Source organism: Pararhizobium qamdonense, assembly GCF_029277445.1.
GTDB classification, from domain to species: domain Bacteria; phylum Pseudomonadota; class Alphaproteobacteria; order Rhizobiales; family Rhizobiaceae; genus Pararhizobium; species Pararhizobium qamdonense.
Genome location: NZ_CP119566.1, coordinates 1005687 through 1121029, shown reverse-complemented (window position 1 = coordinate 1121029; position 115343 = coordinate 1005687). Strand labels below are relative to the sequence as shown.

Genomic DNA, 115343 nt, shown 5'->3' with positions numbered 1-115343 from the left:
AGACCGGCACGTCTTACCGCGCCGGTCTGTATAAAGGCTTTGACGCTGGCATAGGACAGCTCAGGCATCCGCACAAATGCAAAGTGATGATGGATTGATCACCAAGGCGACTTGATCGGCGGTTGGCCGGTCTGCGGCACCGAGGTTTGCGGCGGGTTTGCCTGAGCCTCGATCACCGGGGTCTTGGCCGAAGAGACCGTCGCCTCGATATGATCGACCAGCGCGTCGGCAAGACCGAGGCGTCCGGCGAGCTGATCGAGATAACCGCGCTCGGCACGGCTGTCGGCATCGATGGCCAGACGGGAGGCAGTATAGAGCTCGACGCGCTCTTCCTCGCTCACGGCGGCAGCGACGATGGCGTCGAGATCGACGGGCTTGCTGAGCTCTTCATGCAGGAACTGTTCGGCTTCCGAATCAAGGCCGGAGATCTTGACCTTGTCCATGATGCGGGCGCGCTCGGTATCATCGATATGGCCATCGGCACGCGCAGCGGCGATCATGGCGCGCACGAGCACCAGAACGAAATCGTTGCGGAGAACCGCAGGCTCCGTGCTGAAACCGGAATCGGCAGGTGGCGGCAGAAGTTCTGGCTGCGCCTGCGCTTGCGGCTGCACCACCGGCTCCTTGCCGGCCTGGTAATTCTTGTAGGCCTGATAACCGAGGCCGGCGATGGCAGCCAGACCACCGAGCTTCAGGGCAGAACCCGCGACCTGGCGGCCGGTACCCGTGCCGAGCAGGACAGCGGCGATGGCGCCAGCGGCCAGCGGATTGTCCTTGGCCATCTGCGTCGCCTGTCCAGCGCGATCACGCACCGAGCCACCGGCGCCGGGGATCTGAGAACCCAAAAACTGATCCAGCAATTTCTTTGCGTCAAACATTCGGTCCACTCCCTTGAGGCCGGTTTCGGTCGGATAGAGACATAGGAATGCAACGGGAGGAATACAAATGAAAGACACAAGCAAATGTGCCGCAGTCACGGAATGCGCGACTTCAGATCAAACCAGCGATGGTTCTGCAGTGACTTAAATCGGCCCAAAAAGATCGCATTCCACCCCGCTTTCACGCAGGGTGGAAAGAATGCTGCAGACCGTCACAGGGCCATTGTGCATGGAGGAGACTTCCGCCCGTGCAGCTGCTGAAGAGGTCAGCCTCTCAGTGCAAACGCCTCTGCGGCCAGCTTGGTGATGCCGGCCCAGTCGCCCTTGGCAACCAGTTCCTTCGGCGCGACCCAGGACCCGCCGACGCAGACGACGTTGGGCAGCGACAGGTAATCCCTGGCATTCGACAGCGAGATCCCGCCAGTCGGGCAAAACAGCGTGCCGGCAAGCGGCGACGACAGCGACTTCAGATAGGCAGCGCCGCCGGCCTGTTCGGCCGGGAAGAACTTCATCACCTTGTAGCCTTCTTCGCGCAGGCCCATCACTTCGCTGGCGGTTGCGGCACCCGGCAGCAGCGGGATGTCGGAATCATTGGCGGCATCGATCAGTTCCTGCGTCGTGCCGGGGCTGACGATGAACTGCGAGCCTGCCTCGACGGCTGCCTCGTATTGGGCTGCGTTGAGGATGGTTCCGGCACCGGCAACGGCGCCTTCCACTTCGTTGGCAACCGCGCGGATGGCTTCCAGAGCGGCCGTCGTGCGCAGAGTAATCTCGATCGCCTTCAAGCCACCGGCAACCAGCGCACGCGCCAAGGGCACGGCAGTCGCCACGTCATCGATGATCAGCACCGGAACGACCGGCTGCAATTTCAGGACGGAAAGAAGTCTATCGGTTTTCTCGCTCATGCCGGACAGCCCTTTTAAAACGATTGAAGTGAGGTTCGAATACTCTTCCCATCCGCCTTTGTCGATACCAAACGGGACCGGCCGAACCTATTTGGACATGGTGACGCAGGCCTGACAGCGCCACCGGACCACCGGCCCGTACAGGAAAAAACGGCATGAATTGCTCGCTTGTCGAAAGGACACAATCCTGTAGTCTGGGCGCGATTGAAAGCAAAAATGGCAGGCTTATCAATGGCCAAGGAAATTGAACGCAAGTTTCTGGTGGCGTCCGGCAGCTGGCGGGAGGACGCAGACGGCGGCACGCGTTTTCGGCAGGCCTATATCGTCACCATGGATGACCGGTCCGCCCGCGTACGGCTGATGGATGACCAGCGGGCGAAACTGACGATCAAGATCGGCAGCGGCGCGATGACCCGCGACGAATTCGAATACGAGATCCCCGTGGACGACGCCCGTGACATGATGTCGAAAGCCATCGGCCTCATCATCGAAAAGACCCGCTACAAGGTGCATCATCACGGCTTTGTCTGGGAGGTCGATGTCTACGCCGGCGCCCACGAGGGCCTTGTGGTCGCCGAAGTCGAGCTCGGCGCTGAAGGCGACACGCCGGCCCTGCCCAACTGGCTGGGTGCCGAGGTGACGGGGGACCCGCACTATTCCAACCAGTATCTCTCAACCAGCCCATTGGTATCCAAGGCAGATCATGAGCTATCGTATTCGCCCTTCTGAACATTTCACGGCTGAATTCAAGGCTGTCGGCACCGGGCAACTGACGCTGGCCATTGCCGCCTTGACCGAGCGCCCGCAGGGGCTGGCCGCCGCGATCCACGATGCCCGCAAGAAATTCAAGCGGCTGCGCTCGCTTTACCGCCTTGCCGCCGCCGATATCCCGGCCTTCCGGCGTTCGGAAAATACGCGCATCCGCGATATGGCACGGACGCTCTCGACCTCCCGCGATGCCACCGCACTCGTCGAAGTCAGCCGGTACCTGCTGGACCACGCCGAAAACAACGAGGAGCGCGCGGCCCTCAAACGGATCGGCAAGGTTCTGGCCGCCCGGCGCGACGCGCAGGCGGCAGAGGAAAATCCGCTCGAAGACACCGTGGCAGCGGCGATCGCCACCTGCGGCCGGGCGCTGGAGGCATTATCGCGCATCACGTTTCAGGATGGCGGCAAAAAGGGCGCAAAACGCATCGCCAAGGGGTGGCGCAAGGCACTGGAAAAGGCAGCGGCGGCGCGAAAGGCCTGCGCCGATAGGACGGACGCGCATCTGTTTCACGAGTTGCGGAAGCGCAGCCAGGACTACCGCTTCTACCTCAATATGCTGCAACGCCTCTGGCCCTCGGCCATGCATGCAAAGCGGGCCGAAGTCACCAGGGTCGTCGATCTGCTCGGCCATCACAATGATCTTGCGCTGCTTGCTTCACTCGTCGATGAACAACCGCATCTTCTGGGCAAGAGCGAAGACGTCGCCTATCTCCTCTCCGCCGTTATCACCCGCCAGAAAATCCTGCGGGAGGAAGCCCTGACGGTCGCGGCTTCAGCTTTCCGCGACGACCCAAAAGCAGAAGGCCGCGCGATCAGGCTTCTGTGGCAGGACGCGGTCTGACGCGGCGTTCCCGGCATTGATACTGCCAATCCCTGTCAGTATGATCGGGCATGTCCCGCTCCACCCGTCTTCTCGATCTGATCCAGCTTTTGCGCACCTACCGCCGTCCGGTGAGCGGCAGCGCGCTCGCGCAGCGCATGGGCATCAGCATCCGCACGCTCTACCGCGATATCGCCACCCTGCAGGCGCAGGGCGCCGACATTCAGGGCGCACCCGGCTTCGGCTACGTGCTCAAACCCGGTTTCCTGATGCCGCCGATGATGCTCAGCGAAGAGGAAATCGAGGCTTTGGTGCTCGGCGCGCGCTGGGTGGCGGCGCGGGCCGACGACGAACTGAAGGATGCGGCGCAGAACGCCCTGGCCAAGATTGCCGCCGTGCTGCCTGCCGATCTGCGCCACGAACTGGAGACGAATTCGCTGCTCGTCTACAACACGCGCGAACTGAAGATCGGCACCATCGATTTCCCCGCCATTCGCGAAGCCATCCGGCTGGGCATGAAGATCGACATCGACTATGCCGACGTCAACGGCCAGCCGACCACGCGGCGCATCTGGCCCTTTGCCCTGGCATATCTCGAGGAAACTCGCGTGCTGGCGGCCTGGTGCGAATTGCGCAATGATTTCCGTCATTTCCGCACCGACCGTTTCAGCACGATGACCGTGACCGGCATCCGCATTCCGCGCCGGCGCGACCTGCTTCTGGCGGAATGGCGCCGCGCCCATAATGTCACCCACGATATGTGATCCTGCTGCCATAAATTGACAGCATGCCGGAATAAACAGTCTCCGAACCCAACCAGAGGAGACTGCCATGAAAACCGATTTTGTTCTGCCTGTCGAAAGCCCGGCCGAGAGCGCCGTTTTCTACATGGCGATGTTTGGTGCGCTGCCGCTAGAACTGTCGCCGAGCTACGCAGTCGTCCTCATGAACGATGCCCTGAGACTGGGCCTCGCGCGCAAGAACAAGCAACCGGCCGCCGTGAACGCCAACGATGCCGAACTGCCGATTTTCGTTGCAGGGCGTGAAGGTGTCGATGCCCTTCATGACGAGTGGCGCAGGAAAGGCGTAACGATTGTGCAGGAACCGGCCGCATCCGACAGTGACTATACGTTCACCTGCACCGATCCGGACGGCCACCGCCTGCGGGTCTTTACGCCGCAAGCCGCCTGATCCGCCTGATCCGCCTGATCGTCCCGCGACCGGCCGCACACCCGATTGCGTGCGCGGCCGGAAAGCTGTATTTCACGCCGCATGACAGACATGCTTCAAACCCCTCGCCCGTTGGACAGCGGCCAGTTTCTGGTGGCGGCACTTTATCATTTCGCTGCGTTCGCGCGTTTCGCCGATTTTCGCGAACCGCTGCAGGCGGTCTGCGATGATAACGGCGTCAAGGGCACATTGCTGCTTGCGCAGGAGGGCATCAACGGCACGATCGCAGGACCCGAGGAGGGCATCCGGACCGTGCTCGCCTTCCTGCGCGCCCAGCCGGAATTCGTGGGTCTCGAGCACAAGGAAAGCTGGGCATCGTCCATGCCATTCCTGCGTATGAAAGCGCGGCTGAAGAAGGAAATCGTCACCATGGGCGTCGAGAATATCGACCCCAACAAGATCGTCGGCACCTATGTGGCGCCGAAGGACTGGAACGCCCTGATCTCCGATCCGGACACATTGGTGATCGATACCCGCAACGATTACGAGACAGCCATCGGCATGTTTCGCGGCGCTGTTGATCCCAACACCAAGAGTTTTCGCGAATTCCCCGATTGGGTAAAGAACAATGCCGATCTGGCCGCCAAGCCGAAGATCGCCATGTATTGCACCGGCGGCATCCGCTGCGAGAAGGCGACCGCCTTCATGAAGGAGCAAGGCTTTGACGAGGTCTACCACCTGAAGGGCGGCATCCTGAAATATCTCGAGGACATGCCGGAAGAAGAAAGCCTCTGGGACGGCGCCTGCTTCGTCTTCGACGACCGCGTCTCGGTCACGCATGGCCTGAAGGAAGGCGAGCACACGCTCTGCCACGCCTGCCGCCAGCCGCTGACGCCACAGGACCTTCTGTCACCCCATCACGAGCATGGCGTCACCTGCATCCACTGCTATGACAGCCGCACGGAAGAAGACCGCCAGCGCTACCGCCAGCGGCAGCGCCAGATGGACCTGGCAAAGAAGCGCGGCGAGCGGCATCTGGGAAGCTGAATAGGCGCAGGGCCGGAAGTTATGGCGCCCCATGTGAAGGCCGTCACCCGGCCTTATGGTTGCCCTTCGGAAACTGCCCGGCCAGTTCCTTGTACCAGTGACCGCTTTTCTTGATGGTGCGCACCTGGCTGTCGTAATCGACATGAACAATGCCGAAGCGCATCTTGTAGCCCTCCGCCCATTCGAAATTGTCCATCAGGCTCCAGGCGAAGTAACCCTTCATCGGATAGCCTTCCTTGATCAGATCGGCCGTGACGGCCAGATGAGCGGCGATGTAGTCGAGGCGCGGCTGGTCATCGACCACGCCGTTTTCGACGCACATATTGTAGGCGGCACCATTTTCGGTGATGTAGCAGTCCGGCAAAGTGTAGCGGTCGTTGACCGTGCGGATGAGATCACCGAGCGCCTGCGGAAAGGTCTCCCAGCCGATATCGGTCTTGATGTCGCTGACCGGCCTGGCACTGACCGTTGCCGGAAATTCGGCGCTCGCATCCGGATCATCGGACACGCGCATCGGCGTATAATAGTTGACGCCCCACCAGTCGGTCTTCTGGCTGATCGTCGCCATGTCGCCATCCTCGATGGCGGGCATGCGCTCACCGAGCGCCGAGAGAAAGCTTTCAGGATATGCACCTTTGAAGATCGGCCTGAAGAATACGCCATTGTGGAAATCGAAGGCGCGCTCGGCAGCCGCCTTGTCCTCAGCGCTGTCGCTGCAGGGATAGACCTGCATCGGGTTGATGACGATGCCGACCGGCAGGTCCGGCTTCAGGTCGCGAATGGTGGAAACGCCAAGGCCGTGGGCGAGATTGGTAAAATGCAGCGCATGCAGTGCCGCATCCATGTTGCGCTCGCCAGGCGCGTGGATTCCGTAGAGATGGCTGAGCCAGACCGAGCACCACGGCTCGTTGAAGGTCGCCACCGCATCCAGCCGGTCGCCCAGCCGTTCAATGACGGTCTTTGCATAACGCTGGTAGGCATAGGCGGTCGTGCGCGCTGTCCAGCCTCCATCGCCCATCAGCGCCAAAGGCAGGTCCCAATGGTAGAGCGTGGCAAAGGCCTTGATGCCACGGGCTTTCAGCCCATCGACGAGACGGTCGTAGAAATCCAGCCCCTTTTCGTTGACCGGCCCGGTGCCCTCCGGGATGATGCGCGGCCAGGCGATCGAGAAACGATAGGCCTCGACACCGAGGTTCTTGATCAGATCGAGGTCTTCGTCCAGCCGGTTATAATGATCGCAGGCGATATCGCCATTATGGCCGTGATAGACCCGGCCCGGCATGTTGGAAAACGCATCCCAGATCGACGGCTTGCGGCCGTCGGCCTTGGTCGCACCTTCGATCTGGAAGGAGGCGGTCGCAACGCCGAAAATGAAATCGCCGGGAAAGCGATCTGCCAGGGCTTTGGGATCGATCATGAAATGCTCCGCGTAGGCACCATTAACTGCAACGTTGCAGTAAAAACCGTTTGCGAAAAAGTCAACCTCGAACCCGGTTAAGGGTTGCAGGTTCGCCCCCCCGGCAAGGATGGGGTATTCAGGCTTTGGGAAAAAGAATGGCTTCATAATCCTGAACACCGTTCAGAATGTGCAGGACGTCTACCCTGTCCTCATTGACTGAGTAAAAAATCAGGTAGCCCCGATAGGGACGCCGTCTGACACCTGCCTCAGCATAACGCGGCACGAGAGGAAACGCCTGGGGAGATTGCGCCAGCCGTTCGCAACGATCAATCAGCTCCCGAACAAAGGTTGCGGCCCGGCGCGGATTGCCGTAAGAAATATAATCGGCGATTTGCTCAAGGTCCGCCTCGGCAGCGGCGGTGAAAACGACGATCACGAATCGCTGTCTTTCGCCTCGCCCTCATATTTGGCCAGCAGGCGCTCAAGCACATCCTTGGCGGGTTTCACCCGGCCAGCTTTCACATCGGCAAGCCCTTGAGCGATCGACTGGTCGAGTGCCGCCAGTCTTTTCTCGCGATCCTCGATCAGACGGACGCCTTCCCGCAGCACCTCGCTGCGCGAATTGTAGCGCCCGTTTTTCACCAGATCGGTCACATAGTCTTCCAGATGTTGCCCGAGATTTGCGCTGCTCGCCATGCTAGTTCCTGTGTGTCCGCTGGCACAAGACAATAACAGTTAGCATAGCAGCATGCGCAAACCGGATAAAGACCGCGAAGACGCCTAAACCTTGATCCAGGCGCCATTCCGCTTCGACGACTGCACGCAGGCATCGACGAACACCATACCCTTCATGCCGTCATCGATTGTCGGATAGGTGACGGCCGGATCGACGGCCTCGCCTTTACGCTTGGCAAAGATGGCGCGGGCGGCCTCCGTGTAGATATTGGCAAAACCTTCGAGATAGCCTTCCGGATGGCCTGACGGGATGCGGGAGACGCGGGCGGCGGCAGGGCCGGAGCCGGCGCCGTTGCGGGTGATCAGGCGCTTGGGTTCGCCGAACGGCGTGTACCAGAGATAGTTCGGGTCCTTCTGCGTCCATTCGAGGCCACCCTTGGTGCCATAGACGCGGACCATCAGGCCGTTCTCGTGGCCGGGCGCAACCTGGCTGCACCAGAGCATGCCCTTGGCCCGCTGGCCGTTCTTTGCCTTGAAGCGCATCATCACATGGGCATTGTCGTCCAAAGCCCGGCCTTCGACGAAACTGTCGAGATCGGCAGCAAGCTCTTCCAGTTCGAGACCGGAAACGAAGGCTCCGAGATTATAGGCATGTGTGCCGATATCGCCGGTGGAACCACCCGCACCGGACTTTGCCGGATCGGTGCGCCATGCGGCCTGTTTCTGGCCGGATTGTTCAATATTCTCCGTCAGCCAATCCTGCGGATATTCCATCTGCACGAGGCGGACGGCGCCAATATCACCATTCTCGATCATCTCACGGGCCTGGCGGACCATCGGATAGCCGGTGTAATTATGCGTCAGCACAAACAGCGCATCGCTCTCGTCGGCCAGCTTCTTCAGCTTCCTTGCGTCCGACAGCGTCGAGGTCAAAGGCTTGTCGCAGATCACATGGATACCGCGCTTCAAGAACTCGCGGGCCGCCTCGTAATGCACATGGTTCGGCGTGACGATGGCCACCGCCTCGATGCCGTTTTTCAGCTTGGCCTCGCGGATCGCCATTTCCTTGAAGTCGGAATAGCTGCGCTGCGGATCAAGACCGAGTTCGGCACCTGAGGCTTTCGCCTTGTCCGGCGTCGATGACAGGGCGCCGGCCACCAGTTCGAACTGATCATCCAGCCGCGCGGCCATGCGGTGAACAGCGCCGATAAACGCACCCGAACCGCCGCCGACCATGCCGAGACGGATCTCCTTTTCGCGAACCTCAGTGGTTCCTTCGATTGCCATGATGTTCTCCCTTGAATCTTTAAGTTTGCGGAGACGTCCACCTCCCCCTTGAGGGGGGAGGTCGCAGCGAAGCTGCGGGTGGGGGTGACGCTTTGGATCTCGCGGAAATCACCCCACCCCGGCGCTGCGCGCCGACCCTCCCCCTCAAGGGGAGGGTAGAAAATCAAAGCCCCAGCATCCGCCGGTTGGCCGCATCGTCCGTGCCGCTGTCGGCGAAATCGTCGAAGGCTTTTTCGGTGACGCGGATGATGTGGTGCTTGACGAATTCCGCACCTTCGCGCGCGCCGTCTTCCGGATGTTTCAGCGCGCATTCCCATTCGACCACGGCCCAGCCGTCGAAATCATTCGCCGTCAGTTTCGAGAACACCGCGCCGAAATCGACCTGGCCATCGCCCGGCGAGCGGAAGCGCCCGGCCCGGTTGACCCAGCCTTGGTAACCGCCATAGACGCCCTGGCGCCCGGTCGGATTGAACTCGGCATCCTTGACGTGGAACATCTTGATGCGCTCGTGATAGATGTCGATATTGTCGAGATAATCCAGGCACTGAAGAATGTAATGCGAGGGATCGTAGAGCATGTTGGCGCGCGGATGGTTGCCGACACGCTCGAGGAACATCTCGAAGGTGACGCCATCATGCAGGTCTTCGCCCGGATGGATCTCATAGGCGATATCAACGCCGCAATCTTCGGCATGGTCAAGGATCGGTTTCCAGCGGCGGGCCAGTTCGTCAAAAGCGGTTTCCACCAGCCCGGCCGGACGCTGCGGCCATGGATACATGAACGGCCAGGCCAGCGCGCCGGAAAAGGTCGCATGCGCCTTGATGCCGAGATGCTTCGACGCCGTCAGCGCCAACTTGACCTGCTCGACCGCCCATTCCTGCCGCGCCTTCGGATTGCCGCGCACTTCGGGTGCGGCAAAACCATCGAAGGCTTCGTCATAGACCGGATTGACCGCAACCAGCTGACCCTGAAGATGGGTCGAAAGCTCGGTCACCTCGATACCGTTCTCGCGCGCCTTGCCGGCAAATTCGTCGCAATAATCTTTGGAGGTGGCTGCCTTTTTCAGGTCGATCAGCTGGCTCGCCCAGGTCGGAACCTGCACGCCGATATAGCCGCAATCGGCAGCCCATTTGGTGATCGAATCCCATGAATTGAAGGGAGCGGCATCGCCGGCGAATTGTCCGAGGAAGAGCGCGGGGCCCTTGATGGTCTTCATGTCAGATTCCTCCCTGATTATCGACCGTAAACGTTTTCGAAGTGTGTCAACACGCCGTTCATCGAGGGCAAGACGCCTCTTGCCGATAACGGCCAACTGGTGGGACAGCCGCAATTCCAGTGCGCCGGAACCTAATCACGGACGCCGCATGGCGGCAAGAGGTACGTGCCGCAAAACTGAAACCACAGAACTGAAACCAAAGAATTGCGCAGCCTGATCCCATAAAAATGGGCGCCCGTTTTCGCGGGCGCCCGGCAGCTTGCAGAACCGATCAGAATGGTGAATCGGGGAAGTAGAAGTCCTTGGCATTGTCCTTGGTCACGAGCGTCGCATCGATCGTGTAGACGCCGCGAACCGGAACCTGACCGTAGAAATTCGCAACGGTCATTTCGAGTGCGGTACCAACCATTGCCGGCGGATAGAGCACATCGACCGGGATCATCTTGTCGCCGTCCATGACCTTCTTGATCATGTCCTTGGAACCGGCACCGGCCACGACATACTGGATGTCGGTGCGCTTGGCCTGATCGATGGCCTGCAGTACGCCGACAGCCATGTCGTCGTCCTGGCACCATACGACGTCGATCTTCGGGTACTTTGTCAGGTAGTCCTGCATGACCTTGAAGGCATCGTCGCGGTTCCAGTTGCCGAACTGGCGGTCGAGAACCTTGACATTGGAGCCTTCGATACCCTTGTCGAAGCCGTCCTGGCGCTGCTGGTCGATCGGGATCGGCAGGCCGCGGATGATGACGACTTCAGCGTCCGGGGTCGTTGCCTTGATATATTCGCCGGCCGTCTGGCCAAGCGCCGGATTGTTGCCGGCCACATAGAGGTCGCGCACAGTGTTGTCGTTGACCGACGGTGCGCGGTCGACGATGGCGACGAACGTGCCCTTGCTCTTGACTTCCTTGATGGCGTTGACCAGCGGATCCGGATCGGATGGCAGGATGACCAGCGCGTCGATACCCTGGGTTTCAAGGTCCTGAACGGCATTGGCCTGGCTTGCCGGATCCGGCGAGGTCTTGACGATGACGTTGAGGCCCGGATGGCTTGCCATCAGAAGCTTGGCGACACGCTCGGCATGGAACACCACGCCGGAGGTCCAGCCATGGTCGGCGGCCGGGATCGAAACGCCGATCGTGACCTTCTTTTCTTCCTGTGCATGGGCCACGCCGGTCAGCGCCATCACGGCGACGGCTGCAGCGCCCAATAATCCCTTACGCATGTTTCTCTCTCCCTAGTGATGCGGGTCTTGCAGTCTTTGAGACCGGGCGACCCCCTGAACCCGGCAGTTTACGATTTCCGAACCAGCGAGCGCTGGACGAGCATCGCAACAATGATGATCGTGCCCTGGATGGCGCCGATCAGATATTCGCTGATGAAATTGGACAGCAGCATGATATTGCCGACCAGTTCCAGGATGAAGGCACCGCAGATCGTGCCCCAGACCCGACCGGCGCCGCCCTTTAGCGCGGTACCGCCGACGACGACGGCCGTGATGGCCTGGAGTTCCCACAGAATGCCTGTCGTGGCCGAGGTCGAGCCGAGGCGCGGCACATAGAGCAGGACCGCAATCGCCACGCAAAGCCCCTGGATCACGAAGGCGATGGTGCGAACCCGGTTGACCGGAATGCCGGAATAGCGGGCCACATCGGCGTTCGAGCCGACGGCAACCACATGGCGGCCGTAGCGGGTGCGGTAGAGAATGAACGCCGCAACACAGGTCACCGCCAGGATCACCGCGATCGGCACCGGCACACCCAGAATGGAGCCGAAATAGGCGGGCCGGTAGATCTCCTGCAGCGCCGGGTCCTTCAGCGTGATCGCCCCGCCCTGCGACAGCCAGGTGGTGAGGCCGCGATAGATACCCATCGTGCCGAGCGTCGCGATAAACGGCTCGATGCGTCCGACCGTTGTAATCAACCCATTGGCAAGGCCGCAGAGCGATCCGGCAACGACGGCAAAGAGCACGGCTGCCGTCAGCATCAGGGCCGGGTCGGCGATAACGCCGGAATTCATGAACAGGATCATCAGGCTGGCGACGAAGGCGACCATGGCCCCGACCGACAGATCAAGATCGCCGGATGAAATGACAAAAGTGGCGCCGATCGCGATGATGGCGATGAAGGCGCTGCGGGTCGCGACATTGGCGAGGTTGTTCAACCCGATGAAATTCGGATTGACGAGCGCGCCGAGGATGAGAAGCAAGATCAAGGCGGCAAAGGGCGCGACGGCCCGAAGGTCAATATCCCGCCAGTTCCGGCGCCGCACGTCCCGGGTTTCCTCATTCACGCTCGTGTCCACTCCAACCTCCCGTCCCATTATCCCTGGGGTTTGTATTTCAGCGCGCCGCTTGCGCATCAAAAGTTCAGGCTGCGGCCTTTTTCTTCAATCCGGCCGCATAGCGCATGATCTCCTGTTCGGAGATTTCATCGCCTTCCAGCATGCCGACGATCCGCCCTTCCCGCATCACCGCAACGCGGGTGCAAAGGCCGATGACCTCGGGCATTTCCGAGGAGACGACGATGATGGAACGGCCGTCGCGCGCCAGCGCCGAGATGAAATGATAGATCTGCTGTTTGGTGCCGACATCGATGCCGCGGGTGGGCTCGTCGATGATGATGATCTCGGGCTCGGTTTCCATCACCTTGGCGAGCAGCAGCTTCTGCTGGTTGCCGCCCGACATGCGTCCGGCCACGACATTGCCGTCACGCACCCTGATATCGAAGCGGCGGCGCGCACGCTCCAGCGCCTGCGCCTCGCTGGCGGGGCTGAGGTAACCCAGCTTGCCGTGGTTTTCGAGCGACTGCAGCGTCAGATTGGCAGTCATGCGCGAATTGAGCAGCAGGCCCTTCGACTTGCGGTCCTTGGTCATATAGGCAAGCCCGCGCCGGTTGGCGGCATGCACATCGCCTGACGGAACCGTCTCGCCGCGAATAATCACCTCTCCCGACGCGCGCGACCTCAAACCCGCAATCGCCTCCATCAGCTCCGTGCGGCCGGAGCCGATCATCCCGGAAAAGCCGAGGATTTCGCCCTTGCGAACCTCGAAAGTCGCGTCCTTCACATAACCGGTCGAGAGCGCATCGACGCTCAGCACGACCTCCTCATCAACATCGGGTTCGCGCTTGGCCGGATAAAGCTTGGAAAGCTCGCGACCAACCATCAGCTGGGCAATCGATTCGCCGTCGAGGATCGATGTCGGCGAGGTCTTGATCCATTGGCCGTCACGCAGCACGGTGACGCGGTCGGTCAGCTCCATGACCTCGTCAAGCTTGTGCGACACGAAGACAAAGCTGGTGCCCTGGTCGCGCAGCTTGCGCACCTGCTTGAACAGGAAATTGGTTTCATCGCGGGACAGAACTGCAGTCGGCTCGTCCATGAAGACGACACGGGCATCGCGGCTGATTGCCTTGGCGATCTCGACCATCTGCTTGTCGGCGATCGACAGCGAACTGATCATCGCGTTTTCGTCCACATGCGACCCGAGCAGATCGAGAACACGGCGCGTTTCAGCCCGCATGAACTTGCGGTCGAGCACGCCGAAACGCGTGACTTCGCGGCCGAGAAACAGGCTCTCGGTGACGGTCAGATGCTCTGCAAGATTGAATTCCTGGTGAATGATGACGATGCCAAGCGCTTCAGCCGCACCGTTCGGCGGCAGCTTGACCGGCTGTCCATCGAGGATGATTTCGCCGGATGTCGGCTGCTCGAAACCGGAAAGGATCTTGACGAGCGTGGACTTGCCGGCCCCATTTTCCCCCATCAGGGCATGAATTTCGCCGGCACGCAGATCGAAATCGACGCTGAACAGGACCTGCACGCCGTTAAACGACTTGCTGATGCGCCGTGCAGATAGCACGACCGCGCCGTCACTGGCGCCGCTGGTCTGCGAACTCATGAATTCCTCCCTGCGGCTCCCATCCGCTTAAAAGCTATGTAAACCTTTACATTGACCATGTAAAGGTTTACATCAGGGCATAACTGAGAAATTCTTCGAGCAGGCTTTGACCTCCGGGTAAGTCTGTGTAGTGTCCCGCCGAGACTAAAATCCAAGGCAGAGCGCAGTGTCGAATTCCACGCCGGCAACCATTGAAGACGTCGCCCGGATCGCGGAAGTGTCGATCGCAACGGTGTCGCGCGCCATCCATATGCCGGAAAAGGTTGCCAATTCGACGCGGTTGAAAGTCAGTCAAGCGATCGCCATTACCGGCTACACGACCAATGCCATGGCGCGCAGCCTCAGGCTCGGCCGTTCCAACATGATTCTCGTCGTGGCGCCGGATATCGGCGACCCGAATTTCTCCAATATTCTCGTCGGCCTGGAAAACGAGGCGCGCTCGCATGGATACGGCGTGCTGATCGGCCATACGCAAAATGACGCCCAGCGCGGGCTGGAATATCTGAAATTCCTCAATTCGAACCAGGCTGCCGGGCTGATCCTGTTTACCGGCATCCTGCCCTTCGGCCACCAGTCGATGACGGCGAGGCTGCCGCCCAGCGTCGGCGTGTTCGAGCCGGTTTTCAATGGCGGCATTCCCTATGTCGGCGTCGATGATACCGAGGGTGCCCGCAAGGTGATCGATCTGCTGATCGCCGAAGGCCATCGCAAGATCGCCTTCATCGGTGATTCCCGCACCCGGCTTGCCTATAGCCGCCGCCGGATCGGTTATGAAGCGGGACTTGACGCAGCCAATGTCAGCGCCGATCAGCGCATTGTCTTTGAAGGCGACGGCACGATCGAAAGCGGCCGGCTGGCGGTCGAGCAGCTGTTCATGCGTGACACGCTGCCGACGGCCTTCATGTGCGTCAACGACCAGACGGCGATCGGCGTGATGATCGGGCTTGGCGCGCGCGGCTATGATATCCCGCGCGATTTTTCCGTGACCGGCTTTGACGATGTGCCGCAGGCAAGCTTCATGTCGCCGGCACTGACCACGATCCGCCAGCCGCGAACGGCGATCGGCAAACACGCGATGGCGCTGTTGCTGGAACTTCTGTCCGACGGCCAGCCGCCGGAAACCGAAATCCTGCTGCGGCCCGACCTCGTCGTGCGCAACTCGGTTGCGGCCCCTTCCCCGAAATGGACGAAGCGCTGAGCCTTGCGGCCTGACGCTCCATGGCTGAAATCCGTGAGAGCCTCGTACGATCAACAAGGCTCTTAAGCGTAGCGCCGTTCGTTGCGCTGGCGAACGAGCGTGGGCGCACGCCGCCCGCCCGACACCGTGAACTGATCGGCCAAAGCCTTCAGGTTGCTGCTGACGCGCATCAGGTTGTGGGTCGCGGCATTGGTCTGTTCGACCATCGCGGCATTCTGCTGGGTCATCTGGTCCATGCCGGTGACGGCCGTGTTGATCTCGGTGATCCCGATTGCCTGTTCCCGTGCAGAGCCTGCAATCGCATCGATATGGCCATTGATATGGGTGACCTGCTCGCCGATGGTGCGCAGCGCATCGCCCGTCTGGTTAACCAGCGAAACGCCTCTGAGCACATCCTCGAATGACTTGTCGATCAACCCCTTGATCTCCTTGGCCGCATCGGCCGATTTCTGCGCGAGTTCGCGCACTTCCTGGGCGACGACTGCAAACCCCTTGCCGGCATCGCCGGCGCGGGCGGCTTCAACGCCGGCATTGAGCGCGAGAAGATTGGTCTGGAACGAGATCTGGTCGATAACACTGATGATCTGCGTGATCCGGCGCGAGGAATCCTCGATCGCGCTCATGGCGCTGACGGCCTGCTCGACCACCGCGCCGGATTTATGCGCCTCTGCGGTGGCATGACCGACGACGCGGCGGGCTTCCTCGGTGCGCTGAGCCGCTTCCTTGGAAATCGTGGTGATTTCTTCCAGCGCTGCAGCCGTCTGTTCGAGCGATGCGGCCTGCTGTTCGGTGCGGCGGGCCATGTCATCAACAGCCGTGACCAGTTCACCCGCATTGCCGGAGGTTTCGTCGGCGGCAAGAACAATGGAGCTCAGCGCGGTATCGAGCGTACCGAGCGCCGAATTGAAGTTGGTTTTCAGGCCGTCGAACTGCGGGGCAATATCAGCGTTCATCGTGGCGGTCAGATCGCCCTTGGCAAGGCCGGTCAGCGAACGGTCAAGTGCCGACAGCGCTTCGTCCTGCTGTGCCGAGAGCGTCTTGCGCTCGGCGTCACCGATCGCGCGCTGCTCCTGCAGCGCATCGAGATAGACGGAGATGGCATAATCCATATCCACGAAGGCCGCCTTCATGATCGCGGTCACTTCAAGCGTGATATCCTTCGCCTTCTTCTTGTAGAGGAAGCCCTCAAGATGTTTTTCGACAACGGCCTTGATGATCGATTCCATGATCAGCGCGTAACCGCCAATATACCAGCGCGGCTCCAGCCCGAGACGCGCATGCGTCTTGCCGATCGCCGTGACGGCATCGACATATTTATCATCGAAGGCGCCGGAGGCGATCTGGTCCCAGTGGCGAACCTGCCGGGTCTTGGCGCTTTTCACATGCGCTTCGCTGGAAAAGAACTTCGCCGTTTCCGGATGGACGGTCGCCTTCGCGTAGAACGTGTCGAGCGCGCCATCGAGCGAGGCGGAAATGGTTGGCCGTGCCCGCACGAGAGCAGCACGCTCTTCGCCGGCGAGCCCAACGAAATCGAGACGTTCATTGAGGTGTTTGGTCGTGGAAACGGGCGCAGACATATGGGAGCATCCTAAATCGAAACGGGGAAAGGCATGCGCGCTGCGCGATCGGCGTCATGCCGGCAGATGGTCTAAGGCGTAACCGGAGAATTAGGCGGGCATCGTTAACAATGCCTTTAAGAGCGCTCGTTTTTGTCGAAGCCAAAGAGGGGTAACAACCTGTTTTTCTGGCCTATTTTCTCAAAAATGCGACAAAGTGACCGAGATTGTCCGCCGATTGACGCTACAACCATTCATCGAGCCCAGCCGTTGTTGAGACCGCATCATACGGCAGGACCTGCCTGGAATTCATCTGCGCTCATGCTCTGCATATGATGCAGCGCGAACCCGCTCGACATTCGAGATCGTGAAAGGGCGCTACCGGCGCCCTTTCAATGCTTATGGAACAAACGTCGCGTGTCCGCTTAGACGTAGCGGTTGACAACGTTTTCGAGCAATTCCTGCTTGCCGGATTTCGGCTGCGGGTTGAGATCGGTCTTTTCGACATAGGCCGTGATCTCGTCCAACGACATGCTGGTCAGGCGCTTCTGCCCTTCTGCCGATTTCCAGCCGGCGTAGCGTGCATCGAGCGGGCCGGAAAGTGCCTTGTCCTCGACCATCTTGGCGGCGGCGCGCAGGCCCCGGGCGCAGCAATCCATGCCACCGATATGGCCGATCAGCAGGTCTTCCGGATCGATCGACTGCCGGCGCAGCTTGGAATCGAAATTGGTACCGCCGGTCTTGAAACCGCCACCGGACAGGACCTGGTAATAAGCCAGCGCCATTTCCGGAACGTTGTTGGGGAACTGGTCGGTATCCCAGCCGGACTGGTAGTCGTTGCGGTTCATGTCGATCGAACCGAAAATGCCGAACGCGTTGGCCAGCGCCAGCTCGTGCTCGAAGGAATGGCCGGCCAGGATCGCATGACCCTGCTCGATATTGACCTTCACCTCGTTTTCCAGACCGTAGGTCTTGAGGAAGCCATAGACCGTCGCAACATCGTAATCGTACTGATGCTTGGTCGGTTCCTGCGGCTTCGGCTCGATCAGGATCGCGCCCTTGAACCCGATCTTGTGCTTGTATTCAACGACCATGTTGACGAACCGGCCGAGTTGGTCGAGTTCCTGTTTCACATTGGTGTTGAGCAGGGTTTCATATCCCTCGCGGCCACCCCAAAGCACATAGTTCTCGCCACCGAGCTTCAACGTTGCATCGAGGCAGGTCTTCACGGTCGCAGCGGCAAAGGCAAAGACGTCCGGATCCGGATTGGTCGCAGCACCCGACATATAGCGGCGATGCGAAAACAGGTTCGCCGTGCCCCAGAGCAGCTTGACGCCGGTATCGGACTGCTTTTTCGCGAAATAATCGACGATCTCGTCGAGGTTCCTGGTGTTCTCGGCAAAATTCTTGCCTTCCGGACGCACGTCAGCGTCATGGAAGCAATAAAAGGGCGTGCCGAGCAACGAGAAGAATTCGAATGCCACATCAGCCTTCAGCTTGGCTGCCTGCATGCTGTCTTCAAACCAGGGCCGCTCGAATGTCTGGCCACCGAAGGGATCGCCGCCCGGCCAGACGAACGTATGCCAATAGGCCACCGCAAAGCGCAGGTGATCTTCCATGCGCTTGCCCATGACGATTTCATCCGGGTTATAATGGCGGAAGGCCAGCGGGTTGGTGCTGTCTGGGCCTTCATATTGGATCTTGGCGATATCGCCGAAAAAACCTGTGCTCATATGTGTTTCCTCTCGGTTTATAATTGAATTCTGCAAGGCCTTGCATCCACTCCCGGAGCAAGGCCCAAGGCCATGCTCAGAACATGGCGGACTTGATGGCCGGGTAGAGACGGCGGTAGCGCTGGTAGGCATCCTCGTAGGCGCCGTGCAGGGATGCTTCCGGCTGAATGGTTTCGGCGGTTTCCGGCGCCGTGAAGACGGACAGCGGATCAGCCTTTGTCGCAGCAACCAGACCAAGCCTCGCTGCGCCGAACGCAGCGCCGAAATCGCCATCAGCAGGCACATCGACCGGCAGGTTCAAGGCGGTGGCGATCGATTTCAGCCAATAGCGCGAGCGCGAACCGCCGCCAATGGCCGTTACCCGTGACAGCGTGGTGCCGGCGACACGCAAGGCCTCGAGGCTGTCGCGAAGCGCAAACGAAACGCCTTCCAGCACTGCCTGCGTCAAAACCACCCGGCTGCTCTCATGGGCAAGCCCGGCAAAGACGCCTCGGATGGATGCGTCATTATATGGCGTGCGCTCGCCCGAGAGATAGGGAAGGAAGCTGACCCCGGACGGTGCATTGAGGTTGTCGCCGAGTTCGGCGGTGAGGTCTGCAGCGCTTTTACCGGTGATCTCCGAATGCCAGTTCAGCGCATCGGTTGCCGACAGGATGACGCCCATCTGATGCCAGGTATTGGGCAGCGCGTGGCAGAACGCATGCACGGCACTGGCCGGATTGGGCAGATAGCTGGCATTGGCGGCAAACAGCACGCCGGAGGTCCCAAGCGATACGAAGGCATGGCCTTCGCCGACCGTGCCCATGCCGCAGGCCGAAGCCGCATTGTCGCCTGCCCCGCCGGCAACGACGACGCCCGAGCCCATGCCCCATTTGGCAGCCAGATCCGCTTTCAACGTGCCGCCCTGCTCCGTACCTTCGATCAGGGACGGCATCTGGCTTTCCGTCAACCCGGTCGCATCGAGCAGGCTTTCCGACCAGGCGCGCTTGCCGGTATCAAGCCAGGAGGTACCGGCCGCATCCGACATTTCGGAAATATGTTCGCCAGTCAGCCACAGGCGCAGATAGTCCTTCGGCAACAGGACCCAATCGACCTTCTCGAAAATTTCGGGTTCGTTTTCCGCCACCCAGGCCAGTTTCGGGGCCGTGAAGCCCGGAAAGACGATGTTGCCGGTCAGTGCCCGAAACTGCGGATCGGCGTCGAGCGCCAAAGCCTGCTTGTGGCTGCGCGTATCGTTCCACAGGATGCAGGGGCGCAGCACCTTGTCATTATCGTCCAGAAGCGTCGCGCCGTGCATGTGGCCAGACAGGCCGATGCCCTTGACTGCAGCCAGTTCCTTAGGGTGGGCCGCCTTCAATCCGGCAATGGCCTCTTCCGTTGCGCGGATCCAGTCGGCCGGGTCCTGTTCCGACCAGCCCGGATGCGGCCGCGACACGTCCATGGCCCCGGACGCGGAACCGATGACCCGCTGGCCGCCGTCGATCAGCAATGCCTTCACCCCGGATGTGCCGAGGTCGATACCGAGATACATGATGGTCTCCCTAGTCTTGCCTGCCCTGTCCGGGCGCCTGGTTGCTGCCCTGCTCGAAGGGCATCTCTATGTTGCTGCCCTGCTCGAAGGGCAGGTTGTCCTTGATGAAAATGTCGAGGCGGATCCGTTCCTGCGCGCCCAGAACCGCAACGCCGTCGGCCTTGGCCTTCAACACGCGGATGGCGCTGCGCACCTCATGCCCGGCATCCTGATTGAGGACGGCATCGATCAGTCCGTCTTGCAAGGCTGCGCGCGTATGCTGCGTCAGCTCATGCGCGATGACACAGACCGGGGCCGCATTTGAGCGCTGCTTCAAGGCTGCGATCAGGCCGCGATTGCCGGCGCCAAGGCTATAAATCCCGGCAATGTCCGGCGAGGCCGCAAGCGCTCCGGCGACCAGCCTCTCGACCAAAGCGGGATCGTCCTGCCCTTCGATGACAGGCAAAAGCACATGTCCGGGAAAATTTTCCGCCATCACGGCGCGGAACCCGTCAAGCCGTTCGCGGTGATCGCGCACCAGCATGGAACCGGCCACCACCGCAACCGGCCCGGAACGGCCGCCCAGAAAGCGCCCCATCAGACTTGCGGCCGTGCGGCCTGCCGCAATGTTGTCGACACCGGCAAAATGATCACGCTTGGAACCGGCAAGATCGGAAACCAGGGTCACGACAGGGATGTGATCAGCGCTGAGCCGATCGACGGCGGCCACGACATCGGCGGAATCGATCGCCACCACGGCAACGCCCGCCGGTGAGGCCGCACGCGCCTCGTCCAGCGCGGTCACCAAGGCTTGAGCATTGAAGGCGGGGACGCAGACGATGGAAATATCCGTGCGCTCGGCAGCGGAGCGCGCCATCGCTGAGCGAACCTGCGCCTCCAGCCCGCGCATGAAGGAATTATCGCCGCATGGCAGAATGAACACGAAGGGATAGACTCTGCTCTTGGCAAGGTTTGCGGCCGCGACGTCGCGGACATAGCCGATCCGCTCGATCGCCTGCTCGACCCGTTCGCGCGTGACGGTGCGCACGCCCGCGCGCTGGTTCAAAACCCGGTCGACGGTTGCAAGGCTGACCCCTGCCGCAGCGGCAATATCGTGAACTGTCGGGCGCATGTTTCCTCCGGCAAAAAGCCTTAGAGGAAAATCTGATGTACGTAAATCAGAAAATTGCAAACGCGACGTGACCGAAGATTTCCGGTCTCTCGTGTGGAAGTTCAAGGAAAATGTCGCAAAATCAGAAACATGTCACAAATTCTTAATAGGCATATTTACCTATTAGATCTTAGTTTAAGAACATTTTCGGAGGTACCGCAACATCTAAACTATGATGAGCGCTTATCTATAGTTTAAAATTGACAAAAAAGAATATCACTTCAATTAATATATTTTAAAACCCTCGTCAAGTTACCTAAGCGTGAGATTTATTAAGAATACGGTCTTCTAAATTGCAAGGTAATCTCAGAGACTTCTCCCGTGGAGAAGGAGGTATAAAATGCAACACATCCTACATGCGCACCGATATCGCCTAAAAATGCAAGATGCGATAAAGCGCTTGGATGGAATGGAAGCCGCAAATCCGGAACAACGCCTCGTCTCGCAGTCGCTATTAGCCGCCGAGTTTTGCGGTATGACGGAAGCTGAACTTCGGAAACGCCGACATCTACTTAACCACCTCGACCTCTTAATCTACGATTGGCAGAACGACGGCTGCACCACCTATGACGCCGACAATGTCCTCAATGCAGACCAAGATGACGCGCCTCAAGCATACGACCTCTTGTCGTCACTCGAGGGCGACATCGTCTATTTCAATTTCGGCCATCGCGCAGAGATGCGCCTTGCGAACGAGGCAGACGGTTTTATTGAAGGCGTTTATCTCCGAGAAGCATTCATGCACGGAGCCGCTGGGTTCGAGGTTACGATCGTGTGCGGAGGAGCAGCTTGGGATCGCTTTGAGACTATTAGGTTCGGTGACGCAATGCGAACCGCCTCGCAGATCCTGATCGGCTTCGTAGTACTTGACGAAGATTTCACGCGAGGTTTCATACCAAGCTCTCTTGATGGCGATCGAAGACTGATCGATGACGGCACCCTGCTTATGGCAATCGGCCTCGCCGACAAAATGCTTCGCATTCTCGCCTTCGGTGACCGCGTTGTAACGATCAACAACAGCCTGGTTCAAACAGCTTCCAGATAGAGACACCTAGCCACGCGGCGATCCCTCCGCACCTACCGCCATCGCTGCCCAGGGCGATCAAGTCGCTCAAGGCACCAACTCGTCCGATCTGGGCGTTGGCTGATATGAGACAAGCGGTCTCGGCAGATGGAGTAGCGTTCGTGAAGCGCTTAGCAGCACGGAAGGCTGCATTCATACAAGCCGCCATAAACAGACACGCAAGAGGCGCTCAATCCTTTCGGAGCGCGCCTCGCGCACCCGGACGGCCGCGACAGCGCGATGGTTGCTGCCGTAACGGGCGGTAGGTGATAGGTGCGAGCGCTCCTCCTCCAATTCAAGCAAGAAGCTTTCACCGCATCCAAGCGGATGCCCGACGTGGCGTTGTCGGCATTCGATCCTCAAGCTCCGCCAGGACGTCAATCCTGTAGGGTTTCGCCAGAGACACGCCCGCGCGTCACAGGCCTCGGAGGCGATATGCCCGCCCGAGGTGACGAGCACCGCGGGTCTGGCATCGTAGCTGGCAACGAGTTTGGCCAGATCGAAGCCGTTCAGCGCACCCGGCATGTCTACGTCGGTAATCAGCGCGTCTATTTCTTGCCGACCCAGGGCCGCGATCGCTTCGAGTACGTTGGACGCTTCGAGCACGGCGTAACCTTCGTCGGCAAGGCAATCCGATAAGGCCATGCGGATTAGTGGCTCGTCGTCCACTACCAAAACTGTACACTGCAACACGTTCGCCTCCGTGGTTTGTTGGATATCAACTCGCTCCCACGTAATCGGTCAGCTTCGATGGACGACTCTTTGATAAGAAACCTAATAAAAAGCCTACAATCGGCAGCGACGGTGCGATTCGTGCCCCTGCTGACGCGCGCCAGAGCCCGGCTGGCGCGGCTATGCAGGATGATCAGTAACGACTGGTCACCAGAAGGCCGTTTCCGATACATCTGAAAGTTTGCCCGGTCAGGGTCGCAAAAAAACTTGGAAAGACCAAGATCAACGCTGAATTCGTGCCAAGCGCGCATTCCTGTTGTTTCCGCAGAAAAAATCGATGGTTTAACATTTCCTTTTTTTACGTTTAATTAACTCTGACCGGCGACCGTACATATACAACTGGTCACTTTTTAGTCTTTGACAGGAGGCTAGCTTGTTTCTAATCGACACGAATGTTCTAAGCCACGCTCAGAAGCCCAAACAAAATCCGACGATAAGAGAGTGGTTCTCGCGGCAAGATAGTCTGGCCATTCCGTTCCCGGTGCTGCTTGAGATACAGCAAGGGATCGTCGAGCTCGGCAAAAGGCAACCGGACAGGGCGGCGGATCTTTCCGGCTGGCTGGACACGGTCCTGGCGAGTGATTTTGTCTATCCGACGATCACGCCTGCCGTGGCCAGGGTACTAGCAGAGATGAACTGCTGCAATGCTTTGAGGGGCCTCTGGCAAACCAACGGATCCAAGGAGAAGAAGCCAGGACAGGACCTTTTCATCGCAGCGATAGCCATCATCCACAACCTTCCGATCGCCACGTGCGACGTCGACGATTTCGTGCTGATAAACGACTTTTTTCCACTCCCCGGAGTATACAATCCGGCTTTTAACATGTGGCTGGTCACACCCGGAGCGGCGGTCCGAGCCACGTCCACGCAGGCGAACTATCAAAAGTACGCCGGGTGAAGATGAATGCGGCTTAGGTGTCGGAGGGACCGCCGCGAGCCAAAACGTCACCGATGCGTTCTCTGTCAGATTTTGCGGTGAACTTTACTTCAAAGGTACCGTCGACGTCGGCGATCCGCTGGATACGCCCCTCTTTCGCTCCCTCGAGGAGATCAGTGAACTGTTTCTCAGCATCACTTCTTTTCCACTCTTGGACTTCGTTCAGCACGTTGCACCTCGTTTGGCTCCGGCAGTTATAACCGATTCCAGGTCGATGTGGAACCTGGAAGCGACGACTCGTAAATCAAGACCCCGGATCTCCACACGACCACTCAAGAGCGTCCGCTGCCAGTCTGAAGCATCGCGTCTGATCGAGCGGAAGCCGTTGAGATTGGTCGACCCCGGGGTCTATACTTGTTGTGTGGAGAAGAGTTTACGACCTCCGCATATTATTGACGCATCATTGTTTCCGCTCGATCAGCGCTTCGTCCAGTAGACCTCGAGCAATTCGCGTAGGAGGGACAAAAGTACGGCCGTCAACCGTCGCGCGGGCTCGTCACGGCGCATCGGCCGCGGACCTTGCATGGTGTCACCAGAAGAGGCAAGGGGCCTGCCTGGCGCAAGACATAGCTCGTGCACACCCTCTCTGTATGTCGGACCATCAGGAACATCTTGAAGCCGCAATTTCGTTTCAACGTTATGCATCAGGACATCTTCGACATGATCGCACGTCAGCATGTAAAAGAGCGGTGAGTGCGCTCCCACTGGAGCAAATCTGGATCGGGTTCTAGAAGAAACGTGACATCCTGCCGACCACGAATGGAGACAGGCAATCTCATACGTTCCACGGTCGGCATCCGATGAGTTTCGGTGCTGACGAGGAGCATCCCATCTTCGAAAGGACGCAGCGGCTGATCACGCAGTGGATAACGATACTCACCACACAACACCGATGCGTAACCCCGCTTCCTGAGCGGTCGTTTTTCAGCGTATTCGTATGATGGACGGTGCGATCTTGGCCATTTCGGAACATTTAGAGAACAAGTGCGCTGGCGTCAAGCGCTCTTGATGCGAGGGGAAGTCGTGGTGCGTCAGCGGTCCTCGCTCATTGGCGGCATATTGTGGCCGATGAAATATTCGGTCAGTCTTGTAGGCAGAGGATCTTTAAGACGGAGCTGACATTGATTTCACATGACGCGCGTGAGAAACGGATGCAACTGTACCACGAGAGGCAGATAGCCTCGCTCAGTAGAACCCACGCTTCCGAGGAAGAGGTCGACGACGCGCTCAAGCTTGCGCAGGATAACGGGCTTTCTCGGTTCTCGGTCGAATTTAGGCTGGACGACGAAGCCGATTACGCCCCCGGACGCTGGGTGTTGCAGTCAGGCCTTGGAGCGGCGTTTGAGAGCTATGTGTCCGCGCTGCGCGAAATGGACAAGGTCCGCTGGGGAAACAACCCGATTGGCGGGCTGACAGACCAGCATCATAAAACCTTAGATGGCGTTGTCGCCGCCGCGCAGGTCCTCGCGGGACTCGGGTGGCCAGTTAACTGGCAACAGAACGTGCAGACCGTTCTCGAGGTTTCCGAGTACGGCCTTCGCGGCGGTAGATTGGTCGATCGGTTCTCGGAGCTCCCGGAGCGCGTGACGTTGAGTGAAGAGCTTCTTCTGTTGGGAACCGTCACCTTCCACCGACAGGACCGTTCGGCGGATGGTGTCGCCGCCCCGTTTAAGTCTGCGGTACTTTCGGCGGAGAATCGTGCGCGGTACGGAAATACGCCGCTCTACCTTCGTAACGCCGATGAAAGTCTGCCAGCCCGCTTCAGATATTCGAGCCATTGGATGCAGGGGACATCGGGGACATCGCATAGGTTCGCCATTTAGATAATCGCGGAAGCCCCCTGCGGTGCGGTTTCGTTTAGCCGGAACACTTTAGAGAGCTAGCGCCGTTTCGTTTTCACGCTTCGACAAGCCGACGGGGAGCCGTGGCACGGTCCTACCACCCTCGTTGCGGACGTTTCCGTTCGCTTGAGCATGCGAAGGCGAGTGATCGAACGGTCGGAAGCAGGGCGCCTCGCGCGATGATACTTCCGCTGGCAAAGCGCAACATAGGATTGTCCTCACACGATTTAATAAAAGTCAGCGGGGGTGCCGAAACGAGGTCATCGGAGGCTGACGGTAGACTTGTGTTGTGAAAATCGGATTCAAGTATCCTCCGCGATTTCAGAGCATAGAAGCATGCTAAGGATCCCCTCCGCTCTGGTTGCTATCCTATTGCAATCATGAAGATAGCTTTCCGCTATATTGATTTCAGAAGTATTTGCCATTGCGCGTTGACATCGGATCATGTCTTATTTCACACGTCTTAGGAGATTCGTAATGCCAGTCATTTGCGCCGCCAATCCCAAAGGTGGAGCCGGAAAATCAACTACGGTGCTGGTGCTTGCCACAACGTTAGCGGAGCAAGGCGCACACGTAACCGTCATCGACGCTGATCCTAATCGCCCGATTTCTTATTGGCGCACTGGAAACAGCAGACTTCCGGTCGAGGTCGTAAGCGACGTGACGGAGGCAACAATCCGCGACCGAATAAATTTGGCTGCGGCAAAGGCGCAGTTCGTTTTCGTTGACCTTGAGGGCACCGCCAGTCGTCTTGCTTCGCGAGCGATGATCCGATCCGACCTCACGATCATACCGCTTGGCGGTAGTGCGCTCGACGCAATGCAGGCGGCGCGCGCGGTCAGTCTCGTGCGAGAAAACGAGGAAGACATTGGACGAAAGCTGTCGTTCGTACTAGCGTTCAATCGGACCAATCCTCCCCCCTTTGTTAGACGCATTGAGCGCGAGATTACCCAACAGCTGCAGCAAAACGAGCTGCCTGTCCTCAATACGCACCTTCATCGGCGCGAAGCCTATAACGCAATATTCATGGAGCGCCTTGGGCTCAACGAACTGGACCCGAGGAAGGTGAACGGGCTGGACGTGGCCGCTGATAATGCTATCCGGTTGACGGCCGAAATTCTCGAGCTACTGCGTAGCCAAAGCAAGGATGCTGCATAATGACCAACGACTTCGGGTTCGGCAAACGCAAGCTGGACATTTCCGACTTCAAACCTCGTGACGAAACGCAGCTCTCTAACGTTCCCCATGACACGGGTGACGAGGCAGCTCAACGCGCGGGCTTCGTCAGCCGAGAGGCGGTCCAACGCGTTGAGAGGGTCCGTAAGTCAAAGGAGCCTATTGACCAGGCTTTCATCAGAGCACCCATTAGCGTGATCAACAGGTTTAAGATCCACTGCAACGAGACCGGGATGTCTTACGGGGAAGCGCTTGACGACCTTATGAGAAAAGCAGGCGTTTGAACGAGAGTTCCTTTGTTGCATCATGACGGTGTGCTGATAGCAATCTGAAATCACCATCGGTGTTGTTGAACTCAGATACCGACCGTTGCTAAAAATTATCAAGACCGAGTGGGCTCTTACCTCGTCAAAATAGGTGTTCAGCTGCCTACCCAGACACCTCACGCACCCCCCCGTATGGCCACATAACAAGGCAGTATGATTGGCCTACACAGAGGCCATGTGTTACTTCCCTCGTTGTTTGACCACTGCGGTTACCAATGGAATGGCGACAGCTATAACCGATCCGATCGGTAGTCGTCGAAGCGCTTTGGTCACCAGGTAGGGCCCTGCGGACAGTGCGAGGAATTTAGCCCACGGATACGGTCCCAGCTGGGTCCGGGCGCTTGCGTCCGCCCATGTCATGCTCGATCTGGTCAGCACACCTATTTGGCTCCGAATAATTTCCAGGCGAGCACGAAACAGATCGATCTCTTTATTGAGGAGTTCGTGTCGAAGGCGCGCTCTGTGTTCTACAGAGGCCATGCGGCCAACGGGCAAATCTTGCTCGGAAGCAACCGAAAAGGCTTCTTCCTTGAGAGTGTCAACGGGGGTTTCCGGCATGTCGCGCTTTCGTTCAGTCATCGCGGTCTCCACTTTTTCTTGCTGGCGCTAAAACGCCCGGCACCTGAAAAAGATGCGCAGGCTCGAAGACTTTCTGGACCGGGCAGGAACCAACAAGCGAAAGGATGGTTTGCCGCAAAAGGAGGGTGCCATGTCCGGTTTTCAGTTTCGTTTGCCGACCGGGAAGGCGATGTCGGCTCCGACGACGTGGATGAGTTTGAAGATCTACTTTCAGCAGACGGAGAGGTGAAGCGCGTTCTGGGGGAAATGGCTCTCGACGGGATACCAACCTCATCCGGAGCGTCGATGTCGGTCCAAATATTGGATCGCGGAGGACGCTCCTTGGCAACGGTCGGATTGACCCTAACATAGGTTACTCTGCGACAGGGGCCCTAGCTTGAACTGCGGACTTTTGACGCTTCAGGAGACACGTGATTTGACATCCCTCCCTCCGTCTTTTTGTGCTGCCTTCAGCAACGCTTCCCGGCATGTTCCCCTAGTTTCATGCAAGCTTGCCACGCTACATCGTCCTCCGATACTGGAGGCAATATAATGTCTTATGATTGGAATGGAGACCGAACGAGGCGGGTCGCCGTCATGAGGCGTCTGGGGGTCGTCGGCCTTCTAGCGCTTCTCGTCGCGATCGCGTTGCTGCCTTTGCTCGCTATAGGGTAATCCCGTGTTGGACATTACCTTACTACGAGGCCTCTGTTTATTTTGAACAGTCGGCCCGCATGGGGTTTCGGGATCGCACCTGGGCACTTCGCCCGCGAAATCGAAACCATCAGGCTCCGAATGGGCTCTGCTAGCCGAATTTCACAGTTTCCACAGAGGGGAGCCACTCCTCGCTTGGCTCGCGAAGCCCTCAAGAGCCAGAGAGCACCATTGCCACACCCAGAACCATAAAAATTGCTCCGAACGTCATATTCATCAGATTGGCCCAACGCTGGTTCACTGACCTTCCTTTCAGCATCGAGATGCTCAGGCCGACCAGTCCGAACCATCCTATCGCCACCAGGAAGACGGTTACCGCTATCAAGGCCCACCCGCCGCGAGATGAATAGGGTGGAGACGCGGACGCAACGAACATCGCAGTGACAGGATTGGCAATCGCTGTGAGAAATGCCAGCCGGAAACGGCCTCGGGTTTCGACAGCACCCGAAAGATGGAATAAATTGCGCAGGGTCGCCGCCTTGCTCCAAGATCTCAACGCCAAAAAGATTAGATAGGTGCCGAAAATTAGCGCGAGCAAGCGTCGGGTAGTCTCCCCGCTCAAAAGAGAACCTGCGCCCAAGGAAACAAACGCCGACAGCAGGCCAGCACCCGTTGCAATTCCGAATGCCGCGCGCAGAACGTCCGACCGGTCTGAGTTGAGGCTCGCGTTCGCTACGACCGCGAAATTTGGCCCAGGAACCATCGCCAGCATAAAATAAGCCACTGCGAATGGGACAAGCTGCGTCGTTAGAGCATGCAACTGCAATGACATTTGGATCGCCCACACGCAGGCGAATAGACGCCTGCCTCCTCAGGGTGCCGACGGTGGATGATAAATGGTCCTCTTGGTAGTCGGCAAATGCCGACGTTTCCGCAGAATTCAGCTGTTTCGCGATAGCGCGAACTGTGCTCCAATAGCTGCTGGTTGAACCCTCCTAAGTCCTCTCGTGAGGTTTCATGATCGAAAATCTGGTCGACAGCTTTTACGAGGCGGCGTTTTTGCCCGAGCAATGGGTGGAGGTCCTTGATCGGACCAGCGCGGCGACCCAATCCGCGACGGGTACGCTATTCGTGTTTGAGGATAACTGCCCGCCCAGAGGTCGGACCTCGCCAGCCGCGCAGGGACTTTTCGAGGACTTTATCAGCGGCGATTTCTGGAAGACCTGTGCCAGTGTTCAGAGAATGTGCGATACGCAACCAGGCAGTTTCGTTAACGTGGACGACTATCTGACCGCGGATGAGATCGCTCAGGACCCCATCCGTATCCGGTTACGCCAGGCGGGTATCGGCTCGAACCTCTGCACGTCGATCCCGCTGCCAAGCGGCGAGCTTGTGATGTTCGTTTTCCAGAGGTGGTTGTCGGGTGGCAATCACAACGAAGAAGCCGTGCGACTGCTGAATGCTTTACGGCCCGACATGGCTCGGGCGGGCCTTGTAGCGGCGAGACTTCGAATGGAACGGGCGCGCTCAACGGTGGAGGCCCTAAATTCGATGGGCCTCCCTGCGATGACTCTGAATTCGGGCGGGAGGGTGCTTGCGGCCAATGACCTGATCGCTGCCTTATCTCCCCTGCTGGAGATAGCAGCGTTTGATCAAGCGTCACTCGCAAACCCTGTTCTCGATGGCCTTTTTCAGGAATGCTTGGCGGCTGTTGGAAAACGGCGACAATCCGTGGTCCGATCCATTCCGCTGCCGGGGCTTAACGGTGACCCGGCCACAGTGCTCCACCTTATCCCACTGATCCGCAACGCCAGAGATCTGTTCGGAGCGGACATTCTGGTTGCGGCGACCACCGTGAAAACAAGTTCGCTTGTGCCCGATCCGAGCATATTGAGTGCACTTTTCGATCTCTCTCCTGCGGAGGCGAGGCTAGCAACCGAGCTGACTTCAGGCCTGACGTTGCAAGAGGCCGCCCGACGGTCCAACGTAACATTCAAGACGGCGAGAACATACCTCGAACGCATTTTTGCGAAGACAGGTGTTCATCGGCAAAGCGAGCTACTTGTACTGTTGGGGAATACAGCTCCGCTGGTACAGCCGTTATCGAGGGCCAAATGATATTCTCCGAGGTCAGTCCAAGATATCGGCACTTGGCAGGCGAGCGGGATGCCCCTTTTAAGCCGCCCACCGACAGCGAGGCCGCTCTGGATCGGCAATCTTTCTCTTGATGCAGTGACAGAGGCGTGGTCGAGGTAAGCCTTTCGGTCTAACGGTTTCGACCACGCTCCCACCTCAAGAATTCTTCGGCGACACGGCACTGTGATATTGCGAGATGCCAATCTGCGTGAAGAGGTGGCGATAGACCGAATCTTCACACACCCTGGGAAAGCTTTGAAAAACCCAAAGAGGTGTGAAAAACCAAATCGACTAATATTACAAAAGACAACACGCCCTCCCGGCGGTACTGCTGTCAAGAAAAGAGAGGTGCCATGAGTGTTGAAAGTCGCCGCGCTACGATTGCGAGATTGATAACGAGCGAAGGTGCGGCAGGTCGGCCCATCGCCCAAGATCGCGATTTTCTGTCCTTGGCTGAACGCTGGATAGACGACGAAATCAAGATGGCCGAACTGTGTCGGATTTACGTGGATGTGCGGGCGGAGCGTCGTATGCAAACGTTCGACCCGCGCCACAGGCCAGAGCATGCAGTCCTGGATAAAGGCCCAGTTTTGTCCTCAGAAGACTTCCTGGCTGAACTTGCGCGCTTGACAGGTTCCGATCTCGACCGATGATCATCGGCATGATTGACGCCAACATCCGAGCACAACGCCATTTAGAAAATCGAGGGAACCATGCCGTTCACCGACGCCGCCAAAGCCGACGCCCACGCTCTGTTCGATGACCATCGACCATCCCCGGACGGTTTGGCGGAAGAGGATGTGCTGGGCTTCACGAGTGCAATGTGCTTTCGGCCCATGGAAGACGGCGAGATGGTGATCCGGCTTGCCGGGGAAGACGGCGAGCCGATCGATCTACGGACAAACCCCGTTTGCGCCGGAAGACTTGCTATTGCTCTGCTCGACCTGATCAACCAACAGGGGTGGTTCGACGTCGATCTCCGTGTGAACGACGGAAGTTCCGAAATTGCGCGCATCACGCCGCCGGTTCGCGGCGAGTTTGCGTGCCGTCCCGCAAATGACTGACGTCATTTTCTAATTCCTGCCGGAACTCACCGCGAGGGTAGGAAAAGCCTATCCGGGTTCAGGGCGTCCGGCTTCATGAGTATGGAAGAGGTTACATGCACACCCAGTCTCCGTTTCAATGGCTCGCACGTTCCGGTTATGCGGCGCGTGGCATCGTTTACGTTCTTGTAGCTGGCATTGCGCTTTTTTCGTCTTTCGGTAGCGGCAAGCCCGATTCGAAGTCGGCCCTCCATGTGGTTCTTGAACAGCCGCTTGGGCGATTCTGGCTCGGGCTTATCGCGCTTGGGCTGCTCGGTTTCATCGCATGGCGGCTAGCACAAGCGTTCGGTAACGCGGACGGGCACCCGCCGACCGCGAAAGGGTATGGCACTCGCTTCGGCCTTCTCGTGAGCGCACTGGTGTACACCAGCTTGGCGATTTATGCGTCGAGCGTGGCATTGGGCATCGGTAGTAAAAGCGGGAGCGGCGGCGAAACTGGTTTGAGCGCCTGGCTTATCGAGCAGCCGTTTGGACGATATCTTCTGGCGGGCGTTGGCCTGGCAACAATCGGAGCTGGGATCGCACAGATTCTGAAAGGAACTGGACGCGGCTACACCAAATATCTGGACATTCCACACACCGCCGGGACCGCCATCGACTGGATTTGTATGTACGGCCTTGCGGCCCGTGGCATTATCTTGGTGATAACTGGCGTGTTCTTCCTTTACGCCGCGTTCGTCGTGGATCCCGGCCAGGCAGGCGGCATATCCGACGCATTGGACTGGGTGCGTCAGCTACCGTTCGGGGCAATTCTATATGTCGCCGTGGCAATTGGCCTTTTCGCGTTCGGGCTGTATGGATTTGTGGAATCCGCCTACCGTCGGATACGTCCGCCGACCATCGCCAGCTCGATGCGATAGCGCTAGAGCGGCGTCTTGTCCGATTGCCGTGCCTCCATCCGCAATCAAAGAACGGGAATGAGTGCCGGGGAGCGGCAGTAAGGTGCCATTCCGCGGGACGCCGACCTATACCCGCGCATGAGGCGTTCACACGCCCGTACAATTTCGGTGGCCGATACGCGGAGGTAATTCTGCCGTCGTGAGTTGTTAAGAAGAACACTGGCGGACGGGGACATGAACATTACCTCAGTGGCACGACGGCAAAGCGTGATTCCCGGCTTACAAAGTCGAAGGCATTACCGGAGAAATGCGGTGGCTGTGGCGTGTTGGTTGTGTACCGAAAGGGGACGCCGTAAGTCAGTCGGTGTGTATTCTTTGACGACCTCCTCGGGGCCGGGTGCGGAATGTCAGCTTTTCTGAAAATGAGGACAGAGTCCTGCCGTTCGAAAGAATATTTTAAGCATGCAGCGGCCACGCAATCGCGTTATGTTTTTTGCCACTAGAAAGGCTGACAGTATTTTTGTCATGAAGATAGCTTCCCTGGACCGACGCGTCCTTGTTCACAGCGAGACAGAAACGAGCGAGCGCTTACTGAGCTCGCTGCGCGATGAACCGTGTCTCGTACTGCTCGGCGAGCCCGGCTGTTTGTTTCCACGCGGAACTGAGCCGGTTTTTCCACCGAGAAGTGAGCCACCTCTAAGTATAGTTTTCTGATAAGGCTTTGGTCAACAATCAGCGGTTCGAGACGCTTCGTCAGCAGGCACTTCGACGAGGACCCGCTTGTCAGGATGAACGAGTGGGCGACCCCGGACATGATGCGCATCCGGCGATCGACCGTCGAGCATCCCTTCGGCACCATTAAGACAATGATGGCCGGCGGCCGCTTCCTGACACGCAACCTCAAAGGAACACGCCCCAGTCCCGCCAGTACGTCGTGCGGCTTTTTTATCTTGCTCTGCAAGGAGTCCTCCTCTGATCAATTCGAAGAGCAATCTACCTTTCATGGAGATGGCCCTCTCCATCCTCGCCTACAACATCATGCGGTCCATCAGCATCACCGCACCGCAGGCCTAACCCACAAAACAAAAATAGGCCCCAGTCAAACTGGAGCCCAAATTCGTTTCCACACAGGCTGGTTAGGCGCCTATTTCCAATTGCTCATCTTTGGGAATTGCAGAAAATTCTTCCAGGTATTCACCGATTTTCTCGACAAAATTATTCGCGTTTCGATATCGGGCATAAATTTCATCGAAGCTGTCGTTTAGAGCATAGTTCTGAAAGTCTTTGTGAACTAGAAGGTTGCGAGAATTGCCCAAGGTAAGAAAATCTTGAATATCTCTTTCTAAATCAGCATCTTGTTTTACTTTTTCTATCATCCAGGACTTGAATTCCGGCCCAAACAAGCCAAAAAAAGTGTTCGCATTACGCTTATCCCAATCAAACCAGCTATGGTACTGTCGTGATATGGCCTTGGCTTTGACGAGAAACACTACCGGATGCATTTTACCTGTGCGTCGGGCACAAAACACTTCGACATCTGTTGAGAGCTTGTGCTCAAAATAGCTTGCACAGGCCATTAGTAGCGACTTGCGCTGCAGATCTGTGATGGTGACCTGCAGTGTAACTTCGCAGTGTTCCACTAGGATTTTGGTGACTTCCCCCAGTTGTCCGTAAAGCTCTTCAATTTGCTGTGCCATAGTTCACCTACAGAGCGGTGATAAGTGCGCGAGCGCGGTCCATACGCGATTTGACGTTTGCTGTTCTGGTCGTGCCCTGCAAACTCGCACTCTGAAAAGTTGGATCGGAGATCAAAGTTTGGATTTCTTCCAGATTTGCGTGTCCCACCGGAAGCCTGTTTCCCTCGAATGCATTTTCAAGAAGCGCACAGAAAACAGATTCAAAAAGTGCGAAGTTAAAACGCTTCGTTGTCTTTCCGATGAACACATCTGCAGGAAGGTTATCAGTAGCAGTGAGAAAGCTGCCGAACAACGATATGAGGTAGTTGTTTTTATCCGCAGTATTCGACTTAGACATCTTTGAAAATTGGTTCAGGAACCTGACCATAGATGGTGTGTATTCTTTGTTCCGAATAAGCATAGCAAAACTGCGTAGAAGGATTTCAATGTCTTTCATGTGCAGGTCAGGCTCTGTAGTTCCGAGCAAAGCTCTCCAACGGGGCTCCAGATTGGCCTTGTAAAGAGCGTCGTAAAACTTAGAGTGATACATGCTCGTACGTATTTCCTGTGGTGTAAGGTTTACACCACCCGTATTTAGTCGATTGAAAACTTCAAACATCGACGAGTCGTCATTGTTTGGGCTGTTTTGCTTAACCACGATGTTACGAATTGGCCTTAAATCGAGTTGGACTTTATATTCGTCGAGTGTCGCATAGTTGAGGCCGTGAAACTTGCTTTTCTCATTAGGCAACGTTCCGGCGAGTTTCAAATTAAAGTCTTCAAAGTATTGATCATTGAAAAGTATATTGTCTGGGATGCCACCCTTATCGTCGAATATGACTCGCAGTTCGCCGCGGGCTTCGATCTTAGGAAACCGCTTTTTGATAAAGTAGTATATTGACATAAGCCGCTGCTGTCCGTCGATGACCAAGAAGTTATTTCGGGATTGCTCGTAAAGAAAGATCTGTGGGACCGGGATGCCCAAGATTAGTGACTCCACCAATCGCGACGCTCGGACCTTGTCCCAGACGTAATTTCTTTGGAAGCCCGGTATTTTCACAGCGCCGGCCTCAACAAAACTGAACAGCGTCAGAACGTTGAAGTCATTGGGAGTCGCCGTTATGTCATACTCATCTATTTGGCCCCCGGCTTCATCATCAGAATAATCATCGAACCATACCGAGTCTGACATTTCTCTCTCTCCACAAAACTGAAGCAGATTACTACATCTCTTGCACTGCCGAATTCAACCTATGAATGCTCACAAATTTTGGTCAGTTTCGACGCACAGTGCTGCGCACTGTCCAGTTTCATGGATTGCGGCTCAGGTTCGAGGCAGCTTAGTTTTATCTCAATGCTGAGTTGAGTAGCACATATGATATTGCCTGGGAGACGAGAAATTTTCCCTGAGTTTGTGTGACCCTGTTAACGCGATATTATGTAATAAAATCAGTGATACAGGTCGTTTTCATCTTTTGATTTATCTCCATAGGGCGGTTAGATTGATGATGTCGGCGTCATATGCCGATGGGGGCCGGTCGCGTGGTGCGGCTTGCCTTTCCGCCATGGGGGAACACAACGATGGCAACGATTGAATTCAAGGCAAGCGCAACGGCCGGTTACGCTGTCAAGGCGGTTGCAATGCGGATTGCGGATATGGACGTTGACGCCGCCGGCAACGGCGAAAAGGCGGCATGGAAGCGCTACCTAGCCTTGGCTTTGCTTGCCATGGCCAAGTCGGCCGACAAGGCCGCAATGGTGGAAGCGATTTTCGGCAAGGGTGCAAAGTCGTCAATCGCTTCCCTGGGTCGTCAGCCAGATGCAGGTGCTCGCCGGTCAGTTCAAGGATCTCTACTGCCAGAGGGCAGAAAGCGAGCGAGCTACAAGTCTTTCGAGTATCGGATCGGTCATCAGGACGCGATCCACGGTATCGAGCACAATTCGGCATCCAATTCGATGTCCTATGATCGCCGATACCGCGACGGGGAACCGTCTGCTAGTTTCGCTAGGATCGATCGCTTGTATCCGACACCTAACGCAGCATCGCGAGGGACCTCTCGGCAAGTCAACAACAGTTCCGTTTTGCGCCCGCCACTGAACACGTAGACACCGACGTTTGCTTTCAAGCATACGCAGCTTTTGCCAATGTGGCGGGTTTGAGGGCGCGAAGCGGAAGCCTTTCCGCAAGGGGGCCGACGGGCGACTGTCGGCTTGCGGGCGGGGTTTGTGGAAAGCCGCCATTCGACCAAAATGGAGCGCCGGTGCAGCGGAACTGCATGCGTTCGCGGACGGGACGATCTGCCTCGCTAGGCCAATTGCTTGCTTAACAGGATGCCGCAGGTCCAATTACTTGTCACGCAAGCGAATTATCCTCTGGTTCGATAAGATCCGATGGCGCACAATCGAGTACGATCCCCGCTTTACGTCCGGCTTCATGGAACCACAGGTTGACGATCTTGGCGTCATCGCTCGCCGGAAGGGGATCGGCGCTGCGCACCCTGAAGGTGGTAGGCAGGTTGACGGCGTTGCCGAAGACTAGCGCGTGCTGCTTCGGCAGCGTGGGAAGGCGTCGAAGAACGCCCTCCGATATGGATGGTGACATTTGGCGGATTTGCGAAAGATCGTCCGGGTTTTGGATACGGTGCACGACGAAGTTCGAGCATTGTGACAGGACGGTCTTCGACAATTCGCTGGGTCGTTGGGATGCCACGATGAGGAAGAGACCGTACTTGCGACCCTCCTTCGCGACACGGTCGAACACTCTTCCGGCGTCGAGAGCATAGCGCGACGGAGTTGCGGAGATGTAGCGATGCGCTTCCTCGAGAAGCAGGTGGACCGGGAAACGGTTGCGCGGATCGGCCTGCCGCAGGAGGCGGAATATCATCCGTGCCACGATGGCGCTGACTAGCTCGACGACCTCATCCTCGACCGCGTTCATGTCGATGATGATGATTTGGGAGGTCTTAGCGTGGATGTCCTGAACCGCAGCAAGTCCAAGGAGCCGGGCCAGGAAGGGTCCCGTCTCCTTGGCGCTGTCCGTGGCGGCATGCTTGAGAAAAGAGTAGTCCTGCCGCTCGAGCAGCGCTTTGAACCGCGTGACCATCTGGGAGCAGTAGTCGCGGATCTGGCGGTTTCCATGAGCTTCCTCGTAGAGGAGGGCGAGGTCAATTGCGTCGCCCAGGGCCTCGAAGTCGAACGGACTGTTCGAATAGTCAGGCAGCTTGAAATCGTCGATGACATATCCGCCCTGCCCGTCCTCACCTACCAGATAGGTGAAGGCGTCCTCGATATTGCCCATGTTGCCAAAGTGAACGTGCACCATGGCGCTGATCGTGCCGGAGTTGATCTCGTCCGTGCGGAAGCGCTGGAGAATGCCCAAAATCCGGGTCTCCTTGGCACCGGGCGGACTCTCGTCGGAGAGAATTTGGGTGATGCACTTGGCGAGGATGTGGTTCCGAATATCATTGAGTTGCTCGCCGGAAGTTCCACCGAATAAGGTCGCCAGCCCCAGCGCCATGCGCAGGATCGGCACTTGGGTTCGTTCGCTGGCCTGAAGCAGGAGCTCCCATTCCGACAAGTTGAGGAACCAATGGGGAATGCGAAAGCGACCCGCATCGGACGTCCCGTCCAAAATGAGCCTGTCGACGCCGATGACTCCCGCCTTCATGATGTCCTCGAACGCCTGATGATACTCACCGTTGACATCGAGGACGACGAAAGTCGCTCCGCGGGCGTGATGCTCGCTAGACTTCGTAAACAGCTCCTGCAGAATCGACGCAACGGTGCACGACTTGCCGCTACCCGTATTTCCCAGCACCGCGGCGTGACCGCCGAAAAAGTCATCAATGCGCGCCTTCACCTTATAGCCGTCGAAGACCACTGACTGCCCGATCTCCAAGATGCGCAGGCGGGTTGCGTCTGACGGGGTGCAGGCATCACCGTTCGGACCGGTCGATGGCTCGATCGCCGGATTGGTGTCAAATATCCGGTCCAGTTCGCGATCCAGAACATAGAGCGTGTCGGCGTAGAGCGACGGAAACATCGATACCCCGAACCTGAACCGGCCGCCCTCAATTGGCAGCATGCCGACCGGCACCACGTCTAGGAACTTGGCCGAAGCGGCCTTGTCAATCTCACCGCCCGCCCCGGCGTCCCGCTCGCGCAAACCTACTATCTCGGCCACAACGTACTCGGCTTGTGCTGGGATCAGCACGAATGACCCCAGACGCGCGACATAGTGGACGTCGTCGAAACCCATGACAGTGAAGGTGTCTGTTCCGCCATGCATCTCGATTACGAACTTGTCGGCCGAAACCGCGACGACCGAACCTATTGCGCGGCGACGGTCGTCAGTCGGCATCGCCCGCTCCCTTGTCATGGCCCGAGCCCTTGGCCATCGTTTGAAGCACCAGCTTAACGGCGTCGTCTATGCGATCTGACGGTTGGCGAGGGAGCAAATGCTTCACGATGGTTGAGAAGTAGTGGGCGGGGGGTCCGTTCTGAGGTCCTGGTCCCCCGATGATCCAAATCCGCGGGTCGCTTAGAGCGCGCAGCTTGGCGATGTCGCCTTCAGAATCAGGATGGGCGAAGATAATCAGCCTGAACGTCGGGATGGTCAGCGCTTGATAGATGATGTTGTTTATGTGCTCGTCGCCGAAGGCGAAGCCCATCGTGATCAGTACGCTCTGCTCGCGCACGATTCGCGACTGAAACTCCCTGAACAGATCCGAGTAGGGCGATCCCAGGCTCGAGTTTTGCTTTGCCGGCGTTGGAAAGATCATCACCTTTGAGGGTTCGGTCTGCGGCCAAGTCTCTCGGATGGGAAACAAGCCGTGATCGTCCTCGGTCCAACTTATCGATCCGTGTAGCTTGCAAAGGTAGACAAAGCCATCGACGGCTGACCATTTCCGATTTGAAATGTCCAGTTGTTCCGCGAGCGCGTATCTAAATGTCGAAGGATTGAAGCGGCGTTCAACGACGCCCGAGAAGCCATTGGCGTACGGGAGACCCAATCGGTCCATCGCCCGTTCGTTGAAGAGATCGTAGTTGGTGGTGAATATCCACGGCCGTGGCAACGATCTGTCGCGAAGGACAAGACGCCGATAGAAGGATTCGTACAGTTCCAGAACGGTGTCATCACCCTTCGAAAACAGTCCGGCGGTGCACCTCTCCCATAGGAACGCCTGCACCTTTCCGATCATCGCCTCGATTCTGACGACCTCCTCTTCGTCACCCTGGTCATCACTGCACTGCAGGACGAATCGCAGCGCGTGCAGGGTCTCCATCAGCCGTTCGAGATTGCGGACATACTCGCCATCAAGCTTCAGCCCATGGCCGGCCAGAAAGCTCAAATCTGATGAATCGAATGCCCAAGGCTGTCCGCCTTTCGCTGCGTGGCAGAACTCCTTCGCCAACGGCATCATCGTCGAGATGCCCCGCTCCTTTTCATCGACGACCATGGACGAGCAGCCTGCGCCCAGCAAGAAGGCGACGTTGCGCGCTCCTAGCGCCTCGGCAAGCGCCTTGCGCACCTGCTCGGGGCCCTTTTCCCAGTCCAACTGCTGGGTTGCTTGCTCGCCGTGCCTCAGGAATGTGACCCCACTGGTCGCAGGCGTCGAGGCGATGGATGCCGAAGTATTCTCCATGGCCGTGTCTGCATCGGTCATACACTATCCCTGCCTATTTTTCGGTTTCAGTTCCACAACATTTGGCAGTGAAACTCAACTGTTGTATTGGATTAATCAATCAGCTCAAAAATCCTAGATAGCGGTTCAGCATCGATCGACCGGGAGAAGCGAGGATGGCGCTGAACGCCTATGATGAAGGCGCTTACCTGTCGACGTTCTCGGCTCCAACAGATAAGGCAGCTTGCGACGACATCGCGGGTGCTCGCTAGGACTCATTGGCAGCGGAGTCTTTTGGGCTATAAAAGTGCAATGAGGGATGATTTCACGCAGGCGACAGCCCAGCGCTTGGCTAAGCGGGTCGGATTTAGGTGCTCGAACCCGGACTGCCGCAAACCAACAAGCGGTCCTGGGGCGGACGGCGGAACGGTAAGCCTTGGCGTGGCCGCACACACACCGCCGCTTCGCAGGGCGGGCCGCGTTTTAACGAACACCTGACGAACGAAGGCCGGCGAGCGGGCGAGAATGGTATATGGCTATGCCAGCAGTGCAGCCGCCTCGTCGATGCGGATGACTCCGCCTATGACGCTGCCGATCTCATCGAGTGGAAAACCTTTGCCGAGGCCGCAGCAGCGGTAGAGCTTCAAGGCTACGTCGTTCGAAAGGGCCGGGACTTCGCAGGCCTAGAGGCGAAGATGCCGAAACTCATCGAAGAGATGCGGACTGACCTCCGTTCGAAGCCCTTTATTAGGGAGATCATCGCCCTCTCCAAGCGTGTGAGCTATAACCCCGGTGCGATTCCGTTCTTCTCCTATTACCACGAGGACCATGACGAACTCCTAGCCAAGCTCCAAATCTGCGAGCATTACGGCGCGATCTACGATGTTCGTCGCAATCAGGTTCCCCGGTGGAACCTCGGTGAGGACTTCGCGGAGTACTTGCTGAGGATGTAGGTCGGCGACGCTGACCGGGTCCTTCAAACAAGTAGCTATTTGGTCTTAGCGAACGGCGGCTTAGGGGAACGGCGTAGGGTTGGCGGAACGGCTAAGATGAAGGCGCAAAGCGGAAATAATGTCCGCTCTGGCCTGCTGACGAGTATGGGGCCGATTGCGGACTGGCAGCTCTTGGAGTGGAGCGCGCGAAAGTGGTCATCCAACCGCTTGTCAGCATCCTTTCGAATGCAAGTAGCTCACGGCGATCTCGCGCAGCCGGTCTTTACCAAACCTCGTTCCGTGTCCGCCATGAACGAGTTCGACGTCAAGCTCTGCCAGGCGTTTCATGGTGCCTTTGTAAGCTTCAATGTTACATCCCGGCAAATCATCCACAAGGCCACCCTGGTATATGGCGTCCCCGCTAAAGAACTCCCCCGTCGTCTGGTCGAACAGACCAATGGAACCTGGAGAATGGCCGGGAAGATGCAGAACCGTGTAACACGCGTCGCCGATGTCGATGACGTCGTTCTCCACCAGGACCGTGGTGAGCGCTGCCGGTGGGATTTTGTAGGTGTCCGGTGTGACACCCATGGGCACCGCCGCAGTCAGGGCACCTGGCTGGGTACGAAAATAGTCGGCGAGCGTATCGCCATCCGGCATGAGTGCAAACGCCTCGGCCTCGGCCTCGTGGCCCAGCCGGGTATCAAATTCGTGGAACGAGCCGACATGATCGACATGAACGTGGGTTGCAACCGCAAGCACGGGTTTGCCTAACGGGATCCGCAACTCGGTTCTAAGGTTGGCGAGACCCATACCGAAATCAATGACGAGGTCGGCATCCTTGCCAATGACGTGAAATATGTTGGCCCGAAAAAATTTATGGACATGCGGCTCGCAGATCAGGGTCAACCGATCCGAGATCGCTTCCTTTGAAAACCAACCAGTATTGTTCACGATGACCTCGCTCAATGTAGCAGCTTGCCGAGAAAGCGCTTCGTGCGCTCGTGTGTCGGCGCAGAAAACAGAACGTCGGGCTTGTCACGCTCAATGATCTGACCACCATCCATGAAGACGACTTCGCTGGCGACCTCGCGCGCGAAATTCATCTCGTGGGTGACGCAGACCATCGTCATACCATCGTCGGCAAGCGAGATCATCGTGTCCAGCACTTCCTTGACCATTTCAGGGTCAAGCGCCGATGTGGGCTCGTCGAACAGCATGATGCTGGGGCTCATGCAAAGGGCGCGCGCGATAGCGACACGTTGCTGCTGGCCACCGGAAAGCTGACCCGGATATTTATTGGCCTTTTCCGGAATGTGCACGCGCTCCAGGTATTTCATGGCAATCTCGATCGCCTGCCTCTTCGGCAGCTTGCGCACCCAGCACTGGGCGACCGTGCAGTTTTCCAGAACTGTTAGATGCGGGAAGAGGTTGAAGTGCTGGAAGACCATTCCGACGTCGCTTCGAACGCGATCAATGCGCTTGAGCTGGTTGGTGAGCTCGATGCCGTTGACGACGATCGAGCCTTCCTGGTGCACTTCCAGGCGGTTCATGCAGCGGATCAGCGTCGACTTGCCGGACCCGGACGGCCCACAGATGACGATGCGCTGCCCCTTGTGTACGGAAAGATCAATGCCCTTGAGCACTTGGAAGGCGCCGTACCATTTGCTGACGCCAGCAACCTGAATTGCGGTTTGCGTATTCATATCCAACCCATTGGTTTGTCGGCGATCAGCGATAGCCGCGCGAAAGCACATGTTCGATGCGGTTTTGGGCAAGCGTCAGCACCGAGACGATAATCAGGTAATAAACAAGGGCTGCGCCATACCATTCGAGGAACCGGAAGCTCGTGGCGATCGCGAATTGCGAGACTGTCATCAATTCCTTGAGCGAGATCACAGTCGCCAGCGACGTGGTTTTCAACAGCGAGATGAACTCGTTCATCAACGAGGGAACCGCGATCCTGAGCGCCTGCGGCATGGTGATGACCAGGAAAATCTGCCAGCGATGCATGCCAAGCGCGGCGGCTCCCTCCTGCTGCCCACGCCCCACCGCTGCAAAGGCGCTGCGCAGGACTTCCGCCAAATAGGCGATCTGAATCAGCGACAATGCAAGGAAAGCCGCGACGAAGGGCGTAAACCAGCCGGCGCGAAAGACTTCTGAGATTTGCGGCAGGCCATTCCACACGAAGAGCAGCACGAGCAGTGCGGGTGCGCCGCGAAACAGCCAGACATAGAGCGTGACCAGGCACCGAACTGAGCGCCGCGGTGAGCTCGCCATGGAGCCTAGCCCCATGCCGAGCACGAGAGAGACGGCCATGACGCATATTGAAAGGCCGATCGTCACAAGTGCCCCCTTGAACAGGGGGGCACTGAAGATAGCCTGCAGAAAGAGGTCGAGCTGAAACAACGTAGACCGCCTATCGTTAATTGACGTCGTGGGAAACTTCGGTCGCGGTTTCCGGCAACTTCCATTTCTGGAGCAGCGTTTTCATCTCGCCGTTCGCCTGCAGGGCCTCAATTGCATCCTTCAGCATCTGCCGGTCGCCATCGCTTTTGCGTAGGTAGATGCCGTAGTTTTCGCTTTGCTCGTAGGTGTAGGGAATGGCCAACCGGCCGGGCACCTGAAGCATGCGATAGGCGGCCGTCGTATCCTGCGTGATCGTAGCGGTGGCGCGACCGACGAGGATCTGCTCTATGACGCCGGAGGCGGAGGGATAGGTCTGCGCCTGGATTGGCTCTTTGCCGGCGGCATTGAGTTCGGCATTGAGATCGGCGACCATCTTTTCGTAGGAGGTGCCGGCCTCGATCGCCATAACCTTACCGCTGACATCGGCGGGGAACTTCGTCTCCGTGTCATTCGCCGCCGTGACCATCACGATGTGCGAGCCGAAATACGGAATGCCATCGTATTTTTCCAGGCGGGCTGGCGTGATCAGAATGCCGCTGGCGACTAGGTCGCAGCGCTTGGAATCGAGCGATGGCAGCAGGCCCTTGAAGTCGCCGACGACATAATCCGCCTTTGCGCCCCATCCCTTGGCTATGGCGTCGATGACGTCGATCTCAAAGCCCACGAGGTCATTGTCGCCGGGATTTTGATAATACTCCATCGGCGGGAATTCGCCGCTGGTGCAAACCTTCAAGACGCCACCTGATACGAATTCCGGTTTTTGGTCGGCGGAAAGTGCAGCACCTCCGCCGAAAAGAACGGCGAGGACGCCGCATGCCAGACGACACGTTTTCGTGCCCAGTATTGCTTTCGTCATTGTCGTGTTCCCTTATTTTTGGCTTCTTGAATTGACGATTTTTAAAGTCGTATACGAAGGCGTATTGCAGACAAGCTAAATGTTTTCGCAGCAAAAACGCAGGAAAACTAAACTATCGACTATCCATCGCGTCGAGGATCTGGCCATATGCCTCAGTATCAAAGGCCGGAAGGATGAGCGGTTCCACATGGCCATCCCGGCGCGCCGTGAGCACATATTGCATCATCGCTTCATTGCTCGGCATCTCGAAAACCTGCATGAAATCATAGGTCCCGAGCAGGGCGTAGAAGGCGATCGATTTCCCCCCTAGAGCGGCCACGCGATCCTCGCTGACCTTGCGGCGCTTGGCGCTGTCGGTCAGTTCAGTGAGCCCCTTCTGCGTGAGGCGCATCAAGGAAACGTATTTTTGGGTCTCGCTCATTTCGTGGATTTTCCGAGATTTTTCAGGCCTTCGAGAACCGCCGCGGTATCGGTCAGCGCGCCAAAAATGCCGTTCTCGACGGTGACCATGTGGAGGGCGGCCTTGTGGGCATATTGGTCGCCGCTGGCGCAGGCGTCGGAGATCGTCAGGCACTGGAAATTCCGGTCGCAGGCTTCGCGCAGCGTCGTGTGAACGCAGACATCCGTGGTGCAGCCGGTGAACAAGAGGTGGGTGATGCCTTGCGCACGCAAAACATGCTCGAAATCGGTGTAGGTGAAGGCGCTGTTGCAGGTCTTGTCGATAATGATGTCCTGGGGGCGGACGTCGAGTTCGGGGACGATCTGGAAACCGGGGCTGGAGCGCAGGAGAGCTGTGGTGCCCTCAAGGCCAGACCGCTGCCGGCGCCATTTTTCATAAGGGGTCATGTCGGCAAGGTCTGCGCGATAGCCCTGCCGCGTGTGGATGATGTGGATGCCGGCCTCGCGGCAGACGGCAATGAGCTGGTTCACCGCGGGGAGGATCGCACGAAGGGGCGCGGGATCGTAACCCTGCAGGGCGAAATAACCCGTAGTGGAGAGGAAGTCTTCTTGGAGATCGATGATAACAAGTGCCGTCTTGCGCGCATCGAGATTGCCATCATAGGGGTAGTCGAATGGTGTTGCCGAGATCATGAAATGGGCTCCTCTTTGTCGATGGGATAACACTCTTAACAGTTTGAAAAAATCAATTTAAAATCACCAATATCGTTCTATAAAGCTAAACGATTAGTTGGATATCCAGATGAGCCGCCTGCCGCCCTACCTTCAATATCTTCCGGCATTCGAAGCGACCGCGCGCCTCGGCGGAGTGCGGCTTGCCGCGGAGGAACTCAACCTCAGCCCGAGCGCGATTTCGTTGCAGCTCAAGAAGCTGAGCGATGTGACGGGCATTACCCTGTTACAGAAGTCGGGCCGGAATGTCGCCCTCACTCAGGCAGGCAGAGATTTTTCGCAGGCCGTCGCCATTTCCCTCGGTCAGCTCGATACGGCGACGCGAGCATCGCGGAAACTGACCGCCGGTGACCAACCCACTTCGCTGTCGGTTTCCGTACCGACTGCGCTCGGGATCGCATGGCTCACAGCGATCCTCGTTGATTTTGCTCAGGCGCACGGCATTTCCGACCTCACCATCAACGAGGCGATCACCGCCGCAGAGGTGGATTGGGAAAACAACGACCTAGCGATCGTCTACGATAACCCGCCTTTCGCCGGAAAATATTGGCGCTCGCTTAGCGAAGTCCGGCTCTGTGCCGTTTGCTCGCCGACCTTGTTCCCCCGACTCGACCTGCGCAATCGCGACGGAAAGCTGAGCTCCGTCGCGCTGCTGCATGAAGACGACGGTGGGGAATGGGCGAAATGGTCTGTTGCGGCCCGGATCACACTTGAGGGCAATACTCGAGTCCGGGTGAATTCAGTGGCCCAGGCGATTGCGTCCGCCGTTCAGGGCCGCGGCGTGGCGCTAGTGTCGGATGTGCTGACGCGAAACTTCCTGAGCGAAGGACGGCTTATCCAGCCGTTCTCCACTACGATCAATGCGGAACGGGAATATTATATTGTCTGCCCGGTTGACCGCGCGAACGACCCGGTCCTGCGAACGCTGGCGGATCGCGTGGTCGAGCAGTTGCGTCCAGTCCGGGATTAGAAAGCTTGATCCGTTAAAACGCTTGAGGAAGATTTCGATGTCGCTGCCACCCCTTCATGCATTTCGTGTCTTTGAGAGCGTCGCGCGGCTCGGCAATGTCAGTGCCGCTGCGGCAGAGCTTCATGTGACGCCTGGTGCTGTCAGCCAGCAAATCCGCGCTCTCCAAGTGACGCTTGGCGTCGATCTTTTTCAGAAACGCGGGAGGCAATTGGCTTTGACCCCAAGCGGAAGCCAGCTCCAGCGCTCGGTTGCAAGTGCCATGGACGCTATTCACACCGGGGTGCGCCAGCTCTCCACGCACAAATTTGGCGGAGCACAAAAGCAGGCGCTAACCATTTCGATCCCGCAGGTTCATGGCGTTGCCTGGCTTGCCACCCGACTTTTTACCTTCATGGAGGAGAGCCCCAATTTCCAGTTGAAGGTACTCACCTCCAGCCTGTTCCACGACGTGGACTGGCGCAAGACCGATGTTGCGATTGTTTATGGCATGCCACCGTGGCCGGGCTTCTGGTGGCGCCTGCTTCACGGAATCCGGATGACGCCAGTTTGCAGCCCCCAGCTATTGCGTGGAGCAAACGCCATCCGACACCCTTCCGATCTCGCCTATCATCGACTGCTGCATGAGGACGACGGTTCGCAATGGCGGCGTTGGCAGGCTGAAGCCGGCGTTCCTTATGCCGGTGAGTCCGACGTGCACTTTGACGACTTCGGCATCGTGCTCCAGGCCGCCCGAGATGGCTTTGGCGTGGCACTCAGCGATGAGGTCGTTTCCGCACGCGATCTCAATGAAGGGCGCCTTGTTCAACCGCTTCAACTGAGTGTCCCTGCGCTTCACAATTATTATTGCATCTGCGCGGAAACAAGACGGGAGACTGTTGAAGTGACCTCGTTCATTAATTGGCTAATCGAGGAGGCCGCAATGCCTTAAATGCCGACATGAATTCGAGAAAAAACACTCGAGATCTGTGAGAGGCTTGTGCAACTATAGGCGAGATCTAAGGACACCGTCATGTCCGCAATGAGCCGTTTTATAGGACTGACAGATATCGGCGGGGAATTTGAGAAAGCTGACATCCAACATCCGACAGGCACGCAGTTCTCGCTGTATTTCGCGCACGTTCAATCGAATGCCGGGGTAGAAGTGCAAATCAGCGAGAGCCCCTCTTTTATGTGCCTTTGGACTTGCTAGGTTTGAGGGACGGTGTATTCCCTGGTGTGCTTTTGTTATCACGGCGGCGCTGATCCGGCTTCCCTGTCGATTTCGCTATCGGCTTCGGTCCTGGTTTAAGTGCCATGAATGCTGTCCTCTCTTGAGTTCGGAAAATAAACCTACGCGTGCCTTCTGACGGGGGGTTAGGGCACAGCAGTACTACGTAACAGTCCACACCAGTTCTGGCTGAAGTCAAGGCCCAATGTATATTCATACAGCAGCAACACCCACTAAAATCGGCAGGCCAGGCTGGAGGCACTTCGCCTCAGTGTCCCCTGAGCGCGGTGAGGGCGATCGGGTTATTCCGTATGGACGAAGTTTCTGAGCGCCTGCTGTCGGCCAAGATTGGCGTCAGCCTCTCCTGGTCACGTTGATTGAGGTGCTACCGTCTGTTTCAGAAGCCAATCCTGCTCCCTGCGCGGCAAGGTCCACCAGCTTTAAAAGTCCTCGGGAGCGTGACTGCGTGGTATGGTTTGACTTCGAAGCTGCAGGAGAAGCGTCGATGTTTGATAACCCGAGGTTATGCGCTGAAATACAATTGTCGATCAGAACCGGGAAGCAAAGCATCCGAAAGGTGGCCCGTGATCGGGGGATTTCTCGCAATACTGTCAAACGGATTCTGTCGAGCGACTTGCCGCGATCTTATAGAAGGCCTGAACAGCCGAATTCGAAGTTTAAGGGCGTTGTGGAACATCTGCGACTAACGCCGGGCCTCATGTCCTGTGGCACGCGAGCCACGGCAAAGGATATCCATCAGCGACTTGAAAAAGAACAAACGCTAAAATGCAGCTACAGCACTGTTTGTCGAGCCTTTCGCGCTGTTCGATCCGATGACAATTGCTGGGACATGGCATTGGACCAAATCACTTCGTTGAACCGAAAAGAAGCAACGGCATTTCTTCGCAGAATTACGAGCCTGCCTAAGCTGGCTGCCTGGAAGCGGATGTTCTCAGCAGACAAATCTGCGGCGAAAACCAGAATTAATGTAGACGAGAGAAACAGTGAAGCGGTCAATTGGATCAGAATGGTTCAGAACGGCCACGTTCGATCAGAGAACCTCGGCGTCGCTTTGACGGCATCGGAGGTTGAAAAAATTCTCGGCCGCATCAGAGGAGGCGGACGTCGCAATAGCAACAAGGGCATCGCTGTGCTGGCAAAAGCCAGAGGCCTTAGCGCAAGAGTAGTTTGCCAGTATCTTGCCATAAGCAGAAACAGCTTTCGATCCTACAACAATCGCTATGAACAGCAGGGCATCGAAGCTCTATTCCTCAATAGACGTCGCCGCCTGCGGAAGGCTGAAGATGAAACACTGAAGGCTGCATTGTTCAGCTTGCTTCACGAACCGCCATCGAAGCACGGCTTCAATCGAACTTCGTGGAAGATGGACGATCTGACGTCAGCCTTAAAGTCTTACGGAAATCCCGCTTGTCCGGCGGTAGTGCGGGAGATTACCAAAGCTGCTGGCTACAAGTGGCGAAAGGCTAAAATTGTTCTGACATCTAACGATCCGGAATTTTCCGCCAAGCTGGCTAAGGTTCAGGAGACGTTGCGGAGTCTGCGGCCGGAAGAGGCATTCTTCTCCATCGATGAGTTTGGTCCGTTTTCCATTAAATCGAAAGCCGGTCGAGTTTTAGTCCCTCCAGGAGAGTCTCCGGCAGTCGCCCAGTGGCAAAAGTCACGAGGTTGCTTGATCCTCACGGCCGTCTTGGAGCTGTCGACGAACCAAGTCTCCCACTTCTACAGTACGAAAAAAAACACCGATGAAATGATCAAAATGATGCAGGTTCTTATCGAAGAATACCGAGATAGGTCCCGCATTTTCATGTCTTGGGATGCCGCTTCCTGGCATGTGTCTAGGAAATTAAATGAAGCGATAGAGACCCATAATCACGATGCGGATTTGCGGCGTTACCCGACAGTTGAGCTTGTTCCGCTCCCAGCCTCAGCTCAGTTCCTTAACGTGATTGAGTCGGTATTCAGCGGAATGGCCAAGGCGATTATCCATAATAGCGACTACGGTTCGACCGATGATGCCATCCGGGCAATTGATCGTTACTTTCTCGATAGGAATGGTCATTTCCGAGATAACCCGAAGAAGGCTGGAAGAAAAATATGGGGTAGGGAGCGGGTGCCCGCGGTGTTCTCCGCGTCGCATAATTGTAAGGACCCGGCATTCCGATAAGGCGCATGAACCTCTGTTGGCGCACTGAGGGCGTGATCGGCGGTATAGATGATGTGCTTTCGGGCACGCGCGGCGCTGGCCTTTATGACCGAGATGAAGGCGCGAAGCGGAAATGATTTCCGCTTTCTGCCACAGAAGATTGTCTGCATCAGGCGTGCGTCGCTTGATTTTCACGCTCACCCGGCATGACCAGCTCGCGTCAGTTCCTTCGAGCTTCCAACCGCCGCTTGTCCTGCTCCACGTGATTCAGGCCTAGCTCTGTTAGCCGGAATTGTCGTTTCTGAAACTCCCCTCGGACAGCGATGAAACCTTGTTCTTCAGCTTCGCTCAGAGTCTTCAGGCTTGTGCCTTTCGGGGGCGACTGCCACTCAACGCCAGTGGCGCTGTGCAATAATATCATTATCTTGATAATCACGTTTCTCCAAGGCTAGTGCACATAGCCAGGACGCATAGCGTGGCGTTTTGGATGTCGCAACTCTGCTTTAGTAGCCTTGATGAATTTTGTAACGTCGGCGCCCAACGCGAGCCAATCAGAAACGCATGGACAACCCGATAACGGGACGTTGCTGGGTGACATCCCATTTGAACCGGTTGCCAGAGAAGTCACCAGTCTCAAAATCCTGCGATAGATATCGATAGCCGACCCGAAGCATCGTCGGGTGATTGAACATTTCTGTGCGGTACCCGAGGTAAGCCTGAGCATTGATCGCCAGTTTGGAGCCGGTATCGAAGCCGCCGATGTCGGCCTCTCCGGACAAGTTCCATCTGTCGGTCAGGTCCGTGCTCAAACGGACACCGATAAACGGATCGAGCCAGTCGGCAGACTTGTCCAAGCCGATGAAGCCCGCGTCTGCCTTGGCCTGCAGCTTGGTCCAACGCAGGCCCACGGTGGGCTCGATTGTAAATTGGCGGGTATCTCCAAAGACAGTCTCACCACCCAATAATTGATCGTATATGCGATAGTAAGCCCCAGCCGCGAGGATCGTCGTTCTGATCCGAAGGCCAATCTCGTGATCGGCAACTTCGCCGGGATCGTCGGCGATGGCGGCGCCACCGATGCGCTCCGAATAACTGAAGCTGCCGGAACGGGAGGTTGGCGGCGAGAGTTCCTGCCGAGACGCCAACGCCATGCCTAGCGCAACCAAGCTGTAGCCAAAGCAGCAGCAGCACACCGGGCTAACAATCATTGCGCAGCGGTCCTATCTGCCACCATTAACATGCCTTCGCGATCCACGAGGTCGCCGTTTGCTCTGAGCGCTGCGATCCGGCCACGGATTAACTCCCTGAGCTGGCTACTGGTTGCTTTGAAACCAAGCCCCCGAGCGACCGCGTTGATCGCTTCTTCTTCGGTCGCCCCAAGGCTCTCGACGATCAGGTTTTGCAGGCCCAAGTCGATCTCCACGGGCGGCAGCAGTTCAAGGCGTCTCAGACTCGGTGATGAAGCCAGGCTTCTATCCCGCAAAATCGCGTTCGCGCCTGGCCAGAGAAGAAAATCGCCCGACCGCAGGATTTCCCCTGAACTGACGGCCATCCGTATCGCATTGCCTACGTGACTATCAATGCGGCTCCCGGCACGCTGTAGGCCCCATGCCGTTCTGATCCGTGTGACGATTTCGTCCAAATGGATCGGCCCTTCGATTTCGACTGTCTGCTTCACCAGTTCCACGAGTATTCTAAGTGGCGCCTCATGAAGCTCGACAGAGGTATCTGGGCTTAGGATTGCCTCTTCGTAGAACCCGCTGAGATTATCCTCGTCACCAACTTGCTGAAGACCGATCTCAGTGGCAGTTGCGCGTTCAATCGTAATCACCTCAACGGGAACCGCGCGTTTTGCCCGATTTCCCGCCTCGCCGCCCGCGATAGCGTCAGCCTTGGCCTTCTCGATCGCGCTCACAACCCGCTCCAGTTCGGCTCTCGGCCTCTGGAACCAGTCGGAGCTCCAGATGCGGTAGATGTTCCAGCCGTGGTCTTCGAGTACAGCCTGACGGAGACGGTCTCGGTCTCGGGCTGAACGCGCGTCGTGGTAAGAGGCGCCATCGCACTCGATGCCGAGCAGATAACGGCCAGGCACCTTGTCGTCGGCGATCGCAAGATCGATGAAGAACCCCGCGATACCTACCTGTGGATGGACTTGGTAACCTCTCTCCTGCAAAGCGGCCATCACCTGTTCTTCGAATACACTGTCCATCGAACGGTCCGCTCTGGCAGCCATCGCCAGCCGTCCGGTGCGTGCGAAGTGCAAGAAGAGTTTGAACGCGAAAATGCCTTTACCCTTGCCGCGCTCCAAATCGATGTCTTCGTCGGTGATCGAGGCATAGACTTCGCAACGTCGTTTGGCGCGACTGATGAGGACGTTGAGGCGACGCTCGCCGCCTTCCGCTCCGAGCGGGCCGAAACGCATCCCCATATAGCCTTGGGCGTTCTTCGCGTAGGCGACTGAGATCAGTATGACGTCGCGCTCGTCACCCTGCACGTTTTCAAGGTTCTTAACGAAGAACGGCTCGTTTGGATGCGAGTGGAAAAACTCCTCGGTATGCGGGTTCAAGCGCCGGAGCAATTCCAGCTGGTCCTGTACCTCCCTGCGCTGTTTCATGGAAAACGCCGCGACGCCCAGCGAAAGTGCGGGTGTCTCAATAGCATGTCGAATGATAGCCTCCGCGACGACCTTCGCCTCCACCTTGTTGACGCTGTCTTCGAACACGCCGCTTGGCACATGGTGGAAGCGCAGACCCATTCCGGCTTCTTTGGTATACGGACTGGGAACGATGAACAATTTGCTGTCGTAGAACTGGCTGTTCGATACCGCGATAAGGGATTGGTGACGGCTTCTGTAGTGCCAGCGTAGCATGCGCTCCGGAAGGCCGCGCGCTGAGAAAAGCCCGAGGATGCTCTCGATGTCGGACACCTTTGCGCCGTCCTGCTCCTCGTCGTCCTCGGAACCGCTGGACGTCATTTTGGAAAAGAACCGGGTCGGCGGCAACTGCCGTTCGTCACCAACGACCACAACCTGTTTTGCGCGTGCCACCGCGCCTAGTGCATCGACTGGCTGGATTTGCGACGCTTCGTCCATAACCAGCAGATCGAATTCGATAACGCCGGGCGGTAGGAATTGCGCGATCGAGAGCGGGCTCATCATGAATACGGGTTTGATCGCCTGGATGGCGGCCGAAGCCCTATGCATCAGACTGCGGATCGGCATGTGGTTGCGCCGGCGGGCCATTTCCCCGCGCAGCACGCCGACGGGACCGATCCCGCTGACGGCGGGAATGCGGCGGTGGTGCGCCCTTACGACCTCAAGCTGGGAAAGTCGCATGCGGCTCCTGTCGAGGTCGGCGAACTCCCCGACCAGACGGCCGTGGAATTCCCCGTCGAACCGGGCGAGATCAGGCTCTGCCGCATGTTGGGCGCGAAGCACGGCTTCGTAAAACGCCATCTCGAAATAGGCGATGACGTTGCTTGTTTCGACCCGGCCGTCACGCAGCCGCTCGACGATATCGCCGACGCCCGCGTTCGCCGCGTCCGCCGCGCGTCCGTTGTAGGCCGCGTATTTCGAGAGCTGCTCCTCGTTTTCGATCCATAGGGAGAGCCTACCCGATAGCCCGGCCAGCGAGGCTCGGCTGAGGTCGGAGACCCCAGTAACGATCTCCGGGTCTGCTTTTAGGAACGTGAAAAGTTCGCCGATGTCGCCTAGAAACCGCTCCGCCGAACGCATGGTTCCCGCGGCGCACGCGGCCAGCTCGCCTGGCCGCTCGATCCCGGACGCCAGAACGCGCAGGTCGGGGTTTGCCCTAACCCACTCCTCGATTTCCTCAAGCTTTTGCCAGTCCGAGGCGGCACCGTGCCAAGCGGAGCCGAACGCCGCACGACCGACAGGGTCCGACACTTCGACTGACGCTATGCTGGCTTGTCCCGTGGCGAGAAGCTGGAGTGCCGTGACACGTGCTCCGGCGTCAAGCAGTGGCTCGCGCGTAAGCGGCGCGAATGACGCGTCTGCCTGCGCGAGTTCTTTGAAGACAGCCGCTGCCTGCGTCAGCGTGACGTCATCTGGGTCGTTCGCGTTGGAAAACAGTGCGGTCGCGCGATCATCCAGATCGGCCCAGATCGATAGAAGCAGCTTGCGGGTTTCTTCGAGTAGTCCCCTCGTCTGCTCACAGCGCGCCGCGACTGCGGTCTTGTCCGTCAGGCGGCTTGCGATCGTCCTTGCCTCCGCACCGACGCCCCTCAAGCTACGCATCCAGATCACGAGGCTCTCGAGGGGTTTGGGATCCGATTTCTCGCCTCGCCAGTCGGCACTGAACGCCGCTCTCCCAAGGCTATCACCGTCCTTGATCGTCGCGCGTGCGAGCTTGCCTTTATGAAGGAGGTCAAGCAGTCGCACCGTTTCCGCAGGCGTCGTCTCCGGCATGATCGTCCTGACGATGGCCTTTGCTTTGCGCCAGTCGCCGCTGGCGAACTTGAAAAGCTTTTCTCCGTGAACGGCGATGGCGGTGCGCGTGGCGACGAGGTCCATGTCCCATGCCTGGTCGGCAAGCTTGCCTTCCAGCTGGAAGCGAATATCGCGATAGGCGGCGACGGCCTCAGCCAGGTCGTTCGCCTGCTCCAACCCGCGCTCCCAGATAGCCGCGACGAACGCATCCGGGCTCGCTTCTGGGGCATCGGCGACCCTTTCGCCGATCGTCACGAGACGGCCGATCGATCCAAGTGTCGGTGACGCGTTGATGCCGAGTGCCGTCCTTAGTGCGTTCGCGGCTGCGAGGAACCGGGGAAGAACTGTGAGGAGTTGATGTATCCCGGTGAACGCGATCTGCGGAAAATGGGGAGGAAGCCGCCTGAACGAGGTCATTAGCGCTGTCGGGTCGATCGTCCAGGCCGCGGCGGATAGCTGCGAGTTCACCTTTCCAGAAACATCCGAAAACAGCTTGCCGTCGCGGACCGCCCGCGTGACGTCATCCTCGTTCCCGCTCCAGATCGCATCGCCGAGAGCTGTCGCATCCGCGCCTTCTGGCCGCGTCGCAAGGCGCGCGGCCAAGGCCGCGTGCGCAGCGAAATCGGCTGCCGTATCGGCAACCTGAACCTGGATGGCGTCTGCAATTACATGCATGTCCCCCACCAAATCGTTTGCCGACGACCGCAGGACGCCGAGACGGGTTTTCAAGCGATCGAGATCCAATGGCGTGATTCCGGTCAACCCGACGCCGTACCAAGGGTGCCGCGCGGGTTCGCCGATGTCGTCGATGCGCTGGCGGAGTTCACTGAGCAAAGCCACCACCCGTGCCCGCTCTCCGGAAGTCCATTGAACGGCATGCGGAAGGTCGATATCGGAGGGCGGCATTCCGAAACGGCGCAGCCGCGCGAGATGGCCGATGACCTGATAGGGCGACAACCCGTGGGGTACGTGATTTGCATGAAGCCTTCGAGCGTGGGCGTTCAGCGCGTCTCGCGTTTCGGTCAGCCCGCGGTCTACGGTTTCCGGAGACTCTCCCTTTGGCGCGCCGAGGTCCCAGGTATGCTGGAGTTCTGCCAGCAATGCCCGCTTGTTTGCCTTATTGGAATGCAGCTCGAGGCACGCGTCCCCGACGCCCGCCTGATCGAGACGTCGTTTCACGACCTCCAGCGCCGCCATCTTCTCGGCGACGAACAGCACTGTTCGGCCATCGGCGACGGCAGCCGCGATGATGTTCGCGATCGTCTGCGACTTTCCCGTGCCGGGCGGTCCTTGGATGACCAAGTTTCGCCCCTTGCGGACCTCATGGATAGCAACGGTCTGAGAACTGTCCGCGTCGACGATATGCGTCATTTCTTCGGGCGCGATATGAGCGTCGATGCCGTCGTCTTCGGAAAGCAGTTCGTCGCCTCCCGAGAAACCGTTCGACACGAGCGAGGCGATCAGCGATCGATCCGTGAATTTGGCATTCGGCGGCCATAAGCTCGGATCGAGGTCGCGGTACATGAGGAACTTCGCAAACGAGAAGAAGCCGAGGACGATGTCATCGGGCTGGACGGACCAGTCGGGTTTGATCGAGACGGCCGCCTTCACCTGCTCGGCGTAATCGTCGATCGAAAACTGGTCTGACGGCTCGAACAGCGGCATCGAGATCTGATGGACCCGGTCGAGAAAGCCTTCGAGCGACAGATTCGACGCGTAATCCTCTTGCCGCGCCCGCAGTTTGAAGCGTTCGGCAGCGCTTCCACGCTCAAGCTGCACCGGGACTAGGAGGAGAGGGGCGTATCGAATGTTTTCGGCGTCCTTTGGGTCGCTCCACTTGAGCGTGCCCAGACCGAGGTAAAGAATGTTCACACCCTGCTCTTCCTCGAGCGTGCGTGCGTCGAAATAGAGGTCCAGCAAACGCTTCTGGAGCGCGTTTGGTGTCATTTTCGTCTGGAGCCTGGTGTCGCCGTGCCTGAGGAGTCTCCCTGCGTCGTCACGGTCGTCGTCGTCGGGCAACGCCAGTTCGATGAGGTCCTCCTGGTTGTCGCCTTCTTTGGCGTCGCGCCCCTTGGCTCCCGCCAGGAACGTCATCGCCTTGCCTTCGGACACGAGAATGCGAAAGACCTCGGAAGACTTCTCGTCGATGACGTCGACCGTTTTAGCGCTTTTGGAAAAGCGTGGAACGTTTAGCAAACGATTGCGAGCCGAGAAATCCAGCAGTTCGGTTCTCGCGGCCTCGATCTTGGCATCGACCGAAAGCGCGCTTTCAAATATGGACTTCCCGACAGTCTGGTCTTCTTCAGCTGAAAAGCTCATGCAACACCCCCATTAGGTCGTGAGTGATACATAAACAAAGTTGCAGGTCCAGTAGAGGCTTCGGCAACCTACGCGGTAATCCGCTAGAATCTCGCCGAAATCGCCTTTTCCGGGTATCCGGTGATGTTCCATAGCGTGGCTGCTCGCGCCGAGCGCCCGGCTCAGGCGTTCGGGATGGGGCAACGAGTGAAGAGTACCTTTGCGTCAATATTTACCATACGACCATACAGGCGCGCGGCCGTGCCCGTCTTCATTAGCTGCGGACAATTGTCTCTAGCCGACCTTCATTCAACGCCGGGTGGCTGGTGCGTGCATTCGAGGACTGGACACCGTTTGCGGCTGAAGAAGCTGATCAGAAGTGCCGTCGAGAGCGCGATGTGCCCTTGGTGTAAGGCGCCTTCGCTTCAGGACTTCGTGCGGTACATCGCGCCTATATCAGGATTCCGTAGAGACTAAACCTGGCACAAGCAGGAGGGGAGCTGGGACTGTGGCTGGAACAGTTGCGCTTATGGATGCGCTCGGCTTGCAAGCTCAATGGATTTTAATTTTGAAGCAAGGGAAGAGTCATCGAGCCGCGACAGGGAGGCGCGCTCGTCCGTCGAGATCAATTTCCATAGGGTCCCCGAGCTACAATGAAGCGGCAAGCCCCGCACTAGGCCCCCACCCTAAGTATCTAAGCGATTATCGCATGGAGAACGCGGCATGAAGATCGGCGACAGCATTAGCAATTACTACCGCCCACACAATGGCAGCCAGCTATCTGGCAAAACATCGCCTATGTCCGTAAATAGCGAAGGCGGCGGGGGTCAACGCTCTCAAGCACCAACCGTATCTGTCGGCATGACGGGACCTTCATCATCTCTTTCTTCTGCTTTGTGGCTCTCGATGGCGGACAAGTTCGAAGGCGACAATGCGTCGGTCGGAGATGCTCCGGCTGCCAAGTCGGCATCCGACGAGTTCATGGATTTTTCCAAGTTATCTCTCGCCGAAAAAATCCGCGCGCAGATACTCGGCGGCAAGGATCTTACCGAAGATGACCTCGCGCATATGGATGCGGACGCCCGAGCCGCGATTGAAGCAGAAATCAAGGAAGCAATTAAGCGACAGTTGGATGTCCCGCAGGACGGTAGTGTCGAAGCGGCGGAGGCAAGCGGCCTTGGTAGGCCGTGATTTCTCTCTCGTGATTTACTGACTCGACGTGCAAAGTTATCTCCACTGCGAGAAACGCACCTTAGGGCACGGGACTTTCAGTAATCGATATCACCTTGCCCGTTGTTTCACCGCAGCTGCTACCAACGGCACTACAGCAGCGGCGAGCGATCCGAGGGGCAGAACCCTGACCGCTTTGGCTACGATGTAGGGACCCGTTGCGAGCGCTGCGAGTTTCGCCCACGGATAGGGTCCAAGCTGCGACCGCGCGCTCGAGTCGATCCAAGCCCCTCCCGATTTGAGGACCACGCCCGCCTGTGAGCGAATGATGTCGAGCCGTGCGCGTAAAAGATCGAGCTCCTTTTCGAGGATTTCGTATCGAAGGCGTGCCTTGGCTTCGACCCAGACCACGTGTTCGGCATGCGGCGCTTGTGTCAATGCCACCTGGGAAATCTCTTCGCGAGGACCGTCGTGGGCAGAGTCTGGCACGGTTTGTTGATATTCGGTCATTGCTTTCTCCGCTGCGCTAATCGCTTCAGAACGTTTGCAAATTGAGAAAGATGCACAATCCCGATATTTTTTGCTCGTAAATATCCTCCAAAGCCACTTCAAGTCGTCGTCTCTCGATTTGAGCCCCTAATTGGTGGTGGCTGGAGTGTATGACCCCACGCAAGTCAGGCGATATTGGAGGATGAAGCAGCGGATCAACACGAGCCACGTTCAGACTACCGATGACTGCGATGCGAATACACGGCGCGCCGCAATCCGGGTCTGCGGCGATCTTGGATTTCCAAAGAACGTGTGTTTGCTGCGGGCTTCAGCTCGATAGAAAAACGACGTCGGCTCACGTTTCGGTGTTGAGAATGGCAGGCAGCCGCTCGCGCAGCTCCCTCACGAGGACGCGGTCGTTTTCGGAGTAATCGATCGGCACGTTAACGAGATGAACCCCACCGTTAAGGAAAGCCCTTTCGAGAACACTTTTGAAATCCGCGATGTCGGTAACCCGCGTGCCTTTCGCGCCATAGGCTTCGGCGTATTTCACGAAGTCGGGATTGTCGAACGTCATTCCAAAATCCGGGAACTGATCGACGGCCTGCTTCCAGCGGATCATGCCGTAGGCTTTGTCTTCGATGACGAGGACAACGAGGTTCAGCTGGAGTCTTACAGCGGTTTCAAGCTCCTGACTGTTCATCATGAAGCCGCCGTCGCCGCAGATCGCCATGACCCGGCGGCCGGGATACAACATCGCCGCCATCATAGCTGACGGAAGCCCTGCCCCCATAGTCGCCAAAGCGTTATCCAACAGCAACGTGTTGGCCATCTTGGTCCGGTAGTTTCGCGCGAACCAGATCTTGTACATGCCGTTGTCGAGGGCAAGAATTCCATCGGGAGGCATGACCTCCCGTATGTCGTGGACAAGTCTCTGCGGGGTAAACCGATCTTCCGTGGCTCGAGCGGCGATCCGCTCGAGGATGCGCTCACGCAGGTGCAAAAGAGCCTGTGCGTTGGGCAGGAGACCCTCGATGCGGTCCGCCAATGCCTTCAGCGAAGGCCCGATGTCTCCGATGACCTCGGATTGGGGGAAATAGACCTGCTCGACACTCGCTGGCTGATATCCAACATGGACGACCTTCGGTCCGCCCTCGCCCATTATGAAAGGTGGCTTCTCAATCGTGTCATGTCCGATCGTGATGATAAGGTCTGCCTGCTCGATGGCTTCGTGAACATAGTCCTTCTCCGAAAGCGCGGCGGTTCCCATGTACAGCTCGGTTCCACCGGGCACGGTACCTTTTCCCATCTGGGTCGTGAAAAACGGTATCTTGGTCCTAAGGACAAACTGTGCGAGATCGGATGTCGATCGCGGCCTCGACGCAGCTGCACCCAGCATCAGGAGTGGCCGTTCCGCCTTCAGGATGAGGTCTGCGGCACGATCCAGCGCAGCGTCGCTGGCAGTCGGAATTTCGACGGGATGCGGTGCGATCAGCTGTACGGTCTGGCACTCTTCCGCCGCGATGTCCTCCGGAAGTTCGAGGTGAACAGGGCCGGGACGCTCTTCCTGCGCCACCCTGAACGCCTCGCGCACCATGGTCGGGATCATCAGCGGCGAAACGATTTGCCTCGACAGTTTTGTCAGAGGCTTCATCGATGCGATGACGTCGACGATCTGGAAGCGGGCTTGGCGAGATGACAAGATGCCCTTCTGCCCGGTGATCAAAATCAACGGCATCGCGCCGAGGAGCGCATAAGCTGCCCCTGTCGAAAAATTCAAAGCTCCAGGCCCGAGCGTCGCTAGACATACGCCCGGCCGACCCGTTAGGCGGCCATAGGTCGCGGCCATGAAAGCAGCTGCCTGTTCGTGTCTCGTCAGCACAAGTTGAATGGACGAATTCCTGAGAGACTCCACGACATCGAGATTTTCCTCGCCGGGAATACCGAATATCCGATCGACGCCTTCGTTCTCGAGCGCTGCAACAAGGAGATCAGAACCTTTAGTCATCTAGGAAACCCGCCAATACACTGTCTCAGTTACAAGCAGCGTATGGCATGGGATAACGGAATGAAAGCGGCAGGTGCAATAGACGTTAGCGATCCTCTTTGCTCAAAAGGGCTCCCGTGAAGCATTTGCACTGGCGGTTTGCTCGGCCGAGACGGCAAGGAAACGGACGCAAGATCGGATGGCCGAACCGAGCGTATAGCGTGACGTGAGAATTTCCCAACTTGGTATCCATACGCCACGGTTTCAAAACGAGTGACGGTTTCCGCTATCCGCTGCTGCACGGCATTTACCACATGCAAACGCTCATTTGCAGGCAAGCACTCCCAAATTCTCCGTTGACTCTGCCCCTACGGTAGTTGGTGTCCGGCCGCGGTGAACAAGCGGTACCACTCCGGCCGCGTCAACCTTAGACCATCGCCGGCCGCCGCCTCTATCAGTCGTCCCGCGTTGGTCGTGCCGACGACAACCTGTATCCCGGCAGGATGGATGGCGATCCATGAAACAGCAATGGCAGCAGGCGTGACACCATACTTCTCGGCCAATTCTTCGAGCGCCAGGTTGAGTTCCGCGTACCGCTCCCGATCGCCGAGAAAGACCCCGTCGTGGGACGCTTGACGAAATGGCGACCAGGCCTGCAGGGTTATGCTGTTCACGCGGCAAAACGGGACAAGCTCGCCATCGCGATCACTCGATTGGGCAGAATCAGCGATGTTGGTGGCCACCCCGAACGCAAGGGACGGAGCATGCGCGATGCTCATCTGGATCTGGTTGACGCTGATCTGCTGCGTGACAGCGGTCTTCAGCAACGATATCTGCCCCGACGTATGGTTGGAGACCCCGAAATGCCGAACTTTTCCGGCTTCGGCCAATGCGTCAAAGGCTGACGCCACCTCTTCCGGTTCGACGAGAGCGTCAGGTCGGTGCAGCAGCAAAAGATCGAGGTACTCTGTCTTCAAGGCTGCCAGCGTCCCATGGACCGAGTCGAGGATGTGCTCTCTGGAAAAGTCGAACTAGCCCGGACGAATGCCGACCTTGCTTTGGAGGATTATCTCTTCGCGCGCTTTCGCCGTGAGCGACAGCGCATCACCGAAACGCGTTTCGCAAAGGTGCGTCTCGCCGCCGTAGATATCTGCATGGTCGAAGGTATTGATCCCGGTGGACCTCGCGGCGTCGAACAGCCCCCTGATTTCCGCATCGCCAAGATCGCCGATGCGCATCATCCCCATGATGACCCCGGACCCTGTCATCTCAGTGTGGCCGATCCCGATCGATCTCATCGCGCATTCTCCCGCTTGCAATATCCAATGTTGTCTTACTGGAACGCCGCAACGTCGGTCAAACCCCGCAGCCCGTTGCAGCTGACACCAACTCCCCCTCCGATGAAATCGTGTTGAAATCGCCGCTTCTTACAACGCGAGCGTCGAACATCATACGGAGTGACACAAAATGCAAAATGTTCTCAAAGCGTTCAAGCGTCGTGAAGCCATCGGATCATCGGTGAACTATATGGGAAGTCTTCTGACCTTCCTCGCCGAAAGCAAGGACACTGGAGGGGCCTTCTCCTTGTTTGAAATCCTGTTGAAGCCAGGCAACGAACCGCCACCCCACATCCACCACAGCGAGGACGAACTGTATTACGTGCTTGAAGGCGAAGCGTCGGTCTACGTAGAGGTCGAAGAATTCGCGGTAAAAGGCGGCGACTGTATTTTCCTTCCGCGAGAGAAGGCGCATGCCTTTATCGTTAAATCTCAACGTTTCCGAATGCTTTTCCTGACCCAGCCCGGAGGAGCAGAGGACTATTTTAGGACAATGACGTCGTCTCCCGCGTCAACTTTGGAGCTTCCCCGAGAGACGCCGACCTACTCCACGGCTGACATTCAAGAGGCGATTAAGCTAGGGACCCAGTATGGCCTCGAGTTTCTCGACCCGGAACGAACAAAGGAGTTGTTGCCTGGATTTCACGAGGCGCTACTGACGCGAGGGTGATATCCCTTCTCCAACTGGGCACGGGCGGGTCTCAGTAGGGTGGTTACCCCGCGCGCCTGTCGTTTCCGAACGATCTGGTAACCCTGCGGGATGAAGGGTGGCCCCATCGGATCATCCCTTTGGCTTAGCTTGCGATCCATTGCATTCGTGGTCCTGCAGCTCCTCCGCCGATGCGAGGTTGAAATCGAACAATCACGTTCGGTCGCAAGCAGGACCACGTCTCCGTCCACCATCGTCAATGGCCAGCGAAAACCTGTCCATCCTGGAGGCGGCCATAGGAACTCCGAAAGCAAGCAGGGAGAACACGCCCACATCCTCGGAGTGCGCTTGCGTTACTCTTTGCGCCCAGTAGTTGTGGCCTTCGAGACCTCCCGGGAATGGCTGCCATATCTGCGAGATGTCGGATTTGGCCGCGACGATCTTTTCCCTGACGTTTTTTTTGATGCACGAAATGTGGATGTGCAGCTGGTTCTGCGTCCGGCCGACCTCGGAGTTGACGGCAAGAATGATCTCGTCATCCGCGAGAGGCTGAGCCTGACCTGTCGAAAGAGCCCAACGGTTGTCCCATGCAAGCTCGAAATAGTTCGGCGTGCCGTTCGCGAGGAGTTCCGCGCTCTCGATCCCGGTGATCTGACGCGTCGGCAGGAGAAGATAGTGCCGATCGCCTTTCCTATCCTCGAGGACGACGTATTCCAGGGCACGGTCGACCTTCACGCAAGGCGGTGTCTCGACCGGCGGGCCAGCGAGGTTACCGAGGCATCGGGTCTCGACGATGGTCCTAAGAGCGTTCGGATCGGGGACGTAGGCCACCCATCCTATTGCGGCCAACACCCCCAAACTGGCGACTGACATGAAAAGTCTTTTCAACATCTCTCCTCTCGGCGCTCGTCGCTTGAAAGAAATCGAACGCATAGGGATCGATCGTTTCGCGTGTATTTTTCGAACCCGGGATTTGATGACATCTGAAATCACGCGCCGTTCGCCCACGCCGATCACGAAAGCGGTGTCTTGCCGTCAAACCCCTCCTCCGTCGGCGATTACGTTTGTAACGGGATTCAACCATCGTCAAATTCGCCTTTAACCGTCCTGCTGGAAACTCCGTCCCTAATTTGGGGAGCAACGCGGTGCTTTTGCCGCAGTCGCTTTCCGCCTGAGGACAGCAAATTTGAAAACGCAGTATTTCGGACTTCACATGCGTGCGTCCGACGCACGAAAAACCGTGAGGCTGTCGGATGGCGTCAGCTTGTCTATGATCGACACCGGGGTTGGCGAGCCTATCGTCATTGTCCCGGAGCAACTGATTGGGCGGTTTGCACGCACAAACCGCGTCATCGCGATCGACATGAGAGGGCACGGCGAGAGTGACGTCCCCGACTTTGGCTATCGCATTTCGCGGTTCGCCGCGGACCTGCAGGAAATTCTACAGCAGCTTGAGGTATCTCATGCCACGCTCTTTGGTCATTCAATGGGCTGCTCGGTCATCTGGTGCTACCTTGAGATCTTCGGTTTCAACCGGGTCTCTAGTCTTATCTTAGCTGACCAAGGCGTGACGCTCGTCGCCGATCCATCGTGGAACACAGGCGAATGTCTCGAAGCCGGGGCGGTATTCACTTCGGAGCAAATGCACGGATTACTCGGCACGCTAAGGTCTGCTGACGGCGAAACCGCGAGCCGGGCGGTCCTTGGCTCGATGGTGTCGGAGAGGTTTCCGGCTGCGGAAATGGAACGGCTGGTGGCGGATAATCTCATTCTCCCGAGAGAGTATGCCGCGAGCCTTCTCCGTGACCACGCATTCAAGGACTGGCGTTATCTGGTCGCACGGATAACCGTTCCGACCCTATGCATCGGAGGAAAGGACAGCGTTGTGCCTTGGCAGGCCATGGCCGAGATCGGCAGGATGATCGAACATTCTCGCACCGTCGTGCTCGCTGACAATAGCTTCAGCAGTCACTTTGCCTTTCTGGAAAGCCCACAGGCATTTGCGGAAGCGATCGAAGACTTCCTCGATGCAAATGCCCTCACCTCAGATAGCAGCATGGCCACGGGCACATCCGATCGCTGATCCCGTCCAAATCCTTCAATTTTACTGAATGTCCCGTGTCTGGCGGGCGAAAACAACTGGAGTTCGAAATGACCATCCTGCAACTCGTCCTTGTTCCGCAGCCGTTACTCAGAGATCAATCCATCGCGGTCGATATGATAGACGCGAGCATAAAAGAGCTGGCGGCGGACATGTTGGAAACCATGTACAACTCGGGTGGCGTAGGACTGGCAGCAGTACAGATCGGCGTTCTGAAGCGCTTGATAGTAATCGACCTGGCTCGGAAGGACGAAGAAAAGAGCCCGTTGGTTATGGTAAACCCCGAGTTTATGGCCACGTCAGCGCAACGGGCCACGTTTCGCGAAGGATGTCTATCGATCCCGGGGGTTATGGAAGACGTGGAAAGACCGACAGGTGTGACGGTCTCCTATATCGATCTTTACGGTGTCCAGCAGACGCTCGAGGCTGAGGGAATACTTGCAACCTGCGTACAGCACGAAATCGATCACCTCAACGGCGTGCTGTTCACCGATCACGTTGATATGTGGTGACACGCTGCGACGGGGCGTTCGCTGACTACTTAGCCAGGTTGATCCCCGGCGCTTTGATCATGTTTCCATCCAGGCCCCATTTTTTCATGATCAGGGCGTAGGTGCCATTGTCGAACAACTCCTGGAAGCCGCTTAGCAGAGCTGCGCTCAGGGCGGAGTCTTTGGGGGCGATCGCGCCTTGGTAGATATCGCCGAATCCGTTCGGGAGGTTGGCGGCCGCCAATGCCAGCTGGTTCTGTGACTTCTCGACAAAGTAGGTCAACGGAGCCTGCCCCGAGAAGAACCCGTCCGTGCGACCTGAGCGAACCGAAAGAATCGACGCGTTCTGATCGGGAAACGACTGGACAGACACTGGCTTTCCCTGGGTTTCGCATTCCTCTGCCTTGGTCTTCAGGACGCGTTCGGCGGACCCAGCCGCCATGACTGCGATCTTCAAGCCGCAGACGTCGTCCAGTGTTCCGATATTTTTGGGGTTTCCGTGGGGAACGGCGAATGCGACGTACTCCTTCACCCAATCGATGTAGTCGGTCTTTGCCCGGCGATCGGGGAAGTCGCCGCTGGGACCGATCGCCATGTCGAAACGCCCCGCCTGAAAACCAGCCAACATGGCGGCGAGACCGCTTACAGTCTGATGGTGGATTTCCACCCCGTAGAGTTCGCCCAACGCGGTGGCGAACTCGGCGCTTGCCCCTTCCAGGGTTGTTGGACTGATCACGATCTCATAGGGCGGGTAGGAACCCCAGTTGACCGCGACAATGTAGCCCTTCTCCTTGATGTTTTCAGGAAGCATAGCGCGCAGTTTTTCGTTCATGGCCTGTCGCGGGATGGCGTCTTCGGCAATGGCTGTCTGCATCCCGGTGACCAAAAAAGCGATGACCGCCGCCGACGTGAGTAGATTTCGTAACATGTGCCTGTTCCCTTTGCTTTCTTGTTTGCATGTGCGCTAACGATGATCTGTTTTCAGATGAAGCGGTTCAGGAAGGTCCTTGTCCGCTGGTGCTGCGGGTCGACGAGGACCTCGCTCGGGATGCCCTGCTCGACGATCTTTCCCCCGTCCATAAAAACAACCCTGTCGGCTGCCTCTTTTGCGAAACCTATTTCGTGGGTGACGACGATCATGGTCATCCCCTCGTTTGTCAGATCGCGCATGACAGACAGGACCTCGCCCACGAGTTCGGGATCGAGAGCCGAGGTCGGCTCGTCGAACAACATCAGTTTCGGCCGTATCGCCAAGGCTCTGGCAATTGCCACGCGCTGTTGCTGGCCGCCGGAAAGCTGGCGCGGATAGACATGGGCTTTCTCGCCGAGACCGACGCGCCGCAACAGCGCGTGTGCGAAATCCTCGGCGTCGGCACGTTTCTCCTTGTAAACCCCGATGGGCGCTTCGGTGATGTTTTCGAGGACCGTGAGGTGGGGGTAGAGATTGAACTGCTGGAACACCATCCCGATACCCTTGCGCTGCCGCGCCAGAACGGCGGGCGACGCGTGGTACACCTTGCCGCCGCGAACCTCGTAGCCAACCTGAACGTCGCCGACGCGAATTGCGCCTTTCTGCGGCTGCTCGAGATGATTTATGCACCTGAGGAATGTGGATTTTCCGGAACCTGAAGGGCCAAGAATGACGATGGTCTCACCACGACGGACGTCCAGATCTATCCCTTTCAATACTTCCAACGGACCGTAGGACTTGTGCACGTTTACGGCCTGGACCAAGGTGTTGACCGTGTCGTGCGGAAAATTCTCCATGTTCATCGCATGTCCTCCGTCGCGAGTGCTGGGTTCGTATCCTGATCCGGCGTCCTCCGTGACCCACGCCCATAGTACGCCTCGATCCTGGACTGTCCGACATTGAGGACGGATGTCACGAGGAGATACCAGACCACGGCGACCAGAAGCAGCGGGATGATCTCAAAGGTTCGGTTATAGATGGACTGCACGGAATAGAGCAGATCGTTCATGGCGATCACGCTGACCAGGGATGTACCCTTGATCAAGCTTATGAACTGGTTCCCCGTCGGCGGAATAATCGATCTCATAGCCTGAGGTATGATGATGCGGCGTAGCGCGCGTGAGCGTGTCATCCCGAAAGCCTGTGCGGTTTCGCTTTGCCCGGTGTCGACGGACAGCAACCCTCCGCGTATGATTTCCGCCATATACGCGGCTTCGTTCAAGGCGAGCCCCACCACGGCCGCTGTCAGCGGGGTGATGACCGTATTAGTGTCCCAGCTGACGATCGTCGGGCCAAAGGGGATAGCGATAGACAGGTTGGGAAAGAGGGTCGCCAGGTTGTACCAGAATATCAACTGCACAAGCATCGGCGTGCCGCGGAAAAACCATATATAAAGCCCGGCAAATGCTTGCGCCAATCGGCTGTTCGACAGCCTTGCGATCGCGAGCAGAAGTCCGATTGCAGTGCCGATTACCATCGCGGCTACAGCGAGGCCAAGCGTGACCGTAAGACCCTGCAAAACGGAATGGTCGAAAAGCCACTGCCAAACGACATTCCATTCCAGGCTGGGGTTGGTGATGATCAGCCAGGTGATCTGTGCCGCCAGGAGAATTGCAACCAGTGTCAGAAACCATCTGACTGGTCTCGGACGTTCTGCCGCTCCCGCGACGTCGAAAACAGCAAGACCATTACGGTCCTGGGTGCTAGGCTCGCTTATTCGGCTGCCGAAAACCATGGTCTCATCCTCCAACCTTACCCGGTGTCCTTGCCCGATGATCATCTTCAGCCACGAAGCGACATTGGCGCAATTTCATTAGATTAGTTTGCCCGCAGATTTGAAAGGCCAAATGCTTTACCGCCACATAGACTGAAGCTATACCATTGAGACCGCAGTGGACGTCTGGATGGCAGGGCGTAGCGCAACGTTGTTGGTCCGGCAGCACCGACCGCACTTTAGATCGCAGTAGAAGGATCCGACGATGGCAGTGGTTTCTGCACTAGGAAATCTTAGTCTGCGCCAGCTCGAGGTCTTCTATGCCGTTGTCGAAGCCGGAAGCGTTACCGCGGCGGCGGAAAGTCTTCGCGTCTCCCAACCTACCGTAAGCGCGATGTTGAAACGGATCGAGGATCAGCTTGGCCTTGCCCTGTTTCGAAAGGACCGCGGAAGGCTTGTTCCCACCAACGAAGGCATGGTGCTTCACGGGGCCCTGCAAAGAAACTTCAAGTACCTGCAATCCGTCTCGGACGCGATCTCGATTATCCAGAAGAACGTTTCGCAGATTCTGAGCATTGCTAGCATCCCTCCTCTGGGAAACGGCGTGGTCGCCGATGCGATGCGCTCCTTTTTGGCCGAACGACCGGACGCGCGGGTACACTTGCTCGTCAGACCGCGGAGGGTAGTCTACGATTCCGTTGCTACAGGTGGGGTCGATCTCGGTATTTCTTTCAGGACCGGAGAGGCTGAACAGGAAGGCCTCCGTACGGAGCAAGTGACCTCAGGACGCATATTCTGCATCATGCCAAAAGGACATCCGCTTGAAAGCCAGGAGTTCGTTCACCAGGACGACCTTCACCACCATGCCTTGGTTTCCTATCCACCTGGCCATCAATGGCTGATGGCGCAGTTTGAAAAAACCCTGGTGGACGGACGTACCCGCCCCGACCAGATTTTGACTGTGGACAGCGTGACCGCCGTCTATCCGCATGTCGAAAACGGCGTCGGCATAGCAATCGTCGATGAATACTCGCTCATGTACCACTCGAAAGAACGCATTTCGGCGCGTCCTTTCGTGCCGCCGATCGATGTCGCCATAGAACTGAACTATCCCGACAGAAAACCGTCTCAGCTCACACAGGTTTTCGTCGAGCACTTCAAAGCGGTCTGCGCGAAACTGGGTCAGGCCGCCGCGATCTGATTGAACTTAGCGAACAGGGCTTCGGGATCGGCCGCCTTGGCGACCAGTTTCTGCTCCAGCTGCTCGACACACATCGATGCGAGCATATGCCTGTGCGACGGTGACTTTGTTCCGAACGGCATGAGGTCATCCGGGAACTGTTTGACCAACGTCTCGGCTTCCTCGATCGCCCACGGAGACGCGTCTCCGTAATTCTTTGTTTTGGCCCACCAGAGCTGCCAGGATTTCACCAGGGCTTCGTACAAGGCGAGCACCAGTTCGGGAGACGTTTCCGCCAATGAACGATGGACCGCCACAATATGGAAGGCGGGATAGACACCAGTTCTTTCGTGGTAAGCGACTTCGGCCTGCCTGAAATCCGGAATCAGTCTTCGAAACTCGCCGTCATCCTCGTAGATTGAATTCGGCACGAAAGCCGTGGTGACCGCGTCGAGAGTTCCCTTCCTGAGGCCCTCCAGCAGGTTTTCGTCCTCGGCCAGCCGCTTCGAATTCTCAGGCGGCGGGACGTCAAGGGGTGTCGGAGGCTTTACCTTGACCGTTTCGTCGAGGTTGCCGATCACCCAATGCACGCCGCTCAAATCGACGCCTGCTTCACGCAAAGCTGCCCTGGCCCACATGGTTCCGGTATCGCTCCAGGAATTCGTCCCGATCCTGGCTTCCGCCAGCTCATCGAGCTGGGTGATGGGAGAGCTCCTGTGCACGATATAGTTTCGATGCCGAAACCCCCTCAAAACGAAAGCGGGCAGTCCCACGAGCGTGTCGTCGCCCTTGGCTCGTGCGAGCACATAGCGGTTGAACGAAATCTCCCGCGCATGGAAACCGCCTGTAAAATCGTCGGACAGGGGAGAGCGGAAATCGACGTCTACTTTGTATCCGGGAACCTCCGCGGCGCCGATAATTAGCGGATTGAACTGATCGTATGGACGAAGAGCGAGCTTGATCTGTTTAACTGACATGGCTGTATCCTAAGACCTTTTGAACGGGCCGCTTGATGCGGTAGCCTGGAAGCTGGAGACGTCCGAAAGACACGCCGCGCGGAGCCTAGTTGAATCGCTGCCTGTCGCGATCATTTGGTAGCCGCGCGTGTAGGCCTTTTCCAAGTCCATGTCCGGCCTCAGCACGGACCCGAGGGGAACGCCCGCCGCTTTACTGCAGACTTCAATCTTGTCTATCAGCGCAACGACTTCGGGATGATCCATTTCGCCCATTCTTCCAGCCGACGCAGAGAGATCGTAGGGTCCCACGAAGATCATATCGACACCCTGCACCGCTGCGATTTCCGCGGCGTTCTCGACACCCTCGACGGTCTCGATCTGGCAGATCACAAGTACGTTGTCGTTGGCGGTCCGCGCATATTCTTTGGCGAGGGCACCAAATCCCGAAGCCCTGATCGTCCCCGGTGCAGCACCGCGCGATCCCATCGGCGGATATAATGCGGCTGCGACGACGGCTTTCGCTTCGGCAGCGGTGTTGATACCGGGAACCACGACACCCTCGGCACCCAGATCCAGAACCCGTCTGATGTAGTTGGCATCTTGACCCGGAACGCGTACCAGGGATGTCGCCGGGCTGCCGGAAAGCACCTGCAGCTGGTAACCGAGCATACCCAGATCGCCAACCCCGTGCTCGTGGTCGATAATGACAAAGTCGAAACCCGCATGAGCCATGACTTCGGTAGCAAAGCTGCTGGCAAACACATTCCAGCTCCCAAACACGATCTCGCCGTTTTTCAAGCGAGTTTTCAGGCGGTTCGATCTGTACATGGCTTCATCCATTTGTGCGGGTGGCAGACTGTCCGCTAACGTTAAGCGCCAAACGAAACCGTCGAAATCGAAATGATATGCGGGCTGCATAGCTTGCGGCTATGCGGTGACGCGACCAGTCGATGCCGACGCCGATAGGCGTGGTTGAAGAACGGCATGAACCATCGGTGCCGTTGCCATGTGGGTATCGCCCACGACAAAAACCGATGGCCACAATGCCCGACGCCGATAGAGCTCCGAGTTCGTTGTCGATAAAGAAGTGTACATAGGGCTACGGGACACTCCTTGCAGAGCGGCCCGAACAACCTGTCATTCAAACCCGACGATCAGCTCGATCTCGACACATGAGCCGAGGGGCAGGCGTGCGACACCGAACGCGCTTCTGGCATGCGGTCCGATGCCTTGGAACACCGCTGCGAAAAAGTCGCTCGCGCCGTTTGCGACAATATGCTGGCTTTCGAAATCGGCCGCTGAAGCCACCATCGCGGTCAGCTTGACGATCTTTTTCACCCTATCAAGATCTTCAATCGTCGCATGCATGGTCGAGACGAGATCCACTGCAACGGCGCGCGCGGCCTGTTGTCCCACCTCCGTGGAAATATCATCTCCAAGACGACCCTTCCAAATCTGGCCGGCTCGGCGGGCGAGATGCCCTGACAGATAAAGCAGGTTCCCATGCTTCACAAAGGGGGCATAGGAAGCAGCCGGGGCGGTCATCGCGCCAAGTTCCACTCCCAGCTCTTCCAATCGCTTGTACACACTCATTTCGATATCTCCTGGAGTTGAAACGCGGTGGAAGGCTGGAAGGCAGCCGGCGAGCCGACCGCTACGACAGGCTGCTACTTTGCTGGCCCGGCAAACTCGGCACCGTTGGGCTCGAGCCGCATTCCTTCTTTCAACTTCGTCCAAGGAAGTGCGGCCGGGTTTGCGTGGAACGGACCGGGCGACTCGACAACGATGATTTCCTCGGCGATCGCAGTGAAATCGGCCCGGAAATGGACGGAGCTCTTGTTCACGAGAATGCTCATCTTTTCAGGTTCGATCCCCACGGCCCGGTACATGTTGCGGTCAAGGAGCTGAGCTTTGTTCGAGGTCACGACGATGCTCACGCCGTCGATGACAAGACGTGCCGACGGCCCAAGATTAGCCTGCTTGCCGTTCATCATCGGTCCGCCATAAACCAGCTTGCCGTCAGAAAGGCTTTCGACTTTGAAGGTCGCGACAAGCGGCGTGTCGCCGGGGACCTGCGCACAGCCGCCGAGTGGTACTTCGATCTCAGCTCCAACGCCTGCGGCGTGCGCCGCCGCAGCGGCTTTAGGGTCGCACATGAGCCCGAGCGCAGCGTTGGTGGCCCCGTTCCTGATCAAGGCCTTGAGTATCGCGGTCGTATTGGAGTTGCCGCCCACGCCTGGGTTGTCCTGGGTGTCGGCGAGGATCACGGGCTTGCTGGATTTTTTCGCCACCTCGATCGCGTGGAGGACGGCGTCGTCAGGCTGTTCGAACTCGACGCTCCAGTTGGCTTCGGACTCCAGAACGCGTTGGTAGAGCGCATCGACGGCCTTGTTCACCTTGTCCGCATCGTGGTCGTATCCCCAGACCGTCGGACCGCATTCGGAAAAGTCGGATGCCGGAAAGCCAGGGGCAAAGGACAGGGAAACGACATCCTTTTCGAGCTCATCGAGATAGTCATATGTGCCGCGTGCTGGCTGAAGCATTGTAGACATGGCGTTTACGGGAATGAGGAACGGCAGTCGTCTCCTTGCCAGCTGCAACGGCTTCTTGTCCGCCATCAGCCCAAGAAGGAGTACGGCAGCACGGACCCCGGTCTCTGCCATGTCGACGTGGGGATATGTCCGGTATGCGACGACAGCGTCAGCCTGATCCCAAAGCAGGTCGGTTACGTTTGCGTGCGAGTCGAGGGACACGACGATTTTCATGGCGGGCCCGACGATCGCCCTGACGCGCGATACCAGTTCACCTTCCCCGTCGTCGAGGTCTTCGGTGATCTGCGCACCATGGAGATCGAGGTAAATCGCGTCATAGGTGAGCGTCTTCACGGCCTCCAGTATCTCGCCGCCGATTCGCTCGTATGCATCGGTGGTGGTGTGAGCGGACGCGCCCGCACCAGCCCAGATCACCGGAATGACATCGTGGCCGAGCGCTCGTACGTGATTGATGAAACCGCCGATCGGGATGTTGACGTCGGCCAACTTCAAAACGTCCTCGCCCCTGACCAGAGAAGGGAAATCCTCGCCTTTCACGAAGCTGTCGTAGGTGGCCTTGGTCGGGGCGAACGTGTTCGTTTCGTGCTGAAACCCGGCAATCAGGATGTTCATGTCTAATTCCTCTTCAATGTGATGAGGGCGCGGATAACCGTTCTCGGAATCGCGAGCTCATCGTCGTGTTCAAAGTGATCTGAAGGTCCGTCTAGGGCTTCGCCTATCTTCGGAGCGCTTCACTAACCCCGATGATAGCCTTGACAGGCGTTCCATCAATAGCAATGTTGGTGGCGAAGTGTTGTCCTTTGAGCAACGGAGAGAGTGTGAGGGATATCAACCAGTCTCGGCTGAAATATTTCGAGGCGGTTTTCAGTCAGAAGTCCGTCCGCGGTGCCGCGGACATTCTCAACACGGCTCCCTCAGTCGTCACCCGGCAGATCACGTTGCTCGAAGAGGAACTCGGCCTCGTCCTTTTCGAGCGTCAAACAAGGGGTATGAAGCCAAACGAAGCTGCCATCCATGTCATGGACTACTGGCGCAGTTGCCGGGCCCATAGGGAGCGGCTCACCGAACGGCTGGATGCCATCGACAAACTGGACGAAGGCTCGGTCAGGATCGTGCTGAGCGAGGGCTATGTCGATCACCTGGTCAGTCAGGTCATCGGACCTTTCTGCTCCGAGCATCCCAAACTAAATGTCGCTGTCGATGCCCTGCCCGTCTCTGAAATCATGTCTGAAATCGCCGATGACAGCGCCCACATCGGATTGGCCTACAATCCCCAGGCCGATGCTAGGATCAGCTTTGTGGCGACGGTCGCCGCGCCTGCAAAACTTCTTGTCCGAGCTGCCCATCCGCTGACGAACGTTTCGGCGGCGGATTTGGTAGAGAAACTGAGGGAATTCCCCATTGCGCTGATGCCGCCCGGATATGGAGTGGCCCAACTGGTGGAAGCACTTGAATATTCCCAGCACATCAAGTTCCGATCGGCGTTCACCAGCAGCTCCATCGTCGCACTGAAACAGTATGTAAGATCGACAGAAGGGGTCGCGTTCATGGGCACGGGTGTCGCTGTCGCGTCGGAATTGGCCAACGGCGAACTTGTCCTGCTCGACATCGATCATCCACTATGTACTGCGGCAAAGCTGCGGCTTCTCGTGAGACGCGGCCGTCCTCTTCCACCAGCCGCAAGCCGCTTGCTCGCCAACATAAAGACACGCCTCCTGTCGTTCGGGGGCTAGCGGCTTCTAAAGCGAGTGTCGTTTTCATCCGGAGCCAGGCAAACCGTCCGTGTTCGTTGGAGTGCCGAGCGGGACCAGGTCGATAATGAGAATCTCCAGCGCTTGGCCCCCTGAGCTTGTTCCCTGATGCCATTGGTCGACAGACTCGACGGCAAACTCTCCCGCAATCAGCCGCTTGGTCAGATTGGCGTCTTCGTTGAAGACCGTCAGCTCACCTGCCAAAACAAAGCCGAAAGGGATAAGGGTGGCGATGTACGGTCAGCTGATCACCCCGGCCGGCCTTAAACATCGTCGCGACGACCTCCACGTCCCCTCCGGGCAACGCGATCTTTTGCCCTGTCATGGTGACTGCGGTTCGAGCTATCTCGCTAGCAAAGATATCCATATGCTCCTTCCATCCGTTGCTGTTTTGATGTCTTACATTCCCGGTTGTTCCCTCGATTTCAAAAGGGCGTTCATCGATTACAGCTGTAGCGATGGGCGAAAACGTCGGCGGCATGTCATCGAAAGCTGTCTTGCGAGATGTCGCTCTTTTGCAATTGCAACACGTTAGTCTGCTTTTGAAGCGACGCCGCAATACAGTTCGGATAGGCGAATGGCGTACAGGAAGCTGGCGCAAGCCGAACTCAGGGAGACGCGGTTTGAAAGTACTTATCGTTGGAGCTGGAATTGCGGGGCTGGCCGCTGCCAGGGCTTTCGAGATGCGCGGCTATCACCCCGAGATAGTCGAACGGCAGACGGCGTCCCCGACAGCCGGACAAAGCATCTTCCTTCTTGGCAACGCCATGCGGGCTTTGGAAAACCTGGGTCTGCAGGATCAGGTCTCGAAAGTGTCATTTCCCATACAGACTCAAACGATTTTTTCCTCCAGGGGAAAACTGCTCAATCATGTGCAGACCCCATCGGTTTGGGATACCTGTGGACCGTGTGTAGCGGTGACGCGCCCGTCGTTGATGGAACTCATGCGAAACTCCCTGATCAGCACGCGGATCGATTTTGGCACTACGGTCATGCGAACGGTGTTGCGCCGCGATAAGCGGGAGGTCTATTTTTCAGACGGGCGCGTGTCCGACTTCGACCTCGTCATTGGAGCCGACGGCGTTCGATCGTCAATACGCGCCGCATCCTTTACCCTTGCTGCCCCGCGCTCGGTAGGCCTCTCGGCCTGGCGTCTTCTGACCGACAACCGCTACCAGATCACTGGATGGACCGCGATGCTGGGATCCGGCCGTACCCTGCTTGCGATACCGCTCCCCAATGCCAAACTCTACATCTACGCCGACTGTCCGACGAGAGAGTTTGGCAGCGGGTCTATTGAGCAGCTGAAGAGGTTGTTCGCGGGCTTTGCCCCTCCGCTGGGTCATATTGTTGCAGACATCTCCGATGGGGCTGACGCCCACCGTGCGGAAATCGAGGAGGTTCCCTACCGCGACCACGCTGCCGAACGCTTGGTATTAATAGGAGATGCCGCGCACGCTTCATCGCCCAGCATGGCACAGGGCGCGGCGATGGCGATGGAAGACGCCATCGTACTCGCCGCCTGTCTGTCGCGAAAGCAGACTGTGGAAAGGGCGATCTCTCAGTTTGGCGAGCTCAGGAAGCGCCGGGTCGATTGGGTGCAAAAACAGTCCAACGCGCGTGACAAGCTTCGTGGTGCTCCCGATGTCGTTCGCAACATGTTGCTTCGCACCTTAGGGACAAAACTCTATCACCGCTCGTACGATATGCTCGTCGAGCCCTTATAAACGCGGTGCTTGGACTGGATCCGTCAATGGATCGAGCCAATCGCAGCGCACATTACGGGTGCATCATAAGCCAGCATTGACTGACGCGCCCTAGCTCAATTTGCGGAGAAGAAAATCATAAAATCGCGGGTCGTCAGCACGAGAGACATTTAGCCGGATAGCTCGCGACAGAGGATTCTTCTTGTCGACGCAGAATACGCTGCCGGGCGCAATGAAGATGCCCTCTTTCGCTCCGTCGCGGGCAAGCCCGATATCATCTACACCTTCGGGTAGAAGAAGGTAGAGGTAGTAGCCGCCGATCGTGCTGGAAAAAATCTGGCAACCCGTCTTCGCGAGGCTCGCCTGCACCCGCTGCGAGGCGACCGCAACTCGTTGCATCAATCGCTTGAGGTGACGGTCGTAATGGCCATCCGTCAGCAGACGGTACAGCAGGCGCTCGATATGTCCGGAACTGTTCACCGTCGTCAGCATTTTTAACTCTGCGAGCGCGCTGATGGTCGTGCCGCGGGCGGCAACGAACCCTGAGCGCAAGCTGGCCGAAAGCGTTTTGGAGAATGTCCCGACCGAGATCACGTTGTTGAGTTGATCGAGCGTTGCCAACCTGTTTGTCATCGCCATCGGCAGGTCCGCAAAAGGGTCGTCCTCGACGATGGTCAGATTGGCGTTGCGGGCGGCTGTCAGGATCGCGTGCGCAACCGGAAGCGTGATCGAGCCACCAGTTGGATTGTGTCCAAGCGACTGCGTAAAAAACAGCTTCGGCCGTCTCGTGCCCAGTTTGGCGACGAAGTCTTCGACGTCCGGACCGTCTGGATTCCGTTGGACACCGATCATCCTGACCTGTGCAAGCGTCAACTTTGCGAAAAGGGGATAATAACCGGGATCGTCGACGAGCACCGTATCGCCCGGCGATAGCATTCCGCGGATGATAAGGTCGAGCGCGTGATTGGCTCCGAACGTCATCAGGATGTTGTCTTCGCTCGCCTGAATTTGCTGGGAGCCCAGATGCCGAGCGATCTGCTGGCGCAGTGGCAGGAAACCCAGCGCGGAACCGTAAGCATCCGCATCCTCTTCGTTAAATTGGGCGCGGCCTTGGGCACCAAGGTGGCGTTTGATCTCGGATTGTTCCGTCCACGACGCCGGGGGGCGGCCATCGCCAACGCGGATTTCGAACCTCTGATCGAGTTGCGCACTTAGTAAGGAAGCGATATCGACGGCCTCCGAGACATGCCTGGGACGAGATCGGTCGTCAGCCGAAGCGACTGCCTTTACCACAAAGCCGGAACCGACCCGGGCCGCCAGGTGACCGGATGCGACCAATCTGTCATAGGCCTCGACAACGGTATTTTTGGAAACCCCGAATTCAACGGCGGCTTTCCGGATCGACGCCAGCCGAGTGCCCGGCGGCTTGATGCCTCGAGCGAATTCATCCGTAAGTCGGGCAACCAGAGAATCCGCCAGTGTATCGGCCCGCCCGCGGCTTCCATGATCCATCGTCACGCGCCTCGCCTCCTTTTTAGGGTACAATTTCACACGATATGTCGAAATTGTACCTTTTAATCACGATAGCAAGATGATCATCTGTCGTTCAAGAGGAAACTGGACTGCATGGGAGGCGGCCTTGGCCGAAGTGGAGAAGAGCGGGACCCGTCCCGCCGTGAATTCGCGTCTTGAAAACCTGCGCAATCTTGCGCCGTCCGAAAGACTGGACCGCGTAGCGAGCGCGACATCCCTGAGCGATATTGAAAGAAACACGTTTGCGGGCGGTGGGCTTCCGCTAACACTTGCGAACGGCATGATCGAAAACGTCATCGGCACTTTCGAGCTCCCGATCGGCATCGCCACCAATTTCACGGTCAATGGCCGCGACTACCTCGTTCCTATGGCAGTCGAAGAACCTTCCGTCGTCGCCGCCGCGTCTTTCATGGCGCGGATCGTACGTGACTGCGGCGGGTTTCAGACATCGAGCACCGGTCCGATCATGCGGGCCCAAATCCAGGTCCTGGAGCTGAGCGACCCCCACGGAGCACGGGCACGGGTTCTAAGGGAGCGCGACGCCATTATCGCGGCTGCGAACGCCCGTGACAAAATTCTCATTTCACTGGGCGGCGGCTGTAAGGACATCGAAGTCCATGTCTTCGAAAAGACCGCCGTCGGTGCAATGATCGCGGTCCACCTCCTCGTGGACGTGCGCGACGCAATGGGTGCCAACACCGTGAACACCATGGCCGAAACGGTGGCACCGATGATCGAAGCCATCACAGGTGGCGTGGTACGCTTGCGCATCCTTTCTAACTACGCCGATCTGCGGCTCGCCCGCGCCATGGTGTCCGTCACGCCGCAGGCTCTGAAGACGAAGGAATACGAGGGCGAGCGCATTGCCCGCGGCATCGTCGAGGCCTGCGCTTTCGCACTGGTCGACCCCTACCGCGCAGCTACCCACAACAAGGGGATCATGAACGGCATCGATCCGGTCGTTGTGGCGACAGGCAACGACTGGCGTGCGATCGAGGCAGGCGCACATGTCTGGGCCGCTAGGTCAGGTCGCTATACCTCTCTGACGAACTGGGAAATTGACGGCAAGGGCAATCTGGTCGGAACTCTTGAAATGCCGATGGCACTCGGCCTCGTCGGCGGGGCGACGAAGACGCATCCGGCGGCGCGCGCCGCACTGAAAATCCTCGGCGTTCAAAGCGCGCAGGAACTCGCGGAAGTCACCGTCGCCGTAGGTCTCGCCCAGAACATGGCGGCTCTGCGCGCGCTTGCCAGCGAAGGCATCCAGAAAGGCCATATGGCGCTTCATGCGCGCAACATCGCCATCGTCGCTGGTGCGGAGGGTGACGAGATCGAGACAATCGCATCGGCGCTCGCCGCCAATCACGATGTCCGCGTCGATCGTGCCAAAGAACTGCTGGACGAAATGCGGGGCGGAGCCTGAACCATGAGTCTCTCGGGAAACACGGACGGGACAGACCGCACGCCTTTCTTCGCGAAGCTGTTGCGAAGCCAGGAGGGGATCGTATTTTCGCTGGCGATCGTCGCCTTCGTGCTGTTTTCCGTGTTGCTTCCTAGTTTTTTCACAACGGGCAATCTGCTGGTCCTGGTCCGTAGCGTTTCCATCCTTGGAATTCTGGCGCTCGGCATGGCTCTGGTCGTCATCGCACGCGGCATCGACATCTCGATGATCGCCATCATGGTGGTGTCGGTCTCCTGGGCGTTCGTCATTGCACGCGCGGGATATCCGTTCGAGGTTGCCCTTGTGATTGGAGCCGTGTTTGCCGTTGTGGCCGGGATGATCATCGGCGCGCTAATCGCGTTCGGTGACGTACCGCCGATCTTCGCGACGCTTGCCGCAGGATCGGTGATCTACGGAACCGGGCGGACGTTTTTCTTCACGCTCGAAATGCAAAACGTGCCGCCGGGCAACGACTGGTTCAGCGTCATCGGCCAGGGAAACGTGTTCGGCATTCCCGTGACGATCATCGCCTTTGCTATCCTGTGCGTGGTGTTTCAATTTCTGCTCAGTCGTACCCGCTTTGGCTGGACGCTGTATGCCATGGGCGACAACCCGAGCGCCGCGCGCGTGACCGGGATGCCCACCCGCCCTATGACCGTCGCGCAATACGCGATCAGCGCCATGGTGGCGTACGTCGCGGGTCTCATACTCGCGTCCTCGGCTGCTGCGATCAATGCGCGCCTGTTCAATTCCACCATGATCTATGACATCCTTCTCGTCGTGGTGCTGGGCGGCGTCGGGCTTAACGGCGGCCACGGTTCCGTCCGCAACGTCATTCTCGGGACGGTCTTCGTCGGCATCCTGCTGAACGGCATGACTATTCTTAACATCGACTACACGATCCAGAACCTCGTCAAGGGCGTTGTGCTGCTCTTGGCGATCGTGGTCGATTCCATCGTCAACCCCCGCGACGAACAGACGTCGCAACAGGGGGATCTGTAACTACATCGTCTATCCATTGTTCAATCTGGGAGGAGAACATGAAAACATCGTTTGTGAAGAGAGCGGTACTCGCAACCGCAATGCTGGCCGCGGGCCTCGGCTGGGCTACGGCGCAGGACAAGGGCCTCGAAAACCCGCGTAGCACCGCGTTCCACACCGCGCTGAAAGACAAAACCGTTGTCTTCGTGCCGCTGTCGATGGGTTTCGACTTGACCGAGGGCTGGGCCGCGCAGATGCGCAAGCAGGCCGACAGGCTCGGATACAAGTTCGAGGTCCGCGATCCGGCCTGGAGCACGGATGCGGGCGCAAAGGCGATCCAGTCGCTGATCACCGAAAAGCCTGACCTGATGGTTATCCATAATCCGGACATCCAGTCCTATGCGCGCCTGCTGAAACAGGCACAGGCGGCGGGCATCAAGATCGTGCAGATCAATCTGGAGTCCAACACGACGACGGATTCCTATGTCGGGGCAGACTGGACCGAAATCGGCGTGAAGGCAGCTGAAGCGGTCGCCGCCAAATGCGACGCTGGCAAGGGTATCTCGACCAAGGTGGCCATTGATACCGGTGTGCCGACGGCAGCCTCCGATGTCTTCCAGCTCGACGGTATCTATCGCGTTCTGAAAGAGCATCCGGACATTCAGGTCGTTTCGCAGCAGGCAACCGAATACAATCCTGAAAAAGCCCGCTCAATCATGTCCACCGTGCTTCAGCAGCATCCGGATCTCTGCGGCGCAATCGGTATCTGGGACAACCAGGACACGGGTACGGCTTCCGCCATCAAGGAAGCGGGCAAAAGCGATCAGGTCTTCCTCGTCACGTCAGGCGGCGGAAACAGGGTTGGATGCGAGAATGTCGAGAACGGTCTCTTCAACCTCTACATCAGCTATAACGTGCCGCTCCAGGGGGACTTACTCAACCAGGAGATCGTTCGGCTTCTGACCTCCGAGGGAACAGCGGGAGAAGTCCAGACCATGTACTTCAATCCGCTAACCCTTATTACCAAAGCCAATGTCAACCAGCGCAACTGCTGGACACTCGACGAACTGAAGTAAAGCGAGCGCGTTCATGGCCAACAGCAATGCGCTGACCCGCTTGCGCTACCGATATTTCTCCGGCCGTCTGGTCGGAGAAGTCCTGTCCAAAAGCTGGATCGACACGGCTATGCCGGTCATCGCACTGCTGGTGACCATCCTTGTCATGGTATCTTTGATACCGGGTCTTCTGAGTGCAGGCTATGTCGCCGATCTGGCACGCCAATTGGCCGAATTCGGTTTGGTGGCACTGGCGCTCACGATCGTCATCATGTCGGGCGGCATCGACCTGTCGGTAGGATCGACTTTCGCGCTCTCCGTTCTTGCCGCGCTTATCGGCATGAACGTGTTGGGCCTGCCCCTGCCCGTCGCGCTCGCCATGACGATCGGCACCGGGCTGGTCTGCGGGCTTCTGAATGGTTTGCTTATCGGATATCTGCGGCTTCGCGCTTTCATCACCACGCTTGTAACGCTCGTCATTTATCGCGCGCTTTACGACATTGTCTTCCCGCGCCTTGCCAGCGCCATCGTCGGCTACACCCCGGATTCGCCGACCTGGGACTATCTCGGCTTCGGCAACTTCTACGGCCTTCCTGTATCGTTTCTAATCTTTGCGGTGATTGCGGTTGCCATTCACATCACGCTCTCACGGCTTCGTCCGGGGTGGCGTTTGCGCGCCGTGGGTGGTGCGCGAAAGTCCGCCTACAACGCGGGTATCAACGTGAAGGCTACGGTCTGCATGGCTTATGTCGCGTCCGGCATCCTGACGTCCATCGCCGCATTCCTCTTTTCCGCCCGACTTGGAAGCACTGGTGCTGATACAGGCATCGGCCTTGAGATTTCCGTTTTGACGGCAGTCGTACTTGGCGGGGTTTCGCTCGGCGGGGGACGCGGTTCCGTCGGCAATGCGATCATCGGCGCGATCCTCGTGCTGATCTTAACGAACGGCCTCATCCGTTTGTCGACCCCCGGCTCCGTCAATCAACTGCTGCTCGGCACCATTCTGATCTTCGCCGTGCTGTTCGATGCCAAGTGGGTGAAGAACCGCAGCAAGATCCTCAGCAAGGTCTATGTCTCTCCGACCTATCTGGAGCTTCCCGAGCGCATTCGGACGCAGGACGATCCGTTTGCCTTCAACGACCGCCTGCGCGATGTCGACCTGATCGGTCTTGGCGATGTCGAAGGACCGGAAGACGTCGTGCTCGACCGCAACGATAACCTCTACACCGGGACGCGGCACGGGACGATCGTACGCTTCCTAGCGCCCGACTATAAGAAAAGCGAAATCTTTGCACGGATCGGAGGGCACCCGCTCGGCCTTTCGTTTGCCGAAAACGGCGACCTCCTGACTTGTGTCGGTGGCATGGGCGTCTACAAGGTCAGCCCAGACGGACTGGTGTCGCGCGTCACCGACGAGACGAACCGGAGTTGGTTTTCGGTCATTGACGACTCCCGTTTGCGGCTGCCCGACGATCTCGACGTGGCTCCCGACGGCCGGATTTTCTTCAGTGAGGCGACCATTCGCTACGAAATGGCCGACTGGGTCGTGGATGCGCTGGAGGGCCGCGGGAATGGCCGCCTGATCTGCCACGATCCCAAAACAGGCAGGACCCGCACTCTGTTGCGCGGACTGATCTTTCCGAACGGCATCACCATTTGCCGCGATGGTCAGTCGCTGCTCTTTGCCGAAACTTGGGCCTGCCGGATTTCGCGCTACTGGTTCGACGGCCCGGACAAGGGTCGCATCGAAGTGCTCGTTTCCAACCTTCCGGGCTATCCGGACAACATCAATCGCGGCTCCAACAATACCTACTGGATCGCCCTTCTCGGCCTGCGCACGAAGACATTCGACCTTGCGATGCGCAAGCCGGAATTCCGTCGCCGCATGGCACGCCGAATTGCTGCTGATGAGTGGCTGTTTCCGAACGTCAATCGTGGCTGTGTGGTCCAAATATCGGAGAGCGGCGAAGTCCTGGACGTGCTGTGGGACAAGAAGGGCGAAAACCATCCGTCGATCACCTCGACTTGCGAACATAAGGGTTATCTCTACCTCGGCGGGGTCTCCAACAACCGCATAGGCCGCGTACGCTTACCCGATGCCGATCCCGACTGGACCGCACGGAAAGATTACTGGGGGAACAACTGATGGGACTTCTCTCGCGCATCTCGAGTATCTTTAATCGCGGTGACGGGGACGCCTTCAGCGTGCCTGCTATGGACGGCGTGTTGAAACCAAACACGCTTCTCGATAGCGCCGAGCACCTTCTGGATGTCTCCCAGATCGATAATCTCGTCTGCCTGAATGGACAACTCTACTGTAGCAGCGCGAATGCACTATTGCTAATTGACCCAGGTCTGAAGCAAAGCCAGCCTGTCCTTTCCTTTGATGGTCCCATCACCGCGATAGCCGCCTCTGCGGATCGAACGCTGGCGATCGCCATCGAGGGCGTCGGCGTAGCGCTTATGACGGCCGGGACAGCCGTCTATCGACTCCTAGATTTGCCGGGCGACCAGATAGCCTGCGTTACCGCCGCACTGTTTGAGGATGACGATACGATCCTATTGACCTTGGGATCGGCACTGCACGCGATGTCTGACTGGAAACGGGACCTGATGGGCCACGGGACCACAGGGTCGGTGGTCCGCCACAGAGTTTCGACGGGCGCGACCGAGGTGATCCGCAACGGGCTTGCTTTTCCCTACGGAATGGCCTTCGCCCAGGATGGCAAGGTGCTTGTCTCGGAAAGTTGGCGGTATCGAATCGTCTCTATTTCAAGCCAGGCGAGCCTGCTTGCCGAGCTTCCCGCCTATCCGGCGCGGCTGTCGCCCGCTTCCGATGGCGGTCATTGGCTGGCGCTGTTTGCGCCCAGGCGACAATTGACCGAACTCGTGCTGCGCGAAGACGACTACCGCACCGAAATGATGGCGACCATTCCGCCCGACGCGTGGATCGGACCTGATTTTTCCGACGGCGGAAACGACGAGCAGCCTTTGCAATCCGGTTCGGTGCGGCAGATGGGGGTGATGAAGCCCTGGGCCCCTTCCCGCTCCTACGGACTGGTCGTGCGTCTCGATAGCACAATGGTTCCCGTGGCAAGCTACCACTCGCGGGCTGATGGACGTATCCACGGCATCGCGTCCGTCGTCGAGCTGAATGGCTTCCTGTATATCGCGTCACGGGGCGCGGGCGCGCTCCTGCGTCTCGACCTCGGTTCGGGAGCATCGGTATGAACGGGATCGTTGAATTCAAGAATGCCACAAAGGAGTTCCGCAGTGTCGCGGCCTTCAAGAACGTTAATTTCACCCTGCGAAAAGGCGAGGTCCACGCGCTCCTTGGCGAAAACGGTGCGGGCAAATCGACGCTGACGAAGGTTCTGGCGGGTCTCTACTCTTTAAGCGCCGGCGAGATGCTGATCGATGGCAAGGTACTGTCATTCTCGTCGCCGGCCGACGCGCTGAAGCATGGCGTCGCTATGGTGTTTCAGGAAACCAACCTCATTCCCTCAATGACCGTTGCTCAGAATTTGTTCTTGGGAGAGGAAAGCTTTTTCAACCGCCTGAGGGGCGTTAACATCCGGGCGCAGCAGCAGTTGCAGCGCCTCAGCTTCCACGTCGAACCTACGGCGCTCGTCTCCTCGCTTGGCGCGGCAAAGAAGCAAATGGTCGAGATCGCCCGTGCGGTCCAGCATCGGGCGAACATTTTCATCTTCGACGAGCCGACGGCAACGTTGACCCCGGAAGAAAAGCAGCACTTTTTTACCCTCGTGGAACGCCTTAAAGCCGATGGCGGATCGATCATCTTCATCAGCCACGCCCTGGAGGAAGCTCTTGCGATCGCCGACCGCATTAGCATCTTGCGGGACGGCGAGCTGGTCGTGACCGATGACGCCGCAAACTTCACCCGGGACCGGATCGTCCAGGCCATGGTCGGCCGACAGTTGACGGACGCGCTATACGGAGAAGCGACCAGCCGCAAGGCGCGTCCGGCCGGACGCAAGGTTCTGGCTTTGGAAAACGTATCAATGGGCAAGGTTGTTCGCAGTGCCACGTTGTCCGTATTTTCCGGCCAGATCACTGGAATGTTCGGCTTGGTCGGTGCGGGCCGTACCGAAATGATGAAGATCGCGGCAGGCGTCCTGAAACGCGATTTCTTTCACGGCGGCAGGATCAAGCTTAACGGCAAGATCGTCCGTTTCAGCGTGCCGCGCCAATCGATCAATCAGGGTGTCGCTTATATCACCGAAGACCGTAAGCAGGACGGTATCTTCGATACGATGGGCATTGCCCAGAATATCTTCTATGGAAAACTGTCCAAGCGCGCCAACCCTGTGTCGATCGTCACTATGTCGCAGGCGCGTCGCGAGGCGTCTCAATGGATGGAAAAGCTTCACATTCGCTCAATCCGACCCAGCGCGCGGGTGGTGGAACTGTCGGGAGGAAACCAGCAGAAGGTCGTGATCGCCAAGAGCCTGATCCAGGCACCGGAGATCATTATCTTCGACGAGCCGACACGAGGGGTGGACGTCGGTGCTATAGCCGAAATCCACACGATCATCCAGCAACTCGCAGACGCTGGTGCGGCAGTCGTGGTCATCTCGTCGTACCTGCCGGAAATCTTGGCGATCTCGGATCGGATCCTGGTGGCACGTCAGGGACGCATCGTCGAAGAACTGTCGATTGAGGACGCGACTGAAGAAAAGATCATGTATGCAGCGGTGCACTGATGGCCGACGACAAGAAAGTCACGATCGTAGAAGTCGGTCCCCGTGACGGTCTGCAGAACGAAAAGGCTTTGATCGCCACGGACGATAAGCTGAAACTGATTTCGCTTCTCGCCGATGCCGGGTTTACTCGCATCGAAGCGACGGCGTTTGTATCGCCGAAATGGGTGCCGCAGATGGCTGATCACGACGATGTCATGCGACGCTCGACGAGAAGAAATGGTCTTGTGCTATCGGCGCTGGTTCCAAACGAGAAAGGTGCTCTTTCTGCCATCAAAGCGGGCGCGCAAGCGCTTGCCGTGTTCACAAGCGCCTCGGAGACCTTTGCCGAAAAAAACATCAACTGTACGATCAAGGAAAGCATTGATCGGTTCAAGCCTGTCATAGCCATCGCCGAACAGCACGGCATTCCGGTCAGGGGCTACGTGTCCTGCGCGGTGGACTGCCCGTTCGAAGGAGCAATAGATCCGTCTCTGGTAAGGTCCGTATCTGAGCGGCTGATTGCGGTCGGTTGCGGGGAGATCGCCGTCGCTGATACCATCGGAAGCGCCACCCCCGACAGGGTCGACGCTATGCTGGCGGAGGTCTTGCAGGCAATTCCCTTTGACAGCATCGCATGCCATTTCCACGATACTTCCGGACTGGCTCTTACCAATGTCGATATTGCGCTCGGCCACGGCATCCGTGTGTTCGACAGTGCTGCCGGAGGACTAGGCGGTTGTCCATACGCCCCCGGCGCAGCAGGGAATGTCGCGACCGGGCGTCTTGTCCGACACTTGAAGTCGTCAGGATACGAAATTGGCCTCAACGAAGAGCGTCTCGCGACAGCAGAAGAGTATGCACGTCTTCGAGTGGGACGGTGACCTCGGACAGACAGCTTTTCCCGAACACCGACAGATAGAGATGCCGTTCGCGGACTTTGCTGTCAGCCCTGCGGTCAGGGTGCTGGGCAGACTTCAACCGTCATAGCCTCAGTGCCCGTTGGAACGTTCGCGGCAGACGTAGAGACTGCAGCTCTCACCGTCGGCTACGGCGATGCTCATGGAAACAGCCTCCTCGTGCTCGTCGCACTGACTGCTGCGCTGCACGTATCGATCATATAGAGTGAGGCCAGCAATTCTCATGGACGGATATCTCAGGATAAGTGCGCCGTCACGGCTGATCGTCTGCTGAGCTGACTGACAACTTGTCGCCGCGGCCGAGCGTTTTTCGACTGCCCATGCGAGATTGCTTCCCGTTACCGATAGGAGGGCAAACGCTAGAGTGCATGCTTTCAAGGTGGTATTCGACCTGCCCGCCGGACGACTTGGAAGAGTGGGGTGACGGCCAAAATGGTTCGCCTCGGTTAGGGAGGAACCAGATGTTTGCTTCTTTAAGATCCTGAACATCGACAATGTCCTTTCTGTGCGCACGTGCTGCCGCGGTCGTGGAAGTCGGGTCAGTGCACTTTGAATTTGGAAGAGAGCCCCCAGCCGTCAGGCCAAGGGCTTTTTTGTTATTTGCTGCTTTTCTTCGTTATTTGCTGCTCGTCTTCGCAGCCTTTTCGATGAGGTCGGCGACAACGTCAGGGTGGGACACCATCAGCACGTGGGAAGCGCCTTTGACTACGACGGTCTCCTTTGATTTTGCACGTTCCGCCATCCACGACATCGCCGCGGCCGGAATGTTCTTGTCGGCATCGCCGTAAACGAACCAAGAAGGGATCTTTTTCCAGGCCGGATCGCCTGCTGGTTCGCCGAGTGCAGCTTCAGCGATCGGACGCTGGCCCGCCGCCATAAGTTTTGCCTCTGCCTCGGGAACATCCGCAGCGAACTGATCGTGGAACTTCGCTTGATCGATGTAGAGGTCGTGACCGCCGTCGGTCAGAGTGACGGGCGGCGCGAGGGTCGGCGCAAGAGAGCTGCCTGGGAACTTGCCGCTGAGCGCAGCCGCGCTTTCCCCCGCCTCGGGTGCGAACGCCGCGACGTATACCAAAGCCTTCACGTTTTCATGGCCATTGGCAGCCCCTGAAATAACATGACCAGCATAGGAGTGGCCAACCAGGACGACGGGTCCTTTGATGCCTGAGAGAAGCGAGGAAACGTACGCCGCATCACCCTTGACGCTCCGCAATGGGTTGGCGGCGGCGACAACGGGATAACCGTCCGCCTCCAGGTCTTTGATCACGCCGTTCCAGCTGTTCGATTCGGCAAATGCGCCATGGACGAGAACGATGGTGGGCTTTTCCGCGGCCATAGCCGGAGCTGCGAACGAGAACGCTCCCGCAGTCAGCGCGACGAGGATGTTTGCATACGGTGACATGTGATCTCCTTGGGTCTGAATGACCCCCCGAGATGACCTTTGCCGTGTATCTGCGTTATGTCGGAAATTTTGCGAACTGTAAGAAACTATGTTCCCGAACCCATCGATTACAGTTTGCTACAAAACTGTTCGCCTGCCTGCGGAGCAAAGGGTCTCCCCTACATCATCAGAACGCCCGATCCTGTTTAGCCCGTTGATCAACGCCGTCCGTTACGGTCGTAACGAAGTCGCCCGCATTTGACACAAGCCTGCGCTTTTGGAGTGGCAGCCTCCTCATAGAGAATAGCTCGAACAACCAGATCCGGGATGACGATGTCAGATTTCGAAGATGAACCGCGCGACGCGATCGGTGTTTCACACCCGCTGGTCTCTGTAGCAAGATCGCTCCTACCTTGTCTTCGAGAGAGGCGCGGCGAAACAAGTGAGCTTCGCAAGCTACCGGACAGCACTGTCGTGGAGTTGCGCCAAAGCGGGTTGTTGTCGGCACAAGTGCCCAAGGATTATGGGGGTTCCGAAACCAGCCTTCACACGTTTTTCGACATCGTGCAGGAGCTTGGCCGGGCGGACGGCTCTGTAGCGTGGACCTATGCCATTCTTAGCTGCGGGAGTTGGATGGTCTCGACATTCTTCTCTGAAATCGTGGCTAGGGATGTCTTCGAAAGCCAGAACCCGTTGACGAGCGCCGTGATGGTCCCGAATAAGGTATCCGCCGTGCGAGTGGATGGAGGAATGCACATATCGGAGGGGCGGTGGACCTTCAACAGTGGCGTCCAGCATTCTGGATGGAACATCGTCGGCGTTCCCGTCTTCGGCCCGGAAGGCAGTCCCATAGACCTTGTGTCGGGCGTGGTCCCAACCGATCAGCTCAGACTTCTGGACGACTGGAGGTCGGTCGGACTACGTGGCTCAGGCAGTTCGACAGTGGTCGCGGAAGACGTTTTCATTCCTGACGTGAGACTTGTTTCACATAGCGACCTGCTAAGGGATGAATATCCGCCGGACAGGGCTGGCAAATCCCCACTGTACCGCATGCCCGTAGTGCCAACGGTGATGATCAAGATGGCAGCGCCTTCGATAGCGATAGCGAGGGGAGCACTTGAGAAATTCATCGAAACCGCACCTAAGCGACAGATTGCGATGACATATTACAGGAAACAGAGCGAGGCTGCCGTCACGCATTTGCAAGTCGCAGAAGCCGCAGCGAAAATCGATGCCGCCGAGACCATCACGCGGCGCTCGATTACCGAACTTGAAGCCGCCAGTGCCGCCGGAAGAAACCTGACACGCGAGGAAAAGGCCAGAATATGGCGTGATGCTGCATTTGCCTGCCGACTATCATGGGAGGCCATGGATCGGCTTGCCGACGCCTCCGGAGGTAGCTTCGCACGCGAAGAAAACCCTTTAAGTCAAGCTTGGAGGGATATCCGTACTGCCATTTCCCATGCCGGGCTTTGCACCACCACGAGCTATGAAATCTTTGGTCGTGTAGCCTTTGACTTGCCGTCGAATTCGCCGCTGTTGCCCGGCTGAGATTCATACGAACCCACCCGCCGCTACACACCCCCTCATGCAGTCGAGCGACTCCCCCAGTAATCCGCCCGTAGGAGCTTTTAGCTTTTCGCGAACTTGTCGCTCGACAAGAATGGCATTAGTGTGACAGCGATCTCAAAAACTTTCTTCGCTCACTCAGGTGCCCAATGGATGCAACGAAAATATCTTCCGAGCTCAAGCAGCAGCGAAGAACAGTTGGGTTTGATACCTACGACATCACCGCGAAGCAACTACTGGATATGGTTGCCGAAGGACAGATAAAGGTGGCACCCGACTACCAGCGGCATTTCGTTTGGAAGTCGGATAGAGAGTCGGCATTGATTGAGTCGGTGTTTCTGGGAATTCCCGTTCCCAGTCTATTCATGGCGACAAATGAAGACTCAAGCTGGGAGTGCATCGACGGTCTGCAGAGGATCACTACGCTTGTGAACTTTGTTAGGCCGCAATTTCGCTCAGGAGTCTCGGACATTTCGACACACGAGCTGACGATTGGCGGCATCGAAAAGGTTCCAGGCCTGAACGGAACGAAATTCTCTGACCTCCCTGAGACGCTAAAGCTCAACTTCCTAACGAGACCCGTGAGGATAACCGTTCTCAATGATCTGAGTGATTACCAAGTCAGATTCGACCTATTTGAGCGGCTGAACACCGGAGGTATAATCCTGCACCAGCAGGAAATCCGAAATTGCGTGTTTCAAGGGGAGTTTAACGAATTCATTAAATCGTGCGCCGCCGATGAGCGCTTGGAAAAAGTGTTCAAGAAATCAAATCGTGAAGGCCGTGGCAACATGGAGGAGGTTGTACTGAAGTTCTTCGCCTATTTCGAGCACAGGGACGACTTCAAACACTCCGTAAAAGAATTTCTGAACACCTATATGGAAGACAAGACGAAGGCGTTCAAAAACAAGAAGGCGCTGTCTGAACTGTTCGCCAACACAATGGATGTTTTGTCGAGTGCGCTCCCGGATGGTGTAGTTCGAAGCGAACGAAAGAACACAACGCCGCTTCTATTGTTTGAAGCCGTATCTGTTGGAGTCGCGGACGTAATCAGCGCGGGGAATCAAATAAATGAAGCTGCCCTTAGGGCCGTACTGGACGATGAGGATCTCAAGAAGGCAACCTCAGCTGGCACGAATAGTAACCCCAAATTGTTGCGGAGAATTGAGATCGTTAGAGAGGCCGTTTCTGGATGAGCTTTGTGGACGCCCATCTGGAGGTGCGCGGCAGGTTCACGGAAGCTCTCCAAGTGATAAACCGGCTCGACCCCGGCGCATCACAAAGTCTCGCGCCCTCAACTGACCCGGACAAGGCGTTGCGTGGTCTACTGCTTGTTGCGATTTACTCAGCGATGGAACGGGGGATTAACGCATACGTTGAAGAGGCGTTGGCGGTCGTCACGTCATACGCTTCGCGCGTCAAAAACTGCATCCCGGAAGTTCAGGCGATTTTTCACTACCCGAGAATACAGTCGCTTCGCGATTGCTCCGATGATAATTCACTCAGTAAGTCGATTGAGCTATTTTCCATGCTCACTCAGGATCTTGAGTTCAGCGTTGCAAGCAACCCATTTTCGCCGCGCCTTCAGAATGTTGACGGCTCAACGATGGAGCAGTGCTGCCAGTTCCTCGGTGTGCCCAACTTTAGAATTGGCGCAATGGAGAGAGGCCGCTTGAATAATCTTCGTGAGCGGCGAAATGCGGTATCTCACGGCCGCGAGTCTTCGGTTCAGGTCGGCGGAAGGTTCTCCTTCGGTGAAATACGAACTATGCACTCGATAGCGGATACAGAAGTTGAGAAATTCGGTTCGGCTTTGAGGGCTTTCTTTGAGCGAAAAGGTTACGAGCTCAGCAATGCGTAGCATTTCCGCTCATCAAATCATGCTTTCATGATGGCGACCTCTCAGTTGCCGTTGCGGCGAATGTCTCCTCCAATGGCTCGCATCGTACAACTCCTACACGTCGACGAATGGCCGGAAGCGGCGGAGTGCCTCTTGGTGCCGAACGTCCGTTCTGCTCATCGCGTGGGCGGAAAACTAACCGTCAGCATTCGGCCCTATTCCAGACCCGAACCTCGTGGCCGCTCATGTCTCCTATTGGCGCATTCTTGCCATCAACGTCGTAGTGGCATTTTCGGTATCGATAAGCGAGCTCAATGAATGTGCGAGGAAAACAGGGCTCATCGTCCAAGACAAGCCTCCGCGTTCCATATGTAGCCGATGAGCAAAACCTTCAAATCGGGTCGTAACTACGTATCAATATCAGGTCCCTGCTTCTCAAACGATGCAGAGGACTTGAGATCATGAAATACCGCAGAAACCTGCCTCACCTTTCAGGCGAACCCTTCATCACCGACGGGGGGATCAACACGACCCTCATTTTCCAGCACAACATCGACATTCCGCTGTTCGCTTCCTTTGTCCTGGTGGACACGCGAGAGGGACGTCTCAAGCTCGATGCCTACTACGGTGAGTATCTGGAGCTTGCCCGCCGGTTCGGGCGAGGATTGATCCTGGATACGCCGACCTGGCGTGCCAACCCCGATTGGGGCCGCAAACTCGGCTATGATCTCGATCGGCTTGCTGGAATCAATGCGGCATCTGTCGAGATGCTCACAGACTTGAGGGCCAAGTCCGAGAATAGAAACCCTCCAATTGTCGTCAGCGGTACCATTGGCCCCAGGGGAGACGGTTACAAGGCCTCCATATTCTCCGCTGAGGATGCACAGGACTACCATAGCCACCAAGTCGCTTGCTTTGCGGAAAGCGAAGCGGACATGATCGCTGCCTACACTTTGACCAACGTCGCCGAAGCTGTGGGGATCGCGAGGGCCGCAGCAGCTTTCAACATGCCCTGCTCGATATCGTTCACGGTTGAGACAGATGGCCGCCTGATCGATGGAACTCCTCTCGGAGACGCCATCACCTCCGTCGATGCCGCGACGGGCTCTTCGCCAGTTTACTACATGGTCAATTGCTCACACCCGATTCACATCTCTGCGGGCTTGGATCCAACGGCTCCATGGGCAAACCGCCTGCGTGGGCTAAGAGCGAACGCGTCGACCGAAACTCATGCGGCTCTCGACGAATCCGGCACTTTGGATGCAGGCGATCCGGTCGATCTCGCTAACCGATATCGAGACATTGTTAGGGCGATGCCTGCCATAACGGTTCTTGGTGGCTGTTGCGGTACGGATTGCACACATATCGCTGCGATATGCGAAGCGTGCGGTTAAACAAGCTATCGGCGAAATGATGTTGGTAGATATCCCGCCGTCATGACTGGCGGCGGGATATGTGCGATCACGCGGTCGCTGATCCCCGGTCAACGCTGATCTGAATGTTTCGGCCCGCCATCAAGCCGACGACCGCCATGACGATGCTAAACCCTGCACAGACCAACAGTGGCGCTCCCCATCCACCAGACACATCGCGGAAGAAGCCAATCATGGCGGGACCGGTCGCAGCGAGGAGATATCCAAGACTCTGCGACATTCCGGACAACGACGCGGCGTCGGTAGCATCCGCTGTCCTGAGGCTGAGAAACGTCAACGCCAGAATGAGGCCGCCGCCTGCTCCAAACCCGAAGAAAAGAATCCACAGCACGGCAAGCTTCGGCACAAAGTGAAGACCGAGCAAACCGACCATTATGGACAGCGCGAGCAGGCAGGCAGCGTTTCGCTGGTCCTTCATCCGGGGAGCAAGCGGTATCAACACGAGGCCCGGCAGCGCCGTCGAGAGAAGAAGCACACCATGCATGGATCCCGCTTGCTCCTGGGAGAATTGCGCATCATGCAGGATCGCCGGGAGCCAGCTCACGCCCACGTAGTAAAGAAAGCAGTCGAGACCGAGGAAAATCGTTACCTGCCAGGCTATAGCGGACCGCCAGATCGGGGCTCGCCGCATCGCTTTTGCGATCGAAGTTGAAGACTCGCGGCGACGACTGACCTGCGGTAGCCAGGCTACAGCAGCTAATACGGGTAGCACGACCGTCGCAGCTAAAGCCAGATGCCAGCTCCCTCCACCCAATCCGGCCAATGGCACCGCAATAGCTGATACCAGCGCCGCAGTACATCCCATGATCAGTACGTAACCCGCTGTCAACGCGGCGACGCGGCTTGGGAAGTCTCGCTTCAACACGCTCGGGAGCAGAACGTTTCCGACAGCGATGCCCGCTCCAATGATCGCCGTGCCGACGTAAAGCGCGGTGGTCGAACCCACCGACCTCAGCAGTATGCCAGCCGCGATGACCAAGAGAGCGCCCAGGAGAGATCGCTCGAGGCCCCATCTGCTTGCGAACAAAGCGGCAAATGGCGATATGAACGAAAACGCCAGCAGTGGCAATGTAATGAGAAGCCCGCTCTGCGCGGTACTCAGGGAGAAAGTCGCCTTCAGGACGTCGAGTAACGGCGCTACCCCGGTGAACGGTGCACGTAGGTTCATCGCTATCAAAAAGATGCCGAAAAGCAGTAGAAGACGAGTTTTCGAAACCCCCGCCCCGTTAGAATGTCGTCCCATGGTCGTAAATCTCCGTACGGCCTGGCCATACAGATCGTAAGCACGCGATTGGCGCGGTTTTCCCGAGAGTGACCCGCCAGATATTCGGCGTACCGCCTACGTATCTAGGTTCCGTTCGGTCTCCGGGCCTGCCAGACGGTTCTGTGGATCCAACTTGAAAATGATCCACATTCCGGCGGACATCATGAAGACGCTGAAGAGATGCCAGGCGAAAAACATTGGAAGCCCAAACACAAGCGGCGTTACGCGGTTGCAGACGACGCTGCCGACGAAAACCAGAGTGACCAGGATTATCGGTGCCGCGTACTTCATGATCTGTCTGCTTTCATTTCCGCATGGGCTGGGGGCGAAACGGGACAATGTGAGACATTGTGCCCAAGGAGGACGGTCGCCGCAAGAGCGGCGACCGAAAACCGCTACGAGCGGAACGAACGGAATGCGGCGCGGACTTCGTCGGTGAAGATGCCGGGCTGCTCCCACGAGGCGAAATGGCCGCCGTTGTCGACTTCGTTGAAGTAGACCAGATTTCCATAGGCGCGCTCCACCCAGGTCTTAGGTGCCTGGTAAATCTCGCCGGGGAAGACGCTGACTGCGACAGGAAGCGAAGGGATATGGATGGCATTGAAGTTATTGGTGTGGTCCTCCCAATAGATCTGGGCGGCCGAGGCTCCGGTTTCCGTGAACCAGTAAAGCGAGATATCATCCAGCATTTCGTCACGGGTAAGCACTTTTTCGGGCTGCTTGTCGCTGTAAGTCCATGTGGCGAACTTGTCGTAGATCCAAGCTGCGAGGCCGATAGGCGAATCCACAAGCGAGTATCCGATCGTCTGTGGACGGGTCAGCATCATGTTCGCGTACCCGGCGCTGTCGCGGTAGAAAACCCGCAGCTTGTCGAAGCACGCGCGTTCCTTGGCTGTCAGGTCCGCTGGGGCGTCGTCGCCGGCGGCCAGGATGTGTTCGATCTCCTTGGGCACGATCGCAGGCATGTTCAGATGGATAGCGAGCAAACCGGGGACGTTCTGCAGCGCCATGCGTTGCGAGATAACCGAACCGCAGTCTCCGCCCTGGGAGACAAACGTCTCGTAGCCGAGGCGGTTCATGAGCGTTCCCCATGCACGACCGATGTGGTCGGATCCCCAACCCTTAGTCGTCGGCTTTCCCGAAAATCCGAAACCCGGAATTGAAGGCACGACCAGATGGAAAGCGTCTTCGGCCTTACCGCCGTGAGCCGTCGGATTGGTGAGCGGGTCGATGACTTTCAACATTTCCAGAATCGAACCCGGCCAGCCGTGCGTCATGATAAGCGGAAGGGCATTTTCGTGCTTCGAACGGACATGAATGAAGTGGATGTCGAGACCGTCGATTTCGGTCATGAACATCGTCAGCGAATTCAGCTGCTTCTCGACTTTCCGCCAGTCGTATCCGTCGCCCCAGTAGCTGACCAGTTCGCGAAGCTTCGCGAGCTGGACGCCCTGCGAGTCGTCGGCGACGTTTTCCATCGCGGGCCACCGGGCAGTGGCGATCCGCTGCTTGAGTTCCTTGATCGAACTCTCGGGGATGTCAATCTTGAACGGACGAATTTCATCCGACCCGGTCGCGGCGGCGGCAAAGGACATCGCGGGCTTGAGCATCGTTGCAGCACCTGCGATCGCGGCCGCTGCCATGAAGTGGCGGCGGTTCATGTCGAGAGATAAGGGGGTCATCGGAAACTCCATCGTGGGTGAAAGGTACCCCCGAGAACTGCGCCCCGCATGTATCCCGCTTATGTCACGAAGGATGGCGTTTTGTATCGCCGAATGTCAAAACGATCAAACCGTACAATTGGTTACAAGGGAGGCGAATAAGAAGGAGAGTCAAGATGAGCGTCACCGAAACGCTCGTCTGTGGGACAACAGTTCTTATTCTTGGGGGCGGGCGTTGCGTCGGACGGGCAATCCACGAGAGTGTCTGCGCAAAGATACCGAAGAAGCGCTGATTGCAGACGCCCTGACCTGCTCGGTGTAGTCCATGAAGAGTTTTCACGTCCACAAGATCGGTCGAGTAGCGATGACCGCGTGTCTAACTCAATGGTCGACATCACTTTGCAATGCAACTCCAGTCAGGAATGTATTCGGCGAATGCCCGTCACTCGAGCTCGAGAGCGGCGATCGGCACCGCGAATACGTAGCCCTCACTGCGCACCGTTTTGATGTAACGCGGCTCACGCGCATCGTCATTCAGCCTCTGACGGAGGCGGCTGACCAGAAGGTCGATCGACCGATCGAATATGTCCGCCTCCCTGCCCTGCGTGAGGCTGAGAAGCTGATCGCGATTCAGTACCCGATGGGGATGGTCGATGAAGACCCTCAAAAGGCGGTATTCCCCGCCACTCAAAGCGATGGCGGTGCCTCTGCGATCGATTAGGTGTCTTCCTAGATTGTCCAGTATCCAATCGCCAAACGCGAGACTATCGGACACATCGGATTTTTGGAGGTTCGGCGGCATCATCCTTGTTCGGCGCAGGACCGCGTTTATCCGCGCCAGGAGTTCCCTTGCAGCGAACGGCTTCACAAGATAGTCGTCCGCTCCCATCTCGAGGCCGAGAATCCGGTCCGACTCGTCAGACTGAGCCGTCAGCATCATGATCGGCACGGTCTTGTGTCTGCCGGACCGCAGTTCGCGACATAGCACCAGCCCGTCATCGCCGGGCATCCTGACATCCAGCACGATGAGATCAAAGGCGCGCTCCTCCACCAGACTGCGCATCTGGCGGCCGTCGGCAGCGGCTGTGACACGCAGGCCGTTTTTGGTGAGATATCCGGAAACAAGTTCACGGATATCTCGATCGTCGTCAACGATCAGTACATGATCAACGTGTTCCATAACCAAACCTCAATCGCCGACGCGCACGGCTCGTCGCCGACGGGAAAGCTTCGTCCAAAGCGCCTAGTCGCGCTCGGAAATCTTGACTGGCGCAGGCAGCGCGTCGTCGTCCGCGATACCCTTCCTGAAATTCTTGATCCCAGCCGCGACGTCGCCCATTAAGGCGGGTATCTTTCCGCGTCCAAAGAGAAGCATCGTAATCGCGAGCACGATCAGCCAATGCCATGCGCTAAATGATCCCATGACGGATCTCCTTTCGAAAAAAAGAGGCGGCTATCCAAGCGGGAGGGGAGGACCGTGGATAGCCGACCGGCACCGAACGCGGGGCACGTGGGCCGGATTTACCGGAGAGCACCTCTTGGCGAGACACTAATTCTTAAAGGCGCAGTCAGAGCTTGTCGGCGTCGATGACGGCCTTGGCGAACTCTTCCGGAGCCTCCTGAGGGGGATTGTGGCCGATCCCGCCCGTGAAATTCCGATGCTCGTACCTACCCTTGAACCTGCTGGCATAAGCCGACGGTTGCGGATGGGGCGCACCGTTTGCGTCGCCCTCGATCGTAATGGTTGGAACGTCGATTGAGGGTTGCTTAGCAAGCTTCTTCTCGAGGGCATCGTACTTCTTCTCGCCTTTTGCAAGATCCAGCCGCCAACGGTAGTTGTGAATTACGATCGCCACGTGGTCCGGGTTGTTGAAAGACTCGGCCGACCGGTCGTACGCGTCATCGGTAAACTTCCACTGTGGCGAAGCAAGCTGCCAGATGAGCTTGTTGAAGTCATGCCGGTTGGCTTCGTAGCCTGCGCGGCCGCGCTCTGTCGTAAAGTAGAACTGATACCACCAGGCAAGCTCCGCCTTGGGCGGCAGGGGCTTCTTGTTGAGTTCCTGGCTTCCGATCAGGTAGCCGCTGACAGAGACCATCGCTTTGCACCGTTCCGGCCACAGGGCCGCGATGATGTTGGCGGTTCTCGCACCCCAGTCGTAACCCGCAATTACAGCCCGTTCGATTTTCAAAGCATCCATCAGGTCGATGACGTCTTTGGCGATGGCGGCCTGCTGACCGTTACGAGGCGTCTTTGAAGACAGGAAACGCGTGCCGCCATAGCCGCGGAAATATGGAACGATAACCCGGTAGCCGGCGGACGCAAGAATAGGCGCGACGGCCACATAGCTGTAGATATCGTATGGCCAGCCATGAAGCAGGATGACGGGTGGGCCGTCGGCCGGACCGTCCTCCGCAAATTGCACATTGAGCAGTCCGGCTTTGATTTCCTTGGTCTCTTTGAAGCTCATGAGTTTGCCGCCGGCAGGCTGGGCGGCGGAGGCAGTGGCCGCTTGGGCGACGGCTTCGTTGACGCCGCCAAACTGTACCGCGGCAACCGATGCTGCGGCTAGGGCGAAAAGGCTTCTGCGCTTGATTTCAACGGGATCAGACATTGCTATCTCCTTTATGTATGATCCCGATAAAGCGCCCTCGTTGTATCGCGTCTATGTCGAGATATCCGGATTTTTGAAAGCAGATGTACCTAAGACGCCCGCAGATACAGTGAGATACAGTGGTTGAGTGAGGACGCTTAATGGGTCTATGATACGTGCACCGACGTCGCCGAGATTGCACAAAAAAGCTCGGAGCCAGTGCGCGTCTCCGAGCTTTGATTTCGCGATGCTGATAGCAGCCGGAGCGGCTATTTCGCGGGAACGACGAGCTTTTCGCCCTTACGAACAATGTAGGTGGCCAGTTCCGAGGCTTTGTCCTTGCCGACATTTTCTGCCGAGTGCGCAACGCCCGTCGGTATGAACAACGCCTGCCCGGCGTGAAGCGTCACAGCGGGCCTGCCGTCCAGTTTGTATTCGAGGGTACCCTCGATAACGAAGGCGATTTCCTCGCCGGGGTGCGAGTGGCGGGCAGCGAGAAACCCCGACGGGAAATCCACGCGGACCTGCACGACCTCGTGGCCCGGCACGTCGATATCACTTTTCACGAGATCGGTCCGCGTCAGGGATTGGTCAGCGTGGGCAACGTTGAAGGTAGCCAAGGCGCTGCCCAGCAACATGGCCAGGCCAAAGATTTTTGAAGTCATGACATCATCCTCAGTTTAACATAGTCGTCCAAATCGGACGCCGCATTTGAGTAGCCGAATGCTTCGCAGGTGTGTCGGGCACTACCCATATTTGTAAGTCTTTGTAGTCGGCGCGAGATCAACTCGACGCGCGCGTGCCCGAAATAAATGGCGTGGGGAGAGAACGTAGCGGTCTCTGCGGAATGACTGCGATACAATTTCCCTGACGCGTCGACACACTGCCGATACGTGAAGCCTATGATCTCGTTCGGCAAAGGAGCGCCGCTTCGGCAAACGTAGCGAGCCGGAGGCAGACGTCTAGGGACACCTGCGCGCGACCTTTATCCACGTTCGATAGGAGATTGAAGAAATGTTCCAGATGACCGCACTATTCAAAAGAGCGGGAACCGTTAGGCCTCTCTTGATTGCCGGAGGCTTTCTGGGCGTCTTTTACAGCGCCTGGTCAACCCCGGGTCCATATGCGGCAGAGCAACCGATGATCTTGCCGGACCCATCCTGGGATGTCAGCGACGTGACGTCGCTCCAGACCGCCGTGTTCGTAGGCGGCTGTTTTTGGGGGACACAGGGTGTGTTCCAGCGAGTCAACGGCGTGGTTTCGACAGCGGCCGGCTATGCGGGCGGGAGCGCTCAGACTGCGGTATACGAGCTGACGGAGACAGGGACGACGGGCCACGCTGAAGCTGTACGGGTTGTCTACGACGCGAGCAAGGTAAGCTACGGAACGCTGTTGAAGGTTTTCTTTTCCGTAGCTCACGATCCGACGCAGCGTGACAGTCAGGGCGCGGACGTGGGCACGCAGTACCGCTCGGCTATCTTTCCCCAGTCAGCGGAACAGGGGATCGTTGCATCTGGATACATCAAGCAAATCGACATCGCGCATTTGTTCAAAGCCCCCATAGCGACGACTGTCGAAGCCGGAAAAACGTTTTTCGAAGCTGAAGACTACCACCAGGATTACCTCGTCAACCACCCGACGGAACCTTACATAGCTTACGTCGAGCAACCAAAGGTCGAAGCACTGAAGCAGCTGTATCCGTCTCTCTGGCGGGAGCAGCCGCTTTTGACGATCGACAATCGCGGCTGACAGTGTCGTTCACAGTTCACAATCAAACCGACCGCGTACCCTATTGGATACGGTTGGACGGCGTGGCGGCCTGCTCGGTAGCGATGCTTACGAGCAGGCCAACCATCACGTTCAGGGTCAGAGCGATGAACCCGGTGTTGACCTCTTTCACGAACATCGGGGCATCCGGAAAGAAACTCGCGATGTTCAATCCGGTGGCGCTGACGAGACACACGGTTCCCACGCCAACGACAATGCCAGCCATCGCGCCCTCCTTCGTGAACGGGTTACGCCGCAAGAGGCTTCCCAACAGTGCCGGAAAAAGTTGGGTAACGATGCTGTATCCCATGATGAGGATCGCGACGATGCTTTCGCCTCCCGCCAAGGTGAAATACACCGCGATCGCGGTTAGAAGTAGGACTGCCGACCTCGCGCAGTTCGTCAGCTGATAGGGCGATAGACCCGGATAGAGTTTCCAGCAGATGTTGTTCGAAATAACCGTCGCTCCGGTGATCAGGATCGTCGCCCCTGGAACCATCGCAGCGAGCACACCTGCTGCGCCGATTACCCCCACTACCCATGGATCGAACGTCGCGATCGACAATTTAAGCAAAGAAAGGTCGATGTCCTGCCCTTCCAACCCGGGCACTCGCAACACCGCCGCGAAACCGACCAGCATCGAGAACAGCATCACGAGCGAGTAGATGGGCATAAGCACGGCGTTCTTTCGGAACGCGATTGCCGATTTCGAAGTGTACGCCGAGCAGAAGGTATGGGGCCACATGTAGAGACCCAGCGCTGATAGAAAGATCGTGCTGCAGTACCATACGATCGTCTGGCCGGAATCCGGTAGGGCGGAAAATCCCGGCATTGCCACCTCGATTTCGCGGAACATCTCCGCTATCCCTCCATAGTAATGGTATGGCAGGTAGATTCCGAGAAACCCGCAGACGATCCATGTGGTGGTATCCTTTACGACCGCTGCCCGCGCCGAGCCCCTCATTCCCGAAATGATGACGTAAAGAGCCATTACCGCCGCTCCGAGCCAAACCGCAGATGAAGAACTCACACGTCCTTGCGAGATGGTTTCGGTTATGAGCGCGAGACCTTTCAGCTGCAGGATAAGGTAGGTCGTCAGGGAGATCAGACCGACCAGCGCGACAAGGATGCCGAGCAACGGACTGTTGTACTTCAGCTCGAAAAAGTCGGGCTGTGTGACCAAGCGCATATCGGTCGCGAACCGCCAGATCGGTGGAAGGAGCCAATAGGACATGACAAAACCGAGGCAGCTGTATGTGAGAATGTAGAATACGACCCCTCCCCTGCCGTAGGCAAAGCCGCTAGCGCCGAGGAAAGTGAATGTGGTGTAGATTTCGCCTGCCATGAGCACGAACACGAACAACGCGCCGAATCTTCGGCCACCAAGCGCCCATTGGTCGACGGATACAGCCTGCCTCTTCATTTCATAGAAGCCGGCGATCAAAACAGCTAGTATAACCGCGGCGATCAAGAGTGATGCGGTCATCGGTGAGACTTGCTGGGATAGATGGCGCGGCTTCCAAAGCGCGTGGTGATGACAATGCCGCTAGCGGGCGCTCCGAAGTAAATCGATTTTCGCGTTTCAGCCTGCAGACCGCTAGTGTTCCTCGGTTCCAAGTTCATTGCCCTCCCGAAAGCCATTGCTTAGGCTTTCTCCCAGCATGTCATTGCGAACTCGTGATGTTACATAACGATTAAAGGTTGAAAGTCATCGTGTGACAATTGTAACAGGCCGGACGAAGTCTGCCCTCTGCTAGCAGCTGAGGGCAACTTCATTCGCAGGCTTTATAGTTCCGTTAGCGGCGGTCACGGCCGTTGTGAACGTAGTATTCAATCATCCCTCGCTGGATACCGATATCCGACAGTCGATCGTCGTCGAGCTCCATGAGATGTTCGGCTGCTTGACGTGACCGGAATGCGCTGACACGGCGGCTGATAAAATTCCGCAGGAATTCCATTTTTCAATCTCCTTCAGTGCGCGTCCCTTCTGGGCGCGCTCCGAAAGTGCCCGGTAATTGTTATTCCTTCATTTGAGCGATGCGCGTTCGGACTGCGGATGCAATACACAAAAACTGTTCTGAAATTTATCGTTGGAGAGAAGCAAGGAGTACCGACCCCGGTCTGACACACGTTCGCGATAACGGACATCGCGACGCCAGACAGAATGATTTCTCCGCATCGATACAATAAAATACAAAAATCGGCGTTCCGAAAACATGCGAGATACAAACAGACTGTCATAAACGTGCTGGCGCGTGCGTACGCCGATGATCGGTTGGCCGAGCTGTTTTCCGCGCATGATTGGGTGTTGCGCCCTCCCGGCGGAAGAAGCGAGCTCAGTTCAAGATCAGGCGGGTGCACAGAACAACGGCGGCGGCGGACAGCACGTGAAACACATTCTGATAATCGACGATGACAACAAGCTGCGGGCACTTCTGATCGATTACCTGTCGCAACACGCATTTCGCGCCAGCGGAGCCAAGGACAGCTACCAACTTGCGCAGATACTCGCGGTTGAGAATGTCGATCTGGTAGTCGTCGATCTAAACCTTGGGCATGAAGACGGTCTGGAAATCGTGCGGACGCTTTCCTCGAAATCCGACACACCTATTATCATCATTAGCGGCGACCGGTTGGAAGAAACCGACAAGGTAGTGGGGCTGGAGCTCGGGGCGGCCGACTACATGACCAAACCTTTCGGCATGAGAGAATTTCTTGCCCGCGTAAGGGCCAATCTGCGGATGCGACCGCAGATTCCCGAGCGCCGCGATCACAAGGTTTACTCGTTCGCCAGCTGGGAGCTGAACGTTAAGAGACGCCAGCTGGTGCGCGGTGGATCGGAAGAAGTCAAACTTACCGCAGCGGAATTCAACCTGTTGACCGCTTTGCTCGACACGCCAAAGCAAGTCCTCTCCCGCGAACAACTTCTGGCCGCAAGCCGGGTACACGACGAGGAGATTTTCGACCGCAGCATCGATGTGCTGATATTGCGCCTTAGAAGAAAACTCGAGCTCGATCCTTCGAATCCGACAATGATCCTGACCGAACGCGGGGCGGGCTACATCTTCGACATGGACGTTTCTGTCGATGAGCGAAAGCGCTCAGGTTGACTGGACGCGAGCCGATCTATAGGCCGCCTCATCTACGGTGGACAGTTCGCTACATTACGCTTTTTTTTGCAACTTTGCTTTTGTCGGCAGATTGCGGGGCTTCAAGCGAGGTAAAAGAGGTCGATGGCCGTGAGCCGCTCGCTCCGCTCCAGCCGCTACCGTCCCTTGACCCGCAGGTCGTGCTCCTCGGCGGCCAGCTGTTCTCCGACAGCCTGCTTTCTCTTAGAAAGGATAGATCTTGCGTGACCTGTCACGATCTATCTACAGGCGGAACCGTTCATATACCGCGTCCTTTGGGCCAGACGGGCAAAGCGTACCTGTTCAACACTCCAACGGTTTTCAACGTTGGGAGCAATTACCGATTAGGCTGGCGTGGAGGTCTTACATCTTTGGAAAGCCAGACCGAAAAAATTCTGTTGGACCAGGAATTGATGGGGATGACTTGGCCGACGTTGATCATGCGGCTAGAACAGAGTGCGACTTATTCCGCATCGTTTGACCGGGTCTACGGTCACCCGCCAGACCGGAAGTCTGTTTTGGATGCTTTGTCCACCTACCAGCGGTCTCTGGTGACACCTGAGTCGGCATTGGATCGATACCTGAACGGCGACACAAATGCCCTCAGCAGTAGGCAGCTGCAGGGTTACCAGTTGTTCAAGGATTACGGCTGCGCATCCTGTCATCAGGGGGCGAACGTCGGCGGCAACATGTTTCAGCGTTTCGGGATCTTTACGGAACCGCCGGGGACGTTTGCAGCTGGCGACGGCGATGTCGGTCGCTTCAAGCTCACCGCCAGGGAAAGCGACAAAGGTGTCTTCCGTGTCCCAAGTCTCAGAAACGTCGCGGTAACGGGGCCATATTTTCACGACGGACGCGCATCGACGCTTGAACAGGCTGTAGAAGTGATGGGGACAAGCCAGCTGGGACGCAGTCTTACGCGATACGAAATAGACGAGCTGGTAGCGTTTCTGGAAACCCTAACGGGCGAATACAATGGAAGCAAACTCGGTACGACCGCCCCGACGCGGCGCGATTGAACTATGGAGGATAATGATCCTTGTCGCGGGGGCGTTTTCCTTCGCGGTGTTCGCGTTTGGTCGGGTGCCGTCGAGAGAAATCCATGAGGCTATCCTGACGTCTCTTCGTGCGGTGGACGTCAACCATGCATCGCTCCAGAGAGACGTGCTACAAGCCCGGGCTGGTCTGCTCAGAAATTTCGACCCCTTGGTCACACCCATTCGAACTCTCCACGCGACGGTTTCTCGATTGGGTATGTTATTTCCTGAAAGCGGCGTCGAAACACCATCCGCCCTATCTGACGAACTATCCAAACTTTCGTCTTCCATAGACCGCGATGAAGAGCTTGTTGAGGAATTCAAGACCAAGAACGCACTGTTGCAGAACTCGCTTTCAATCGCCAACCAGATGCTGAGCAAGCTGCACGGAGCGGCCGCGCCCGAAATGCGGTCGATCGACACTCCAAACGACCTCGGCAATCTTATGATGCGGTTCGCCCTTCAACCCGCACTTCCGCTCGCGGAGGACATAAGAGCGCAACTCGACGGGATGCTGAAATCTGATCATGGTCTCATGCCCGATGTGAGGGCGTATGTCGTTCACGCCAAAATGATCCTCAACACGCTCCCCGCCGTCGATCGGATTATCTACGAGATACAGGCATCACAGACATCGGAAGACGCTCGCCGCCTTCAGGTGGTCTACCTGGATGCATATGGCGAACAGAGCGTTCGGTCGTCCTGGAGCAGGGCCCTCCTCGGCTCGATAGCGATTTTGCTCTGCGTATATGTAGCATCGCTTATCTACAGATTGAGACAGCAGACTCTCAAGTTGACACAGCAGTTGGATGTCGAATCTCTGATCGCGGACATTCAGCGGCGTTTCACCGAGGGGCGGGACAAAACGAACGCCGCGCTTACCGACTCATTGGCAATGCTGGCGCAGTTTTTCGATGCGAGCCGGCATGCCTTTGCCATACTGGATAGCGACAACGGAGCGACGGAAGCGACGTTCGGGCAAAGCAGTCACAGCAGCTTCGAAGCGCTGTGCGATATGATGCGAAAAAAAATCCTGCTGGTCAGGCAAGGCGCTTTAGCGCCTTGGAAGCCGTTCTACTACGAAAACCTCCAGCAAAAAGACCTAGATCATTTTCCGGAAGGCTCTTTGAGTGCTGGATCCGTGGTCTCCGCTGAAATCGGCGGTAATTCCGTCGCCTTGCTTTTCCTCGAGCACAGCGAGATTCGTAAGAAGCCCACTCACGATGAGGTTCGTCTTCTCGGGCAGGCCATCGTAGCGCTGGCGACTTGTCTCAAAGAAAAGCGGGAAAAAGACGAGCGCGAAACCCTGGAAGCGCGGCTCGACCATGCCCAACGTCTGGAGGCCCTTGGCACGTTGGCTGGGGGTATCGCCCACGAGTTCAACAACACTCTTGGGGCCATTCTCGGGTACGGCGAAATGGCGCTCCAACTCGACCCAAACTCTCCGAACACAAGGAAATACGTCGAGGAAATGGTCTCGAGCGGTCATCGGGCGAAATTCATCATAGACCAGATTCTGACGTTTGGCCGAAAAAGAGAGAGGGTCAGCAGGCCATTCGACGTTTCCGAAGCGATACGCGAAATAATGCCGATGGTACGCATGTCCATCTCCGGCAGTCACAACGTGAAACTTCAACTCGGTGACGATATTCCTCCGATACTCGGAAACCCCATAGAGATCCAGCAGGTCGTCATTAATCTCTGCACCAATGCAGCGCATGCGTCGGATGAAGACAGTCTGATCGACGTATCGGTAGCGCACGTCGTGGAAAAGGCGCGTGTTTCACTGTCTCACGGTGAACTCATGCCGGGCGGGTTCGTTCGCGTGTCGGTCGAGGACCGTGGGTCCGGAATACCCGAGAGCATATTATCCAACATTTTCGAGCCCTTTTTTACCACAAGATCGAAACGTGGCGGAACAGGTCTTGGCCTTGCTGCCGTGCATGGTCACGTCGCGGGAATGAATGGCAAGATCGACGTAAAAAGCCAGGTCGGGCTTGGAACCCGTTTTGACCTCTACTTCCCGGTATCGTACCGGAAGCCCATCCCCCTGAAGGAGTTTTTCAACGAGCGAACGTTGCCACTAGGGACAGGTCAGATCGTTTTGATCGCTCAGCAGGACAGCTCTCTCAGGCTGCTTCTCGAAGAGAAGATCGCGGCGCTTGGCTACGAACCGATCGGCTTTTCCTCGATCGCGCCGCTGGTGACTTGGATCGAGGGTAAAGCCATCAGTCCGGATCTGATATTGCTCGACCTGGACGTCTGGCCCTCGCCCCCGGATTGTCTCGCTTTGATAGACCAGTTTGCCCCGGTGCCAACCGTTTTTCTGATCGACCCGGAAATGGCCGTGCCCGATATTCGGTCGCCCAGAGGCATCTCTGTCCTCAAAAAACCAATCAGTTCAAACAGTTTAGCGACGTCCCTCTATAACCAGATCATCGCCAAAGCCACAGAGGCGCTGGTGCAAGGCGCGGACAACGCTCAATAGTGGGCGCGCTCCGTTACGCTGGATCTGGTGTTCGAGTTACCGGTGAACGAGGGCTGTCGGCCGAGCCATCAACACGACACCCAGAACAAGAGACAAAAGGCTGATGAACACAAAATAAATTACGTGGGAAACGACGCCGAACGGGCTCAACGCCGTTATTATCATAGGAGTGACCCCACCGAAGAACGCGTAGGAGACGTTGTAGGCGAATGATACCCCGGTATAGCGAACCCTGGCCGGGAACGATGAAACCATGACATAGGGCGTTCCCGCAGTGACACCTCCAAAAAGGCCAACCACGGCACAAAGCGCGTAAAGCGACGCCATGTCCGCGCCCTCCATTTTCAGGTAAGCAAACGCGCCGACCAGGAGCAAGACAGCGTACAGAAGGAAGAATCTCGAAGGCCCGACACGGTCCAGAAGAGCGCCCGAGACCGTTACTCCTATCGCCAGAAAAACGGTGCTTATGCTCGCGGCAAAAAGCGCGTCCTCTTTACCGATCCCGTATGTATGGAGGACGATTGGCAACGTAAGCGTCAGGACGACCACACTCGACAGTATCCAGGTCACGACAATCGAAAGGAAAATTCCATAGCGGTGGGCTTTTAATACCTCCCTCAGCGGAAGCGCCGGAACCAGCATTTTCTGTTTTCGCATGTTGTCGAACACGGGGGTCTCGTTGAGCATGCGCCTTAGCTTCAGCCCGGCCAATCCGAACACGCCACCCAATAGAAAAGGAAGACGCCACCCGAACTCGTGCACGGCTTCGAGCGGAAAAAGCGTGCCTACCGCGCTTGCGACGGAAGTCGCGAGCAATATGCCGAAAGTCAGCCCGCAGCAGACGATACCGCACGCCCAGCCGACATTCTTTCTCGGCACGTGTTCAGCCACAAAGGTCCACGAACCCGGTACCTCGCCGCCAATAGCTATCCCCTGAAGAACTCGGAAGCACAGGAGTAAAACGGGTGCAACCGGACCTATCGTCTCGTACGCAGGAAGAAGACCTATACCAAGAGTTGAAAAAGCCATCAGGAGAACCGAAAACGCAAACACCCGTTTGCGTCCGAACAGGTCTCCAAAGTGAGCCAGTACGACACCCCCTAGAGGCCTAAAAAGATAGCCGGCGGCAAAGAGACCCCAGGTCTGCACTGTCGTCAGCCACTCCGGCATACCAACGGGAAAGAAAAGCTGGCCAATAACGTCAGAGAAGAAGATGAAAATAGCGAAATTGTAGAACTCAAGACACTGCCCTAAAGATACGATACCGATGGCGCGGTACTGCTCTTTTCTCGGCATACAGCCATCGTCTTGCCAGGCCGACAGTGAAGCCCGTGAGTTTTCTACTTCTGACATGGGAACCAGACCAAGTGTTTAAAATAATCTATCGCTAACCGACATCTACCGACAGTGCGCGGATGAGAAAACTTGGTTACATCTGTAAAAGAGCCACCCTCATCGACCGCAATTGAGGCGCTCCAAAGTTCAATTCAAGAAGTAAGCCGCAGCATCGCGGCCGCTTTCGCAAATCCCCCGTCCCTGCCATCAAGGAAATGGAGATGAGAGTCGGCATTGGTTCCAGGGACCAGACAAGTCATAATCGCATGAGATTGACGGTGCAGACCATATCGCACGTCACCGCGATCAACGGAACTTCGAAGTAAACGTTCTACCTCTTCCACCTGCGCCAGAGTGCAATCCACCGTCAGTCTCAGGACATCGTCGAACTTTCTGAAATCGGAGTTGGAAGCAACGGCAGCCCAAGTCTCGGGATCAACGCTGTCCAGGCCGTCCTTGCGCACGGGGACCGCTGTCGGCAGCGGACTCGAGCCGTTGTCGACCTCTTCAAACACCTGCATCACGTCCCGCGCGATCTCGCTGAACGCAAGATCACTCGCGGTGTCTCGGGGCTCGACCAAAAGTGACAGAATTGTCCCTCGTTGGCTTTTGAAGGGATTCCACTCGCAAGACAGTCCGTTCAAATCAGGCTCTGAAAGATCGGCAGGGCTCCCTTGCACGATGAACCTGCCTTTCTTGAGCTCACGCTCCGCCCACCTCAGACCGCCGCCGGCGAACATAAAATACGTCGCGTCTCTCGAGACCGCGTAGCGTGCGATACGCACGTCCCGGCCATTGCGCCTGACTTCCTCAACGGGAAGCAGCCCTGCTCTCATCTCGAGGTTGAAGCGATTGCGTGACAGCCTTGCGATCTGTCCGAGCGCCGACTTCGCTTGCGTCAGAAATCCGCCCGGCAACGCGAATGTGGCACCGTCGCCGCCAAAGCTGAACGGGAAGTCGAAATTGCCGATCTCATTTCCGACAGCCGCGATGATCGACGCGCCGAGAAAGTTCACGTCTTCGTATCGGCCCTCTTGGATAGCCACCGTTGACCCTACGACATCGGTCATCCCGATGATCCAGCTGTCCGGAAGCGGCTCGTATATCGAGCGATCAAGAACGCTGCTGAATTTGCGGTAGGTATGGTGGTTTGCAGCCAACATTTCCGTCATGTCGGACCTCGACTTTCTAAACGTTCGGAAAGCCTTACGGCTTTCTCTATAGGTACCGTGGTCATGTATCGAGGATGTTTTGAGATCCAGCCGTTTTGCGTCAAAGTGTTTCGAGGGCGGCACCGAATACACTGGCTTACATAGCCGCACCGATCACCTGGCGGCGAAAACAATCTGTGCGGACAACCCGCCGCCGAGCCTGTTTTCGAGGACAAGAGAAGCGTTCATCTCCCGCGCCAGCTGCTGCGCGATAGCGAGACCCAATCCAACGCCGGGAGCGTGCTCTCCGTTGCACTGCTGGAGTCTCACGAACGGCTTCACAACTGCATCAAGCTTCTGAGGATCGATGCCGGGACCCCGATCCATAACGGCGATGCTAACTCTGCCGTTTACATCCCGGGTGACCGATATCTGTGCTGCACCGGCGAACTTGAGAGCGTTGTCGATGAAATTCGACAGAACCCGGCGCAGCGCCGCAGGCTTTACAGCGCGTATACCCTGAATGCTGCCTACGATGAAGACGTCTCTTCCAGTGTCCTGATAATCAAACACAATGCTTTCGATGAAGGCGCAAAGGTCTACCGGGGTGTCGGACTCGCGAACGACGTGAGAGTTTCGGGCATAGGCAATTCCGTCCCTTACAAGCCTTTCCGCCTCGCCCAGATCGCGAAGCAGTTTCTCGCGCTCCGGGAAATGTTCGGCCAGCTCGACCCTTAGCCGCATGCGCGTGATGGGAGTCTGCATATCGTGGGAGAAAGCGGTTAGGAGGCGAATGCGCTCCTCGACCTGACGGTTCACCCGTTCCGACATGGCGTTGAACGCTCTGGCAGCGTTGCAAGCCTCGCTCGGGCCCGTCTCCGGAAGTCTCTCAATCCCACTGTTTATTCCAAGCCTGTTCGCCGCCGCCACGAGCTCGGCGAGCGGCTGCAGCAATTGTCGGACGACAATTGCCGATATCACCAAGCCTAGTCCTGTCGCCAGCGCGAACGTACCCAGAGTCCACTGGGGAGCAGTAACGTCTCCTAGAGCCAGCAGGACCCCGTAGGCGACCACCGGTCCCGCGATGGGTGCCAGGAAAAGCCGCGACCGCACCGAGCTTGGAAAGAGTCCGAGAAGGACGCGGCGGATATGATTCGAACTATTTGCAGCCTGGCCTAAAGGTCGACGCGCCCGGCCCGTACGCATCCATGCCGAGCTGATCGACAGCGCCTGGAGGTCGGCGGAGCCGGATAGCTCCTGAGTGTCAGAACTCCAATAATCTTCTTTAACGACTGACATCGGTCCCTCCGCCATCAGACAGCCAATTGATCCTCGTTCTGCGATCCGAACCGCAGCGCAACACGAACTGCCTCAAAACGTCTGAGCATTCCCGCACGCCACCGCCTCCAGATTTCCAGGATTGAACCTGACGAACATCAAAAATAAGATGTAGAAAAACGATCACGAAGTCTAAATTCATACGTATCGATTGATAATCTACTGCTCAGCAGGAAATCGAAATGTATCCGAAGGTCGTTGCTGACGAAATGCTAGCAAAGACCCTATGATTTCGGTCGATCCCCTACGGATTTTCTTATTCCTCCGTTATGCTGATAAAACCATCTGCATATTTTACCCAAATGTCAGAGTTTTGGCGTATCGTTTCAAATGTAATCCTATTGGAGCCTTTTGAAACCAACGCGGTTTGTTCCGGCTATTTGCGAGTCTGCGGTATTCTCCGAACACGACCGTGCCGAAAAAGCCGATTCGACAAGCCTCAGAAGACCAGACAGAGGGGGTTGCAAACTATTCGTGGCTCCCATCTGAGCACGAATGATTGCCCCCTCAATGATGATCATCGCCTGTTCCATTACCGCTTCCGGGTTGGTCAGTTCCAGACGACGGGCGATTTCGCGCACGTATTCGGCCAACTCGGCTTTGTGGGCGACCGACTCAGGGAAATCAGCGCCGAATTCTGCGTACGTGTTAATGAAGGCACAGCCTCTGAAATTGTCACCTGTGAACCATGCGAGCAATGCCGACCCGATCGCGGCAAGGCCCTCGCTCGGCAGGCGCGCTTCGACTTCGCGGGAAAACATGTCTATCCAATAGGCATGCCGTCGCTCGAGAAAAGCATGAACGAGCTCTTTCTTGGACGGGAAATGCGCATAGAACGACATCTTCGCGACGCCTGCTTCGGAGATAAGATGGTCCACTCCCGTCGCGCGTATCCCGTTGTGGTAAAACAATCGCGCAGCCGCGACCAAGATGCGCTCCCGAGCTGGCTGTGGTGAGATCGTCTGTCGGCTTGGCCTTGTCATAGTGACTCTCCTGAGAGATAAAACATACCACTATACAGAACCGTCTGTCCAGAACGGCTAAAACCAGCGTAGTAGGGCGTCCAGCGATAAAGTTGTTATGGAAATTCGCCCAAATTGTATCATGCTGTATCACTCTCTTGATTGACCGTTTCGCGCGCTTATTTCGTTGCGCAGGGGCCCCAAGAACGCTTGTAGTCACACGGTGTGCAATCAGGATAGAGGAACAGCTATGTTTAAACAGACCATCGCCGAAATGATCGTCGATACACTGCATGCGGCTGGAGTGAAGAGAATCTACGGGGTAACGGGCGATTCCCTGAACGGTCTATGCGATGCGCTGCGCCGCAAAGGCACCATTGAATGGGTCCATATGCGTCACGAGGAAGCCGCCGCTTTTGCCGCAGGCGCGGAAGCCCAGCTTACGGGCGAGTTGGCTGTCTGTGCCGGAAGTTGCGGCCCGGGCAATCTCCACCTGATCAACGGGCTTTATGACTGCCATCGTAGCGGCGCGCCCGTTCTGGCTATTGCCGCACATATACCGAGCTCGGAAATCGGCACCGGATATTTCCAGGCGACGCACCCCGAAAAACTCTTCTCGGAATGCAGCCATTACTGCGAGCTCGTCTCCACGCCGAGCGTGATGCCAAGACTGCTCGACATCGCGATCCGTCAAGCGGTCGGAAAGCGCGGCGTGGCGACCCTCGTAATACCGGGCGATATCGCGATGCAGGAAATAACCGCGCCATCTGCCGATCGCTGGCTCGTTCCCAAGCCGCCCGTTACTGTGCCGGCGGACCCGGAGCTCGAGCAGGCGGCCGATCTTTTGAACTCTGGAGGCAAAGTCACGATACTCGCCGGAGCCGGCTGCGCCGGCGCACATGACGAACTGATGGCCCTGGCCAAGTCCCTGCAGGCTCCCATCGTCCATGCGCTGCGAGGAAAAGAGCACGTCGAATGGGACAACCCGTATGACGTCGGCATGACCGGACTGATCGGCTTCTCCTCCGGCTATTTCGCGATGAAGGACTGCGATACACTCCTAATGATCGGAACCGACTTTCCCTACCGTCAATTCTACCCGACCGACGCCAAAGTAATTCAAATCGATATTGACCCGACAAGGCTCGGAGTCAGAACCCCCCTCTCCCTCGGCCTCGTCGGCGACGTGAAGTCAACGATCGCCGCGTTGCTCCCAAAGTTATTAGAACGGGAAGACCCCGAGCACCTTGGTCGGTGCCTCCGTCGTTACCGAGATGCGAGAAGCGCACTGGACGATCTCGCCACGGAAGGAAGGCCCAGCTCCCCCATCCATCCACAATTCGTTGCAAAGGTTATAAGCGAGCTCGCGTCGGAGGACGCAGTGTTCACATGCGATGTCGGGACCCCGACGGTGTGGGCGGCACGATACCTGCAGATGAACGGCCGTCGCCGCCTCCTGGGATCGTTCGTCCATGGCTCGATGGCCAACGCCATGGTCCAGGGTATAGGAGCGAAAGCCGCGTTCCCGGAAAGGCAGGTGATCGCGCTTGCGGGTGACGGAGGCTTTGCCATGCTGATGGGCGATCTCCTGACTTTAGTACAGGAAAAACTGCCCGTGAAAATCGTTATCTTCAACAACGGGGTCCTCGGATTTGTGGACTTGGAAATGAAAGCGGCGGGATTCACGCAAACAAATACGGAGCTGCAGAACCCCGATTTTGCCCAGATGGCGTCGGCAGCAGGTGTTTTCGGGAAACGGGTCGAGGACGCAAGAGAGCTCAGAGACGCCTTGAGACAGGCATTTGCACACGACGGGCCAGCCGTCGTCGATGTCGTCACCAATCACGACGAGCTGATACTGCCGCCAAAGATCAACGTCGAGCAGGTTGCTGGTTTCAGTCTGTGGATGGCCAAAGCCGTATTGAGCGGGCGCGGAAACGAAGTCCTCGATCTCGCGAAAAGTAACATCCTGCGCTGACACAGGGCGATACAAAAAGGCCTCATCACGAAATCCTGGAGATACAAACAAAGTCGAACCTGCCGCGAGAAGTCCATTTCGCGGCAGGAGTGAAACATGAGATTTGCGATCATCGCCGGAACCGTTGTGTGCGCACTGGGTGTCGGGCTTGCAGCGTCATATTCACGGGCGACCGACCCAGCAACCGAAACCGCAGCGCCTATCTACGGCGTAACCATTCCGGAGGGTTATCGGGACTGGAAATTTGTTGCCCCCGCGCAGGAGGCACCCCCTCTCGATGAGTTGCGGGCGGTGCTCGGCAACGACATCGCTATCGACGCTTACAGGAGCGGAACTTTGCCTTTTCCAGACGGCTCCGTTCTCGTGAAGCTGGCTTATAAGCGCAAACAGTCAGCGGAATTCGCGCCCGCGACCGTTCCGGGTGCGCCGACGACGGTGCAGGTGATGGTCAAGGACTCGAAAAAGTATCCCGACAGCCACGGATGGGGCTTTGGCCGCTTTATCAACGGTAAACCCGTCGACCAGAAACAGCACGAGACCTGTCTCGCGTGCCACGAAGGAAATGTCGTTGATCACGACTATGTCTTTACGCGGTACGCCCCGTAGCAATGCGACGGGGCCGCAAGCCCGCCGAACCGCCCTCAGGTCACTCCTTTTCGACAAGTTTATTTTTCCGATCCAGGGCATCATGGCTTGTAGTTCTGCACCGACCTCTTCGACTTGATGGGTGTCATGCATCCGGCGAATGCGGTTAAAGCGCGAGGCTCCTGCGTGGTCTTCCTGCATCCAGTCGGATGTAAATTTCCCAGTTTGAATGTCGGCTAAGCCGCGCTTTTCATCTCCGCCTTCGTCTCAGCGGTGATGGTGCGCGGTCTCGAAATGTGCTCGCCCCACTCGGCTGGGTTCGAGATCGCATGGTTCATGTTCGCGATCCCGCCCTCGTGGATCTAATCGACAATCAGCTTCATCTCATGCACGCACCTGAAATGCCATTGCCGGAGCATACCCCGCCTCGGTCAAGGTCTCAAAACCTGCGCGCATGAGTTCGACCGGTCCGCCGCATAACACAACCTGCTCGCCGAACAGGTACGTCTCGCACTCTTTCCCTAAATGTCGTCTCGATGATGCCCGCGCGCCGCCCCAGATGGCGCAAGAGTATGAAAGAGCGAGTTCGAGTGCGTTTCCGGACCAGTCTTTCTGCAAAGCGACGAAGCACGGGACGCCGCCGCCCTTCTGGTATTCGCCGCGCACCGTATGGCCAGGCCCGTTGGGTGCGACCATCACGACGTCGATCGATGACTTCGGCTTGATGAGGCCATAATAATGAGCCCATGTGCGAAGGCGATCGCAGACCCCCGCGGATGTTGCCTACATCTTTCGCACCGCTGTCTTTTAGATTGAGCGCGTGGGCCCGGGCCTAAAAGTCGTAGGCGACAATAGTGACCTCCTTCGATTTCCGCGAGGTTAAGATAGGAGTCGCGGCCATGATAGATATGCATGGAGCATTTCCCATTCACTTCGACATGACATCCGTGGGACGACACGAGACCATCGTCGCCCCCTCGTCATGAATGTCGACTATTGCGATTCGATTTAAGAAAACGGGGCTTTTGCAAAAGCCGCTACAACGGTAATCCGTCTGTTTGATTTGCAATCATTCACTTCGCCTATCGTGATTTCCAGTATTGCGGTTTTGCCACCGCCGTAGATTATGCCTGTAGCTTCCTCTCTCGGTCCTCCAACCGCCGGAAGCTGTTCCCCTCGAAGGTCCACGACCTTCCCCTTGCGGGGCCGTTCGCTACCCACAGCGAATGGCCCCTTTTTTTTGATCAAGCACAAGGCTAACCGGCAATTCCAAAAAAATATTGGGTGCAAAATTAGTTATTGACATATCAGTCCATAACGCCTAAATTGATTTCATGGTTAGGCCGAGACAATTCATCAGAGAGGAAGCGCTTCAGAAAGCCATTGAGGTATTCTGGGCGAAGGGCTTTGCCGGAACGTCGACAGACGATCTCCTCGAAGCGATGGGTATCGGTAGGCAAAGCCTCTACAACGCTTTCGGAGACAAGCGTAAGCTTTATCTGGAAGCACTCGAAGCCTATCAACAAAGGGTGACGTCCGAGCATTTGGGGCGTCTGGCAAATCCATCTTCTCCGTTGGAGGGGATCGGAGCTTTGTTGACGGGGTTGATAGCCGAGGACGAGCGGATACGAAACCTTGGATGTATGGGCGTCGGTTCGGTCGGAGAGTTCGGCGTAACCGACAGCGAGCTCATGGTTTTAAGGGGCCGCATATCTTCCGTCCTTGGAGCCAAGATTACCGAACGGATATCCGCCGGGCAGGCGCAGGGCGAAATCGACCTGATGCTAACCCCTGAACAAGCTTCCGCTTACGTCCAGGTGATGATGAGCGGATTACAAA

100 protein-coding genes and 3 pseudogenes (1 of these 103 only partly in view) are annotated in these 115343 nt (G+C 57.4%); 46 read left to right on the top strand and 57 right to left on the bottom strand.

All coding sequences use genetic code 11. From position 1 onward, the window contains the following. Positions 1–98: 98 nt before the first annotated feature. Together PYR65_RS05280 and PYR65_RS05275 are read right to left on the bottom strand one after the other, a co-directional pair. Positions 99–878, bottom strand: coding sequence for a tellurite resistance TerB family protein (locus PYR65_RS05280; protein WP_276120196.1), 780 nt, complete (start codon positions 876–878; stop codon positions 99–101). A gap of 266 nt (positions 879–1144) precedes the next feature. Then, positions 1145–1783, bottom strand: a complete 639-nt coding sequence (locus tag PYR65_RS05275) for a 2-dehydro-3-deoxy-phosphogluconate aldolase (RefSeq protein ID WP_276120195.1) — start codon at positions 1781–1783, stop codon at positions 1145–1147. 231 nt (positions 1784–2014) lie between these two features. Here PYR65_RS05275 and PYR65_RS05270 point away from each other — a divergent pair, with 231 nt between their 5' ends. From PYR65_RS05270 to trhO, 5 genes are all read left to right on the top strand, one after another. Continuing rightward, entirely contained in the window at positions 2015–2512 is a 498-nt protein-coding gene (locus PYR65_RS05270) for a CYTH domain-containing protein (protein WP_276120194.1), read from the top strand. Further along, on the top strand, positions 2487–3392 hold the full coding sequence (locus PYR65_RS05265; protein WP_276120193.1) for a CHAD domain-containing protein: 906 nt from the start codon (positions 2487–2489) through the stop codon (positions 3390–3392). The genes PYR65_RS05270 and PYR65_RS05265 overlap by 26 nt, the downstream gene beginning before the upstream one ends. Before the next feature lie 50 nt (positions 3393–3442). Next, entirely contained in the window at positions 3443–4135 is a 693-nt protein-coding gene (locus PYR65_RS05260; protein ID WP_276120192.1) for a helix-turn-helix transcriptional regulator, read from the top strand. A 67-nt stretch (positions 4136–4202) separates the two neighbouring features. After that, positions 4203–4562, top strand: a complete 360-nt coding sequence (locus PYR65_RS05255) for a VOC family protein (RefSeq protein ID WP_060639269.1) — start codon at positions 4203–4205, stop codon at positions 4560–4562. An 81-nt stretch (positions 4563–4643) separates the two neighbouring features. Then, positions 4644–5588 (top strand): oxygen-dependent tRNA uridine(34) hydroxylase TrhO, encoded by a 945-nt coding sequence (gene trhO / locus PYR65_RS05250; RefSeq protein WP_276120191.1) that lies wholly within the window; start codon positions 4644–4646, stop codon positions 5586–5588. A gap of 43 nt (positions 5589–5631) precedes the next feature. Here the strand turns inward: trhO and PYR65_RS05245 are convergent, their stop codons facing one another. From PYR65_RS05245 to PYR65_RS05210, 8 genes are all read right to left on the bottom strand, one after another. Continuing rightward, a complete protein-coding gene (locus PYR65_RS05245; RefSeq protein ID WP_276120190.1) occupies positions 5632–7005 on the bottom strand; it encodes a GH1 family beta-glucosidase in 1374 nt (457 codons plus the stop codon). A 118-nt stretch (positions 7006–7123) separates the two neighbouring features. Next, positions 7124–7423 carry a type II toxin-antitoxin system RelE/ParE family toxin gene (locus PYR65_RS05240; protein WP_276120189.1) on the bottom strand — a complete coding sequence of 100 codons (300 nt, stop codon included), beginning with the start codon at positions 7421–7423 and terminating at the stop codon, positions 7124–7126. Beyond that, entirely contained in the window at positions 7420–7683 is a 264-nt protein-coding gene (locus PYR65_RS05235; protein WP_060639266.1) for a type II toxin-antitoxin system ParD family antitoxin, read from the bottom strand. Before PYR65_RS05235 ends, PYR65_RS05240 begins: the two co-directional genes overlap by 4 nt. An 84-nt stretch (positions 7684–7767) precedes the next feature. Beyond that, complete coding sequence (locus PYR65_RS05230; RefSeq protein WP_276120188.1) at positions 7768–8949, bottom strand: Gfo/Idh/MocA family protein; 1182 nt, start codon at positions 8947–8949, stop codon at positions 7768–7770. A 163-nt stretch (positions 8950–9112) separates the two neighbouring features. Continuing rightward, entirely contained in the window at positions 9113–10165 is a 1053-nt protein-coding gene (locus tag PYR65_RS05225; RefSeq protein ID WP_060639264.1) for a sugar phosphate isomerase/epimerase family protein, read from the bottom strand. A 271-nt stretch (positions 10166–10436) separates the two neighbouring features. Then, positions 10437–11390: a substrate-binding domain-containing protein gene (locus PYR65_RS05220; RefSeq protein WP_276120187.1), complete on the bottom strand. Its 954-nt coding sequence runs from the start codon at positions 11388–11390 to the stop codon at positions 10437–10439. A 68-nt stretch (positions 11391–11458) separates the two neighbouring features. Next, the gene (locus tag PYR65_RS05215; protein ID WP_060639262.1) at positions 11459–12487 is read right to left on the bottom strand and encodes an ABC transporter permease; all 1029 of its coding nucleotides are present in this window, start codon (positions 12485–12487) and stop codon (positions 11459–11461) included. Between the two features lie 46 nt (positions 12488–12533). Beyond that, positions 12534–14066, bottom strand: a complete 1533-nt coding sequence (locus tag PYR65_RS05210) for a sugar ABC transporter ATP-binding protein (protein ID WP_276120186.1) — start codon at positions 14064–14066, stop codon at positions 12534–12536. A 166-nt stretch (positions 14067–14232) separates the two neighbouring features. Between PYR65_RS05210 and PYR65_RS05205 the strand changes: the two genes are divergently transcribed. Further along, a complete protein-coding gene (locus tag PYR65_RS05205) occupies positions 14233–15264 on the top strand; it encodes a LacI family DNA-binding transcriptional regulator (RefSeq protein ID WP_060639260.1) in 1032 nt (343 codons plus the stop codon). A 62-nt stretch (positions 15265–15326) separates the two neighbouring features. On the opposite strand, the gene PYR65_RS05200 is transcribed toward PYR65_RS05205, so the two are convergent. The 4 genes and pseudogenes from PYR65_RS05200 to PYR65_RS05185 form a co-directional block, all read right to left on the bottom strand. Next, positions 15327–16841 carry a methyl-accepting chemotaxis protein gene (locus PYR65_RS05200; RefSeq protein WP_276120185.1) on the bottom strand — a complete coding sequence of 505 codons (1515 nt, stop codon included), beginning with the start codon at positions 16839–16841 and terminating at the stop codon, positions 15327–15329. Between the two features lie 404 nt (positions 16842–17245). Then, entirely contained in the window at positions 17246–18553 is a 1308-nt protein-coding gene (xylA, locus tag PYR65_RS05195) for a xylose isomerase (protein WP_276120184.1), read from the bottom strand. A gap of 76 nt (positions 18554–18629) precedes the next feature. Further along, positions 18630–20084 (bottom strand): xylulokinase, encoded by a 1455-nt coding sequence (gene xylB / locus PYR65_RS05190; RefSeq protein WP_276120183.1) that lies wholly within the window; start codon positions 20082–20084, stop codon positions 18630–18632. Between the two features lie 88 nt (positions 20085–20172). Further along, positions 20173–21195 (bottom strand): annotated as a pseudogene (locus PYR65_RS05185) (LacI family DNA-binding transcriptional regulator); the annotation flags it as partial. Between the two features lie 379 nt (positions 21196–21574). Here PYR65_RS05185 and PYR65_RS05180 point away from each other — a divergent pair. Then, positions 21575–22279, top strand: a complete 705-nt coding sequence (locus tag PYR65_RS05180; protein WP_276120182.1) for a hypothetical protein — start codon at positions 21575–21577, stop codon at positions 22277–22279. A gap of 171 nt (positions 22280–22450) precedes the next feature. Here the strand turns inward: PYR65_RS05180 and PYR65_RS05175 are convergent, their stop codons facing one another. Further along, positions 22451–22942 (bottom strand): response regulator, encoded by a 492-nt coding sequence (locus tag PYR65_RS05175; protein ID WP_328518499.1) that lies wholly within the window; start codon positions 22940–22942, stop codon positions 22451–22453. A gap of 460 nt (positions 22943–23402) precedes the next feature. Here PYR65_RS05175 and PYR65_RS05170 point away from each other — a divergent pair, with 460 nt between their 5' ends. Then, positions 23403–23927, top strand: coding sequence for a PIN domain-containing protein (locus tag PYR65_RS05170; RefSeq protein WP_276120181.1), 525 nt, complete (start codon positions 23403–23405; stop codon positions 23925–23927). A 13-nt stretch (positions 23928–23940) separates the two neighbouring features. Here PYR65_RS05170 and PYR65_RS05165 read toward each other — a convergent pair whose 3' ends face one another. After that, positions 23941–24135, bottom strand: coding sequence for a hypothetical protein (locus PYR65_RS05165; protein ID WP_276120180.1), 195 nt, complete (start codon positions 24133–24135; stop codon positions 23941–23943). Between the two features lie 952 nt (positions 24136–25087). On the opposite strand from PYR65_RS05165, the gene PYR65_RS05160 reads away from it, so the two are divergent. From PYR65_RS05160 to PYR65_RS05145, 4 genes are all read left to right on the top strand, one after another. Then, positions 25088–25789, top strand: a complete 702-nt coding sequence (locus PYR65_RS05160) for a hypothetical protein (RefSeq protein ID WP_276120179.1) — start codon at positions 25088–25090, stop codon at positions 25787–25789. A 495-nt stretch (positions 25790–26284) separates the two neighbouring features. Next, positions 26285–26965, top strand: a complete 681-nt coding sequence (locus PYR65_RS05155) for a ParA family protein (protein ID WP_276120178.1) — start codon at positions 26285–26287, stop codon at positions 26963–26965. Next, on the top strand, positions 26965–27267 hold the full coding sequence (locus PYR65_RS05150) for a hypothetical protein (protein ID WP_276120177.1): 303 nt from the start codon (positions 26965–26967) through the stop codon (positions 27265–27267). Before PYR65_RS05155 ends, PYR65_RS05150 begins: the two co-directional genes overlap by 1 nt. Before the next feature lie 426 nt (positions 27268–27693). Beyond that, complete coding sequence (locus PYR65_RS05145) at positions 27694–28239, top strand: DUF6894 family protein (RefSeq protein WP_276120176.1); 546 nt, start codon at positions 27694–27696, stop codon at positions 28237–28239. Positions 28240–28732: 493 nt separating this feature from the next. On the opposite strand, the gene PYR65_RS05140 is transcribed toward PYR65_RS05145, so the two are convergent. Beyond that, entirely contained in the window at positions 28733–29353 is a 621-nt protein-coding gene (locus tag PYR65_RS05140) for a LysE family translocator (protein WP_276120175.1), read from the bottom strand. Positions 29354–29538: 185 nt separating this feature from the next. Here PYR65_RS05140 and PYR65_RS05135 point away from each other — a divergent pair, with 185 nt between their 5' ends. The 4 genes from PYR65_RS05135 to PYR65_RS05120 all read left to right on the top strand — a co-directional run bounded on the left by PYR65_RS05135 (position 29539) and on the right by PYR65_RS05120 (position 32620). Beyond that, on the top strand, positions 29539–30639 hold the full coding sequence (locus PYR65_RS05135; RefSeq protein ID WP_276120174.1) for a helix-turn-helix transcriptional regulator: 1101 nt from the start codon (positions 29539–29541) through the stop codon (positions 30637–30639). Between the two features lie 371 nt (positions 30640–31010). Beyond that, positions 31011–31310, top strand: a complete 300-nt coding sequence (locus PYR65_RS05130; protein WP_276120173.1) for a hypothetical protein — start codon at positions 31011–31013, stop codon at positions 31308–31310. Between the two features lie 60 nt (positions 31311–31370). Beyond that, positions 31371–31721, top strand: a complete 351-nt coding sequence (locus PYR65_RS05125; RefSeq protein ID WP_276120172.1) for a hypothetical protein — start codon at positions 31371–31373, stop codon at positions 31719–31721. A 95-nt stretch (positions 31722–31816) separates the two neighbouring features. Next, complete coding sequence (locus tag PYR65_RS05120; protein WP_276120171.1) at positions 31817–32620, top strand: DUF1206 domain-containing protein; 804 nt, start codon at positions 31817–31819, stop codon at positions 32618–32620. A gap of 1115 nt (positions 32621–33735) precedes the next feature. Here the strand turns inward: PYR65_RS05120 and PYR65_RS05115 are convergent. Next, positions 33736–34296 (bottom strand): HEPN domain-containing protein, encoded by a 561-nt coding sequence (locus PYR65_RS05115; RefSeq protein WP_276120170.1) that lies wholly within the window; start codon positions 34294–34296, stop codon positions 33736–33738. Positions 34297–34303: 7 nt separating this feature from the next. After that, entirely contained in the window at positions 34304–35467 is a 1164-nt protein-coding gene (locus PYR65_RS05110; protein ID WP_276120169.1) for a DUF262 domain-containing protein, read from the bottom strand. Between the two features lie 389 nt (positions 35468–35856). Here PYR65_RS05110 and PYR65_RS05105 point away from each other — a divergent pair, with 389 nt between their 5' ends. Next, positions 35857–36381, top strand: a complete 525-nt coding sequence (locus PYR65_RS05105; RefSeq protein ID WP_276120168.1) for a hypothetical protein — start codon at positions 35857–35859, stop codon at positions 36379–36381. Between the two features lie 247 nt (positions 36382–36628). On the opposite strand, the gene PYR65_RS05100 is transcribed toward PYR65_RS05105, so the two are convergent. Together PYR65_RS05100 and PYR65_RS05095 are read right to left on the bottom strand one after the other, a co-directional pair. Then, the gene (locus PYR65_RS05100) at positions 36629–38635 is read right to left on the bottom strand and encodes an ATP-binding protein (protein WP_276120167.1); all 2007 of its coding nucleotides are present in this window, start codon (positions 38633–38635) and stop codon (positions 36629–36631) included. Continuing rightward, entirely contained in the window at positions 38625–39941 is a 1317-nt protein-coding gene (locus tag PYR65_RS05095; RefSeq protein WP_276120166.1) for an SIR2 family protein, read from the bottom strand. Before PYR65_RS05095 ends, PYR65_RS05100 begins: the two co-directional genes overlap by 11 nt. Positions 39942–40270: 329 nt before the next feature. Between PYR65_RS05095 and PYR65_RS05090 the strand changes: the two genes are divergently transcribed. Further along, positions 40271–40852: a hypothetical protein gene (locus tag PYR65_RS05090; RefSeq protein WP_276120165.1), complete on the top strand. Its 582-nt coding sequence runs from the start codon at positions 40271–40273 to the stop codon at positions 40850–40852. A 210-nt stretch (positions 40853–41062) separates the two neighbouring features. Here the strand turns inward: PYR65_RS05090 and PYR65_RS05085 are convergent, their stop codons facing one another. The 6 genes from PYR65_RS05085 to PYR65_RS05060 form a co-directional block, all read right to left on the bottom strand. Beyond that, entirely contained in the window at positions 41063–41800 is a 738-nt protein-coding gene (locus PYR65_RS05085; RefSeq protein ID WP_276120164.1) for an MBL fold metallo-hydrolase, read from the bottom strand. Further along, complete coding sequence (locus tag PYR65_RS05080; protein ID WP_276120163.1) at positions 41797–42537, bottom strand: amino acid ABC transporter ATP-binding protein; 741 nt, start codon at positions 42535–42537, stop codon at positions 41797–41799. The genes PYR65_RS05085 and PYR65_RS05080 overlap by 4 nt, the downstream gene beginning before the upstream one ends. Positions 42538–42562: 25 nt before the next feature. Further along, positions 42563–43240, bottom strand: a complete 678-nt coding sequence (locus PYR65_RS05075; protein ID WP_276120162.1) for an amino acid ABC transporter permease — start codon at positions 43238–43240, stop codon at positions 42563–42565. A 16-nt stretch (positions 43241–43256) separates the two neighbouring features. Further along, complete coding sequence (locus tag PYR65_RS05070; RefSeq protein ID WP_276120161.1) at positions 43257–44096, bottom strand: transporter substrate-binding domain-containing protein; 840 nt, start codon at positions 44094–44096, stop codon at positions 43257–43259. Positions 44097–44208: 112 nt separating this feature from the next. Beyond that, positions 44209–44517 (bottom strand): GYD domain-containing protein, encoded by a 309-nt coding sequence (locus tag PYR65_RS05065; RefSeq protein WP_276120160.1) that lies wholly within the window; start codon positions 44515–44517, stop codon positions 44209–44211. After that, positions 44514–45188: a cysteine hydrolase family protein gene (locus tag PYR65_RS05060; RefSeq protein ID WP_276120159.1), complete on the bottom strand. Its 675-nt coding sequence runs from the start codon at positions 45186–45188 to the stop codon at positions 44514–44516. The genes PYR65_RS05065 and PYR65_RS05060 overlap by 4 nt, the downstream gene beginning before the upstream one ends. A gap of 109 nt (positions 45189–45297) precedes the next feature. Between PYR65_RS05060 and PYR65_RS05055 the strand changes: the two genes are divergently transcribed. From PYR65_RS05055 to PYR65_RS05045, 3 genes are all read left to right on the top strand, one after another. Continuing rightward, entirely contained in the window at positions 45298–46197 is a 900-nt protein-coding gene (locus PYR65_RS05055) for a LysR substrate-binding domain-containing protein (RefSeq protein WP_276120158.1), read from the top strand. A 37-nt stretch (positions 46198–46234) separates the two neighbouring features. Next, positions 46235–47125: a LysR substrate-binding domain-containing protein gene (locus PYR65_RS05050; RefSeq protein WP_276120157.1), complete on the top strand. Its 891-nt coding sequence runs from the start codon at positions 46235–46237 to the stop codon at positions 47123–47125. 784 nt (positions 47126–47909) lie between these two features. Beyond that, entirely contained in the window at positions 47910–49589 is a 1680-nt protein-coding gene (locus PYR65_RS05045; RefSeq protein ID WP_276120156.1) for an IS630 family transposase, read from the top strand. A 199-nt stretch (positions 49590–49788) separates the two neighbouring features. Here the strand turns inward: PYR65_RS05045 and PYR65_RS30575 are convergent, their stop codons facing one another. From PYR65_RS30575 to PYR65_RS05035, 3 genes are all read right to left on the bottom strand, one after another. Next, positions 49789–49989 (bottom strand): hypothetical protein, encoded by a 201-nt coding sequence (locus PYR65_RS30575; protein ID WP_407951308.1) that lies wholly within the window; start codon positions 49987–49989, stop codon positions 49789–49791. A 130-nt stretch (positions 49990–50119) separates the two neighbouring features. After that, positions 50120–50776 (bottom strand): hypothetical protein, encoded by a 657-nt coding sequence (locus PYR65_RS05040; protein ID WP_276120155.1) that lies wholly within the window; start codon positions 50774–50776, stop codon positions 50120–50122. Then, complete coding sequence (locus tag PYR65_RS05035) at positions 50773–56334, bottom strand: DUF3320 domain-containing protein (RefSeq protein ID WP_276120154.1); 5562 nt, start codon at positions 56332–56334, stop codon at positions 50773–50775. Before PYR65_RS05035 ends, PYR65_RS05040 begins: the two co-directional genes overlap by 4 nt. A 702-nt stretch (positions 56335–57036) precedes the next feature. Between PYR65_RS05035 and PYR65_RS05030 the strand changes: the two genes are divergently transcribed. Continuing rightward, positions 57037–57504, top strand: coding sequence for a hypothetical protein (locus PYR65_RS05030; protein WP_276120153.1), 468 nt, complete (start codon positions 57037–57039; stop codon positions 57502–57504). Between the two features lie 90 nt (positions 57505–57594). On the opposite strand, the gene PYR65_RS05025 is transcribed toward PYR65_RS05030, so the two are convergent. The 3 genes and pseudogenes from PYR65_RS05025 to PYR65_RS05015 form a co-directional block, all read right to left on the bottom strand. Beyond that, positions 57595–57993 carry a hypothetical protein gene (locus tag PYR65_RS05025; RefSeq protein ID WP_276120152.1) on the bottom strand — a complete coding sequence of 133 codons (399 nt, stop codon included), beginning with the start codon at positions 57991–57993 and terminating at the stop codon, positions 57595–57597. Between the two features lie 334 nt (positions 57994–58327). Then, positions 58328–59980: an acetolactate synthase large subunit gene (locus tag PYR65_RS05020; protein ID WP_276120151.1), complete on the bottom strand. Its 1653-nt coding sequence runs from the start codon at positions 59978–59980 to the stop codon at positions 58328–58330. Between the two features lie 347 nt (positions 59981–60327). Then, a pseudogene (locus PYR65_RS05015) lies at positions 60328–61197 on the bottom strand (aldo/keto reductase). A gap of 229 nt (positions 61198–61426) precedes the next feature. On the opposite strand from PYR65_RS05015, the gene PYR65_RS05010 reads away from it, so the two are divergent. After that, positions 61427–61966: a cupin domain-containing protein gene (locus PYR65_RS05010; protein WP_276120150.1), complete on the top strand. Its 540-nt coding sequence runs from the start codon at positions 61427–61429 to the stop codon at positions 61964–61966. A gap of 192 nt (positions 61967–62158) precedes the next feature. Here PYR65_RS05010 and PYR65_RS05005 read toward each other — a convergent pair whose 3' ends face one another. Next, on the bottom strand, positions 62159–62962 hold the full coding sequence (locus PYR65_RS05005; protein ID WP_276120149.1) for a CDP-diacylglycerol diphosphatase: 804 nt from the start codon (positions 62960–62962) through the stop codon (positions 62159–62161). A 169-nt stretch (positions 62963–63131) separates the two neighbouring features. Between PYR65_RS05005 and PYR65_RS05000 the strand changes: the two genes are divergently transcribed. After that, on the top strand, positions 63132–64028 hold the full coding sequence (locus PYR65_RS05000; protein WP_276120148.1) for an alpha/beta fold hydrolase: 897 nt from the start codon (positions 63132–63134) through the stop codon (positions 64026–64028). Positions 64029–64096: 68 nt separating this feature from the next. Continuing rightward, positions 64097–64558: a peptide deformylase gene (gene def / locus PYR65_RS04995; RefSeq protein WP_276120147.1), complete on the top strand. Its 462-nt coding sequence runs from the start codon at positions 64097–64099 to the stop codon at positions 64556–64558. Positions 64559–64583: 25 nt separating this feature from the next. Here the strand turns inward: def and PYR65_RS04990 are convergent, their stop codons facing one another. Genes PYR65_RS04990 through PYR65_RS04980 form a run of 3 tightly spaced genes read right to left on the bottom strand, consistent with a single transcriptional unit; the run spans position 64584 to position 67242 of the window. Continuing rightward, entirely contained in the window at positions 64584–65465 is an 882-nt protein-coding gene (locus PYR65_RS04990) for an ABC transporter substrate-binding protein (protein ID WP_276120146.1), read from the bottom strand. Positions 65466–65518: 53 nt separating this feature from the next. Then, positions 65519–66310, bottom strand: coding sequence for an amino acid ABC transporter ATP-binding protein (locus PYR65_RS04985; RefSeq protein ID WP_276120145.1), 792 nt, complete (start codon positions 66308–66310; stop codon positions 65519–65521). Then, on the bottom strand, positions 66307–67242 hold the full coding sequence (locus PYR65_RS04980) for an amino acid ABC transporter permease (protein WP_276120144.1): 936 nt from the start codon (positions 67240–67242) through the stop codon (positions 66307–66309). The genes PYR65_RS04985 and PYR65_RS04980 overlap by 4 nt, the downstream gene beginning before the upstream one ends. 244 nt (positions 67243–67486) lie before the next feature. Here PYR65_RS04980 and PYR65_RS04975 point away from each other — a divergent pair, with 244 nt between their 5' ends. Beyond that, positions 67487–68422, top strand: coding sequence for a LysR family transcriptional regulator (locus tag PYR65_RS04975; protein WP_276120143.1), 936 nt, complete (start codon positions 67487–67489; stop codon positions 68420–68422). Here the strand turns inward: PYR65_RS04975 and PYR65_RS04970 are convergent. The 4 genes from PYR65_RS04970 to PYR65_RS04955 form a co-directional block, all read right to left on the bottom strand. Beyond that, positions 68404–69378 (bottom strand): substrate-binding domain-containing protein, encoded by a 975-nt coding sequence (locus PYR65_RS04970; RefSeq protein ID WP_276120142.1) that lies wholly within the window; start codon positions 69376–69378, stop codon positions 68404–68406. The genes PYR65_RS04975 and PYR65_RS04970 overlap by 19 nt on opposite strands. Before the next feature lie 9 nt (positions 69379–69387). Beyond that, positions 69388–70185 carry an HpcH/HpaI aldolase family protein gene (locus PYR65_RS04965; RefSeq protein ID WP_276120141.1) on the bottom strand — a complete coding sequence of 266 codons (798 nt, stop codon included), beginning with the start codon at positions 70183–70185 and terminating at the stop codon, positions 69388–69390. A gap of 309 nt (positions 70186–70494) precedes the next feature. Beyond that, positions 70495–70950, bottom strand: coding sequence for a RidA family protein (locus tag PYR65_RS04960; protein ID WP_276120140.1), 456 nt, complete (start codon positions 70948–70950; stop codon positions 70495–70497). A 74-nt stretch (positions 70951–71024) separates the two neighbouring features. Continuing rightward, positions 71025–72521 carry a M81 family metallopeptidase gene (locus PYR65_RS04955; protein ID WP_276120139.1) on the bottom strand — a complete coding sequence of 499 codons (1497 nt, stop codon included), beginning with the start codon at positions 72519–72521 and terminating at the stop codon, positions 71025–71027. A 206-nt stretch (positions 72522–72727) separates the two neighbouring features. Between PYR65_RS04955 and PYR65_RS04950 the strand changes: the two genes are divergently transcribed. Then, positions 72728–73642 (top strand): LysR substrate-binding domain-containing protein, encoded by a 915-nt coding sequence (locus PYR65_RS04950; protein WP_276120138.1) that lies wholly within the window; start codon positions 72728–72730, stop codon positions 73640–73642. A gap of 641 nt (positions 73643–74283) precedes the next feature. Next, a complete protein-coding gene (locus tag PYR65_RS04945; RefSeq protein WP_276120137.1) occupies positions 74284–75387 on the top strand; it encodes an FAD-dependent monooxygenase in 1104 nt (367 codons plus the stop codon). Between the two features lie 90 nt (positions 75388–75477). Here PYR65_RS04945 and PYR65_RS04940 read toward each other — a convergent pair whose 3' ends face one another. After that, on the bottom strand, positions 75478–76878 hold the full coding sequence (locus tag PYR65_RS04940; protein WP_276120974.1) for an aminotransferase-like domain-containing protein: 1401 nt from the start codon (positions 76876–76878) through the stop codon (positions 75478–75480). Between the two features lie 127 nt (positions 76879–77005). Here PYR65_RS04940 and PYR65_RS04935 point away from each other — a divergent pair, with 127 nt between their 5' ends. Genes PYR65_RS04935 through PYR65_RS04905 form a run of 7 tightly spaced genes read left to right on the top strand, consistent with a single transcriptional unit; the run spans position 77006 to position 85960 of the window. Continuing rightward, positions 77006–78322: a hydroxymethylglutaryl-CoA reductase, degradative gene (locus PYR65_RS04935; protein ID WP_407951279.1), complete on the top strand. Its 1317-nt coding sequence runs from the start codon at positions 77006–77008 to the stop codon at positions 78320–78322. Positions 78323–78325: 3 nt separating this feature from the next. After that, the gene (locus PYR65_RS04930) at positions 78326–79342 is read left to right on the top strand and encodes an ABC transporter permease (protein WP_276120136.1); all 1017 of its coding nucleotides are present in this window, start codon (positions 78326–78328) and stop codon (positions 79340–79342) included. A gap of 38 nt (positions 79343–79380) precedes the next feature. Then, positions 79381–80397, top strand: coding sequence for a sugar ABC transporter substrate-binding protein (locus PYR65_RS04925; RefSeq protein WP_276120135.1), 1017 nt, complete (start codon positions 79381–79383; stop codon positions 80395–80397). A 13-nt stretch (positions 80398–80410) separates the two neighbouring features. After that, positions 80411–82522: an ABC transporter permease gene (locus PYR65_RS04920; protein WP_276120134.1), complete on the top strand. Its 2112-nt coding sequence runs from the start codon at positions 80411–80413 to the stop codon at positions 82520–82522. Continuing rightward, complete coding sequence (locus PYR65_RS04915) at positions 82522–83607, top strand: SMP-30/gluconolactonase/LRE family protein (RefSeq protein ID WP_276120133.1); 1086 nt, start codon at positions 82522–82524, stop codon at positions 83605–83607. Before PYR65_RS04920 ends, PYR65_RS04915 begins: the two co-directional genes overlap by 1 nt. Continuing rightward, a complete protein-coding gene (locus tag PYR65_RS04910; protein ID WP_276120132.1) occupies positions 83604–85100 on the top strand; it encodes a sugar ABC transporter ATP-binding protein in 1497 nt (498 codons plus the stop codon). Before PYR65_RS04915 ends, PYR65_RS04910 begins: the two co-directional genes overlap by 4 nt. Further along, positions 85100–85960 (top strand): hydroxymethylglutaryl-CoA lyase, encoded by an 861-nt coding sequence (locus tag PYR65_RS04905; protein WP_276120131.1) that lies wholly within the window; start codon positions 85100–85102, stop codon positions 85958–85960. Before PYR65_RS04910 ends, PYR65_RS04905 begins: the two co-directional genes overlap by 1 nt. 652 nt (positions 85961–86612) lie before the next feature. Here the strand turns inward: PYR65_RS04905 and PYR65_RS04900 are convergent. Continuing rightward, positions 86613–87398 (bottom strand): alpha/beta fold hydrolase, encoded by a 786-nt coding sequence (locus PYR65_RS04900; RefSeq protein WP_276120130.1) that lies wholly within the window; start codon positions 87396–87398, stop codon positions 86613–86615. Positions 87399–87710: 312 nt separating this feature from the next. Between PYR65_RS04900 and PYR65_RS04895 the strand changes: the two genes are divergently transcribed. The 4 genes from PYR65_RS04895 (at position 87711) to PYR65_RS04880 (ending at position 92180) form a co-directional block, all read left to right on the top strand. Then, entirely contained in the window at positions 87711–88928 is a 1218-nt protein-coding gene (locus PYR65_RS04895; protein WP_276120129.1) for an acyl-CoA dehydrogenase family protein, read from the top strand. 167 nt (positions 88929–89095) lie between these two features. Then, positions 89096–90142 (top strand): DUF262 domain-containing protein, encoded by a 1047-nt coding sequence (locus tag PYR65_RS04890; protein ID WP_276120128.1) that lies wholly within the window; start codon positions 89096–89098, stop codon positions 90140–90142. Continuing rightward, complete coding sequence (locus PYR65_RS04885; RefSeq protein WP_276120127.1) at positions 90139–90807, top strand: HEPN domain-containing protein; 669 nt, start codon at positions 90139–90141, stop codon at positions 90805–90807. Before PYR65_RS04890 ends, PYR65_RS04885 begins: the two co-directional genes overlap by 4 nt. Positions 90808–91244: 437 nt before the next feature. Continuing rightward, a complete protein-coding gene (locus PYR65_RS04880; protein WP_276120972.1) occupies positions 91245–92180 on the top strand; it encodes a homocysteine S-methyltransferase family protein in 936 nt (311 codons plus the stop codon). 67 nt (positions 92181–92247) lie between these two features. Here the strand turns inward: PYR65_RS04880 and PYR65_RS04875 are convergent, their stop codons facing one another. From PYR65_RS04875 to PYR65_RS04845, 7 genes are all read right to left on the bottom strand, one after another. Next, entirely contained in the window at positions 92248–93462 is a 1215-nt protein-coding gene (locus tag PYR65_RS04875) for an MFS transporter (RefSeq protein WP_276120126.1), read from the bottom strand. Between the two features lie 96 nt (positions 93463–93558). Next, a complete protein-coding gene (locus PYR65_RS04870) occupies positions 93559–93774 on the bottom strand; it encodes a DUF3311 domain-containing protein (RefSeq protein ID WP_276120125.1) in 216 nt (71 codons plus the stop codon). Positions 93775–93878: 104 nt separating this feature from the next. After that, entirely contained in the window at positions 93879–95165 is a 1287-nt protein-coding gene (locus tag PYR65_RS04865) for an epoxide hydrolase family protein (RefSeq protein ID WP_276120124.1), read from the bottom strand. 421 nt (positions 95166–95586) lie between these two features. After that, positions 95587–96324: a response regulator gene (locus PYR65_RS04860; protein ID WP_276120123.1), complete on the bottom strand. Its 738-nt coding sequence runs from the start codon at positions 96322–96324 to the stop codon at positions 95587–95589. A gap of 63 nt (positions 96325–96387) precedes the next feature. Next, positions 96388–96567 carry a twin-arginine translocase TatA/TatE family subunit gene (locus PYR65_RS04855; protein WP_276120122.1) on the bottom strand — a complete coding sequence of 60 codons (180 nt, stop codon included), beginning with the start codon at positions 96565–96567 and terminating at the stop codon, positions 96388–96390. 145 nt (positions 96568–96712) lie between these two features. Further along, entirely contained in the window at positions 96713–97756 is a 1044-nt protein-coding gene (locus PYR65_RS04850) for an alpha/beta fold hydrolase (protein ID WP_276120121.1), read from the bottom strand. Between the two features lie 248 nt (positions 97757–98004). Beyond that, positions 98005–98400 carry a cupin domain-containing protein gene (locus PYR65_RS04845; protein WP_276120120.1) on the bottom strand — a complete coding sequence of 132 codons (396 nt, stop codon included), beginning with the start codon at positions 98398–98400 and terminating at the stop codon, positions 98005–98007. A 349-nt stretch (positions 98401–98749) separates the two neighbouring features. Here PYR65_RS04845 and msrA point away from each other — a divergent pair, with 349 nt between their 5' ends. Further along, positions 98750–99484 (top strand): peptide-methionine (S)-S-oxide reductase MsrA, encoded by a 735-nt coding sequence (gene msrA / locus PYR65_RS04840; protein WP_276120119.1) that lies wholly within the window; start codon positions 98750–98752, stop codon positions 99482–99484. A 40-nt stretch (positions 99485–99524) separates the two neighbouring features. Here the strand turns inward: msrA and PYR65_RS04835 are convergent, their stop codons facing one another. Then, entirely contained in the window at positions 99525–100988 is a 1464-nt protein-coding gene (locus PYR65_RS04835) for a sodium:solute symporter family protein (protein WP_276120118.1), read from the bottom strand. Between the two features lie 310 nt (positions 100989–101298). Next, a complete protein-coding gene (locus tag PYR65_RS04830) occupies positions 101299–101460 on the bottom strand; it encodes a DUF1127 domain-containing protein (protein WP_276120117.1) in 162 nt (53 codons plus the stop codon). A gap of 429 nt (positions 101461–101889) precedes the next feature. On the opposite strand from PYR65_RS04830, the gene PYR65_RS04825 reads away from it, so the two are divergent. The 3 genes from PYR65_RS04825 to PYR65_RS04815 all read left to right on the top strand — a co-directional run bounded on the left by PYR65_RS04825 (position 101890) and on the right by PYR65_RS04815 (position 106155). Continuing rightward, complete coding sequence (locus PYR65_RS04825; RefSeq protein ID WP_276120971.1) at positions 101890–102612, top strand: response regulator; 723 nt, start codon at positions 101890–101892, stop codon at positions 102610–102612. A 179-nt stretch (positions 102613–102791) separates the two neighbouring features. Continuing rightward, positions 102792–103649: a cytochrome-c peroxidase gene (locus PYR65_RS04820; protein ID WP_276120970.1), complete on the top strand. Its 858-nt coding sequence runs from the start codon at positions 102792–102794 to the stop codon at positions 103647–103649. A gap of 13 nt (positions 103650–103662) precedes the next feature. Continuing rightward, entirely contained in the window at positions 103663–106155 is a 2493-nt protein-coding gene (locus PYR65_RS04815) for a two-component system VirA-like sensor kinase (RefSeq protein ID WP_276120116.1), read from the top strand. 36 nt (positions 106156–106191) lie between these two features. Here the strand turns inward: PYR65_RS04815 and PYR65_RS04810 are convergent, their stop codons facing one another. From PYR65_RS04810 to PYR65_RS04795, 4 genes are all read right to left on the bottom strand, one after another. After that, positions 106192–107508 (bottom strand): MFS transporter, encoded by a 1317-nt coding sequence (locus PYR65_RS04810; protein WP_276120115.1) that lies wholly within the window; start codon positions 107506–107508, stop codon positions 106192–106194. 134 nt (positions 107509–107642) lie between these two features. Further along, positions 107643–108662 (bottom strand): DUF3095 family protein, encoded by a 1020-nt coding sequence (locus tag PYR65_RS04805; protein WP_276120114.1) that lies wholly within the window; start codon positions 108660–108662, stop codon positions 107643–107645. 153 nt (positions 108663–108815) lie between these two features. Then, complete coding sequence (locus PYR65_RS04800; protein WP_276120113.1) at positions 108816–109940, bottom strand: sensor histidine kinase; 1125 nt, start codon at positions 109938–109940, stop codon at positions 108816–108818. Positions 109941–110317: 377 nt separating this feature from the next. After that, on the bottom strand, positions 110318–110908 hold the full coding sequence (locus PYR65_RS04795) for a TetR/AcrR family transcriptional regulator (RefSeq protein WP_276120112.1): 591 nt from the start codon (positions 110906–110908) through the stop codon (positions 110318–110320). Between the two features lie 283 nt (positions 110909–111191). On the opposite strand from PYR65_RS04795, the gene poxB reads away from it, so the two are divergent. Together poxB and PYR65_RS04785 are read left to right on the top strand one after the other, a co-directional pair. Continuing rightward, positions 111192–112919, top strand: a complete 1728-nt coding sequence (gene poxB, locus PYR65_RS04790; RefSeq protein ID WP_276120111.1) for a ubiquinone-dependent pyruvate dehydrogenase — start codon at positions 111192–111194, stop codon at positions 112917–112919. A gap of 96 nt (positions 112920–113015) precedes the next feature. Further along, positions 113016–113525 carry a cytochrome P460 family protein gene (locus tag PYR65_RS04785; protein ID WP_276120110.1) on the top strand — a complete coding sequence of 170 codons (510 nt, stop codon included), beginning with the start codon at positions 113016–113018 and terminating at the stop codon, positions 113523–113525. A gap of 42 nt (positions 113526–113567) precedes the next feature. Here the strand turns inward: PYR65_RS04785 and ilvC are convergent. Next, positions 113568–114418: pseudogene (ilvC, locus tag PYR65_RS04780) on the bottom strand (ketol-acid reductoisomerase); the annotation flags it as partial. A 420-nt stretch (positions 114419–114838) separates the two neighbouring features. On the opposite strand from ilvC, the gene PYR65_RS04775 reads away from it, so the two are divergent. Further along, positions 114839–115343, top strand: partial view of a TetR/AcrR family transcriptional regulator gene (locus PYR65_RS04775; protein ID WP_276120109.1) — the 5' portion only. It continues 80 nt past the right edge of the window; the window shows 505 of its 585 coding nt (coding positions 1–505); the start codon lies at positions 114839–114841; its stop codon lies beyond the right edge, outside the window.

Bases quoted from the DNA above. Each gene is read 5' to 3' on its own strand.
- xylB (WP_276120183.1), bottom strand. From the start codon at position 20,084: ATGTATCTCGGTATCGACCTCGGCACATCCGGGGTGAAGGCATTGCTG.
- PYR65_RS04850 (WP_276120121.1), bottom strand. From the start codon at position 97,756: ATGTCTGATCCCGTTGAAATCAAGCGCAGAAGCCTTTTCGCCCTAGCC.
- PYR65_RS04965 (WP_276120141.1), bottom strand. From the start codon at position 70,185: ATGTACAGATCGAACCGCCTGAAAACTCGCTTGAAAAACGGCGAGATC.
- PYR65_RS05040 (WP_276120155.1), bottom strand. From the start codon at position 50,776: ATGATTGTTAGCCCGGTGTGCTGCTGCTGCTTTGGCTACAGCTTGGTT.
- PYR65_RS05105 (WP_276120168.1), top strand. From the start codon at position 35,857: ATGGCAACGATTGAATTCAAGGCAAGCGCAACGGCCGGTTACGCTGTC.
- PYR65_RS04975 (WP_276120143.1), top strand. From the start codon at position 67,487: ATGGCAGTGGTTTCTGCACTAGGAAATCTTAGTCTGCGCCAGCTCGAG.
- PYR65_RS04845 (WP_276120120.1), bottom strand. From the start codon at position 98,400: ATGACTTCAAAAATCTTTGGCCTGGCCATGTTGCTGGGCAGCGCCTTG.
- def (WP_276120147.1), top strand. From the start codon at position 64,097: ATGACCATCCTGCAACTCGTCCTTGTTCCGCAGCCGTTACTCAGAGAT.
- PYR65_RS05045 (WP_276120156.1), top strand. From the start codon at position 47,910: ATGTTTGATAACCCGAGGTTATGCGCTGAAATACAATTGTCGATCAGA.
- PYR65_RS05070 (WP_276120161.1), bottom strand. From the start codon at position 44,096: ATGACGAAAGCAATACTGGGCACGAAAACGTGTCGTCTGGCATGCGGC.
- PYR65_RS05115 (WP_276120170.1), bottom strand. From the start codon at position 34,296: ATGGCACAGCAAATTGAAGAGCTTTACGGACAACTGGGGGAAGTCACC.
- PYR65_RS04800 (WP_276120113.1), bottom strand. From the start codon at position 109,940: ATGTCAGTCGTTAAAGAAGATTATTGGAGTTCTGACACTCAGGAGCTA.
- PYR65_RS04990 (WP_276120146.1), bottom strand. From the start codon at position 65,465: ATGTTACGAAATCTACTCACGTCGGCGGCGGTCATCGCTTTTTTGGTC.
- PYR65_RS04885 (WP_276120127.1), top strand. From the start codon at position 90,139: ATGAGCTTTGTGGACGCCCATCTGGAGGTGCGCGGCAGGTTCACGGAA.
- PYR65_RS04910 (WP_276120132.1), top strand. From the start codon at position 83,604: ATGAACGGGATCGTTGAATTCAAGAATGCCACAAAGGAGTTCCGCAGT.
- PYR65_RS04980 (WP_276120144.1), bottom strand. From the start codon at position 67,242: ATGGTTTTCGGCAGCCGAATAAGCGAGCCTAGCACCCAGGACCGTAAT.
- PYR65_RS05030 (WP_276120153.1), top strand. From the start codon at position 57,037: ATGAAGATCGGCGACAGCATTAGCAATTACTACCGCCCACACAATGGC.
- PYR65_RS05130 (WP_276120173.1), top strand. From the start codon at position 31,011: ATGAGTGTTGAAAGTCGCCGCGCTACGATTGCGAGATTGATAACGAGC.
- PYR65_RS04810 (WP_276120115.1), bottom strand. From the start codon at position 107,508: ATGTCAGAAGTAGAAAACTCACGGGCTTCACTGTCGGCCTGGCAAGAC.
- PYR65_RS04860 (WP_276120123.1), bottom strand. From the start codon at position 96,324: ATGGAACACGTTGATCATGTACTGATCGTTGACGACGATCGAGATATC.
- PYR65_RS04785 (WP_276120110.1), top strand. From the start codon at position 113,016: ATGAGATTTGCGATCATCGCCGGAACCGTTGTGTGCGCACTGGGTGTC.
- PYR65_RS05245 (WP_276120190.1), bottom strand. From the start codon at position 7,005: ATGATCGATCCCAAAGCCCTGGCAGATCGCTTTCCCGGCGATTTCATT.
- PYR65_RS04855 (WP_276120122.1), bottom strand. From the start codon at position 96,567: ATGGGATCATTTAGCGCATGGCATTGGCTGATCGTGCTCGCGATTACG.
- xylA (WP_276120184.1), bottom strand. From the start codon at position 18,553: ATGAGCACAGGTTTTTTCGGCGATATCGCCAAGATCCAATATGAAGGC.
- PYR65_RS04875 (WP_276120126.1), bottom strand. From the start codon at position 93,462: ATGGGACGACATTCTAACGGGGCGGGGGTTTCGAAAACTCGTCTTCTA.
- PYR65_RS04805 (WP_276120114.1), bottom strand. From the start codon at position 108,662: ATGACGGAAATGTTGGCTGCAAACCACCATACCTACCGCAAATTCAGC.
- PYR65_RS04930 (WP_276120136.1), top strand. From the start codon at position 78,326: ATGAGTCTCTCGGGAAACACGGACGGGACAGACCGCACGCCTTTCTTC.
- poxB (WP_276120111.1), top strand. From the start codon at position 111,192: ATGTTTAAACAGACCATCGCCGAAATGATCGTCGATACACTGCATGCG.
- PYR65_RS05020 (WP_276120151.1), bottom strand. From the start codon at position 59,980: ATGACTAAAGGTTCTGATCTCCTTGTTGCAGCGCTCGAGAACGAAGGC.
- PYR65_RS05280 (WP_276120196.1), bottom strand. From the start codon at position 878: ATGTTTGACGCAAAGAAATTGCTGGATCAGTTTTTGGGTTCTCAGATC.
- PYR65_RS04890 (WP_276120128.1), top strand. From the start codon at position 89,096: ATGGATGCAACGAAAATATCTTCCGAGCTCAAGCAGCAGCGAAGAACA.
- PYR65_RS04865 (WP_276120124.1), bottom strand. From the start codon at position 95,165: ATGACCCCCTTATCTCTCGACATGAACCGCCGCCACTTCATGGCAGCG.
- PYR65_RS05100 (WP_276120167.1), bottom strand. From the start codon at position 38,635: ATGCCGACTGACGACCGTCGCCGCGCAATAGGTTCGGTCGTCGCGGTT.
- PYR65_RS05235 (WP_060639266.1), bottom strand. From the start codon at position 7,683: ATGGCGAGCAGCGCAAATCTCGGGCAACATCTGGAAGACTATGTGACC.
- PYR65_RS04905 (WP_276120131.1), top strand. From the start codon at position 85,100: ATGGCCGACGACAAGAAAGTCACGATCGTAGAAGTCGGTCCCCGTGAC.
- PYR65_RS04960 (WP_276120140.1), bottom strand. From the start codon at position 70,950: ATGAGTGTGTACAAGCGATTGGAAGAGCTGGGAGTGGAACTTGGCGCG.
- PYR65_RS05140 (WP_276120175.1), bottom strand. From the start codon at position 29,353: ATGTCATTGCAGTTGCATGCTCTAACGACGCAGCTTGTCCCATTCGCA.
- PYR65_RS05275 (WP_276120195.1), bottom strand. From the start codon at position 1,783: ATGAGCGAGAAAACCGATAGACTTCTTTCCGTCCTGAAATTGCAGCCG.
- PYR65_RS05225 (WP_060639264.1), bottom strand. From the start codon at position 10,165: ATGAAGACCATCAAGGGCCCCGCGCTCTTCCTCGGACAATTCGCCGGC.
- PYR65_RS05055 (WP_276120158.1), top strand. From the start codon at position 45,298: ATGAGCCGCCTGCCGCCCTACCTTCAATATCTTCCGGCATTCGAAGCG.
- PYR65_RS05125 (WP_276120172.1), top strand. From the start codon at position 31,371: ATGCCGTTCACCGACGCCGCCAAAGCCGACGCCCACGCTCTGTTCGAT.
- PYR65_RS05010 (WP_276120150.1), top strand. From the start codon at position 61,427: ATGCAAAATGTTCTCAAAGCGTTCAAGCGTCGTGAAGCCATCGGATCA.
- PYR65_RS05180 (WP_276120182.1), top strand. From the start codon at position 21,575: ATGCAACACATCCTACATGCGCACCGATATCGCCTAAAAATGCAAGAT.
- PYR65_RS05035 (WP_276120154.1), bottom strand. From the start codon at position 56,334: ATGAGCTTTTCAGCTGAAGAAGACCAGACTGTCGGGAAGTCCATATTT.
- PYR65_RS05050 (WP_276120157.1), top strand. From the start codon at position 46,235: ATGTCGCTGCCACCCCTTCATGCATTTCGTGTCTTTGAGAGCGTCGCG.
- PYR65_RS05110 (WP_276120169.1), bottom strand. From the start codon at position 35,467: ATGTCAGACTCGGTATGGTTCGATGATTATTCTGATGATGAAGCCGGG.
- PYR65_RS04955 (WP_276120139.1), bottom strand. From the start codon at position 72,521: ATGAACATCCTGATTGCCGGGTTTCAGCACGAAACGAACACGTTCGCC.
- PYR65_RS05270 (WP_276120194.1), top strand. From the start codon at position 2,015: ATGGCCAAGGAAATTGAACGCAAGTTTCTGGTGGCGTCCGGCAGCTGG.
- PYR65_RS04920 (WP_276120134.1), top strand. From the start codon at position 80,411: ATGGCCAACAGCAATGCGCTGACCCGCTTGCGCTACCGATATTTCTCC.
- msrA (WP_276120119.1), top strand. From the start codon at position 98,750: ATGTTCCAGATGACCGCACTATTCAAAAGAGCGGGAACCGTTAGGCCT.
- PYR65_RS05155 (WP_276120178.1), top strand. From the start codon at position 26,285: ATGCCAGTCATTTGCGCCGCCAATCCCAAAGGTGGAGCCGGAAAATCA.
- PYR65_RS05120 (WP_276120171.1), top strand. From the start codon at position 31,817: ATGCACACCCAGTCTCCGTTTCAATGGCTCGCACGTTCCGGTTATGCG.
- PYR65_RS05260 (WP_276120192.1), top strand. From the start codon at position 3,443: ATGTCCCGCTCCACCCGTCTTCTCGATCTGATCCAGCTTTTGCGCACC.
- PYR65_RS04830 (WP_276120117.1), bottom strand. From the start codon at position 101,460: ATGGAATTCCTGCGGAATTTTATCAGCCGCCGTGTCAGCGCATTCCGG.
- PYR65_RS05080 (WP_276120163.1), bottom strand. From the start codon at position 42,537: ATGAATACGCAAACCGCAATTCAGGTTGCTGGCGTCAGCAAATGGTAC.
- PYR65_RS05060 (WP_276120159.1), bottom strand. From the start codon at position 45,188: ATGATCTCGGCAACACCATTCGACTACCCCTATGATGGCAATCTCGAT.
- PYR65_RS04835 (WP_276120118.1), bottom strand. From the start codon at position 100,988: ATGACCGCATCACTCTTGATCGCCGCGGTTATACTAGCTGTTTTGATC.
- PYR65_RS04940 (WP_276120974.1), bottom strand. From the start codon at position 76,878: ATGGATCATGGAAGCCGCGGGCGGGCCGATACACTGGCGGATTCTCTG.
- PYR65_RS04815 (WP_276120116.1), top strand. From the start codon at position 103,663: ATGATCCTTGTCGCGGGGGCGTTTTCCTTCGCGGTGTTCGCGTTTGGT.
- PYR65_RS04870 (WP_276120125.1), bottom strand. From the start codon at position 93,774: ATGAAGTACGCGGCACCGATAATCCTGGTCACTCTGGTTTTCGTCGGC.
- PYR65_RS05150 (WP_276120177.1), top strand. From the start codon at position 26,965: ATGACCAACGACTTCGGGTTCGGCAAACGCAAGCTGGACATTTCCGAC.
- PYR65_RS05230 (WP_276120188.1), bottom strand. From the start codon at position 8,949: ATGGCAATCGAAGGAACCACTGAGGTTCGCGAAAAGGAGATCCGTCTC.
- PYR65_RS05200 (WP_276120185.1), bottom strand. From the start codon at position 16,841: ATGTCTGCGCCCGTTTCCACGACCAAACACCTCAATGAACGTCTCGAT.
- PYR65_RS05095 (WP_276120166.1), bottom strand. From the start codon at position 39,941: ATGACCGATGCAGACACGGCCATGGAGAATACTTCGGCATCCATCGCC.
- trhO (WP_276120191.1), top strand. From the start codon at position 4,644: ATGACAGACATGCTTCAAACCCCTCGCCCGTTGGACAGCGGCCAGTTT.
- PYR65_RS05255 (WP_060639269.1), top strand. From the start codon at position 4,203: ATGAAAACCGATTTTGTTCTGCCTGTCGAAAGCCCGGCCGAGAGCGCC.
- PYR65_RS04915 (WP_276120133.1), top strand. From the start codon at position 82,522: ATGGGACTTCTCTCGCGCATCTCGAGTATCTTTAATCGCGGTGACGGG.
- PYR65_RS05215 (WP_060639262.1), bottom strand. From the start codon at position 12,487: ATGGGACGGGAGGTTGGAGTGGACACGAGCGTGAATGAGGAAACCCGG.
- PYR65_RS04985 (WP_276120145.1), bottom strand. From the start codon at position 66,310: ATGAACATGGAGAATTTTCCGCACGACACGGTCAACACCTTGGTCCAG.
- PYR65_RS05265 (WP_276120193.1), top strand. From the start codon at position 2,487: ATGAGCTATCGTATTCGCCCTTCTGAACATTTCACGGCTGAATTCAAG.
- PYR65_RS04895 (WP_276120129.1), top strand. From the start codon at position 87,711: ATGTCAGATTTCGAAGATGAACCGCGCGACGCGATCGGTGTTTCACAC.
- PYR65_RS05220 (WP_276120187.1), bottom strand. From the start codon at position 11,390: ATGCGTAAGGGATTATTGGGCGCTGCAGCCGTCGCCGTGATGGCGCTG.
- PYR65_RS05065 (WP_276120160.1), bottom strand. From the start codon at position 44,517: ATGAGCGAGACCCAAAAATACGTTTCCTTGATGCGCCTCACGCAGAAG.
- PYR65_RS04925 (WP_276120135.1), top strand. From the start codon at position 79,381: ATGAAAACATCGTTTGTGAAGAGAGCGGTACTCGCAACCGCAATGCTG.
- PYR65_RS04900 (WP_276120130.1), bottom strand. From the start codon at position 87,398: ATGTCACCGTATGCAAACATCCTCGTCGCGCTGACTGCGGGAGCGTTC.
- PYR65_RS05210 (WP_276120186.1), bottom strand. From the start codon at position 14,066: ATGAGTTCGCAGACCAGCGGCGCCAGTGACGGCGCGGTCGTGCTATCT.
- PYR65_RS04970 (WP_276120142.1), bottom strand. From the start codon at position 69,378: ATGTCAGTTAAACAGATCAAGCTCGCTCTTCGTCCATACGATCAGTTC.
- PYR65_RS30575 (WP_407951308.1), bottom strand. From the start codon at position 49,989: ATGATATTATTGCACAGCGCCACTGGCGTTGAGTGGCAGTCGCCCCCG.
- PYR65_RS05135 (WP_276120174.1), top strand. From the start codon at position 29,539: ATGATCGAAAATCTGGTCGACAGCTTTTACGAGGCGGCGTTTTTGCCC.
- PYR65_RS05175 (WP_328518499.1), bottom strand. From the start codon at position 22,942: ATGGCCTTATCGGATTGCCTTGCCGACGAAGGTTACGCCGTGCTCGAA.
- PYR65_RS05025 (WP_276120152.1), bottom strand. From the start codon at position 57,993: ATGACCGAATATCAACAAACCGTGCCAGACTCTGCCCACGACGGTCCT.